General features: G+C 56.7%; 96 protein-coding genes, 2 tRNA genes and 1 pseudogene (1 of these 99 running past the window's edge). 52 read left to right on the top strand and 47 right to left on the bottom strand.

Going from position 1 to position 109,804, the window contains the following annotated elements; translation table 11 throughout:
- Positions 1–130 precede the first annotated feature (130 nt).
- The 3 genes from CPH65_RS05300 to CPH65_RS05285 all read right to left on the bottom strand — a co-directional run bounded on the left by CPH65_RS05300 (position 131) and on the right by CPH65_RS05285 (position 6,212).
- Positions 131–2,383: a methyl-accepting chemotaxis protein gene (locus CPH65_RS05300; protein WP_172891459.1), complete on the bottom strand. Its 2,253-nt coding sequence runs from the start codon at positions 2,381–2,383 to the stop codon at positions 131–133.
- Between the two features lie 290 nt (positions 2,384–2,673).
- Complete coding sequence (locus tag CPH65_RS05290; protein ID WP_096172458.1) at positions 2,674–4,200, bottom strand: hypothetical protein; 1,527 nt, start codon at positions 4,198–4,200, stop codon at positions 2,674–2,676.
- A gap of 293 nt (positions 4,201–4,493) precedes the next feature.
- The gene (locus CPH65_RS05285; protein WP_096172457.1) at positions 4,494–6,212 is read right to left on the bottom strand and encodes a globin-coupled sensor protein; all 1,719 of its coding nucleotides are present in this window, start codon (positions 6,210–6,212) and stop codon (positions 4,494–4,496) included.
- A 289-nt stretch (positions 6,213–6,501) separates the two neighbouring features.
- On the opposite strand from CPH65_RS05285, the gene istA reads away from it, so the two are divergent.
- Both istA and istB read left to right on the top strand, forming a co-directional pair.
- Entirely contained in the window at positions 6,502–8,031 is a 1,530-nt protein-coding gene (gene istA / locus CPH65_RS05280) for an IS21 family transposase (RefSeq protein WP_096171580.1), read from the top strand.
- Between the two features lie 11 nt (positions 8,032–8,042).
- Positions 8,043–8,717, top strand: a complete 675-nt coding sequence (istB, locus tag CPH65_RS05275) for an IS21-like element helper ATPase IstB (RefSeq protein ID WP_096172456.1) — start codon at positions 8,043–8,045, stop codon at positions 8,715–8,717.
- Here istB and CPH65_RS24945 read toward each other — a convergent pair.
- Together CPH65_RS24945 and CPH65_RS05265 are read right to left on the bottom strand one after the other, a co-directional pair.
- Positions 8,714–9,665 (bottom strand): annotated as a pseudogene (locus CPH65_RS24945) (IS630 family transposase). The gene istB and the pseudogene CPH65_RS24945 overlap by 4 nt on opposite strands.
- Before the next feature lie 454 nt (positions 9,666–10,119).
- Positions 10,120–10,196: transfer RNA gene (locus CPH65_RS05265), tRNA-Arg, on the bottom strand.
- A gap of 260 nt (positions 10,197–10,456) precedes the next feature.
- On the opposite strand from CPH65_RS05265, the gene CPH65_RS05260 reads away from it, so the two are divergent.
- On the top strand, positions 10,457–11,275 hold the full coding sequence (locus tag CPH65_RS05260) for a thermonuclease family protein (RefSeq protein WP_172891458.1): 819 nt from the start codon (positions 10,457–10,459) through the stop codon (positions 11,273–11,275).
- A gap of 218 nt (positions 11,276–11,493) precedes the next feature.
- On the top strand, positions 11,494–12,969 hold the full coding sequence (locus CPH65_RS05255) for a M48 family metalloprotease (RefSeq protein ID WP_096172454.1): 1,476 nt from the start codon (positions 11,494–11,496) through the stop codon (positions 12,967–12,969).
- Positions 12,970–13,183: 214 nt separating this feature from the next.
- Here CPH65_RS05255 and CPH65_RS05250 read toward each other — a convergent pair whose 3' ends face one another.
- From CPH65_RS05250 to CPH65_RS05230, 5 genes are all read right to left on the bottom strand, one after another.
- A complete protein-coding gene (locus tag CPH65_RS05250) occupies positions 13,184–13,741 on the bottom strand; it encodes a CarD family transcriptional regulator (protein WP_096172453.1) in 558 nt (185 codons plus the stop codon).
- A 524-nt stretch (positions 13,742–14,265) separates the two neighbouring features.
- Positions 14,266–14,601, bottom strand: coding sequence for a ferredoxin FdxA (gene fdxA / locus CPH65_RS05245; protein ID WP_096172451.1), 336 nt, complete (start codon positions 14,599–14,601; stop codon positions 14,266–14,268).
- Positions 14,602–15,125: 524 nt separating this feature from the next.
- Positions 15,126–15,512, bottom strand: a complete 387-nt coding sequence (locus CPH65_RS05240; protein ID WP_096172450.1) for an RNA-binding S4 domain-containing protein — start codon at positions 15,510–15,512, stop codon at positions 15,126–15,128.
- 31 nt (positions 15,513–15,543) lie between these two features.
- Positions 15,544–19,032, bottom strand: a complete 3,489-nt coding sequence (locus CPH65_RS05235; RefSeq protein ID WP_371359434.1) for a helicase-related protein — start codon at positions 19,030–19,032, stop codon at positions 15,544–15,546.
- A 939-nt stretch (positions 19,033–19,971) separates the two neighbouring features.
- Complete coding sequence (locus tag CPH65_RS05230) at positions 19,972–20,835, bottom strand: DUF3108 domain-containing protein (RefSeq protein WP_096172448.1); 864 nt, start codon at positions 20,833–20,835, stop codon at positions 19,972–19,974.
- Positions 20,836–21,334: 499 nt separating this feature from the next.
- Here CPH65_RS05230 and rpmB point away from each other — a divergent pair, with 499 nt between their 5' ends.
- Together rpmB and CPH65_RS05220 are read left to right on the top strand one after the other, a co-directional pair.
- Positions 21,335–21,622, top strand: coding sequence for a 50S ribosomal protein L28 (gene rpmB, locus CPH65_RS05225; protein WP_096172447.1), 288 nt, complete (start codon positions 21,335–21,337; stop codon positions 21,620–21,622).
- A 181-nt stretch (positions 21,623–21,803) separates the two neighbouring features.
- A complete protein-coding gene (locus CPH65_RS05220) occupies positions 21,804–22,442 on the top strand; it encodes a queuosine precursor transporter (RefSeq protein WP_096172446.1) in 639 nt (212 codons plus the stop codon).
- A gap of 85 nt (positions 22,443–22,527) precedes the next feature.
- Here CPH65_RS05220 and CPH65_RS05215 read toward each other — a convergent pair whose 3' ends face one another.
- The 4 genes from CPH65_RS05215 to CPH65_RS05200 all read right to left on the bottom strand — a co-directional run bounded on the left by CPH65_RS05215 (position 22,528) and on the right by CPH65_RS05200 (position 27,414).
- Positions 22,528–23,586, bottom strand: coding sequence for an esterase-like activity of phytase family protein (locus tag CPH65_RS05215; protein WP_157747514.1), 1,059 nt, complete (start codon positions 23,584–23,586; stop codon positions 22,528–22,530).
- Between the two features lies 1 nt (position 23,587).
- Positions 23,588–25,489, bottom strand: coding sequence for a cobaltochelatase subunit CobT (gene cobT, locus CPH65_RS05210; protein ID WP_096172443.1), 1,902 nt, complete (start codon positions 25,487–25,489; stop codon positions 23,588–23,590).
- Between the two features lie 49 nt (positions 25,490–25,538).
- The gene (cobS, locus tag CPH65_RS05205; RefSeq protein WP_096172442.1) at positions 25,539–26,525 is read right to left on the bottom strand and encodes a cobaltochelatase subunit CobS; all 987 of its coding nucleotides are present in this window, start codon (positions 26,523–26,525) and stop codon (positions 25,539–25,541) included.
- A 259-nt stretch (positions 26,526–26,784) separates the two neighbouring features.
- The gene (locus tag CPH65_RS05200) at positions 26,785–27,414 is read right to left on the bottom strand and encodes a J domain-containing protein (protein WP_096172441.1); all 630 of its coding nucleotides are present in this window, start codon (positions 27,412–27,414) and stop codon (positions 26,785–26,787) included.
- A gap of 293 nt (positions 27,415–27,707) precedes the next feature.
- On the opposite strand from CPH65_RS05200, the gene CPH65_RS05195 reads away from it, so the two are divergent.
- Positions 27,708–27,971 (top strand): BolA family transcriptional regulator, encoded by a 264-nt coding sequence (locus CPH65_RS05195; protein WP_096172440.1) that lies wholly within the window; start codon positions 27,708–27,710, stop codon positions 27,969–27,971.
- A gap of 53 nt (positions 27,972–28,024) precedes the next feature.
- On the opposite strand, the gene CPH65_RS05190 is transcribed toward CPH65_RS05195, so the two are convergent.
- From CPH65_RS05190 to CPH65_RS05180, 3 genes are read right to left on the bottom strand one after another with little or no spacing between them, the layout of a single operon-like run.
- Entirely contained in the window at positions 28,025–29,287 is a 1,263-nt protein-coding gene (locus CPH65_RS05190; RefSeq protein ID WP_096172439.1) for an HlyC/CorC family transporter, read from the bottom strand.
- Positions 29,287–30,444, bottom strand: coding sequence for a 3-dehydroquinate synthase (gene aroB, locus CPH65_RS05185; protein WP_096172438.1), 1,158 nt, complete (start codon positions 30,442–30,444; stop codon positions 29,287–29,289). The genes CPH65_RS05190 and aroB overlap by 1 nt, the downstream gene beginning before the upstream one ends.
- A gap of 51 nt (positions 30,445–30,495) precedes the next feature.
- Complete coding sequence (locus CPH65_RS05180) at positions 30,496–31,077, bottom strand: shikimate kinase (protein ID WP_096172437.1); 582 nt, start codon at positions 31,075–31,077, stop codon at positions 30,496–30,498.
- A 223-nt stretch (positions 31,078–31,300) separates the two neighbouring features.
- Here CPH65_RS05180 and CPH65_RS05175 point away from each other — a divergent pair, with 223 nt between their 5' ends.
- The 4 genes from CPH65_RS05175 (at position 31,301) to CPH65_RS05160 (ending at position 35,198) form a co-directional block, all read left to right on the top strand.
- Positions 31,301–31,441, top strand: coding sequence for a histidine kinase (locus CPH65_RS05175; RefSeq protein WP_096176252.1), 141 nt, complete (start codon positions 31,301–31,303; stop codon positions 31,439–31,441).
- A gap of 39 nt (positions 31,442–31,480) precedes the next feature.
- On the top strand, positions 31,481–32,464 hold the full coding sequence (locus CPH65_RS05170; RefSeq protein ID WP_256385210.1) for a site-specific tyrosine recombinase XerD: 984 nt from the start codon (positions 31,481–31,483) through the stop codon (positions 32,462–32,464).
- Positions 32,465–32,657: 193 nt separating this feature from the next.
- On the top strand, positions 32,658–33,611 hold the full coding sequence (locus CPH65_RS05165; protein ID WP_096172436.1) for an acetyl-CoA carboxylase carboxyltransferase subunit alpha: 954 nt from the start codon (positions 32,658–32,660) through the stop codon (positions 33,609–33,611).
- Between the two features lie 363 nt (positions 33,612–33,974).
- Positions 33,975–35,198, top strand: coding sequence for a murein L,D-transpeptidase family protein (locus tag CPH65_RS05160; protein ID WP_096172435.1), 1,224 nt, complete (start codon positions 33,975–33,977; stop codon positions 35,196–35,198).
- Positions 35,199–35,281: 83 nt separating this feature from the next.
- Here the strand turns inward: CPH65_RS05160 and CPH65_RS05155 are convergent, their stop codons facing one another.
- Positions 35,282–36,724 carry a methyl-accepting chemotaxis protein gene (locus tag CPH65_RS05155; RefSeq protein ID WP_172891457.1) on the bottom strand — a complete coding sequence of 481 codons (1,443 nt, stop codon included), beginning with the start codon at positions 36,722–36,724 and terminating at the stop codon, positions 35,282–35,284.
- Between the two features lie 322 nt (positions 36,725–37,046).
- On the opposite strand from CPH65_RS05155, the gene CPH65_RS05150 reads away from it, so the two are divergent.
- Positions 37,047–38,150, top strand: coding sequence for a zinc ABC transporter substrate-binding protein (locus CPH65_RS05150; RefSeq protein ID WP_096172433.1), 1,104 nt, complete (start codon positions 37,047–37,049; stop codon positions 38,148–38,150).
- A gap of 137 nt (positions 38,151–38,287) precedes the next feature.
- On the opposite strand, the gene ppk2 is transcribed toward CPH65_RS05150, so the two are convergent.
- Positions 38,288–39,130 carry a polyphosphate kinase 2 gene (ppk2, locus tag CPH65_RS05145; protein WP_096172432.1) on the bottom strand — a complete coding sequence of 281 codons (843 nt, stop codon included), beginning with the start codon at positions 39,128–39,130 and terminating at the stop codon, positions 38,288–38,290.
- A 215-nt stretch (positions 39,131–39,345) separates the two neighbouring features.
- Between ppk2 and CPH65_RS05140 the strand changes: the two genes are divergently transcribed.
- Positions 39,346–41,898 (top strand): DUF3772 domain-containing protein, encoded by a 2,553-nt coding sequence (locus CPH65_RS05140; protein ID WP_096172431.1) that lies wholly within the window; start codon positions 39,346–39,348, stop codon positions 41,896–41,898.
- Positions 41,891–42,472: a CAP domain-containing protein gene (locus tag CPH65_RS05135; protein ID WP_096176250.1), complete on the top strand. Its 582-nt coding sequence runs from the start codon at positions 41,891–41,893 to the stop codon at positions 42,470–42,472. The genes CPH65_RS05140 and CPH65_RS05135 overlap by 8 nt, the downstream gene beginning before the upstream one ends.
- Here CPH65_RS05135 and CPH65_RS05130 read toward each other — a convergent pair.
- Entirely contained in the window at positions 42,439–43,491 is a 1,053-nt protein-coding gene (locus CPH65_RS05130) for a GNAT family N-acetyltransferase (protein ID WP_157747512.1), read from the bottom strand. The two genes, CPH65_RS05135 and CPH65_RS05130, sit on opposite strands and share 34 nt — an antisense overlap.
- 431 nt (positions 43,492–43,922) lie before the next feature.
- Positions 43,923–44,462, bottom strand: coding sequence for a DUF924 family protein (locus CPH65_RS05125; protein ID WP_244574544.1), 540 nt, complete (start codon positions 44,460–44,462; stop codon positions 43,923–43,925).
- A 142-nt stretch (positions 44,463–44,604) separates the two neighbouring features.
- Here CPH65_RS05125 and CPH65_RS05120 point away from each other — a divergent pair, with 142 nt between their 5' ends.
- A complete protein-coding gene (locus CPH65_RS05120) occupies positions 44,605–44,823 on the top strand; it encodes a sulfurtransferase TusA family protein (RefSeq protein WP_096172429.1) in 219 nt (72 codons plus the stop codon).
- Positions 44,824–44,856: 33 nt separating this feature from the next.
- On the opposite strand, the gene CPH65_RS05115 is transcribed toward CPH65_RS05120, so the two are convergent.
- On the bottom strand, positions 44,857–46,026 hold the full coding sequence (locus tag CPH65_RS05115; RefSeq protein ID WP_157747511.1) for a D-alanyl-D-alanine carboxypeptidase family protein: 1,170 nt from the start codon (positions 46,024–46,026) through the stop codon (positions 44,857–44,859).
- Between the two features lie 303 nt (positions 46,027–46,329).
- On the opposite strand from CPH65_RS05115, the gene CPH65_RS05110 reads away from it, so the two are divergent.
- The 5 genes from CPH65_RS05110 (at position 46,330) to mdoH (ending at position 52,413) form a co-directional block, all read left to right on the top strand.
- Complete coding sequence (locus CPH65_RS05110; RefSeq protein WP_096172427.1) at positions 46,330–47,496, top strand: M20 aminoacylase family protein; 1,167 nt, start codon at positions 46,330–46,332, stop codon at positions 47,494–47,496.
- Between the two features lie 58 nt (positions 47,497–47,554).
- The gene (locus tag CPH65_RS05105) at positions 47,555–48,322 is read left to right on the top strand and encodes a sulfite exporter TauE/SafE family protein (protein WP_096172426.1); all 768 of its coding nucleotides are present in this window, start codon (positions 47,555–47,557) and stop codon (positions 48,320–48,322) included.
- A gap of 446 nt (positions 48,323–48,768) precedes the next feature.
- On the top strand, positions 48,769–50,325 hold the full coding sequence (locus CPH65_RS05100; RefSeq protein ID WP_244574543.1) for a glucan biosynthesis protein: 1,557 nt from the start codon (positions 48,769–48,771) through the stop codon (positions 50,323–50,325).
- A gap of 62 nt (positions 50,326–50,387) precedes the next feature.
- On the top strand, positions 50,388–50,570 hold the full coding sequence (locus CPH65_RS23745; RefSeq protein WP_157747510.1) for a hypothetical protein: 183 nt from the start codon (positions 50,388–50,390) through the stop codon (positions 50,568–50,570).
- Positions 50,571–50,628: 58 nt separating this feature from the next.
- Positions 50,629–52,413: a glucans biosynthesis glucosyltransferase MdoH gene (gene mdoH / locus CPH65_RS05090; protein WP_096172423.1), complete on the top strand. Its 1,785-nt coding sequence runs from the start codon at positions 50,629–50,631 to the stop codon at positions 52,411–52,413.
- Between the two features lie 21 nt (positions 52,414–52,434).
- Here the strand turns inward: mdoH and CPH65_RS05085 are convergent, their stop codons facing one another.
- The 7 genes from CPH65_RS05085 to CPH65_RS05055 form a co-directional block, all read right to left on the bottom strand.
- Positions 52,435–53,652, bottom strand: coding sequence for an MFS transporter (locus CPH65_RS05085; RefSeq protein WP_096172422.1), 1,218 nt, complete (start codon positions 53,650–53,652; stop codon positions 52,435–52,437).
- A gap of 431 nt (positions 53,653–54,083) precedes the next feature.
- Positions 54,084–54,803, bottom strand: coding sequence for an ABC transporter ATP-binding protein (locus CPH65_RS05080; protein WP_244574617.1), 720 nt, complete (start codon positions 54,801–54,803; stop codon positions 54,084–54,086).
- A 68-nt stretch (positions 54,804–54,871) separates the two neighbouring features.
- On the bottom strand, positions 54,872–55,627 hold the full coding sequence (locus tag CPH65_RS05075; RefSeq protein WP_096172420.1) for an ABC transporter ATP-binding protein: 756 nt from the start codon (positions 55,625–55,627) through the stop codon (positions 54,872–54,874).
- Between the two features lie 15 nt (positions 55,628–55,642).
- Positions 55,643–56,851 (bottom strand): branched-chain amino acid ABC transporter permease, encoded by a 1,209-nt coding sequence (locus CPH65_RS05070; protein WP_096172419.1) that lies wholly within the window; start codon positions 56,849–56,851, stop codon positions 55,643–55,645.
- A gap of 3 nt (positions 56,852–56,854) precedes the next feature.
- A complete protein-coding gene (locus CPH65_RS05065) occupies positions 56,855–57,886 on the bottom strand; it encodes a branched-chain amino acid ABC transporter permease (protein ID WP_096172418.1) in 1,032 nt (343 codons plus the stop codon).
- 111 nt (positions 57,887–57,997) lie between these two features.
- Positions 57,998–59,347, bottom strand: coding sequence for a substrate-binding protein (locus CPH65_RS05060; RefSeq protein ID WP_096172417.1), 1,350 nt, complete (start codon positions 59,345–59,347; stop codon positions 57,998–58,000).
- 478 nt (positions 59,348–59,825) lie between these two features.
- Positions 59,826–59,912 (bottom strand) — tRNA-Leu (locus tag CPH65_RS05055).
- Positions 59,913–60,159: 247 nt separating this feature from the next.
- On the opposite strand from CPH65_RS05055, the gene CPH65_RS05050 reads away from it, so the two are divergent.
- Positions 60,160–60,747 carry a YqaA family protein gene (locus CPH65_RS05050; protein ID WP_096172416.1) on the top strand — a complete coding sequence of 196 codons (588 nt, stop codon included), beginning with the start codon at positions 60,160–60,162 and terminating at the stop codon, positions 60,745–60,747.
- A gap of 66 nt (positions 60,748–60,813) precedes the next feature.
- Entirely contained in the window at positions 60,814–61,392 is a 579-nt protein-coding gene (locus CPH65_RS05045; protein ID WP_096172415.1) for a disulfide bond formation protein B, read from the top strand.
- A 6-nt stretch (positions 61,393–61,398) separates the two neighbouring features.
- On the opposite strand, the gene CPH65_RS05040 is transcribed toward CPH65_RS05045, so the two are convergent.
- Entirely contained in the window at positions 61,399–62,040 is a 642-nt protein-coding gene (locus CPH65_RS05040; protein WP_096172414.1) for a DNA-3-methyladenine glycosylase, read from the bottom strand.
- A gap of 118 nt (positions 62,041–62,158) precedes the next feature.
- On the opposite strand from CPH65_RS05040, the gene gluQRS reads away from it, so the two are divergent.
- A complete protein-coding gene (gene gluQRS / locus CPH65_RS05035; protein ID WP_096176248.1) occupies positions 62,159–63,055 on the top strand; it encodes a tRNA glutamyl-Q(34) synthetase GluQRS in 897 nt (298 codons plus the stop codon).
- Here the strand turns inward: gluQRS and CPH65_RS05030 are convergent.
- Positions 63,039–63,998: an AEC family transporter gene (locus CPH65_RS05030; protein WP_172891456.1), complete on the bottom strand. Its 960-nt coding sequence runs from the start codon at positions 63,996–63,998 to the stop codon at positions 63,039–63,041. The two genes, gluQRS and CPH65_RS05030, sit on opposite strands and share 17 nt — an antisense overlap.
- Positions 63,999–64,248: 250 nt before the next feature.
- On the opposite strand from CPH65_RS05030, the gene CPH65_RS05025 reads away from it, so the two are divergent.
- Complete coding sequence (locus CPH65_RS05025; protein WP_096172412.1) at positions 64,249–65,343, top strand: hybrid sensor histidine kinase/response regulator; 1,095 nt, start codon at positions 64,249–64,251, stop codon at positions 65,341–65,343.
- A 12-nt stretch (positions 65,344–65,355) separates the two neighbouring features.
- Here CPH65_RS05025 and CPH65_RS05020 read toward each other — a convergent pair whose 3' ends face one another.
- Positions 65,356–67,338, bottom strand: coding sequence for a methylmalonyl-CoA mutase family protein (locus CPH65_RS05020; RefSeq protein ID WP_371359449.1), 1,983 nt, complete (start codon positions 67,336–67,338; stop codon positions 65,356–65,358).
- A 375-nt stretch (positions 67,339–67,713) separates the two neighbouring features.
- On the opposite strand from CPH65_RS05020, the gene ccrA reads away from it, so the two are divergent.
- A complete protein-coding gene (gene ccrA / locus CPH65_RS05015; protein WP_096172411.1) occupies positions 67,714–69,006 on the top strand; it encodes a crotonyl-CoA carboxylase/reductase in 1,293 nt (430 codons plus the stop codon).
- A gap of 66 nt (positions 69,007–69,072) precedes the next feature.
- On the opposite strand, the gene CPH65_RS05010 is transcribed toward ccrA, so the two are convergent.
- A complete protein-coding gene (locus CPH65_RS05010; RefSeq protein WP_096172410.1) occupies positions 69,073–69,960 on the bottom strand; it encodes a YihY/virulence factor BrkB family protein in 888 nt (295 codons plus the stop codon).
- A gap of 291 nt (positions 69,961–70,251) precedes the next feature.
- Here CPH65_RS05010 and CPH65_RS05005 point away from each other — a divergent pair, with 291 nt between their 5' ends.
- The 10 genes from CPH65_RS05005 (at position 70,252) to CPH65_RS23740 (ending at position 79,584) form a co-directional block, all read left to right on the top strand.
- Positions 70,252–71,133: a DMT family transporter gene (locus CPH65_RS05005; RefSeq protein ID WP_096172409.1), complete on the top strand. Its 882-nt coding sequence runs from the start codon at positions 70,252–70,254 to the stop codon at positions 71,131–71,133.
- 320 nt (positions 71,134–71,453) lie between these two features.
- Positions 71,454–73,139: an acyl-CoA dehydrogenase family protein gene (locus CPH65_RS05000; RefSeq protein ID WP_096172408.1), complete on the top strand. Its 1,686-nt coding sequence runs from the start codon at positions 71,454–71,456 to the stop codon at positions 73,137–73,139.
- Positions 73,140–73,466: 327 nt separating this feature from the next.
- On the top strand, positions 73,467–74,297 hold the full coding sequence (locus CPH65_RS04995) for an SDR family oxidoreductase (RefSeq protein ID WP_096172407.1): 831 nt from the start codon (positions 73,467–73,469) through the stop codon (positions 74,295–74,297).
- A gap of 123 nt (positions 74,298–74,420) precedes the next feature.
- Positions 74,421–74,609, top strand: coding sequence for a twin transmembrane helix small protein (locus CPH65_RS04990; protein WP_096172406.1), 189 nt, complete (start codon positions 74,421–74,423; stop codon positions 74,607–74,609).
- Between the two features lie 118 nt (positions 74,610–74,727).
- Positions 74,728–75,306 (top strand): cob(I)yrinic acid a,c-diamide adenosyltransferase, encoded by a 579-nt coding sequence (locus CPH65_RS04985; protein WP_096172405.1) that lies wholly within the window; start codon positions 74,728–74,730, stop codon positions 75,304–75,306.
- Positions 75,307–75,391: 85 nt separating this feature from the next.
- Complete coding sequence (locus CPH65_RS04980) at positions 75,392–76,081, top strand: rhomboid family intramembrane serine protease (protein WP_096172404.1); 690 nt, start codon at positions 75,392–75,394, stop codon at positions 76,079–76,081.
- Between the two features lie 249 nt (positions 76,082–76,330).
- Positions 76,331–77,080, top strand: a complete 750-nt coding sequence (locus CPH65_RS04975) for an electron transfer flavoprotein subunit beta/FixA family protein (protein ID WP_096172403.1) — start codon at positions 76,331–76,333, stop codon at positions 77,078–77,080.
- A gap of 23 nt (positions 77,081–77,103) precedes the next feature.
- A complete protein-coding gene (locus tag CPH65_RS04970; protein WP_096172402.1) occupies positions 77,104–78,033 on the top strand; it encodes an electron transfer flavoprotein subunit alpha/FixB family protein in 930 nt (309 codons plus the stop codon).
- 264 nt (positions 78,034–78,297) lie between these two features.
- Complete coding sequence (locus tag CPH65_RS04965) at positions 78,298–79,179, top strand: 3-hydroxybutyryl-CoA dehydrogenase (RefSeq protein WP_096172401.1); 882 nt, start codon at positions 78,298–78,300, stop codon at positions 79,177–79,179.
- A gap of 198 nt (positions 79,180–79,377) precedes the next feature.
- Positions 79,378–79,584 (top strand): hypothetical protein, encoded by a 207-nt coding sequence (locus CPH65_RS23740; protein ID WP_157747508.1) that lies wholly within the window; start codon positions 79,378–79,380, stop codon positions 79,582–79,584.
- Between the two features lie 108 nt (positions 79,585–79,692).
- Here CPH65_RS23740 and CPH65_RS04960 read toward each other — a convergent pair whose 3' ends face one another.
- The gene (locus CPH65_RS04960) at positions 79,693–80,316 is read right to left on the bottom strand and encodes a TlpA disulfide reductase family protein (RefSeq protein ID WP_157747507.1); all 624 of its coding nucleotides are present in this window, start codon (positions 80,314–80,316) and stop codon (positions 79,693–79,695) included.
- Positions 80,317–80,474: 158 nt separating this feature from the next.
- Between CPH65_RS04960 and argH the strand changes: the two genes are divergently transcribed.
- From argH to lysA, 3 genes are all read left to right on the top strand, one after another.
- A complete protein-coding gene (gene argH / locus CPH65_RS04955; protein WP_096172399.1) occupies positions 80,475–81,875 on the top strand; it encodes an argininosuccinate lyase in 1,401 nt (466 codons plus the stop codon).
- A gap of 118 nt (positions 81,876–81,993) precedes the next feature.
- Positions 81,994–82,257, top strand: coding sequence for a lipoprotein (locus tag CPH65_RS04950; RefSeq protein WP_157747506.1), 264 nt, complete (start codon positions 81,994–81,996; stop codon positions 82,255–82,257).
- 77 nt (positions 82,258–82,334) lie between these two features.
- The gene (gene lysA, locus CPH65_RS04945) at positions 82,335–83,606 is read left to right on the top strand and encodes a diaminopimelate decarboxylase (RefSeq protein ID WP_096172397.1); all 1,272 of its coding nucleotides are present in this window, start codon (positions 82,335–82,337) and stop codon (positions 83,604–83,606) included.
- Positions 83,607–83,691: 85 nt separating this feature from the next.
- Here the strand turns inward: lysA and CPH65_RS04940 are convergent, their stop codons facing one another.
- The 3 genes from CPH65_RS04940 to CPH65_RS04930 form a co-directional block, all read right to left on the bottom strand.
- Positions 83,692–84,102 (bottom strand): response regulator, encoded by a 411-nt coding sequence (locus tag CPH65_RS04940; RefSeq protein ID WP_096172396.1) that lies wholly within the window; start codon positions 84,100–84,102, stop codon positions 83,692–83,694.
- 164 nt (positions 84,103–84,266) lie between these two features.
- On the bottom strand, positions 84,267–84,797 hold the full coding sequence (gene hpt, locus CPH65_RS04935; RefSeq protein WP_096172395.1) for a hypoxanthine phosphoribosyltransferase: 531 nt from the start codon (positions 84,795–84,797) through the stop codon (positions 84,267–84,269).
- A gap of 57 nt (positions 84,798–84,854) precedes the next feature.
- The gene (locus CPH65_RS04930; RefSeq protein ID WP_096172394.1) at positions 84,855–86,012 is read right to left on the bottom strand and encodes a zinc-ribbon domain-containing protein; all 1,158 of its coding nucleotides are present in this window, start codon (positions 86,010–86,012) and stop codon (positions 84,855–84,857) included.
- A gap of 193 nt (positions 86,013–86,205) precedes the next feature.
- Between CPH65_RS04930 and ftsE the strand changes: the two genes are divergently transcribed.
- The 5 genes from ftsE to CPH65_RS04905 all read left to right on the top strand — a co-directional run bounded on the left by ftsE (position 86,206) and on the right by CPH65_RS04905 (position 90,366).
- On the top strand, positions 86,206–86,865 hold the full coding sequence (ftsE, locus tag CPH65_RS04925; RefSeq protein WP_096172393.1) for a cell division ATP-binding protein FtsE: 660 nt from the start codon (positions 86,206–86,208) through the stop codon (positions 86,863–86,865).
- A 13-nt stretch (positions 86,866–86,878) separates the two neighbouring features.
- Entirely contained in the window at positions 86,879–88,204 is a 1,326-nt protein-coding gene (locus CPH65_RS04920) for an ABC transporter permease (RefSeq protein ID WP_172891455.1), read from the top strand.
- Positions 88,205–88,235: 31 nt separating this feature from the next.
- Complete coding sequence (locus CPH65_RS04915; protein WP_096172391.1) at positions 88,236–88,934, top strand: YdcF family protein; 699 nt, start codon at positions 88,236–88,238, stop codon at positions 88,932–88,934.
- A 184-nt stretch (positions 88,935–89,118) separates the two neighbouring features.
- Positions 89,119–89,874 (top strand): 1-acyl-sn-glycerol-3-phosphate acyltransferase, encoded by a 756-nt coding sequence (locus CPH65_RS04910; RefSeq protein WP_096172390.1) that lies wholly within the window; start codon positions 89,119–89,121, stop codon positions 89,872–89,874.
- Between the two features lie 126 nt (positions 89,875–90,000).
- Complete coding sequence (locus CPH65_RS04905; RefSeq protein ID WP_096172389.1) at positions 90,001–90,366, top strand: hypothetical protein; 366 nt, start codon at positions 90,001–90,003, stop codon at positions 90,364–90,366.
- A 24-nt stretch (positions 90,367–90,390) separates the two neighbouring features.
- Here CPH65_RS04905 and CPH65_RS04900 read toward each other — a convergent pair whose 3' ends face one another.
- Complete coding sequence (locus tag CPH65_RS04900) at positions 90,391–90,930, bottom strand: gamma-glutamylcyclotransferase (protein WP_096172388.1); 540 nt, start codon at positions 90,928–90,930, stop codon at positions 90,391–90,393.
- Positions 90,931–91,120: 190 nt separating this feature from the next.
- Between CPH65_RS04900 and CPH65_RS04895 the strand changes: the two genes are divergently transcribed.
- Positions 91,121–92,143: a DUF2125 domain-containing protein gene (locus CPH65_RS04895; protein ID WP_157747504.1), complete on the top strand. Its 1,023-nt coding sequence runs from the start codon at positions 91,121–91,123 to the stop codon at positions 92,141–92,143.
- Positions 92,144–92,216: 73 nt separating this feature from the next.
- Here the strand turns inward: CPH65_RS04895 and CPH65_RS04890 are convergent, their stop codons facing one another.
- From CPH65_RS04890 to CPH65_RS04880, 3 genes are all read right to left on the bottom strand, one after another.
- Positions 92,217–93,191: a prephenate/arogenate dehydrogenase family protein gene (locus tag CPH65_RS04890; RefSeq protein ID WP_096176246.1), complete on the bottom strand. Its 975-nt coding sequence runs from the start codon at positions 93,189–93,191 to the stop codon at positions 92,217–92,219.
- Entirely contained in the window at positions 93,191–94,306 is a 1,116-nt protein-coding gene (gene hisC, locus CPH65_RS04885; RefSeq protein ID WP_096172386.1) for a histidinol-phosphate transaminase, read from the bottom strand. Before hisC ends, CPH65_RS04890 begins: the two co-directional genes overlap by 1 nt.
- A gap of 146 nt (positions 94,307–94,452) precedes the next feature.
- Positions 94,453–95,313: a chorismate mutase gene (locus CPH65_RS04880; protein WP_096172385.1), complete on the bottom strand. Its 861-nt coding sequence runs from the start codon at positions 95,311–95,313 to the stop codon at positions 94,453–94,455.
- A gap of 299 nt (positions 95,314–95,612) precedes the next feature.
- On the opposite strand from CPH65_RS04880, the gene CPH65_RS04875 reads away from it, so the two are divergent.
- Together CPH65_RS04875 and metW are read left to right on the top strand one after the other, a co-directional pair.
- Entirely contained in the window at positions 95,613–96,863 is a 1,251-nt protein-coding gene (locus CPH65_RS04875) for a homoserine O-acetyltransferase (RefSeq protein WP_096172384.1), read from the top strand.
- Between the two features lie 17 nt (positions 96,864–96,880).
- Positions 96,881–97,522, top strand: coding sequence for a methionine biosynthesis protein MetW (gene metW, locus CPH65_RS04870; RefSeq protein ID WP_172891454.1), 642 nt, complete (start codon positions 96,881–96,883; stop codon positions 97,520–97,522).
- Here metW and CPH65_RS04865 read toward each other — a convergent pair.
- Positions 97,513–98,328, bottom strand: coding sequence for a class I SAM-dependent methyltransferase (locus tag CPH65_RS04865; RefSeq protein WP_096172382.1), 816 nt, complete (start codon positions 98,326–98,328; stop codon positions 97,513–97,515). The two genes, metW and CPH65_RS04865, sit on opposite strands and share 10 nt — an antisense overlap.
- 272 nt (positions 98,329–98,600) lie before the next feature.
- Between CPH65_RS04865 and gloB the strand changes: the two genes are divergently transcribed.
- A complete protein-coding gene (gene gloB, locus CPH65_RS04860) occupies positions 98,601–99,377 on the top strand; it encodes a hydroxyacylglutathione hydrolase (RefSeq protein WP_096172381.1) in 777 nt (258 codons plus the stop codon).
- A gap of 39 nt (positions 99,378–99,416) precedes the next feature.
- Here gloB and CPH65_RS04855 read toward each other — a convergent pair whose 3' ends face one another.
- On the bottom strand, positions 99,417–99,908 hold the full coding sequence (locus tag CPH65_RS04855) for an Lrp/AsnC family transcriptional regulator (RefSeq protein ID WP_096172380.1): 492 nt from the start codon (positions 99,906–99,908) through the stop codon (positions 99,417–99,419).
- 316 nt (positions 99,909–100,224) lie between these two features.
- On the opposite strand from CPH65_RS04855, the gene CPH65_RS04845 reads away from it, so the two are divergent.
- The 3 genes from CPH65_RS04845 to CPH65_RS04835 all read left to right on the top strand — a co-directional run bounded on the left by CPH65_RS04845 (position 100,225) and on the right by CPH65_RS04835 (position 103,548).
- Positions 100,225–101,748 (top strand): aldehyde dehydrogenase family protein, encoded by a 1,524-nt coding sequence (locus tag CPH65_RS04845; protein ID WP_096172378.1) that lies wholly within the window; start codon positions 100,225–100,227, stop codon positions 101,746–101,748.
- A 185-nt stretch (positions 101,749–101,933) separates the two neighbouring features.
- On the top strand, positions 101,934–102,749 hold the full coding sequence (locus tag CPH65_RS04840) for a metal ABC transporter ATP-binding protein (protein WP_096172377.1): 816 nt from the start codon (positions 101,934–101,936) through the stop codon (positions 102,747–102,749).
- Positions 102,703–103,548, top strand: a complete 846-nt coding sequence (locus CPH65_RS04835) for a metal ABC transporter permease (RefSeq protein ID WP_371359448.1) — start codon at positions 102,703–102,705, stop codon at positions 103,546–103,548. Before CPH65_RS04840 ends, CPH65_RS04835 begins: the two co-directional genes overlap by 47 nt.
- 5 nt (positions 103,549–103,553) lie before the next feature.
- On the opposite strand, the gene CPH65_RS04830 is transcribed toward CPH65_RS04835, so the two are convergent.
- From CPH65_RS04830 to CPH65_RS04820, 3 genes are all read right to left on the bottom strand, one after another.
- The gene (locus CPH65_RS04830) at positions 103,554–104,435 is read right to left on the bottom strand and encodes a DMT family transporter (protein WP_096172375.1); all 882 of its coding nucleotides are present in this window, start codon (positions 104,433–104,435) and stop codon (positions 103,554–103,556) included.
- A gap of 120 nt (positions 104,436–104,555) precedes the next feature.
- Positions 104,556–105,284 carry an acetoacetyl-CoA reductase gene (gene phbB, locus CPH65_RS04825; protein WP_096176245.1) on the bottom strand — a complete coding sequence of 243 codons (729 nt, stop codon included), beginning with the start codon at positions 105,282–105,284 and terminating at the stop codon, positions 104,556–104,558.
- Between the two features lie 270 nt (positions 105,285–105,554).
- Positions 105,555–106,736, bottom strand: a complete 1,182-nt coding sequence (locus CPH65_RS04820; RefSeq protein WP_096172374.1) for an acetyl-CoA C-acetyltransferase — start codon at positions 106,734–106,736, stop codon at positions 105,555–105,557.
- Between the two features lie 328 nt (positions 106,737–107,064).
- Here CPH65_RS04820 and phaR point away from each other — a divergent pair, with 328 nt between their 5' ends.
- Entirely contained in the window at positions 107,065–107,655 is a 591-nt protein-coding gene (gene phaR, locus CPH65_RS04815; protein WP_096172373.1) for a polyhydroxyalkanoate synthesis repressor PhaR, read from the top strand.
- 110 nt (positions 107,656–107,765) lie between these two features.
- Here the strand turns inward: phaR and CPH65_RS04810 are convergent, their stop codons facing one another.
- Positions 107,766–109,502 (bottom strand): bifunctional diguanylate cyclase/phosphodiesterase, encoded by a 1,737-nt coding sequence (locus tag CPH65_RS04810; protein ID WP_172891453.1) that lies wholly within the window; start codon positions 109,500–109,502, stop codon positions 107,766–107,768.
- A gap of 287 nt (positions 109,503–109,789) precedes the next feature.
- Here CPH65_RS04810 and CPH65_RS04805 point away from each other — a divergent pair, with 287 nt between their 5' ends.
- Positions 109,790–109,804 carry the beginning of a hypothetical protein gene (locus CPH65_RS04805; RefSeq protein ID WP_096172371.1) on the top strand. The gene runs 312 nt beyond the window's last position, so the window shows 15 of its 327 coding nt (coding positions 1–15); the start codon lies at positions 109,790–109,792; the stop codon falls past the right edge of the window.

The following is a 109,804-nucleotide window of genomic DNA, read 5'->3' as shown; positions in this document are numbered from 1 at the left end:
AAAATGCATTTCGCAAGACCTTTTCATCGCCTTCCGAACGAGCCAGACAAAGGAATCTCAATTGCGTTAAATGAAGGGAGCAAGCCTCCTTGCACCCTTCATTGGGACAGATCATCGGTCAAGCCCGTTTTCAGGCGGCATTATACCAGGAAAGACTGTCCATTCGCTGTTCAAACTTGAACCCGGCCGCATCACCGTCCTGCCAGACAACGGTGGCTTTGGCCACCTTGCCATCAGCCAACTGCAGAACAACCTCATCCCCGGGTTTGACCTGACCGGCATTTTCGATCTTGCATCCCGTTTCGCTTGCATTGGCCAGCTTCGCGTTTACCCGACGACCATCGGATTGCACGACCACGATCTGGTTCATTTTAACACGCAGGCTCGCCCGGCGCTCTTTGACATCCTGCGCAACGTTGTGAAGGAAGCCCTCGACCTCGCGGGCCAATTTGTCTGCAACCAGTGTCAACTCGTCAGAGGCAAGTTTAACGGTCCGCGCTTCATTGGCGGTCTCACCGATCACGGATGTCACCCCTTGCACGTTCCTCATGGCGTCCTGAGTGTCAGAGTTAGCCAAATGAATAGAACTTGCGATTTCGTCCATCGAGGATTGCTGATGCTCGATGGAGTCGGAAATCGCGCCGGTCACAGAACTGATGTCGCTAACCGTATGCGTGATACGACCGATGGCAGAAACAGCATTCTCCGTTAGGGACTGAACCCCGGCAATCTGGCTACTAATCTCCTCGGTCGCCTTTGTGGTCTGACTTGCAAGCTCCTTGACCTCAGACGCAACGACCGCAAAGCCCTTGCCCATCTCACCAGCGCGCGCCGCTTCGATTGTTGCATTCAAAGCCAGCAGGTTGGTCTGATCGGCGATTTCCCCGATCATACTGACGACCGTCCCGATCCGCTCGGCGGCTTCTGCAAGCGACGCCACGTCCTTGTTGGTCGCCTCAGCTATTCCGGTCGCCGAGCTGACCATATCCCTTGCCTGTCCAGCCTGATCGGAGATCTCGCGCACGGCTGCCACCATTATCTCGGTCGCATCGGCCACGGTTTTGACATTGCCAGAGGCACCGGCAGAGGCACGCTCAGCTGATCCGGCCTCGTTGGTGGCAGACTCCGCCACTTCGGAAAGTGTGCTGGCGGTCTTGTTCATGGCGTCAGTCTGACCGCGCACCGAAACTAGAGTGCTGTCGATGATCGTACGGAATTCCGTCACCAGATTGCCAAGATTCAACTGTCTGTGCTGTTCGCGATCCCGTTCACCCTGCGCAGCCCTCTCAAGGCGCAGACGCTCAACCGCATTTTCCCGAAAGACGTTCACAGCTCTCGCCATGGCTCCGATTTCGTCGGCACGATCAAGTCCCCGCATCTCCAGATCCGTTTGGTTCCGTGCCAGCAATTCCATGTTTCTGGACAGCTCGAGCATTGGTGCAGTCACCGAACGAGTGACCAGAAAGGCCATCAATCCACCAAGCACGACCATCATGGCCAAACCGGCAAGTAGAATCCAGAATGACCGATCGGCCCGGCTGGCCACCCGATTGACCTCTTTGACGATACTGTCCGCGATGCCGTCTTCGATCTGTTTCATCCGGTCGATCCGCTCTGTGCTCGCCTTGAACCATTGCGGACCGGTCACACCGGACACATCGCCTCCGAAAGGTGCCTTGTTTGCAATGCCGCGCAGTGCATCGACAGTCTGCTGCTCAGAGCTCGCCAGGAGTTTTTGCCAGGCTTCGATATCAGAAGAGTTCGCAAAGTGTTCGAAGACCGAAGCAAAGGCATCCTGCTGGGCCCCAAGGCCGACAAATTTGCGATAGATCCCTTCGGCGAATTGTCCGGCACCAAACCCCGAAGCCCCCATGGCGCGCTCGATACCTGCGCGTTCCTTGGCTTGAAGAAACGCCATATAAGCTGTCAGGCTCTTAACGACCGAACCATCTTTGGAGATCAGGCCGACGCCCTCGACAGATGACAGCAAGCTCGCAATGAGCGGCGTATAATAGGCTGCCATTTGCGGCACGGAGCGCGAGAAGCGATCAACATCGGACCGCACAGCAGCGAGCTTTTGCAGCTCGGCTCGCGCTTTCAAATAGGGTGTTTTGAATTCATCAAAATCAAGACGCCCGGAAGCATCGGGGATCTCTGATAAAAATGCCTTCAAGGCTCGGTCCGTATCTGCCCGGCGTGGGCCGATCGTGTCGGCGAACCTGGCACCCTTGGAGCCGATAAACCCTGCCGACGTGCCACGCTCTTTTTGGAGCTCATGAACCAACCCCGAAATCACGGGTGCCAAGGCGACCACATCGGCAACGGCCTCCGCTTCCGTTGCAGTCGATCGTTTTTCGATAAGATCAATTGCCCCAAGTCCCATTAGCAAAAGCAATGGCACAAAAGACAAAATGGAAATTCGCACAGAAATAGTCATTTTTTCAAGAAAGCTTTGCATCATACACCCCATACATTGATGTATCGAATATTAAGACAGCAAATACTTAATTTAAAAATTACTCTACTATAACCAAAAGTGAAAGATGATGATCTACTTGATTCAGAGCGAAAACTTCCTTTACAAAATCAGAAAAGATTGAGATTTCGACGATCAACAGATCCACCATCGCTCTGCCTTCATCGAGTTTCAGCAGCATCACAACTAGACGACCGTTAAGCCTCGGCGTGGGAGGCTCCAACACGCTTTTGATCGCGAAAGGCGCGACCAAGGATATGGCCGTTCAAACCGATAACCAGTCCTAGAGCGAGAGGCGAAAAGATCGCTTCTTCCTGAAAGATCCCGTTCACCACCACAACAAACAGCGAAAAACACGCCATTGAATGCAAGGTAACGCGACTGACAAAAGAGACCCGGTAGGTCTGGAAACCAATCCAGAAATAGACGCCAAGCAGCCCGAGCGCGGCAAACCCCATCTGGTGCAGCATCACCCCAACCGCACTCTCCATTGCGATCGGCGTACGGCCAGCGGCCTGATAGGCCTGCCAGTCAAGCTTGTTGAAGTCGGACACGAGGTTACCGGCATCCCCCAACCCATTGCCAAACGGATCGACAAGAAAATTGTAAACCCCGCCCATGAAGCCCAGAACATGGAAGTCCCCGATCTGCAGACCGGTGACAATCCCCAGTCCGATATAGACCATCAGAACAACGACCAGAGATGCCAAACCAAATGCAGCGCCAAACAGCCAGCGCGCAACGAGCGCACAAAAGGCAAGGAACAGCATGATCAAAGACCCTTTGGCACTGGCAAACAGCAACAGTGGCACCATCAACACCGCGAGATACCATCGGCCATTCATAATCATGAGAAGCGCAAGAAAGGCCAGCAAGTAGGAATAGCTGATGGCATGATTGTTCGGCCCCATCAGACGCAGAATGACGAAACTGTTGTCGCCAAGTAGCGGCGTGTTCAGGAAGGCGACCTTGAAGGTATCAAGAATGCTGGTGACAAACTGACCGGTCTCTGCTGCGACCTTGTCAGCAGCCAGATAGAGTATGGCCTCCCGGTTGCCCACTTCCCATAGTTTCCATCCATTGACGAGATCCAGCCACAGCTCGCGATCAATCATTTCGATGAACCCGAGCACCAGGATGATAACCGACAGGCCCGTGAAGAAGGGCAGCATCGGCTGATCATAACGAAGAGCACTGAGAAGAAAGATCTGGAAAATGATCAGGGGGCTGATCACGTTGCGCAAATAGATGATCGCCCCGGCCGGGTTTTTGGCCATGCCAACCAGAAGATAAAGCCCGATGAGAGCAAACCCGAAAAGACAAACCAGCATGATCCGGTTGACCGGCCTGCCATATTGGCGCCAGTTAAGAGCGTAAGTCCCGAATATCCAGATCCACAGGATCATCATCGTCAGGAAATTGTATCCCCGAACAAAATTATAGTCTTCGAGCCCGGCGATATAGCCAGAGAAGATCGACACGAACATATTCTGGAAGACCAGCGAGAAGACCACGATCATCGGCGCCATGGCCGGGAAGAACAGAGCCACCCCCGTGGCGAGCAGAAACTGACAGAATATCGCGAGGATAGGGGAGACGAAGTGCGCCGATATGGGAATGACGGTTATGGCAAGGCAGAGAAGCAGCGTAAAGAAGACATGACTGACCGTTGCAGCATGCTTTTGCAGCAAGCCGGTTTCAGCAGGGTCTGATCTGGAAAACATGGGTTGCGACATCGATCCCGATGCCGTCGTCGGGCCGTTGTAAATGCTGCTCTCCTACTGGCAATTCCGCTTCAAAGAATAAAGCCGCAACCTTGCAAAAGCCTTAAATGGAAAAGTCAGGGAATTGTCAGTCCAGAACGGACTGAAACGGACGCAAGGAACCAAGCAAACAGGCATCCGGACCGACATTCGCTCTCTATTGCCCAGAACCTCCAGCCAGACACGAGCCTTTAGCTCGCGTTGCCAAGAAAGGCTCGTCAAAGAGCCGCCCATTTCAACCAATCGGCAACCGATCAGGCAGCGTCCTCTTTGCGCTTTTCCTCAGCAAGAATCTCGAGCGCCAGCACATCCAGAAGCTCGACAACCGCCTTGCTGCTTTCATCCAGCCTATGCAATTCTTTAAGCATCAGCTCGTCATTCCCCGCAGCACGCGCTTCAAGCGCGCGTCTTGCCGACGAATGTGTTTCCTCGTGCGGCCCAAGAAGCTCGATGAAGGTTTTCGAGTGGCGAATGGTGTCGTTGGTCATCTTGTTGTACCATTTCCCCAGGCGGCAATGGTGGTGATCCGGCAGCTCCCTAGATGCCTTCACCCCTTCGGCAAAGCAGGCCTCAACGACATCGCGTTTGAAAATGATGTGATCAACCTTCGCGGCATAGCAGAGCGAAGCCGCCGACTCTTCGTCGAACATTTCCTTCGTGCGCTGAACGTAAAACTGCGTTGTGTCATGCAGGCTTTGAGCCACCGTGCCAACCATCACGGAATTGTCCGACGAAATGTGCGCGATTTTTCCGATGCTCGATGCAACCTCGGCGCTGGCTTCCTTCTGCCCGATCAGGATCGATGAGATTTCGGCCATGCTGCCGGAAACAGACCCGACCTGTCCGGCAATCTTGTCCATCAATTCGGACGTTTCGTTGATTGCCTGTTCACCATCAGAAACAGCGGAGGTCGACATTTTCATGGTTTGTTGGATATTGGCCATGCCCTCACGAAGCATGGAGACGCGTTGCACGATGTCTTCCGTCGACTTTGATGTCTGTGTCGCGAGCTCCTTCACTTCCGAGGCGACCACCGCAAAGCCCCTGCCCGCAACGCCGGCCCTTGCCGCTTCGATCGTCGCATTCAGAGCGAGAAGATTGGTTTGGGCGGCGATGCCCTCGATCACTGAAATGATCTGATCAATTTGTTCAGAGGCCGCCGTCAGTTCGTCAACATTCTGTGACGTGGATTCGACCGATGTTGCAATATGCTGCATCGTCCCGGACATCCGCACCGTCGTATCGTGACTATCAACCACATTCGAGTTGGTTTCTTCAGCCTCTTTCGCAACCGCGCTGCTGTTTCGTGACAGCTCTTCGACGGAAGAAACCATTTCGGTCGATGCCGCGGAGATGGTCTGACTGCTTCTTGCAGCATCTTCTGAATTTCTTTGCAACAGGGCAACTTGCAGCATGATGTCGTTGAGCTCGACGACAGAGCGCGTCATGCGTTCAAGACCCTTGATATTGGCATCGCGAAGATCGTGTGCAGCATGACCCTCCAACGATTGTTCATACCCGCAAATGGTTCCAGTAATATCGGCAAACGCCTTGTAGACAAGGGTGAGAAGCAGAGAATCAAGATTGCCTTTGCGCAAGGCAGCACCTTTTGTCAGCTTCGGGATCATCTGCATCACGGCTCGGCCATACGATGAAACATACCAGGCGATAGGCACGCCTTCATTCTCAAGGGTGCGACCGTTCGCTATCGCATTGAGCAGTGTTTCGTCATCAAAATCCTTGTGAAACAGAGAAGACCAATCTGCCTGCTGCTTGCCTAGCAAGGCATTCAGCGTGTCATCTTCCGGCAGTTTGCCAGAAACGCTGCTCGCCTTTAGCGCGGTGTGAAACTCCTGAACGACGGCGTCCAATTCCCCGCCGATACCTAGCGCGATATCTTTGGTGAGACTTTTTTCCGAATGTCCCTGTTGGAGAAATTCGACTGCTTCCTTGCAAGGAGAATAAGGTTCCATCGTCAAGTCTTTCAAAACAGGTATTTATAAAACTTGTTTTACGAGCTAGACTCAAAAACCATAAAAAACTGTAAATATGCAAAACATCACACATTTACTGCACCAAAAAGCGTGCGCATTCCGGTCTTATCCGGCCACTGATTCCGACAGCATCCGGCCACCCATTCCGATTTGATCCGGCCATTGATTCCGGAGCATTCGGCCCCCCCTTGTGAAGGGGATTTGTCGACCGTTTTGAGGTAATCACTCACCGGCTATCTTGTGTTCTTTTGGAACGTGAGAAAGCCCCATGAAGAGATTACCAATGCGCAAGATCCGGGAAGCCCTTCGGCTTCGGGCAGAAGGCTTGTCAGGACGCCGAGTGGCGCAAAGCCTTTCGATAGGACGAGCAACGATATCGGACTATTTCCGTCGCGCGGATTTGGCTGGTTTGGCATGGCCTCTGCCGGTTGATTTGTCTGACAGTGATCTGGAACTTCTTCTTTACCCATCCCAACCTGGGGCGTCCTCTCGCGCGGTACCGCAGCCAGACTGGGCTCATATGCATGCCGAGCTGCGCCGCAAAGGTGTGACGCTGGCTCTGTTGTGGCAGGAATATCGCGAGGTTCATCCTGACGGCTATGGTTACAGCCAATATTGTGCCCGCTATTCAGCGTGGGAAGGCAAGCTTTCGCCGGTAATGCGCCAGCGTCACCCCGCTGGTGAACGGTTGTTTGTCGATTATGCGGGCCAGACCGTGGATGTGATCTGTCCTCAGACCGGTGAAGTGCGCACAGCTCAGATCTTTGTGGCCACGCTTGGGGCGTCGAACTACACCTATGTGGAGGCCAGTTGGACCCAGAGCCTGCCGGATTGGATATCGAGCCATGTGCGGGCCTTCGATTTCTTCGGCGGTGTGCCTGCGATGATTGTCTCAGATAATCTGAAGTCAGCGGTAATCAAGGCCTGTTTCCATGACCCGGCGATCAACCGCACCTATGGGGATATGGCTGCACATTACGATACCGCCGTTGTGCCCGCTCGTCCGCATAAACCCAAGGACAAAGCCAAGGTCGAGACGGCGGTTCAATTGGCCGAGCGCTGGGTATTGGCTCGACTTCGCAACCAGACCTTCTTTGGCCTGGACGAGCTGAACGCAGCAATTCGCCCTCTACAAGATCAGCTCAATGCCAAGGTCACCCGGCATCTGGGTACCAGCCGCCGGGCCTTGTTTGAGAGCCTGGACAAACCAGCCATGAAGCCAGTGCCCCGGGAGCCATACGTCTATGCCGAATGGAAGCAGTGTCGTGCTGGGATTGACTATCACATCGATGTGGACCGGCACTATTACTCGGTACCCTACCAGCTGATCAAACAAAGGCTATGGGTGCGGGTCGCCGCGCGGACCATCGAAGTCTTCCATAAAGGTCAGAGGGTTGCGTCTCACGTCCGCATCTCTGGTAACCGCCAACATTCCACCCAGAAAGAACATATGCCGTCCAATCATCGCCATCGTGCCGACTGGACGCCGGAAAGCATCCGAAGGCAAGCCGTCCGCATCGGCCCCAATGTCGATACCTATGTTGAGGTCGTCATGCGCCGACGCAAACACCCAGAACAAGCCTATCGCAGTTGCATGGGCGTGCTCAAGCTTGCCCGATCTTTTGGCAATGCTCGCCTCGATGCTGCCTGTGAACGCGCGCTCGAGATCAACAGCTACACCTACCAATCCCTGCATTCCATTCTCAAGAATGGTCTGGATCGACAACGCCGAGAAACGCCCACGGACGGCCCCGCGATCACCCACCCCAATATCCGTGGTGCAGATTACTTCCATTGAAAGGACAGGATATGCTGACACATCCAACCCTGGAGCAGCTCAATAGCCTCAAGCTCGACGGCATGGCAGAGGCCTTCACCGAGCTGGCCAGCCAAGACGGAACGGCTGATCTGACCCACGCCGAATGGCTGGGGCTACTCATCGACAGAGAAGCTGCCAGCCGCGAGACCAAGCGGTTCGAGAGCCGAATGCGAACCGCACGTCTGCGCCATGTCGGAGCCGCCCCAGAAGATGTCGACTACAAAACCAGACGTGGGCTGGACAAGGCGCTGTTCCAGCAACTGCTGACAGGTAAATGGATACGGGACAAACGGAACTTGATGATCACCGGCTCATGTGGCGTCGGTAAAACCTGGTTAGCCTGTGCGCTCGCCCAGGCCGCTTGTCGAAGTGGTGTCACCGTGCTTTACAAACGTGTGCCGCGTCTGTTTAGCGAATTGGAGATGGCCCATGCAGACGGGCGCTTCCCGCGCCTCTTTCGAAGCCTTACCAAAACCCAACTCCTGATCCTCGATGACTGGGGACCCGACCGTCTGAATGCAAACCAGAGACGGGACCTCATGGAAATCGTCGAAGAACGATATGGTGCAGGGTCAATCCTGATCACCAGCCAATTGCCGCTGAAAACCTGGCACGAGGTTATCGGCGAACCTACCTTCGCCGACGCTAAAGCATATCGCAATTAATTAACCTCATACCCGGCAGCTTTGAAGTCGTTCAGACACTCCTTGGCAGAATAGAGGTCACAAATGTCACCGATCGCGTCTGAGATTGTATCGAAGCTTCTGGCTGCTCGCTTGCGCAGCAGTGTCTTGAGTTTGGAATATGCCATTTCGATGGGATTGAGGTCCGGTGAATATGGCGGAAGAAACAGCAGCCATGCTCCCTTTGATTTGACGAGCTTGTGAGCTTTCTCACTTTTGTGGAAGGCGACATTATCGAGGATGACGATGTCGCCAGCAGACAGGGTCGGCAGTAGTTGAGTTTCAATCCAAGTTTCAAAGATACGTCGGTTCATCGGAGCATTGACGATCCAGGGCGCAACCATCCCACGGGATCTCAAACCAGCGATGAAGGTCTGGGATTTCCAATGACCAAAAGAAGCGTGGGCGCGATAGCGCTGTCCTTTTGGTGACCATCCAGACCGTTTGGTCAGCTTCGTGTTGGTTGATGTCTCATCGATAAAGATCAATCGGGACAATGCTTTGTTGAAGAAAGGCCGGCGCTGATTGATCCATACATACCGATCATGAGCAATCGCGGCCCGTAGCTGTTCAGTGGCTACCAGACTTTTTTTTATGGCTCAGGCCGAGCCTGTGAAGCACGCGCCCAACGCTAGAGCGATGCACATGGACCCCGCGTTCAGCCAATTCCAGACAAAGCTCATCAAGCGTCAGATCGCCATTCTCAGACATGCGCCTTGTGATCCATTCATGATGCACACCCAACTTGCCTTTGTCTGGTCGGCCTTGCTTGCGAGGCTGCACAGAACCCGTCTCTTTCTTGAGAAGCATCAGGTTATTGACAAACCGTGGTGACACGCGGAAATGGCTGGCGGCCGCCCGATGCGAATGACCGGCATCAACAAATGAAGCAACACGTTCGCGCAATGCAATAGGAAGTGATTTGCCCATGATGATCCCCTTTTCTCAAAGGGAATCACAATTGGCAAAAAATGGGAATCCTGAATCTCATTAACTGCGACACGCTTTATCCTCGATCGGCTCGTGCACAACGCATATCGCCTCGAACTCGAAGGCCAGTCCTTCCGAAAAACCCATGTCAAAACGGGTGACGAAAACAACAAAAGCTGATACCTAAATCTTCAGGCCTCAAGACGGCACGCCAAAGGTGGCCGGATACTCCGGATTAGGTGGCCGGATGTTATCGGAATGGCCGGCCGAATGCTCCGGAATGCGCAAAAGCGCTCATAAACCAGAAAGATATAGAAATTTACACCAAAACATCGGCACGTCGGGCTCTTCTCACCTCAAGCCACGGCTTTGACTTGGTTGCCCTGCATCAAGGCTCCGTACTGCATGAGAGGCCCGACGATTGAACGTTGAATGCACTGAACACGAAGGGAAATGGTGACCCCGGCGCGAGTCGAACGCGCGACCTACCGCTTAGGAGGCGGTTGCTCTATCCTGCTGAGCTACGGGGCCATATGGTCAAACGGAGCTTTGTCGGACCTGCCAGCAAACAGGTAAAAGGCACCACAGCGAGCGGTCCACAAGGATCCAAAAGTCAGACTGACCAAAAGTGTTGAAGCTCTGTATCATCTCAATCCGGGCAGATCAACCAACCATCCCCTCGATCCACTCTGTAGCAGCCACAGGCTCCCTCTGGCAGCACCCTTTCGAGAAACATCGACACCGCGATCAAATAGGACAGCGCCATGAAGCCTCCCCTGTCGATATCCCAAGTGAGCATCGCTTTATGGCTCGCCCTTTCCCTATCGGCTCACGCTGAGGACGCAACAAACGGGCGGGCGCTCAACCCCTGCCTTCAGGATACGCAAGACACCCAGGCCATCGGCCTTGCCCTTGATCAAACATCACTCCACAAACTGACCAGCGAAAACGGCCAGACCTTTATCTTGTCCGGTCTTTTGGTCGAAACGCTGATCCCGCCTGCGCTCGAGGAAAAACGCATGGCACGCATCTTGGCGCTTCTTGAGCAGAGCGATGCGACCCTCAAACTGCTTGCCGACCCGAGCGCAAAAGCGGATCGCTATGGGCGCCTACCTGTTTTTGTACTCCGGGGTGAGCCGTCAGGCGAGCAGAGCGCAGCAGCAGATACGGTTCAGGAGCACCTCATCCGCGCCGGACTGGCACGCGTTGATCCGGCCCTTCTTTCATCGGCCTGCGCGCGCCACCTGCTGACCTTGGAGCAGCGAGCACGGGATAAGCACACAGGATTGTGGAAAGAAGAAACCTATCGCGCGAAAGACGCCAATCATCTTCACCTTTCCGCCATTGTCTCCACCTATCAATTGATCAAAGGCACGGTGCGTTCGGTTTCTCGCCGTCCGGAGACAACCAGCTATCTGAATTTTGGTCACTACTGGAAAAAAGACTTTACGGTCACATTGAGCAAAAAAAGCCTTGCTGCATGGGAACGGGAGAACAAATCACTGGATGAACTGGACAAAGCCCATATATATGTTCGGGGGTGGATCGAGGATCGAGGGGGCCCCTTGATTCGCATAAATCACCCTTGGCAGCTCCAGCAAAGGCCGTGATCAGGACAAGACAGGCCGCGCTCTGCAGCATTCCAAGACGGTTCTCCTCGGACTGCAATCGCGGACAGAGAGAAAAACGTCGAGCGACAGTGAAACAAGAAATCGAACCTTGTCCCAGTGGTTGGAACAATCACGTGCGGCAGGGGTTCATTGAATGGCACAGACGGCGCAGCACCTTGCGCAAGACCCTTCTGGCCGCATGATTTGGGGATAGTGTAGTGAGCTTCAAGCGCCTGAGCGATATGAGATTGGCCCTGCTGCTTTGCCTGTCGCTGTTGCTTTTGACCGGCTGCAAAAGCTTCCTGACCAACAACGAAGCGCCATCAATCTCGGGCATCGCACCAGTCAACAGCTCGGCAATCGATTCAGTCGAGCGGGAAATCGGACGCAAGGAACACCCCAAGATTGTCAAGGCCTATGGCGGCGTCTACAACAATGAAAAAGTCGAGATGATGGTGGCCAAGCTCGTCGGACGGCTGGTGCAGAACTCGGTCGAGCCGAACCGGCCCTATCGCGTCACCATACTGAATTCGCCCACGGTCAATGCCTTTGCCCTGCCCGGCGGCTATCTCTATGTCACCCGTGGCCTGTTGGCGCTGGCCAATGACAAGGCCGAACTGGCGGCCGTGCTGGCCCACGAAATGGCCCACGTGACCTCTCGACACGCGATCGCCCGTGCTCAGGCCCTCCAGAAGAACAAACTGCTCTCCCGCGTCATGGACAACATGGTTGGCCAAACGCCCAAGACGGCCTCCATCAAGGCACGCAATCTGGTCACGCTGGCCACCTTCTCCCAGGTTCAGGAACTCGAAGCGGATCGGCTGGGCATCGAAACCACATTCAAGTCTGGGCTGGACCCCTTCGCTGCCAGCCGGTTCCTGTCAACCATGGGACGCTATGCGCAATTCCTGACCGGACAGGCAGACAACGATCCGAAAGCGAATTTCCTGTCCTCTCATCCGACCACGCCCGAGCGCATCAAGACCGCCATTTACACGGCGCGCCGATATGGCGGCCCGAGCGTCGGAGCCCGTGAGCGGGAAGATTATCTCGATGCAATCGACGGGATCCTTTATGGCGATGCACCAGATGAAGGCTTCGTGCGCGGATACTCCTATATCCATCCGCTCTTGCGAATCCGCTTTACCCTGCCGCAGGGCTATCGTCTTGAAAACACAACCAAGGCGGTGCTTGCCGTAGCGCCCGACGGCACCGCGATGCGCTTTGATGGCGTCAACGTCAGCCCGGACGTTCCCTTGACGAAATATCTCATGTCCGGCTGGGTCACCGGCTTGTTGACCGGCTCCATCCGCGAACAGACGATCAACGGTCTGCCCGCTGTGCTGGCCTCGGCCAAGGCCAAGGGCTGGACATTCCGAATCGCCATCATCCGGGTTCAGTCGGCAACCTACCGCTTCGTCTTTGCAACAACCGACCCGAACCCATCATTCGAAAGCGCAGTGGCCGCAACCGTCAACAGCTTCCAGACCTTGTCATTTCAGCAGGCGCATGCTTTCAAACCCCTGACAATCTCTGTGACCAGCGTTGGGCGCAGCGACAGTGTCGAGAAGCTTGCATCTGAGATGGAAGGTGTCACGAGCAAGGAAGCGCTGTTCCGCATCATCAATGACCTCAAGCCAAGCGACGGCTTGCGACGCGGACAAAGGGTGAAACTGGTCAAATCACAGGACTGACGCGCCACCTGCTGCGGCCATCGTGCAATCCAGCCATGGAGTGGATTGTTCCAGCTAAGTTTTGATGAGCCCGATCGGGACGGCCTCTGACATCAGATCAATGCCAGAAATAGAACCCGACCCAGCACCTGAATCAAAAAACCTCGACCGATCAGCGATCGGTCGAGGTTTTTGATGTTCTAATCGGCTGACAGATCGACAGCCGCAAACATAATCAGGCAGCGGCTTCTTCTGCTTCAGTCTTCTCTGCACCACGGCGAGGATTCTTGGCCAGGCTCTTTTCGATGAGCTGAACAGCCTCAGTCGTGGACAGTTTGCGAATCGCAGCCACTTCACGTGCCATGCGATCAAGAGCGGCTTCATATAGCTGACGTTCGGAATAGGACTGCTCGGGCTGGGTGTCAGAGCGATAGAGATCGCGAACGACTTCTGCGATGGAATGCAGATCGCCGGAATTGATCTTTGCTTCATATTCCTGAGCACGACGGCTCCACATGGTCCGTTTGATACGGGCACGACCGGACACCGTAACCAGAGCCTTTTCAACGCTTTCATCGTCTGACAGCTTGCGCATGCCAACCGAAGTAACTTTACCCACAGGAACGCGCAGGGTCATTTTGTCCTGCTCGAAATTGATCACGAACAGCTCTAGGCTGAGACCGGCTACTTCCTGTTCTTCTATGTTGACGATTTGCCCGACGCCGTGCGCCGGATAGACGATGAATTCATTGATCTTAAAGCCCTGACGTTGGGTGGCTTTTTTGATGGCCATACGCTTGAAACTCCCGCGTCACATACATTACGAGCGGACATGACTTGTGTCCGTTCCATTATACCGTGGGAGGATAGGGTCTCCCGCACGGCTCGATTTTCGACAACAGATCATGAGACACCAAACCTAATGGAATGGATCTGAAACTGTATTGCCGTAATGCACCATGGCTGATTTTGGCATGCAGGTGTGGATTGCGCACTTTGACATTGCATGATATCCCAAATGCGCATAAAAAAACTCCCAGAGCAGGAGTATGCATACCTTCCTTGTCAGCTGATTTAGGAAGCATACCACATTTTTGTGATATTTCCAATGTTTGATTCCGATCAAACTGTTACACGATTTTCATACGTGAAGCCGCCATCTCTCAAAATCGAAAAATCCGCAGATTTCCGAGCTTTTCGCTGATTGACTGCGGGATTCCGGTCGTTTGAGCTTGCGGCTAACTACGTATAAAAAAGCCCAAGTGCGACATTTTCACACTCGGGCTCACCATTGAGAATGCTGCATGGCAGCATTGTTTAATCGCCTTCACCGGGATTTTTCGAAAGATACTGCAGCTTGTCCGAAACGCCATCCCACTTCTTGGCTTCTTCCATCGGCTCTTTCTTGACGGTGATGTTCGGCCAGACCTCAGAATACTCGGCATTGATCTTCAGCCAGCCTTCCAGTCCGGGCTCCGTATCGGGCTTGATGGCTTCTGCCGGGCATTCCGGTTCACACACGCCACAATCGATGCATTCATCAGGATGGATCACGAGAAAATTCTCACCCTCATAGAAGCAGTCTACAGGGCAGACTTCCACGCAGTCTGTGTATTTGCATTTGATGCAATTATCCATCACCACATAGGTCATTGACTTCTCCGCGCTGGCGGCTCCACTTAACACATCGCTGCCCCTTCAGGCACCCGTGTCAGTGGGCATTTTGGTCTAGCGATCGGCTCCAGTCGCCAACGGGCAGCGTGAGAGCCTTGGGGTTCAGAGCTTATCCGAGAAAAGTTACCGGGTATTGACCGGGTCTCATCCACATTGGATATGCGAAAGGTTGAAGACAGAAGCAGGTCCGGACCTTTGGCCGTATGACCGCTCTGGTGCGTTCAAAACGCTGAATTTCAGATACCGTTAGCTATCGCTTTTGCGATCTTGTTGCAAGGCGCAATGATTGCAAAATTGTGCTGGCTACCAGAACAGATTTCCAAAGACCGGGCCAAAACCCTTCTCTCATCCCAGGGACATCCCCAGACAGCCGGCGACATGGACAGAGCAATGCGAACACCTGCCCTGATCAACCACAAAACGCCGCGACAAAACAGGTAAAAAACATACCTATTTGACAAAAGGACTAGTTTCTTCTGGATATCGAAGCCGAACAGCGACCATCATTCATCAAGATAGCCGCGTTTCACGCGCAAGATTTCACGCCGGTCCCGTTTGGAAGGCCTGTGGCCGGGGTCCGACTGTTGCGCCTTTTCCTCAGCGGTTTGTTTGCTCGGTGCCGGAGACAGATCCTCATACAGCACCTGAGCCTCGGAAGCCGGACCACGCCGACTTCCCAGCTGCACCACCCGATAGATGATCACGGCATTGGCTCTGGTGACCGTCAGGACATCGTCAATCTTGACGGTCTGGCTCGCAGCAGTGACCTTCTCCTTGTTCAGGCGAACATGCCCGGACGTGACAAGTTTGGCGGCCATGCTCCGTGTCTTGGCCACACGCGCGTACCAAAGCCATTTGTCGATGCGCAGCTTGGCGGAGGTTTCACTCATCACTCACCTGAACAGCCATCGGCGACAAGAGCTATTTGCTCTTGTCGAGATCGGCCTTGAGAGCGGCAAGAGCCGCAAACGGCGAATCCGGATCAGCGACCTTTTCAGGTTTTCTGGGTGCCTGATCGCGCGGTTTGCCGCGTCCCTTGTCAGGACGTCCACGGTTCTGACCATTCCGGTCGCCACCTTTCGGACCACCTTCACCACGAGGACCACCGCGCTTGCCGCCTTTGCCGCCACGGCCTTCCTTGTTGCCAGAAGGTTTCTGACGACCACCATGCGGATTGGGGCGACGTTCGCCACGTCCGCCCGGACGCCAGATCTCGATCCACTTTTCTTCCTCGGCGGCATCTTCAGCCCCGGCCTCAGACTGAGCGCCTGTCGCGGCGTCAGAAACCGCTTCTGTTGGTGCCTCTGCGCCTTCAGCAGAAGCGTCAGCAGACGCCGTTTCGACCGCTTCATCCGCACCTGCATCTTTCTGTGGAGAAGTCTCCTCAGATGCAACCTCTGCATTCTCAGAAGCCGCTTTGGGCTCGTCACCAGAGGCTTCATTCTCGGCAGCGGCGGCCTTCTCCTCAGGTGTCATCTCGACCTTACGGCGCTCAAGACGGTAGCCAAGAGACCTGAGAATGGTGGAGAAATCTTCTCCTGCGCATCCAAGAAGCGAGGTCATCGCAACGGTCACCGTGAAGCCGCGATCCATCACGCCTTCGGGTGGCTCGGAGGCATCTTCAGTGGGCCGCCAGCTCAGCAGCGGACGGATCAGATCTGCCAGACGTTCCAGAATATCGATCCGAACGGCACGCTTGCCATAAACGCCGAACCCGACCGTCTTGTAGAGCTCGGGGGCGATGGATTCGTTGACCGGAATGGATGTGCGACCAGAAGCAGAAAGCTGTGGCACCTCGACAATGCCATCCTGCTCGAGGCCGCCATGGTGAAGCGCCCACATCATCACCAGCATGGTGCTGGGCGCAGGCTTCAGCAGAACCGGAATATAGATGTGATAGGCCCCGAACCGAACGCCGAATTTACGCAAGGAAGCGCGGGCATCCTGATCCAGAGACCGCACCTCTTCTGACACCTTACGGCGATCAAGAATACCAAGGTTTTCAACGAGTTGGAACGCCAAACCCTTGGCGATTCCATCCAGTTCCTCAGCACTGGACAGATCGACCAGCGGCTGTAGGAGCAGATTGATATGATTGTTGAGCCACAGGTTTATGCGCGACTGGACATTCTCCAGCGCTGCACCCGTGAGGCCTTCGTCCGCGAGCACCATCAACCGCGGCTTGAGGATAGAATCCCCGGCCACAAGCTTGGCGATCGGCGCACCTTGCCAGCGCAACAAACCATCTCCGGACAGCAGGAACTGATCGTTCGCCGCTCCTGCGATTTTTTCCGATCTGCTCTCGAATTCGACAGACAGAACTTTCTGCGCTGCGGCATGAATGGCTTTGGCATCATTGCCTTCAGCACTCACATCGGGCGCAAAGCGAAACCCTTGCAATTGACCAACATGCTGACCTTCGACCAGCACATCACCGGTAGGGGTAATTTCCGCTTCGAGCATTGCTTTTTCTCTCAGACGTTTCATCAAAACACTTGTGCGCCTATCAATAAAGCGCTTGGTGAGCCGCTCGTGCAAGGCATCCGAAAGGCGGTCCTCAACAGCTCGGGTCTTCTCTTGCCACAAAAGGGGATCATCTAGCCACCCCTTTTTGTTGGCGACAAATGTCCACGTGCGAATATGTGCGATTCTGTGTGCAAGTGTGTCAATGCCGCCATCAATTCTATCCGCATAGGCGATTTGTGCAGCAAGCCAATCACGCGACAAAACGCCTCGGTCGTCCAATTGCTGAAAAAGGATCCCGATCAGCTCGGCATGATTCGTTGGTGCGATCTTGCGATAGTCCGGCACCTGGCAGACATCCCAAAGCAGCTTGAGCCGCTCCGGATCGCAGGCGCGACGCTGAATATCGCGATTCTTGTAAAGAAGCTCGAGCGCCTGAAGATCGCTCGCTGGTAGGGATTTGGTCAACCCCACCTTGCCCGGTGCCATTTCCAACGAGGCAATGAGATCGCTGTAGCTTTCGAAATCGAGCAGGCGGTTGCGCCATTGCATCATCTTGATCGGCTGGAAGACATGGGTTTCGAGCTGCTCGACCAGTTCATCCTCGAACGGTGCCACCCTTCCGGTGACCCCAAACGTGCCATCGCGCGTGTGGCGCCCTGCCCGGCCGGCAATCTGAGCCAGCTCAGCCGCAGTCAGACGGCGATGCTGGAAGCCGTCGAATTTCTTCTCCGCCGCAAAGGCCACGTGATCAAGATCGAGATTGAGCCCCATGCCGATCGCGTCCGTCGCAATCAGATGCTCGACATCGCCATTCTGAAACAGCTCGACCTGCGCATTGCGCGTTCGCGGCGAAAGGCTGCCCATCACGACGGCAGCGCCCCCCTTCTGGCGACGCACCAGTTCTGCGATGGCATACACGTCATTGACCGAAAAGGTCACCACGGCAGAGCGGCGCGGCAAGCGAGAGAGCTTCTTGCTGCCCATATAGGTGAGTTGGGACATTCTGGGGCGCGAGGTGATCATCGCATCAGGCAAAAGATGCTGGATCAGCGGCTTCATGGTCGCAGCCCCGAGCAGCAACGTCTCTTCGCGCCCGCGCAAATGCAGAATACGGTCGGTGAAGACATGACCGCGCTCGAAATCGGCCGCCAACTGGACCTCGTCAATGGCGACAAAGGCCACATCGACATAGGCAGGCATCGCCTCGACGGTGCAGACATGATAGCGCGCACTCTTGGGGACGATCCGCTCCTCACCAGTATGCAACGCCACGAGCTCAGGCCCGACCCGTTGCACCACCTTTCCATAGACCTCTCGCGCAAGCAGCCGCAAAGGCAGTCCGATGATGCCGGACGAGTGAGACACCATCCGCTCAATTGCCATATAGGTCTTGCCGGTGTTGGTTGGTCCCAAAATGGCATGAACCCGCCCGGTGGTTTTGGGATGAGCCGCGAGGGACCCAAAATCATCCACCCAACCCGGCGCCTTCAGAGCTTCCTGATCCCGCAAGGTCTCGGAGCGACTTTTGCGCGGCTGAGCAGCCTCGCTTCTTGCCTTGAGGGGCGTTTTGGATTTCGATTGGGGTGCCGATTGGGACGGGATGTCGGATCGGGGGGGTGATCGGTTCTCTGGCCCAGAGGCCTGCCCATGCGTTCCGTTGCCATCCGCTGCCTTGAGCTCTTCGGCATGACGCAACAATTCAGCTTCAATGCCCGCAAAGCCATCATCCCGCCCCTGGTCATCGAACAGGGGAGACCGCCGGGCGCCATCCTTCGATCCATCCGCATCTTTTCTGGCAAGGGCTTCGCGTTCCGCGGCTTTGAGCGCCTCTTCCCGCGCCTTGCGCCGAGCGCGTTCCTCGGCCTCTTGCGCTTCTGATTTCAGCGCATCAGCAAGACCGGCCAGCGATGCAAAGGGAGACGAGGTGTCTTTTTGTTTTGTCATGAGGTGCCATGGGCCTCTCGTCGGAGCCGGCGCGCAACAGGGTGCCGGCTCTGATAACAGTTTGTCGCGCGCCCGTAGCGCGTCAGTTGATTCTTTATCCCAGAGACAAAGCCGGTATGGCAACCCCGTGCCGCAATGTTGAGCGCTTTATTCCGGTTTCAGGACATCCTTGCAACACAGCAAGGCGACAATCAGACCCTCTGTTCCGAAAAGAGCAAAAGGATGTCGTTAATAAATAGAACGAGTCTCGAACGAATCAGGGCCGAATCGGTGACTCTTAACAGTTCTTGCTATGTTCTCACAACAGATAGATATCTTGTCAACCATAGCCACCAGATTTGGCGCACCAAGAAAGGACGCCTGATGCTCAGTTCCAATCACAGTGGCACCAAAGACCCGGCCCGTTAATCATTCCGGTCCAATCTGAGACGGAAGCGTCTTTTCAGAGTGTTAACGTCACTTGAACCACAAACGAGCGGAGAATTAACCTGTTGAACAGGGAAGGAACAAACGCTGCACGAATCGAACATGGAGCTATGTTCCCATTTTGTTTCCTCTATATCTAGATACTGACAACTGATCGGTTGCAGCATCTGGACGGCGGCTTCAATAGCCACCACAGCGCACTTCTGCCCCAAAGGCATCTTGTTAATCTTCTGAGCCATTTTGGCACAAGTGAGAAGGCTATGAGAGAGCTGCCCCTCAGCACGAACCCGTCGCACTGACGATCAACGCCATGCGTGAATAGGCAGCGCGACGCTAGAGACTATATGCCTGTGCCAGCCTGACAATGCCAGACCTCCGGGCAACAAAAAAGAGGGCTCAAGGCCCCCTTTTCATAAATAGGTAAATGACAATCGCTCGGCTCAAGGCCGACATGGTTCGCTCGAACAACAGCGATCAGACCCGCTCCGGAAAACGGCGAGCATTGGAATCAACCTAGTTGATCTCCAGCTCCTTGGCCTCAAGCACCATGCGTCCAACCATGGTGCCAACCTGCAAGCGATAGACCGCGACAACCGGATCATCACCGACCGGAACAAACCAGGCTTCGATATCCTTGTTGTTCTCCATAAATTTGGTGCTCTTCTTGTTCGGCCTGTGGCCTGCAACAAAGCGCATCCGTGCACCACAGCGGGTCACGGGACCGACATAGCCCTTCCCGTCCGACTGGCGAATTTCCTCGGTGCCTTTATAGAAAAGCTCGAAATTGTAGCGCCAGCGCCCATCGAACATCCGCACCGTACGATCACAAACTGATTTGCCAACCCGGTGCTTCTTGGATTTCACCGACATCAACAGGCCGCTCATGGGATCAATGATACCGCGCGTATGAACGCGCTTCAGCGGAATACGATCAGAATGCCTGGACACGGGCGGCGACGCAGAAAACTTGCTGACATTGCCCGAATGCATCGCGATCTGCACCACATTGTGGATCTTGTCCTCGCGGGAATTGAGTGCATACATCGACGGCAACGACTTGGCACCCCTGAATCTGCCCTTGGAAATCGCACGGCCCTTGCTGTTGATGAACAGTCTGGAAATGCCGCTCGTCTTGGCATAGCCATCGATGGAATAATTGCGGCCATTCACGCTCGCCTTCACAGTGCCGCTGCCCACAGGAATTCCGGCGATCGAAATGCCGAACCGGGCATCGATCTGCGTTGCGTGGGCACTCTGCCCCCAGCCGACAACGCCAGCAATCAGACCAAGTCCCACCATGGCAGGACGAACCGTTCCCCATCCAAAGGAAGGCAGCAATGGCTTACCACGAGAGGGAACATGCTTCCAGATCGGCATTTTTTGTCCTCAAATCCCTAAAGACAGACACAAGACCACACGCGTTAAAGCCCATGAGAAACCGATCTTCGCCACACAAACGAAGCGGTCACACCTTCATGAACTCATCGACGACGCTTACTTTCACACCACCACTTTCGCCACATATGGTTAATAAATTGCAAGCAGGGCCCTTCTACAGAAAATTTTGATCAGCGGTGGATCAAGCGCTATATTTGCTCGCCTTGTGCCTGTCCTGGCTGGTATATCGGCTCTGTTCAACACAGATCCGCGCGATCTTGTGCACTGTCTTTTCCCGTATCTTCTTTGGATATGCGGAAATTCGGGCAGATTCATGAAAAGATGCGCAGCAATGGCGGCAGAAACGCTTGACGCGCGCGGCTATCATCACTATACCGAGGCGACTTTCCGCCAATCTGCTGCCTGTAGACTGGTTGGACACAGAATATGAAATGGGCGGGCGCCAGTTGGCGTCCTAATAATTTGTGAGGGATATTCCATGGCACGTCGCTGTGAACTGACCGGCAAAGGCGTTCAGTCCGGTAACAACGTCAGCCACGCAAAAAACAGAACCCGTCGTCGCTTTCTGCCAAATCTGGTGAATGTGACTCTGCTGAGCGAAACCCTCGGCACCGGCGTTAAGATGCGCGTTAGCGCTCACGCTTTGCGGTCTGTTGAGCATCGTGGCGGCCTTGATGCCTTTCTGGCCAAAGCCAAGAACACTGATCTGTCTGACAACGCTCTGCAGATCAAACGCAAAATCGAACGGGCTCAGGCAGTTTCCTGATCCCTGCTTCGCTTTGTGATCGGCACTTTCGTGCCAACAGATAAAAACAGCGCCCGCAGGCGCTGTTTTTGTATTTGCTGACATTCATGTCCGGCAAGCAATGGGGTCCACAGCGGCCCATCTCGCTTCAACGCTGCCTTGGGCTATCTTCCCATCCGCAGCCAACATAGGAGGGTGACATATGGTTGCTTCTCGTTCTTCCCTTGGTCTGGCCATTCTGGCCATGGTCGGCGTCGTTGCGGCGTCCAACTATCTCGTACAATTCCCTTTTGAGCCGTTCGGCCTTCAGGATCTTCTCACCTGGGGGGCTTTCACCTATCCGGTCGCCTTTCTGGTCACAGACCTGACCAACCGGAAATTCGGCCCCAGTTCGGCCCGCCTTGTGGTGCTTGCCGGTTTTGCCATCGCGGTCATTCTGTCGATCTGGCTCGCCACCCCGCGCATCGCCATCGCGTCTGGCTCAGCTTTCCTTGTTGCCCAGATGCTCGACATCTTTATCTTCAACCGCCTGCGCCGCGATGCATGGTGGAAGGCTCCGCTGACCTCGTCTTTTCTGGGATCCATCATCGATACGGTGATCTTCTTCGGCATCAGCTTTGCTATGGCCTTCACCATTCTCGATATCGGATTTGGCTTCACTCCCGACAGCTTCCCGTCTGACCCAGCCCCGTTCCTCGGGCTTGCAAGCCTTGAAGCACCGCGCTGGCTTAGTTGGGCCGTGGGCGACTATCTGGTCAAGATGACGGTCTCGCTCTTTGTCCTTGCCCCCTACCGTATGCTGCGTTCGCGCAATGACGCACTCAACGCGGCGACGGCCTAAAACGAGCCCCAAGATCGGCCTGAATAATCAACAGGAAAGCAACAAGCGGCCCGGCATCAGCCTCGGGCCGTTTTCACAACCGGACTCACTGTCCGGCAGGTAGCAGGAACTGCAGCAGCAGTGTGCGCTGGAAGGCGTTCAGATTGTCATCCGAGATCAGGGTGATGACATTGGCCCCATCGGGCAGGGTCTGAACCGCCAGCCCCTCCATATTGTCCACCTCATAGGTGAGCGTGGCCCTCAAAAGACGGTCCATCCGCTCGACCCGGCCTTGAGCGAGATCTGCCGCCCGCACGCGCCGAACCTGGATCACCAGACCACCCAGAAGCGAGAAACTGCGTTCGAGAACGAGCAAATCCCCGTCAGCCGTAAAAGCCGCATCCGTCGCCAAAAGATCACCGCTCTGAGGCAGAGAAAAACTCTTGATACCGTCTGGCGAGAGGATCCAGCCCAAGAGACGGCCATCGCGGCTCGCTTCACTGATCAAGAAAACCGAACCGCCAAACGGGCTGCCAGACGGCGCAACGGCAACCGTTTCCAAGCCCTTGTTGGCATGGTTCACGGAGCGGATATCATCACTCAGGGTCAATCTGCCCAGAACCCGTCTTGGTTCGCCATTGATGAGACCATAGCGCATGACGCGGGCGTCGCCCTCAAAGCTCACGAGCGCCTCGTCGCCGCGCAAATCAAACCCTTCCGAATCACGCTTCCATTGGGGCGATTGGCTGTCCAGACCGGGCAAAAAGCCAAACCGCACCTGATCGATCCCCGAAGGCCGACCATCCGCATGGACAAGCCGCGCCTTCAACACGGTGCCCTTATCCCCAATCGCCAGAAAGGTCTGCTGATCAAGAAAGGCCAAACTCGAAAAGCCGCCAAACAGTGGCTCGGGGCTTTCGAGTTCAAGCCCGCCAAGCCAGACAAGCTTGCCGAAGGTCTCTCCCGCCTCGAACGAGCCGTCAAAGGAGGACAGCTCTGTGGCCCGAACCGCAATGGTCTGTGGCTTGGGGGCAGGCTTTGGCAATTGGTCAAGCGCATGCGCATCACGCGACAGGCTAAAGACCGACGCGCCAATCAGCAGGCCGCCCAACAAGTGACGGGCAAAACAAATACGGGATAAGGGGAAGAAAGCCCCGGAACGCACCCTAGCGTCTCCGCACTCGGCGTCGCGCCTGCATGTCCTGAGCAGGCTGGACATTCTCGTCGAACAATTCCGCCAGCTTCTCGGTCATCGCTCCGCCCAGCTCCTCGGCATCAATGATCGTCAGAGCCCGACGATAATAGCGCGTGACATCATGCCCGATGCCGATGGCAAGCAGATTGACCGGCGAACGGGTCTCGATTTCCTCGATCACCTCGCGCAGATGCTTCTCAAGATAGTTGCCCGGATTGACTGACAGGGTGCTGTCATCCACCGGAGCGCCGTCCGAGATCATCATCAGGATCTTGCGCTGCTCGGGACGACCCAGCAGGCGCTTGTGCGCCCAATCGAGCGCCTCACCGTCGATATTCTCCTTGAGCAATCCCTCGCGCATCATCAGGCCAAGATTGCGCCGCGACCGCCGCCACGGGCTATCGGCAGACTTGTAGATAATGTGTCTGAGGTCATTGAGGCGGCCCGGATTGGCCGGTTTGTCCGCCTGTAGCCACGCCTCGCGAGACTGCCCACCCTTCCACGCTTTGGTGGTGAAGCCAAGGATCTCGACCTTCACATTGCAGCGTTCCAGCGTCCGCGCCAGAATATCGGCGCAGGTCGCGGCAATGGAAATAGGCCGACCACGCATGGAGCCGGAATTGTCAATCAGCAACGTCACGACCGTGTCGCGGAACTCGGTATCCTGCTCCCACTTGAACGACAGCGGCCGCATTGGGTCTGTGACGACACGGGTCAACCGCGCCGTGTCGAGCAGGCCTTCTTCAAGGTCGAAATCCCAGCCGCGGTTCTGCTGTGCCAGCAAGCGGCGCTGCAGGCGGTTGGCAAGCCGTGCAACAACCTGATGCAAATTTTGCAGCTGTTTGTCGAGATGCCCGCGCAGGCGATCCAGCTCAGCTGATTCGCACAGTTCCTCTGCATGGATGATTTCGTCATGGGCGCGTGAGAAAACGCGATAGGAGGTGTCAGGTTCGTTGCGGCCATAGTCCTGAGGCGCCATGGATTCGCCGGACTCGTCACCATCTATCTCATCGAGATCCTGCATCTCCTGACTGAGTTGCTCTTCAGCTTCCGAATCGCCCGACTCAAGATCATCGGCGCTGGCTTCCAGATTTTCTTCCTGGTCCTGCTCGCCGCCTGTGGCTTCTTCGTTCTCGCTGCTGTTCTCGGAATTTTCATTCTCGCCGTCGTCATTCTGATCGTCGGCATTTTCCTCGCTGTCCTCGGCTTCGCCGCCCATATCATCGGCAACATCGAGATCCGCCAGCACGCGCCGCAGACTGCGGGCGAACTTCGCCTGGTCATCAATATTCTGCTCGAGCGTATCAAGGCTGCCCGCAGCGGTCTGTTCCACCCAGTCGCGCCATTGATCCACCAATGCACGGGCAGAGTCAGGAATTTCAGCTCCGGTCAGTTTTTCCCGCACCAGAAGCGACAGCACATGATCCAGCGGGGCTTCTTCAACCCGGCTAGAATCATTGGTCACCAACCGGCTGTAACGATCCTCAAGCATGGCCGAGAGATTGCCTGCAAGCCCGGTCATCTGACGCGATCCGACGGCCTCGACCCGCGCCTGCTCAACCGCATCGAACACACCACGCGCCCGAGCGCCATCCGGCGCATGTTTTGAATGAACACGCGGATCATGACAGGCAACCCGCAAGGCGAGACTGTCCGCCTGCCCTCTTAAGATCGCCGCGCGCGCCGGCGTCAGCGCCCGTGGTGGCTCGGGCAGACGCGCTTGGCCCGAGACAAGCATCGGCCGATCCGATGAGAAGTGCACATCAAGATCAACCGGCCCGGCAATCGCCTTGAGCGTGCCCTTGAGCGAATGCTTGAACCGCTCGTTGGGGTCGGCATGGGGTCGGAACTTGGATGGGCTTTTAGTCGTCATGAATGGTTCATTCCGCCAATGAGGTCAGGTTGGCAAAGGGCGGCAGAGATCAGCTGACCGCGATATTGAGAGACGATTCGGGCAATTCCTCGCCGAAGCAACGCTGATAGAATTCGGCCACCAGCGGCTGTTCCAGCTCGTCGCACTTGTTCAGGAACGTCACGCGGAACGCAAAGCCCAGATCGCCGAAGATGTCGGCATTCTCGGCCCATGTGATCACCGTCCGCGGGCTCATGACGGTGGACAGATCGCCGTTCATGAAGGCACTCCTTGTCAGATCGGCCACACGCACCATCTTGTCCGCCCGGTCCTTGCCATCATCGCCCACAAGGCTCTTCACCTTTGCCATCACGATATTGACTTCATTGTCATGCGGTAAATAGTTGAGCGTGGAGACGATCGACCAACGGTCCATCTGGCCCTGGTTGATCTGCTGCGTGCCGTGATAAAGACCCGACGTATCGCCAAGGCCAACCGTGTTGGCGGTGGCAAACAGGCGGAAGGACGGGTGCGGACGAATAACGCGATTCTGGTCGAGAAGTGTCAGGCGACCGGCGACTTCGAGAACGCGCTGAATAACGAACATAACATCAGGACGACCGGCATCATATTCGTCGAACACCAGAGCGACGTTGTTCTGAAGCGCCCATGGCAGAATACCATCACGGAATTCCGTCACCTGCATGCCATCCTTCAGCACGATCGCATCCTTACCGATCAGATCGATACGGGAAATGTGGCTGTCGAGGTTGACGCGCACGCAAGGCCAGTTGAGCCGCGCTGCAACCTGCTCGATGTGAGAGGATTTACCGGTGCCATGATAGCCCGAGATCATCACGCGACGATTGTGAGAAAAGCCGGCGAGAATGGCCAATGTCGTCTGCTTGTCGAACAGATAATCGGGATCCAGATCCGGCACATGATCAGACGTCTGGCTGTAGGCAGGAACCTTCAGATCCGCATCGATACCAAACAGGTCGCGCACGGAAACTTCGGTATCCGGCAAATTGGAAATCTCGTCGTTCATTTTATTCATAGCACTGCTCTGGATGAGGCCCGCTCGCCCGATGCTGCACTGGAGCAAAGGGGTGCTGAAGACATAGCGTCCAAGGCCCGTTTGAATGGCTCGGTCATACGAAATCGCAACTTAAAGCAATCCCGACCGAAATGAAAAGGAAGAATTTGCGTTTTTTCTGGCGGTGGAAGGAACAGCGCAGATCAGCTCGCTAATCACCAAAGAGAAAAGGCGGCAAGAGCCGCCTTCATGTCACATGAGCTAAGCGGGTCTACTCCGATCAGCAGTAGCCACCCGCCTTCAGGGTATTGTAGGCCGCGATCACATCCTGAAGACGTTCCTCGCAAGCCCGATCCCCTTTGTTGAGGTCGGGATGGTTTTCCTTTAGCAGACGCTTGTAAGCCTTCTTCACATCGTCAGATGTCGCTGGCAGGCTCAGCCCGAGTGTTTCAAACGCCTTGGCTTCAAGCGGGCGCAGCTTGCGGGTCTGGTTCTGATGGCGGGAGCGACGTTTGGCACGCTCTGCGGCGCGCTGGCTGCTTCCATCGGAAAATCCGTTGGCTTCCCAGCTCTTGCCGCGCGCAGCTCCGGCTCGATGGGTTTCGTTGCCCCAGGCGTTGACACCCATTTCCCAGGTCGGACGACCACCCGTTGCCGTGCTGGCTTTTGCTGTATCAGCCTCGTCGTCATCCATACCGGTGAAATAGTTATAGTTGCGATTGAATTCGCGGGCATGCACTTCGCAGAAATTGTGATATTCCCGCTTGGCAGTTCCCCGCTTGGGAGCCTTGCAGCCGCCTTTTTTTTCACAACCAGGCCATTCGCACACTTCTGCTGCCTGTTGCTTTTTCTTGCGATCTACATCAGGCTTGATGCGGATGGAGTCGAAAAGTTTCGAGTCGAGTTTCATGAATCTATGCTTGTCTCCGGACGCTTGTTTGTCACGCTCTTGAGGACTTTGTGTTCATACAAACGATAAACGCTCAGTGAATGTCGGGTTCAATACACCACACGATGGGGCAGACATTTGACATATCTGCCTTATGTGGTCGGTTCGAACAGGTAATTTTCAACGCAAGGCCAAAATGCTATCAGGATCCTTGCTTTTGGAAACAGAATCTCCATCTGCAAAATACCGTAACTCATGGACGCGAGTTCAAATCACCTCAAATTTGGAAGTGCAACACTTCACCATTCCTAGCCATGACCGTCAAGAACAAGATCGAGAAAAAGCTAAACAATCGACTTCAACCCACAGCGCTTGAAGTGATTGATGAATCCCACCTGCACGCAGGCCATGCCCATGCTCCGGCAGGAGGCCAGAGCCACTTCCGCGTCAGAATCTCAAGCCCCGCCTTTGCAGGCTTGAGCCGGATCGACGCCCATAGAATGGTCCACGATGCTATCAAAGAAGAGCTCGAAGGTCCAATCCACGCCCTTGCGCTTGAGATCATTCGCCCGCAATAACGATCATATAAGCGGCCGGCTTCGTGCAATCAAGCCTGAACAGCAACGCCGCATTAGCGCACTGGGGTAATCCTGAGTGACGTGATCCGGTTGCGTTCCTTGCGAAGAACCCGGAAGCGGAAATTGTAGAAGGTGAACCCCTGCCCCGGCTCGGGAATCTGCCGGGCTTCATGGATGACCAACCCGGCGATAGTGGTCGCCTCCTCGTCGGGCAACTCCCAATCGAGCGCCCGGTTGAGGTCTCGGATCGGCACATTGCCGTCCACCAGAACGGAGCCATCCGGCTCTTTGCTCACGCCCTTGACGTCGATATCGTGCTCATCGGAAATATCGCCAACGATTTCCTCGAGAATATCTTCCAGCGTCACCAGCCCCATCACTTCGCCATATTCATCAACCACCAGCGCAAAATGGCTTTTCTTTTTCAGAAAGGCGTTGAGCTGGGCCTTAAGGCTCGTGGTATCGGGAACGAACCACGGCTCACGTGCAACCGTGCGAAAATCGATCTTGGTAACATCGCCCTTGGTATCCGCGAGTGCGCGCAAAAGATCCTTAGAATGGATCACGCCAACGAAATTGTCCTGCTCACCCTGCCATAGCGGAATGCGCGTGTAGGGGCTCTTGAGCACCTGTTCGACAATGAACTCAACCCCATCATCGAGGTTGATCGACACCACATTCGTGCGATGGACCATGACGTCGGACACATCGAGTTCTTCAAGATCAAGCAATCCCCCGAACCGGTCCCGATCATCCTTGACCACCGATCCTTCCATATGCAGCAGATCCACTGCTCCGCGCAATTCGTCCTGACCGGACTGAAGCTGTCCCCCTTTGGTGTCCACACCCAGCAGGCGTAACAGACCGACAACGACCCATTCAACCGTCGCAACGATCGGCCCGAGTAGATAGGTCAGCACCCGAACGGACGGACCGACACGCTGGGCAAAGGAATCAGGATTGGAAATCGCCCATGTCTTGGGCAGCACCTCGGCAAACACCAGCACCACCACCGTCATCACAAGAGTCGCATAGACAACCCCCGTATCACCGAACAGGGTGATGAAAAGGCTGGTCGCCAGCGCCGAAGCAAGAATATTGACAAGGTTGTTGCCAAGCAGCAGCGAGCCGATCAGGCGCTCGCGAATTTGCAGCAGTTCATTCACCGCCTGCGCACCCGGTTCACCCGCTTTTTCCTTCTGATGCATCCGCGCCCGCGACGCCGCGGTCAGGGCGGTTTCCGAACCGGAAAAGAACCCCGACACGACAATCAGGCACAGGATAGCAAGAGCAGTGAACCAAAGACTGGTGAGCATTAGCGCAGTTTCTCCTCAAGGAAGGCACGCAAGGTCGCCGGATCCACGCCCTTTTCAACAAAGGACTGACCAAGACCGCGGGTCAGAATGAAGGTCAAGCTCCCTCGGGATACCTTCTTGTCCTGAGCGATAAAGTCCATCAAAAGGTCGACATTGGGCAATTGTCCGGGTATGGCCCCTATATGGGTAGGCAACCCTACGGTTTGCAAGTGGGCGACGACGCGATCAGTCACCAACGGATCGCATAGCCCGAGCCGGGCCGAGAATTCATACGCCAGCACCATGCCTATGGCCACACCTTCTCCATGCACGATGCGCTCGGCATCATACTCGGCCATGCCCTCAAGCGCATGTCCGAACGTATGACCAAGATTGAGCAGCGCCCGCTGGTTGGCTTCGCGCTCATCGGCAGCCACGACATCGGCCTTGGCCTGACAGGACCGGGCAATCGCTTCCTCTCGCTCGGGTCCCCCATCAAAAATGCCCTGCCAGTTGGCTTCCAGCCATTCAAAGAAATCAGGCTGATTGATGAGCCCATATTTGGCAACTTCAGCATAGCCGGCGCGGAAATCACGCGGTGATAACGTATCCAGCACCGCTGTATCCGCCAGCACCAGATGCGGCTGATTGAACAGACCGATCAGGTTCTTGCCATGGCCTGTGTTGATGCCGGTCTTGCCACCGACCGAGCTGTCGACCTGCGCCAAAAGCGTGGTCGGCACCTGAATGAATCGCATGCCGCGACGGATGATACCGGCAACGAATCCTGCCAGATCACCGATGACACCGCCCCCGAGCGCAATGACCAGATCGCCCCGCTCAAGCCGCGTATCGAGCACCCCGTCGCAGGCGGCCATCAGCCCGGCATAGCTCTTAGTCTTCTCGCCCGGCTCCATCACGATGACGTGGGGCATGACCCCCGCGGCCCTGAGGGACGTCTCGGCGGCTTCCAGATGAAACTTGGCAACGGTTCTGTCGGTGATGATGACCGCTCTTGACGCAGGAAACATCGAGGAAAAGCGCTCACCCAATTCGCCCAGCACCGAACGGCCGATGACGATCTGGTAGCTTCGATCCCCAAGCGAAACATCAACCAATTGATGCGCCACAGCGTCGTCTATCGTTGCGTTGCTCACCTCGCCCCTGCCTTTCGTCATCCTGTCACCTGCTTGTCTGGTCTTTGTTCGGTCGCCATCTGCCCGGTGCACTCAGTCAGAAAGCCCCAAGGTCTTTTCGAGTTCTTCGATCACCGAATTGACAATCACTTCATGCGGCTCAGCGACGGACATCACCGTTGCATCGGCGAGGGCATAGACAGGATAGCGCGCATCGATCAGCCGGTGCATGACACCTTCGGGATCTGGATCCTGAAGCAACGGACGGTGCGACCGGCGGCGAACGCGGGCCATCAGGACATCGAACTCGGCCTTCAGCCACACCGAAACGCCGCGCTCGCCCACCAGTTGCCGCGTCTCTTCATTCATCCACGCGCCGCCACCGGTGGCAAGCACCTGATCCCCATCGTCCATCAATCGGGCGATCACCTTCTTCTCACCGTCGCGAAAATGCGCCTCGCCATGTTGTTCGAAGATTTCGGCAATTGACATGTTGGCGGCAGCTTCGATTTCGTGATCCGCATCGCGAAAGGGAATCGACAGACGGGCCGCCAACCGCCGCCCGATCGTCGTCTTGCCTGCTCCCATCAAACCGATCAAAACGATCGGTCGCCCGCCAAGGGCTGAGAGCAAGGTCTGCTCACGCGTACCAGGATTGTGTTTGCTATTCGCCATTCCATTCCGTCTCACAGCTCGTCCGCCATCGTTTGAGCTTGAAACAGCCAGACTGTCAAGCAACTGTTGCATCATCGGCGAAAAAGGAGACATCCCTTCCCCAATTCCGCCCAAAGAGCAGAATAGAACTGGAAAATCATGGGCAAAAAAATGACAATCTGTTTTCATTGATGCTAGGCTCATGACGAATTTAGACGAAATCAAGCCACATCAGGAAGCGTTCATGCCCAGTCTGATCAAAGCAATCGTACTCTTACTTGTTCTGTCCGGTCTGGTCGCTGGCGGCATCTTCGCACTTGCCAATTTCGTCGAGCCGTCGCCACGAGAAATGGTGATCCGCATTCCAGCCAAAAATCTCAAATAGCCTTGCCATCAGCCGCGAGGCGCATCGAGTGAGCAACCTGTGCCGATAAGCAACCGTCAGGCCATCAATCTGTTTCTGGACGCCATGAGCGCCGAAAAGGGCGCGTCACCCAATACGCTCGACGCCTACCAGAAGGATCTGGACGATCTGGACGGCACCCTGTCGGGCAAGAAGATGCGCTTCGAGACCTGCGACACGGATGCCCTGCGCGGCTATCTTGCCGATCTGGCCGAGCGGGATCTGGCGGCATCGACGGTCGCGCGCAAACTGTCCGCCATCCGCCAGCTGTTTGGCTTTCTCTATCGCGACGGCTTTCGATCTGATGATCCCTCAACCCCGCTCAAGGCCCCCAAACGCAACCGACCGCTGCCAAAGATTCTCACGGTTCAGGAAGTGGACCGGCTGATCGAAGCGGCCCGGTTCAATGCGTCGCTCGAAGGCCCGACACCCAAACGGCAGATCCGGGCCATGCGTCTTTATGTGTTGCTCGAGTTGCTCTATGCCACCGGCCTGCGGGTGTCCGAACTGGTCTCCCTTCCCGCGTCTGCTGCGCATCAGGATGGTCAGTTTCTGGCCGTCGTTGGCAAGGGCAGCAAAGAACGTCTGGTTCCGCTGTCAGACCGGGCAAAAGAGGCCATGCGCGATTATCGAAGATTGCTTACTGATACCGGCGGCGCAGGCACGCCAACCGCAAGGCAATGGCTTTTCCCGTCCTCTGGCGATACGGGACACTACACGCGTCAGGCCTTCGCACGTGAATTGAAGTCCCTTGCGGATGATGTGGGGCTCAAGGCCGCCTCGGTTTCCCCCCACGTCTTGCGCCATGCCTTTGCCAGTCACCTGCTGCAAAATGGAGCCAACCTGCGCGCTGTTCAGAAACTTCTTGGCCACAGCGATATTTCAACCACCCAGATCTATACCCATATAATGGATGAAAAGCTGATGGAGTTGGTGGAGCAGCATCACCCTTTGTCGGACAAGTCCGCAGCGAACCACCCCAAGCTCATGGGCAAAAAGGAATGAGTGCTAAAGGGTTCAAAAATGGATGGGAAATGGCCCGGTTGCGGCATCGAGCGCGGGTTTAACTTTGATTTGGAATAACCGGAAATCAGGGATCGCCTCGTGAGCTGTCGCTTGACACCGGGACCGCAAGGGTTCAACGTGCCGCCGATTAATGGGCATATCTTTTAGGTAACGAAACTGGATCAGACGTCGAATGCATAGCTATCTCGAATTCGAAAAACCTGTAGCAGACCTCGAGGGCAAAGTTCAGGAATTGCTCGCGATGCAGGACAATGGCGAAGCCGTCGATGTGGGCGAAGAAATCACGCGCCTGCAGACCAAGGCAGACACCGCCATGAAGGAGATCTATTCCGATCTGACCCCATGGCACAAAACCCAGATTGCCCGCCATCCGGATCGCCCCCACTTCATCGACTATATCAAGGGCCTGATCGACGAATTCACGCCCCTTGCCGGAGATCGCAAATTTGCCGAAGACGAGGCCATTCAGGCTGGTTTCGGACGCTTTCGCGGACGCCCTGTCGCCGTTATCGGACAGGAAAAGGGCAATGATACGGACAGCCGCCTCAAGCACAATTTCGGCATGGCCCGTCCTGAAGGCTATCGTAAGGCCGTGCGCATCATGGAACTGGCAGAACGGTTCAACATGCCGCTGATCACCTTTGTCGACACGGCAGGGGCCTACCCCGGCATCGGAGCCGAAGAGCGCGGACAGGCCGAAGCCATTGCACGGTCAACCGATGCATGTCTTGCCATGGGCACACCGAACGTCTCGATCATAATCGGCGAAGGGGGCTCGGGCGGCGCCATCGCCATTGCCACGGCAAACCGGGTCATTATGCTCGAGCATTCCATCTACAGCGTGATCTCTCCGGAAGGCGCCGCCTCAATCCTGTGGCGCGATTCCACCAAGGCGCAGGAAGCTGCCACCAACATGAAGATCACGGCACAGGATCTGATGGATCTGGGCATCATTGATCGCATCATCTCCGAACCGGTTGGCGGCGCCCATCGCGCACCGGCCAAAATTATCGAGCGCACCGGCAATATGATCGCCGATTGCCTTGAGGAATTTGACGGCAAGACAGCCGCAGAAATCCGCCAGCTACGCCGCGAAAAATTCCTCGCCATCGGCTCCAAGCTCTAGCGCGGAGCCCCTGCGCCAAAGACAGCTTAAGATCCATGACCAACGGCCACGCCTCAAACTGAAGGCGAGGCCGTTTTCATTTGTAGCGACGATGATCCCCGGTTTTCCAGACACATCTCGGTGAGAAACGACATAGGCCCTATTCTCGCCGCATGAATTTCCACTAGTATGCAGAAGGACGGATCCCGTTTCGGTAACCGGCTATCAACCACTCCCGGTTACTGTTTATACACTTCGTCGAACCGACGATGACGCACACCCTGAGGCCGCCCGATGCAAGGGTATCGCGAGCACGGCCCGGAACCGAATAAGCAGATGGACACGGCCAGTCATACCGTCCCAGCCTGACAAGGAAGCGCTCACGTGCAGAAAGACCCGATCAAGCATATGAACAGACTACGCATTCTGGCCATTGCTGCTCTCGCCTCAATCGCGCTTGCGGGGTGCAACCCCGAACTGATGGAAGACGGCAAGCATCTTCAGCCTCTGTCGCCCAAGATCAAGTCTCAGATCAGAAAGATTGATTCCAGCGCTGCGGCTCCGCTCTATGTTCGCATTTTCAAGGAAGAATCGGTTCTGGAAGCCTGGAAGCAGACCGATGACGGCACCTATGCACTGCTGAAGACATATCCCATATGCGCCTATTCGGGAAAAATCGGCCCAAAGAAGGAAGAAGGCGACCGTCAGGCTCCCGAAGGTTTCTACACCATCAGGCCCGGCCAGATGAACCCGAAATCCAGCTACTATCTGTCGTTCAACCTGGGCTACCCCAACAAGTTCGACCGATCTTATGGCCGCACCGGCGCGCACCTCATGGTACACGGTTCCTGTTCGTCACGGGGCTGCTACGCCATGGAAGACGCGCCAATCGCAGAGATCTATGCCCTTGGCCGCGAAGCCTTCGACGGTGGGCAACGCGCCTTTCAGGTCGATGCCTTCCCGTTCCGCATGACACCTGAGAATATGGCGCGCGTGCGCAACAGCGAGCATTTCGGCTTCTGGCAGAATATCAAGAACGGGTACGATCATTTCCAGATCACCAAGAAGCCCCCAAAGGTCGAGGTCTGCAACAGAACCTATGTCTTCGACCCACAAGGTGCGACACACTTCAATGCGACCGGGCCTTGCCCGGACTATACGCTGGAGCCGAGCCTGCTAGCCTCCTTGAAAAAGCTGCGCGCCAAAGAGAATGAGCGCTTTCGTGTCGCCGTGGCCAAGCTTGAAGAAAAGCGGCAGGAAAAACAGACAGAAACGGCAACCGAGATGGTCGACGCCCAGATGGACCTGCTCGAACGCAAGCAGCGCATCGCCGAGGGCAAGAATCCGGATGGCTTCATCGCTGGCCTGATCAAGGGTGCCCCAGCCCCAACTGAGCCAGACCCAATCCAGCCAGGCCCAATCCAGCCAGACAATACACCCAAGGCCACTCCGGCCAGCCAGAAGGGCAATTTCTTCACGAAGCTGACGAAGACCCTGACAAACCCGTTTGATGAACAAGCAGCCAGCACCGAGGCCACAGGTGATGGCAATGGCGATGGCAATGGTGATGGCCAAGCACTTCCAGTGCTTCCCGAAACCAAACCGTGAAGGCGTTTTGAACGCCAAACGCGCCCCGAACCTTTGTCGGGACGCGACCGTTGCTTGGAGAAATGCCGAGGCTAACAATCGCTTCAGGCAGGACGGAAGCCCATGCGCAAACCACCCCAGTGGCGGCCATTGACGTAGATGGGCGCAGAAATGTCCTTCATCAACACATAGGCTCCGCCGCCCATGTCCCGCCGGTAGGTCTGAAGAAGAAACGGCTCCGTGCTGCGGCCAGCCGCCAGCCCCACCCGATCATCAAAGATGCGCCGGTTGCGACAGTTGGCAGCATTCCAGACGGGATCATCGCTCTGAGGCTTGGAAAAGACCTTGTTGTGGGTTGGCAGATAGCCATTCTTGTCCACCGCTGCAACGAAAACAACCGAGTCATGTTCGGCAACGATGGGTTCCTGAAACCCCGGCATGACACGATCAGTCATTGCGGTAAACGGCGCCGTGACCTGTTCCGGATTGGTGTTCGGGATCGGCGTATAGCTACTGTCGAACAGGTCCTTTTCGCTAATCCGGCCAGCCCGCACTTCCTCTTCAAAGGCCTTGCCAATGTCCTTGGACAGGCTCTGGATCGCTTCGATGCAGAAGGTGTTTTCAGTCTGCACCCCGCTCATCGAGGAAACCGCCACCATCCGATCTGCCACGGCAACAGCCTCGACCATCCGCTTACTGGCATCATTCAATCCGCTGTGCGTGCTGTCAAAAGCCCTGTGCACCAGTTCGACATCCTCAACCAGAGTTCCGATAGACTGCGTGGTGTCGCTGACTTGTGTCTTGATGGATTCGGACGCGTTCCTGATCGACTGGAACGCAGCATCCAGCCCCTGAATCATGCCATGAACCTGCGCTGTGCTGGATTCCACATCCGTCATGGAGCTGGTCGCCTCGCCACTCAAAGAAATGAGTGCTTCGGCTTCCTGATCCAGCTCGGACAGGGTTGCTCCAATCGTCTCAGTGGCCTTGCTGGTTTGAGCCGCCAGATCCTTCACTTCGGCGGCCACAACGGCAAAGCCCTTGCCTGCTTCGCCGGCACGGGCCGCTTCGATGGTGGCATTGAGCGCCAACAGGTTGGTCTGGCGAGCGATCGCATCGATCGCTCCCGCCACATCACGCACCGAGGAAAAGGCGGTCTGCAGCCCGTGCAACTGGCTGCTGATGCCAGACACGGCCTGCATCAGATCAGACACCTTGCTCAGGGTATCGTCAATCAACTGACGCCCCTCGACGACATCGTTCGATGTTTGATCGGCAATTTCCAACGACTGCGTGGCCGCGTCAAGAATACGCTCATTCGAGGACTGTACATCACCGGATATGCTGACCAACTGGGATAAAGACTGGAAACAGTCCGCAGTTTCATTGTTGATCTGCTCGATCTGCCCCGCAACATCCGCCATGGTTTGACCAAGACCGTTCAGGTCGAAGATCGTTTGCACAATGCTTTTTTCGTCGATCTTTGGTTTGGCCACCTCAACACCGTCTAAATCTTGCTCCACATGTTCAACGAGATCTGTTTCCATAACATCCGTCTGCGTGTTTGAGTTTTTTGCAGTCTTGGAAAATGCGAACATAATCCCTCCAGTCGTTCATGCTGCCTATTTTTGTGCTTGTTCTGAATAAATCTGCAACCCTCAAGTTAATAAAGATCAAAAAACTTGAGGTTTAGTAAAATTTGCCGATTATTCTGGTTCGGGTTTGCTATAGGTCGCGTCATTAGACTGGTGCCGCGACGTCAACGAAAAGTCAGGACATCTCGAATGACACGGTTGACCCGCACAGAAAAGGACGTTAAACGTTACGTTATAACATAACAATTCACTTGAAGGACTGACAATCAGTATCATGAAAAACATCCGTCACAGCCTCAAGACATTCATCGGCACCTGTGCCGTCAGTACAGTGTGCCTTGCTCTCCCGGCCGTAGCTGCTCCCAAGGTAGTGGCATCGATTGCCCCTGTTCATTCCATCACCGCTGCTATTCTGCAGGGTGTCGCCAAGCCGGAACTGCTGGTTGAACCTTCCGGCTCCCCCCACAACACCCAGCTGCGCCCCTCTCAGGTCACGAGCCTGCAGCAAGCGGATGTGATCGTTTGGGTCGGCCCCAATCTTGAAGCCTTTCTTGACAAGCCGATCGATACGCTCCCGAAAGGTGCCAACGTCCTGACCTTGTCCGAAGCAGACGGAATCTCGTTCTTGCCGGTACGCGAAGGTGGCAACTGGGAAAAGCACGATCATGACCATGACCATGGAGACCATGATCACGAAGCAGCGCACGAGCATGAACACGAAGATCATGACCATGACGCCGCGCATGAACATGAACACGAAGACCATGATCACGATGCCGCGCACGAACATGAAGACGAAGATCATGACCACGAAACAGCGCATGAACATGAGCACGAAGGTCATGACCATGAGGGCCACCATGACGACCCCCACATCTGGCTTGACCCGGCAAACGCCATCAAGATGGCCCATGCCATTGCTGGCGAGCTCTCAGAGATCGATCCGGAGCACAAGGACAGATACCTTGCCAATGAGACCGCGTTTGTCAAAAAAATGAATGCCATCGTCGAAAAGGACAGCGCAAAACTGAAGGGTCTGTCGGACAAACCCTATTTCGTCTTCCATGACGCCTATCAGTATTTTGAAAATCGCTTTGACATGCATGCAACCGGATCCATCACACTGCATCCGGGCGTCAATCCGGGAGCGGCCCGCATTCGCGAAATCCGCGAGAAGCTGAAAACGGCTAAAGCGATCTGCCTGTTTGCCGAACCACAATTCTCGCCGAAAATCCTGAATGTCCTCACCGAAGGCACGGGCGCAAAAGTGAGCACACTTGATCCCATCGGGGCAAATTTGCAGCCCGGACCGGATCTGTACCCCAAGCTCATCGAATACAACGTCAACCAGCTGAGTGGATGCCTCAAAGAGCAATGAGCGATCAGGGGCAGCTGCTATCCGCAGCTCCAGCACGTCGAAACAATCCCGGTCAAGACGTGATCGACACAAGCTTATGATGGCATTTGCAAGGATGAAGCGGGCAGGTCACTGCCCGCTTCTTTTTATAGTAGGCCCTATTCGCTCTCGTGCAGAAAGTCAGGCCCAAGGCTCAGGATGTTCTGGTCCGGGTCATTGATAGCCGAGGCATCCTTGCCGGCATAATCGAGACTGGTGAGGAAATGGCGCAGCACGTTGAGCCGCGCCCGACGCTTGTCATTCGACCGCACGATGACCCACGGTGCCACATCCGTATGAGACTGCTTGAGCATCCGGTCCCGCGCCCGGGTATAATCGTCCCATTTGTCGAGCGCTTCGAGATCCATGGGAGAAAGCTTCCAGTGCTTGAGAGGACTGTGCCGCCGATCATGGAACCGCTTGAGCTGCATCTCTTGCCCGACATTCAGCCAGAATTTAAACAATTTGGTGCCGCTATCGATGATCGTCTGTTCAAAGCCCGGCACGTCCTGCAAGAACTTGGCAGTCTGCTCATGGGTGCAAAAGCCCATCACCGGCTCGACACCGGCACGGTTATACCAGGATCGATCGAACAGAACGATTTCACCACTGGTGGGGAATTGCTCGATGTAGCGCTGGAAGTACCACTGGCCCTCCTCGACATCGCTGGGCTTGGACAGGGCCACGACCCGAACAAACCGCGAGTTGGTATATTGGGTGAAGCGCTTGATCGTGCCACCCTTGCCGGCTGCATCACGGCCTTCAAATACGCAGATAATTCTCTGCCCGGTGTCCTGAACCCATTGCTGGACCTTCACCAGTTCGATCTGCAGAGTTTCTAGTTCTTTCTCGTATTTCTTGCGCTTGAGCTTCTTCTCATACGGATAGCCACCGCTTTCCATGACGAAGTCTTTCAGCTCTTTGGGAAAGACTGGATCATTAATGTCAAATCGCTTGGACATGAACTGTGTCTCTTTCTCTCGACCGAGGTGTTGGATCCTCCAAACCCTAACGTCAACAAACACTGGAAACCAGCCCGCACAGACCAATCTGTCACACAATCATCACATTATCCCACCACCCAAGAGCGCCTATAGGCGCAATTGTGTTGCCGACCGAATTCCAGTAGACCTTTTACTCTCGCAACCAAAGACACCACGATCAGAGGAATGCTTTCGTGATTCAGGTTCCCTTTCTGCGCGCCTTGGCCACCGCCTTGTTGCTCTTGCTCATGCTTGCGCTTTCGCCCCTCGCACAGGCGCAGCAGGCCGACACATCACTGGCCGAAAGCCTGACGACCCGCCTTGACCGCATCGAAGCAGCCCTCAACCGGGACAGTCTGGTCGAAAACGACTTTACAGGCCTGCGCGAAGAACTTCAGCAAGTGGTAGAGGAAGCAAGCAACAAGAAGGACGAGTTGCAGCCGACCCTGACGGAAGATCGGGCTCGCCTCGAGGCACTCAAACCAGAAGAGACCGAAGAGGGCGATACCGCCAACCCCGAATCCGCGACCCTGAAAGAAAGACGAAGTGACCTCGAGGATCAGGTTGCCGCCCTTGATGCCGAAGTTAAACTTTTGACGGCCAATTCGGTGCGGGCAACCCAGATGCTCAACAAGATCACGCTGGCCAGACAGCAGCGGTTCACCGAGCAATTGTTCAACCGCAGCAGTTCCCTTCTCAATCCGAACCTCTGGCTCGACGGGCTGACGGGCCTTCAGGTGACCGGCAATGCAATGAGCTTCCTGGTCTCGGATTGGGCCTCGTTCCTGTCCTCCAAGGCGGCCGGACAGATCTGGCAGATTGTCGGCATGATCCTGCTCATCGCCTTTCTCATTGCGGGGCCGTTGCGCAACCTTTTGTTCAACGGTGTTAGCCGTCTGGCGCGTCTGGAAACCCCGAACGCACTGCAGCGCAGCCTGCATGCGGCATGGTCGATCTTTGTCTACACCTTTGTTCCCTTTCTCATCCTGTTTGCGGTCTTGCTGATCCTGAAGAACGCCGAACTGGTTCCACCGCGCGTCAATGAATTCATCAACAAACTCGGCTACGTCATTCTCAGCATTTCACTTGGGTATGGTCTCGTGCGCGTGCTCACCGCGCCCACCAAACCCCAATATCGTCTGTTGAACCTGACCACCAGCAGCGCGCACAAGCTTTTCGGTGTGGCCATTGTGTTGCTGATCATAACAGGTATTGACCTAACCTTCCGGGAAACACAGCAGCTTCTCTTCACGCCCATCGAAACGACGATCCTTATCTCGGGCGTTTCGGCAGTGCTCGTTGCTGTCCTTATCTGGCTTGCAATGCGCATTACCCTTGGCGATCTCGAGCAGGATGACGACGATCAGGAAGACGGCATGACCTCGACACCGAGTGTCAGTGCCGATGTATCCGCCTCGAATTTCCTGCCCGGCTTCATCTCGGTGTTCAAACCGCTTGTCTGGTTGGCCAGTGTTAGCATCATCCTGTCCATCATTCTGGGCTATGTTTCCCTTGGCACGTTCCTGGCCGAGCAGATGCTGCGCATCTTTGTCATTCTGGCGCTATTGGGCGTCTTCACCGCCTTGCTGGACAACTTCTTTGCCGAAGGGCTCGACGTCAGCAACCCGCGGGTCCGCAAGGGCGCCCATTCCATCGGCATTCCCCTGCGGGCCGTCAATCAGATCGGCGTACTTCTCAATGGCTTGCTGCGGATCCTTCTTTACATCGCTGCCGCCCTCTTGATCTTTGCCCCGTGGGGGGTTCAGTCGACAGACTTCCTGTCGTCCATGCGACGGGCGATTTTCAGCGTCGAGATCGGGGATCTGACCATTTCACCGATCGCGATTCTGGGCGCTCTGGCGGTCTTTTTCATCGCACTTGTGCTGGTCCGCAGCGTCCAGCGCTGGATGGAGCGCAGCCTGCTGCCCGCGACCAATCTCGATACGGGCCTCAAGAACTCGATACAGACAAGCGTCGGCTATATCGGCTTCATTGTCGCTGCCATGCTGGCCTTTTCCTATATGGGACTGGATCTCTCCAATATCGCCCTTGTCGCTGGTGCGCTCTCGGTTGGTATCGGTTTTGGCTTGCAGAGCATCGTCAACAACTTCGTCTCCGGCCTCATCCTTCTGGTTGAGCGACCGATCAAAACCGGCGACTGGGTAGTTGTTGGCGAGCATCAGGGCTTTGTTCAGAAGATCTCGGTGCGCGCAACCAAGATCGAGACCTTCGACCGGGCCACGGTCATCCTGCCCAACTCCGAACTGATCTCGAACCGGGTGATGAACTGGATGCACAACGGGGCCATGGGGCGCATCGTCGTGCCGGTCGGGGTATCCTATGACGCGGACCCGGAACAGGTGCGGGAAATCCTCAAGCGCGTGGCGAACGAGTCTCCTCTTGTGGCCAGCTACCCCGAACCGGATGTATACTTCCTCAACTTCGGCGACTCCTCACTCGATTTCGATGTCCGCTGCTATGTCCACGATGTGCTGACATCCCTCGTCACATCAAGCGAATTGCGCTTTGAGATTTTCAAGGCTCTCAAGGAAGCAGGGATCGAGATTCCCTACCCGCAGAGAGATGTGCATATCCGTTCGGTCTCCTCACCGAACCTCGACAAACAACTTGCCTTGTCTCCCGATGAAGCGCAGGAAACCCGCGAACCAGCCGCCCCGCGACAGGACGAAGTCGACCTGCCCGGCGCATCACAAGGCGTGGATGAAGGACCCGGTCAAAATGCTTAAGTCACTGACAAAAACTCTCGTGCTTGCTGGCCTTGTCGGTGCGCTGCTCACCGCCTGCACCAGCGGGCCGGATTTGCAGACACCGGCCATGTACGAGCGCCTCAACAAGGACAACGCCAAGGTTGATCCGCAGGCCGCGCTCGAACTCGTCAACGCCTATCGCAAGCGCAATGGTCTTGGCACACTGACCCTGAGCCCAAGGCTGGCCGCGGCCGCACAGGAACAGTCGGACGCCATGGCCAGCAGCGGGCGCGTCGATCATGCATTGAGCAAGAACCAGACTTTGATAAAACGTCTTGGTCGCGCAGGCTATGATCCCGTTCTGGCCACCGAGAATATCGGCGCTGGCTACTGGAGCCTTGCGGAAGCCTTTTCCGGCTGGCGGGATTCCCGGCGGCATAATCTCAACATGCTCAAGAAGGGCGTGACCGAGATGGGTATCGCGACAAGTTATCGGGAAAATGTGAAATACAAGGTGTTCTGGACACTTATCCTGGCCAAGCCCGACGAGCCGCCCATATCTCAGGCGGTCTCAACCGATCAGCCTCGGCCCAACACCTTTTTCGCCCAGTAACGCGCTTTATCCTTCAGCAGGATAGAGGCACGCAGGCTTTGAGCCGCCGCGATGCCGTGGCTGTTCAGTGGCACGTAAAGCCGGCCAAAACTGCGCCGACCCGACCAGATATGCTCGGCCACCGGATGGCCGGCATCGGCTAGGCTGTCGACATAATCGATGGTGTCATCCCGCAGCGCTTCCTGACTGACATGCATCAACACATGCACCCCCGGAGAGAACCGCTTGTAGACCTCGTCCATGCCGGTTTTCCAGGTAAAAAGACCCCGACCAGCACGAAGCGATATCAGCCCGGCGATGCACTTGTCATCAAGCATCATCAGATCGATCTGACCAAGGCCGTCACGGATCATGGCGGGCATGAAGCTCTCCACAAAGGTCCGCGATCCATGATCAACCGCCAGAGCGGTTCCGCTCTTGGCTTTCCAGCCAGAGGCTTCGGTCCGCAGAAACACATCCATGGCTTCGGTCAGATCAAGATCGCCGCGAGTCGAGCGGAAGTGCACCTGTCCAAGCTCGGAAAGCCGGCGCAACTGTCGTCCTGTCGTCTTACGCTTGTTGCGGCTGAGCGACAGTCCCGCATATTCACCGTCAGGCTCGTCCGGATTGATCTGGGCATCCAGAAAAGCCCGCTGATGCTCGTGAGACGATAGCAACAGACGTGAAATATCCCGGTCCAGCCGGTCACTGAGCCAACTGGAAAGCCAGCCACGCTCTTGCGCCTCCAGCGGGAAATAGGGCCAGACGATGACATCAGCGCCGGAGGCATCAGCCATGCGATCAAGAGCATTGCAAAACGCCGCTTCCGTTCGCGTCCAGTCGCCAGCGGCTAGGGTGTGGGATGAGAAACCAGCCCCCAGAGGTGCTGTTCCGTGCGCCAGAAAGGTCGCAATCTTGGCCCCGAGAGAGGGAAGCAAGCGTTTCACGTCCCAGGCAAAGTCGTAGCCCTGCTCACTGATGGCATGGAGCGGCCCCGGACGGAGCCGACCTTCACTCGCACGCACGAATGCTTCATGCATGAATGGATTATCGAACTGATCCACTATGCTTGTGCTTTGCAGGTCACTGCCTGTCAGAGATATGTCCGACCGTAAGAGCATTGCATCCACGCGTTTGAAGCATCACAACTGCGACATCATGGCCACCAAGAGGTTGAAAGACCGTGATGACCTTGAGGACCAATATACGCGTTTTTATGGATCAACGAGCAACTAGCTATGGTGTTGGTTAACATCAGCCCGCCAACAGGGCAGCATGAGCCACCCCGTCAAGCCGCACAAGACTTGCCTCCAGCGGCCATTGACGCCGAAAAGTAATTAAAATTGGCTCTTTTCTGTCAATCCTAGACAAAACACCGGTCGCGTGAACAACCGTCTACAGGTTGGTAACCATGATTGCAAAAATCCCCACAGCGACCAATCTGCACACAGGCTTTTCGCCTCAAGGGCCTTCAGCCCGCGAACCCGCCCTCATCGAGAAAAGCCTGTTCCTCGGGTGTGGTCCGGCGCCCCAGCACATGATTGCGATGGGGAAAGCGTCCGAAGCGCTCAATGATATCAAGATGGATCTGGGCGTAGCGCACGCTTTCCTCCAGCTCGAGCCGCTTCATCCATTTCAGACAATTCTCCTGCTCGCCGAGATCCTCGGCATGCATCATGGGCATGACAGCGAACTGCTTCTGATGAACCGACAACGCATCCCAGTCCGGATGCTTCACAAGCTTGTGCGAGAGCCTCAAGGCCTCGTCGTCCGATGTGAAGGCAAGAGCCGAATTGCGAAATACATTGCGAGAGAACTGATCAAGCACGATGATCAGAGCGAGCAGCCCTTGCGCGCTGGCCTCCCAATGGGCCAACTGACCGGCTCTGGCCGCATCCATCACAGAACCGAACCGGTCACTGATCTGCTCGTCAAAAGCCGGATCTTTGGTAAACCACATTTCCGGGTCCGCGGAAAACCAGAAATCAAGAACATCATTCGCTTCAGTCACACAAAACTCCTTGTTCAAATGGGCTGGATCATCGCACGCTTTGGTGCATCCTCACATATCCCGTTGAAGAAGAAAAGTGGAGCCGCTAAACAGGGCTATCAGACACCACGATCTGTCATGTTTACCAAGCGGACGCCCCATCATGCAGGAACTCGATCTCTCCGGCCTCAAATGCCCCTTGCCCGTCTTGCGGACCCAAAAGGCACTGACCGGGCTTGAAACAGGAGACCAGATCACCGTCGTCACCACGGACCCCTTGGCGACGCTCGACCTGCCTCACTTTTGCGCTGAAAAGGGCCACCGCCTGCTATCGCAGGAGACCACGGGCGAAAAGGTGCATTTCATCATCGAAAAAGGCTAGCTCAAACGGCCGGCCCAATCGCACAGCAATCGCTCACGGCTTGGGACGCGGCAAGCGGGAAAGCGAGATGACCTTGCCCTTTTTCGACTTGGCAATGAACCCGCTTTTCTCGACCGGAGCAGAGATCGGCAGCGAAACCAATTGCACCGGCAATTTGATCTTTCGTTTCGGAATGCCCGCACGCACCTGCACAGGATCCATCAACTTGAATCGCGGCGACAGATAGCTTTTGGTGAAATTGATCTTGCCCACCCATTTCGGCTGACCGTTGGGGCAGATCTCGCTGCGCAGATCGTCCGCTCGGCTGATCGGGCCAAAGGCCGCCGTGTTGGTCACAGGCACGCCCCGCCCGGATGCCATGTCAGTACGGGTGAACCCTTGTGTGAGCAGGAAGGCGGCTGTCTCCGCCCGCCACTGCGAGTTCGGAGCACCGAGCACCACGGCAACCAGCTGCCGCCCGCCCCGTTCGGCGGCCGCAACGATATTGTAGCCTGATGCGCAAACAAATCCGGTCTTCATGCCATTGGCCCCACGATAGGTCTCGAGCAGGCTGTTGTAGGATTTGAGCACGCGCTTGCCATGCCGAATGGCCGGAATGCGAAACAGAGACCGATGTTGCGGATATTCCAACAGAATATGGCGTGTCAGCACCGCCATGTCCCGCGCTGAAGTCGTCTGACCGGACATATAAAGCCCGTTGGCATTGATAAAGTGGGATGCCCGCATGCCCAGCCGCGCCGCTTCCCTGTTCATTCTGCGCGCAAACTCTGGCTCCGAACCGGCAACCCGCTCACCGAGCGCTGCTGCGATATCGTTGGCCGATTTCACCAGCACCATTTTCAAGGCATTGCCGACCGTCAATTGCGTCCCCACCTTGAACCCCATTTTCGACGGCGGATAGGCGAGCGCATGGGCAGAGACCGTCACGATGCTGTCTTCGGAAATCTCACCGGCCTCGATGGCGCGAAAGGTGACATAGGCAGTCATCAGCTTGGTCAGGGACGCGGGATACCATTTCTGATTTCCCTTCTGGTGAAACAGCACCTTGCCCGTGTTCACATCCATCAAAAGGAGCGGGCGAGGCAACAGGGTCAAATCCTGTGTCGGCTTTGCAGCCTTCTGGGCAGCCAGCGCCTCACCGGATGCCATCACCGCGAGAAAAACCGCTAGCATTCCAAGTCGGACCGCGCTCGTCTTGAGCATGAAACGGCACTCTTTCAGGAAAGACATGGCAAACATGGAGGACCCGCCTCTGGACAATAACTGGTTAAAGGAACCCAACCTCTCTACCTGATGCGCCGGACATGGACAAGCCTGAAGGCCATGCGGTGAGCAATCAAATTATTGCAACCGCCATCTGGACAGGGACGACACCGCACAACAATTGGTCTTGCCGACGTGCGAACGGCAAATTAAGCTGCAGCCAAACTCCAAGGGCAGGTCGATTGTCACCAGATCCAACGACCGCCCCCTACCCCGTTCCTCTAGCAGCAACAGGCCGACTTCATGCCGATTGTCAATCGCATCGCCGACTTTCACGACGAGATGACCAAGGTTCGACGGGACCTTCATCAACAGCCAGAGCTCATGTTCGATGTGCCCCTGACCGTCCAGCGCATCGTGAAGGAACTCAAGAGCTACGGTATCGACGACATCACCACCGGGGTGGGAAAAAGCGGCATCGTGGCGGTGATCGAGGGCAAAACCAACAAATCGGGCAAGACGGTGGGCCTGCGCGCCGATATGGACGCCCTGCCATTACAGGAAACATCGGGCAAACCCTATGCCTCCACGGTCGCGGGTGTCATGCACGCCTGTGGTCATGATGGCCATACCACCATGCTGCTCGCCGCCGCAAAATATTTGCAGGAAAGCCGCAACTTCGACGGCAAGGTCGTGTTGATCTTCCAACCCGCGGAGGAAGGCGGCGGCGGAGCGCGCGAAATGATCAATGACGGCCTCATCAGCCGCTGGGGCATTGATGAGGTCTATGGCATGCACAACTGGCCCGAACTCGACCTTGGCACCTTTGCCATCTGCAAGGGCGCGCTCATGGCATCCGCCGATCGCATCTTGATCGACGTCGAGGGCAAGGGTGGCCATGCAGCCAAACCCCATCAGGGTGTCGACACGGTGGTCGTCATGGCGGCCATCATTCAGGCCGTGCAGACCCTTGTCAGCCGCAACACCGATCCGCAACAGGCGCTCGTCGTCTCCCTGTGTCACGTCAAGGCCGGCTTCACCGACAATGTGCTTCCCCAGACCGGCATGATCGAGGGAACCGTGCGCACCCTTGATCCCGATGTCCGCGATATGGCCGAACGTCGCCTCAAGGAAGTCGTGGAAGGCACCGCAGCGGTCTATGGCGCACACGCCACCCTGCACTACAAGCGCGACTATCCGGTCACCGTCAATCACGATGAACCGACAGAACGCGCAGCCGCAATCGCCCGCTCCATCGTGGGAGATGACAGGGTCGATGACACCTTTGTCCCTTCCATGGGTGCGGAGGACTTCTCCTTCATGCTTGAAGCCTGCCCCGGTGCCTTCATCTTTGTCGGCAACGGCCACAGCGCTCCCCTCCACCACCCCGATTATGACTTCAATGACGAGGTCATCCCCATCGGGGCTTCCTACTGGATTAAAACCGTCGAGGCCGCCCTGCCAGCCTGACCGACTTCATCTGTCTGATCAGCTTTAAGGATGGCCCCGGCAAGACCGAGGTGTTCCGTTGCTCGAAACTCTTCCTCTCTTTTCCGGAACGGGCCTTTCTGACACCGTCATCATCGGGTTGATTGTCGCCAGCTACTGCACTTCGGCCTTCACCGCAGCGTTCGGCATTGGCGGCGGCGTTGCCCTGCTGGCCCTGATGTCATCTTTCGTTCCGGTGGCCACGCTCATTCCGGTTCACGGAGTGATCCAGTTGGGGTCCAACGTCGGGCGCGCCCATCATCTGCGGGCGCATATCCTCTGGTCCTTTCTGGTCACCTTCGTGATTGGCACGATCATTGGCATTGCGATCGGCTCCCAGGTCGTCATCTCCCTGCCCGATGTCTTCCTCAAGATCTGCCTTGCGCTGTTCCTGCTCTACATCATCTGGGGACCCAAGCCGAAGCGCCTGAAGGGCGGCCCCATCATGGTGGCTCTCATGGGAGGCGTTACAGCCTTCGGTGCGATGTTCCTTGGTGCAACAGGCCCGCTGATTGCCGCCGTCGTCAGTGGTCAGTCGTCCGACCGACAAACCGTCGTGGCCACTCACGCGACCGCGATGTCGATCCAGCATGGCTTCAAGATTCTGGCGTTCGGTCTGGTCGGCTTCGCCTATCATTCATGGATTGCCCTGATGATCTGCATGATCATGTCAGGCTATGTCGGAACCCTGACCGGCGCGAGAGCCTTGCGTCACATGGATGAAAGCCTGTTCCGCAAGATTTTCAGGATCGTCCTCACCGCGCTTGCGCTTATCATGCTGTTAAAGGCTGCAAGAGACCTGCTCTAGCCAGCTGACGACCACATTTCCGCCACGGTTCTGCCACCGAAACCGCGCCCCTTCTGATCCGGAGCACGGTTGCCATCAATTGAGGGCGATTGTTTACACAGTCCTGATCGTCTCAAGAAGCTTGAGACTCCAACACTTATCGGACTTTTTTTCGACCCGTTGTTCCCCTCCGGTTCGCTTGATACACGCTCTTTCTCCCCTTGCCATTTTTCGTCTCAAATTTTACCCCACACTGCTGGCGAAAAGTATAAGTCACTAAATTCGTTCGAAAAACGCAAGCCTCCGGGCAACTGGACCGATATGCGCAATTCTACATAACCCTGACACGCAGGCCTCTGTAGTAACCGTACCGTTGGAACTTTCTGCCCCCGGATGCATTTGTTGTAAATCGATCTGTATTGGAATTGGGAACCACTTTCGAAATGCACATATCACGTCGGTTTTTTATGGCAGCAAGTGCCGCCACTGCGATCACGCCGCTATTTGCCTCCAGCGCCCTCCACGCCGAGGAAAAAGCCGCCGCCATGTCAGGTCAGCCCTTCAGTTTTGACAAACTGACCGAAGACATGCGCCTCAAGGCCGGCCAGGACTACAGCCCCCTAGAAAAGGTTGGCGGCTATCTCGGAGACCTGACCTATGACGCCTACAAGCTGATCAGGTACAACTCCGAAAAGGCGCTCTTCTCACATATCAAGAACAACAGCTTTCGCCTGCATGCCTTCCACATGGGCTGGCTTTTCCGATCTCCGGTGACGCTCTACGAAGTCTCGGATGGCGAAGCGACGCCGGTCATGTTCAACACCGATGATTTCATTTATGAGCGTGAGGCCCGAGAGTTGGTACCTGCCCATGAGCAGTTGCCCGGCATAGCCGGGTTCCGCCTGCACTATCCGCTCAACCGCCCGGACATCTTCGACGAACTTCTGGCCTTTCAGGGAGCCTCCTACTTCCGCGCCCTTGGTCGTGGCTCCATCTATGGTCTGTCCGCCCGCGGTCTTGCGATCAACACCGGCGGCTCCGAGCCGGAAGAATTCCCGGTCTTTACTCGTTTCTACGTTGAAAAGCCAACAGCGGGAGCCGAGACGGTCACCGTCTATGCGGCACTTGAAAGCGAATCCCTGACGGGAGCCTATCGCTTCGTCGTCAAGCCGGGTGAAAATACCGTGATGGAAACCACAGCGCGGCTCTTCCTGCGCGCCGACATCCCCCAACTGGGTATTGCGCCCCTGACTTCCATGTTCCTGTTTGCCGAGCGCAATCGCGACAAGTTCGATGACTTCCGCCCACAGGTTCATGACAGTGAAGGCCTTGTCATCAAAACCCGCGAGGGTGAACACATCTGGCGTCCTCTGTCGAACCCGCCCCATCTCGCCTCGAGCTACTTTGAGGTCAACTCACTTGAAGATTTTGGCCTCTATCAGCGCGACCGCGACTTTGAGAATTATCAGGACACTATGGCTCATTATGAACGGCGGCCGTCCCTCAAGGTCGAACCAGTCGGCGATTGGGGCAAGGGGAAGGTTCGCCTTGTGGAAATCCCCACCGACTTGGAGGTGAATGACAATATCGTCGCCTTCTGGCTGCCCGAGAATGGCGGCAAGGCCGGACAGACGTTCGAATTCACCTACCGCCTGCACTGGGGCGATCTACCGCCCGAAGCCGATGGTGATCTGGCTTATGTTCATGAAACAAGAGCAGGCAGCGGCGGCGTCTCGGGCGTTTCCAACGAAGACGGCTCGCGCAAATTCGTTATCGACTTCAAGGACGGCATAGCCGCAGGCCTGCCAACCTCGGCGCTCGAGGACGGTCTCAAGGCCAAAGCCCATGTTGAGAATGGCAAGATCATCTCCCAGACGCTTATCCCGATCCCCGACGAGGGTGTCTGGCGCCTCGTCCTTGATGTTAGTGCCGAACCGGAGGCCATTGTCGAGATGAATGCTCATCTCGCCGGCTTTGGCCGCCGGTTGTCTGAAACCTGGATCTACCAGTGGATCAACAAGTAATGTTGGTGTTTCCAGATCCCCCCAGTTCCCCAAAGTCAAGCACCCGAGAAGAGGAGAGACTGATGACCTTCCAAGACCTCACATCCGGCCCCTGCGCCCTGCCCAAAGCACCGATCTCCATGCCCACCCAGACGTTGGAACGGCTCCCCGGACAAACCAGAGAACAATCCCGTGCACCCAAACGGCTTCTGCTCCTCCGCTGGCTCCGTCTTGGCAGCCGCCGGTTGAGCCGAGATCCAGCCTGATCTCGCGCCTTCCACCCTCATCGAACGCATGATCTCAACTCGCAAGAGGGCCTGACCCATGGCAACTCCCCCCCTATCCCTGCGGGCCTTGCGCACAGCAACAATTGCAGCCACGCTCGTGATCGGCCTTGGTGCCTTTATGGTGTTCATCCAGATCGGCAGCGTCGATGGCCTCGACATGCTTGATCTGGTGCGCGCATGTCTCATTCTGATCTCGACCACATGGCTGGCATGGGGCGGCATTCAAGGGCTGCTCGGCCTGACCACGAGCCCCGCCACGCGCGAGCTGGATCGCAGCAAACCGATCACGGCAAAAACAATCGTCATCATGCCGGTCTATAACGAAGATCCGCGTGTATCCTTCTCGCGTCTCGCAGCCATGGATCGGTCTCTCAAGCAAACCTCCATCGAAGCGGACGTGCATTTTGTCATCCTCTCCGATACCCGCGATGAAACCATAGCCGCTCAGGAAGAACAGCTCTTTGTGCATCTGGTTGAAGAGACGGACGGCATGGGCCGCTTCTTCTATCGCCGCCGCGAAGAGAACACAGGCAAGAAGGCAGGCAATCTCGAGGATTTCATCGTCCGGTCCGGGCGCGCCTACGACTATGCAGTCATTCTTGATGCCGACAGTCTGATGGAAGGCAAAACCATCATCGAGATGATCCGGCGCATGGACGCGGATCCGAGCTTGGGATTGCTCCAGACCCTGCCAAAGATCGTCCGGGCCCGCTCGCGCTTTGGTCGTGCCATGCAGTTTTCTGCCTCCTTCTTCTCCCCCATCTTCTGCCGTGGACAAGCCATGCTGCAGGGGCGGACCGGTCCCTTCTGGGGACACAATGCCATCGTCCGTGTCTCGGCCTTTGCCCAGTCCTGCGGACTGCCCGTTTTGCGCGGCGCGCCCCCCTTTGGTGGCCATATCCTCAGTCACGACTATGTGGAGGCCGCACTTCTGGCGCGCGCAGGCTGGACTGTCCGGGTCGATGACGATCTGGGCGGCTCCTTCGAGGAAGGCCCGGAGAATATCGTCGAGCACGCCAAACGGGATCGGCGCTGGTGTCAGGGCAACCTTCAACATGGACGCATCCTCAACGCACCCGACCTCAAGGCATGGTCGCGCTTCACCTTTGCTCAAGGCATCATGGCCTATGTCGCCCCGGTCTTCTGGCTGGCGTTCCTGATTGCCTCTGTTCTGGATCCCTATTTTGATAGCCAACCGGACTATTTTCCCGAGCCGAACTGGCCAATCCCCTACATACCGCCGTCCATGGCGACCGAAGCCATCGGGCTGTTTGTCGGCATCTTCGGGCTGTTGTTTCTGCCCAAGCTGCTGATGGTGATCAAGGCAGGCATCAACGGGCAGGCCCGGCTCTTTGGCGGCTTTGTCCGTGTTCTTGGCTCGACCCTGTGGGAGTTGCTCTTCTCGTCGATGATCGCGCCGATCATGATGTTGTTTGCCACCCGCTCGGTCTATCAGGTTCTGATGGGCAAGGACGGCGGCTGGCCAAGCTCAGACCGGGGGGACGGTCGTCTTGGTCTTCTGGAAAGCCTCGCCGCCTCATGGTGGATCGCCTTGAGCGGCATCGGCGGACTGGTCATGGTAGAGGTCTTTGCACCCGACCTGTTGTTCTGGCTCATGCCGGTGGCGCTGCCGCTTGCCCTCGCACCACTCATTCTGTGGTGGAGTTCGAGATCGGACGACGGCACCTTGCTCACCGTACCCGGCGAGACAAAAACCCCGGCAATCGTGTTGCTCCACGATGCCATCCTCGAAAGCTGGCAACCTCGATCCCTCGACAGCCCTCTCACACCAGAGGCGTCAAAGGGATCAAAGGCATCATGACCACGCGCATCATGACCACTGTCATGCGGCGTCAGCCTCGCGCTTCATACGCCGCATGATGACAAGACCGACCATGGAAAACAGGATGCACCAGAGGCTCATGGCAAAGCTCTGAACCGGGAAGGGAATGCCGCCGTCGATGAGCAGACCCGTAAGTCCCGGCCCGATGGCTGTCGAGAACACCATCACCGTGGTCGCCAGAGAGCGGATGGCACCAAGATAGCGTGTACCATAGGCAACGGGCAGGAAGACCCCCCAGAAGGCACCCGAGGCCCCTTGTGTCAGGCCGCACAGCGCCAGTGATGCATACCAGCTCCAGACCGGGGCCCCGAGCCCGATAAAAAGAACACCAAGCCCCATGGGAATGAGGATATAGGGCAGAAGCCGATCCGCCCCAAACCGGTCGGACATCCACCCCACAAGGAATGTCGCCCCGACTGTGGCCGTGGCAAAGAAGCTGTAGCCCGGCGCCATTTCCATCAGCGACCATCCCTTGACATCGGCGATATGGGCCTGATGGAAAAAGACGACCGTCGAAATGAAACCCGGTGTCAGCAGCATGGGAATAAGGGCAGGCAACAGCCAGTGCTTGACCGCTTCGCTGCGCGTCCAGTGCTTTCCGCCCGAGCCGTGAGGCAATTCGTCCAACCGGCTCCCCTGAGGTGAACGGTCATGACTGAGCATCCACCACAAACCGGGTCCAACCAGGATAAGCAGCATCGCAGCAACAATCATCCATGTCGCGTTCCAGCCGATGGTTGCGATTGCGAACACCGCGATCAACGGAATAACGACCTCTCCGAAAGGATGGCCCAGATTGGCAATTGAAACCGCACGTCCGCGGGTCGCGTGAAACCAGCGCCCCATCGCCGTCATGGCAATATGGCTGAACATCCCCTGCCCGCAAAAGCGCAACAAAAACAGAAAGAACCCAAGGAAAAGAATCGAGGAAGAGAAGCTGAACCCCAATGCAGCAATGGCAAACAGAACTGTCATGACGGGAGCAAACCGCACCAAGGGGATACGATCGACCAGCGACCCCAGCAGGAACATCAGCAGCGCTGAAGACAGCGTTGCAGCCGTATAGAGCGAGCCCCACGTCCCATCCGTCAATCCGAACTCGAGCTTGATCTCGGTTGCGAACAGAGAAATGAACCAGGTTTGCCCAAAGGAGGAAGCAAGGGTAAGAAGAAAGCCCGCTCCGAGCCAACGGCCGTTTTCCCTGATGAAGGTCAGCATTGTTTGCGATATCCAAAGTCTTGAATTCGGCTCGCCAGCCCAAAAAGAAGCCTTCGCTTTCCTTAAGCCTGTTGAAGCCTGAAGAGGCAGCCGAGCCAAGCATCGGCCAGATGGTGGAATTTCAGGTAAGGGTCCTATTGCGAACAGGCGTGAAGGTTTTGAACCTTGAAACATGAGCAACAAGCCAAATACGTGAGGACCCAAAGCGATGAAATCGTAGAACGATGTTATTTTCATCACTCTGGATCAGCTTGACAGTCTGCATCGTAGGCTTTCCCTGTCAAGTCAACGATTGCAACGCTGCAAAACAGCCGGGAAAACCCTCACGGTGCGGGGAAAACATCGGGAGCCATCAGCCACATCAGCAAAAAGCCCCCGAAGGACAAACACTCCGGGGGCTTTCAAAACAGCGGCAAGGCGTGACCAAGATCTTAAATGGCCAGATAACTCTCGCGCAACTCCTTGTTGTCGAGCACTTCCTTGGCCGTTCCGTCAAACACCACCCCGCCGGTGTCGAGAATGACCGACCGATCTGCCAGCTCAAGTGCACGGATCGCATTCTGTTCAACCAGAATGGTCGTGATGCCCTGTTTCTTGATGATCTCGAGCGTCTTTTCAATCTCGTCAACGATGACCGGAGCAAGCCCCTCATAGGGTTCATCAAGCAGCAACACCTTGATATCCCGCGCCAGGGCCCGGGCAATCGCCAGCATCTGCTGTTCACCGCCAGAAAGGGTCACACCCTCCTGCAGGCGCCGCTCACCAAGGCGTGGAAAGAGACCATAAAGCCGCTCGATGCTCCAGCCGACAGGCTCGACAATCTGTGCCAGCTCGAGATTTTCCTCCACCGTCAGGCCGGGAATGATGCGCCGATCTTCGGGCACCAGCACCATGCCGGCTCGTGCCGCTTCATGGCTCGACATCGTGTGCAGATGCTGGTGATCGAGCCAGATTTCTCCGTAGGTCAAAGCCGGATTGTCAAGCCGAGCGATGGCCCGCAAGGTAGACGTCTTGCCCGCACCATTGCGTCCCAGAAGGGCCAGAATCTCGCCTTCATGGACGTTGAACGACACACCCTGAACAATGTAGCTCTCACCATAATAAGCATGGATGTCATGCACCGACAGAAAGGCAGGAGCGGTTACCGCCATGTTGCCATGTTTGGAGAAATCCGTGCGCTTCTCCTCGGGGCGCGGGGTTCCTTCAATGACAAGTTCGCTCATGCTGCTTCTCCCAGATAGGCTTCCTTGACTTTCGGATGGCCCTTGATGTTTTCCGGTGTGTCTTCCACCAACGGCGTGCCCTGCGCCAGTACCGTGATGCGCTGGGCAAGAGAAAACACCACATGCATGTCATGCTCGATGATGGCGATGGTAATGTCGTGTCTTTCGTGGATCTGCTTCAAAAGCTCGATCGTGTTGTTGGTATCGGCCCGCGCCATGCCGGCGGTGGGTTCATCCAGGAGCAACAGCTTGGGCTCCTGCACCAGACACATCGCCATCTCCAGACGCCGCTTGTCCCCGCGAGACATCGAACCGCCTAGCATTTTTTGCTTGTCGGCCATGTTGACCTCTTCAAGCATATGCTCGGCGCGTTCCACGATTTCCTTCTCGTTGGCGACAGATTCGAATGCATGCATCCGGAACGACCCGTCGCGCTTGGCAAAACAGGGGATAAGCATATTTTCGATCACCGTCAGATCGGTGAAGATTTCCGGCGTCTGGAAAACGCGACTGATCCCCATCTGATTGATTTGAAAGGGCGTGCGGCCCAAAACCGACTCGCCGTTGAAGGTGACGGACCCGGTATCCGGTACGAGCTTGCCAACCAGACAGTTGAGCAGGGTCGACTTGCCTGCCCCGTTGGGACCGATGATCGCGTGCACCGAGTTTTCGGCCACCGACAGATTGACATCGCCGAGCGCCTGCAGGCCACCAAAGCGCTTGTTAACGTCCTTGACTTCAAGAATGCCCATTGTTTGCAGTCTCCATCAGGCCACATGAGGGCTCGGTTTGGGGTGATGATCAGGATCCTTGGGCGGTGTCTCTGACTTCTTCTCGCGTTTGAACCAATGCCGTACGCGTTGCCCGCCTTCAATGAGGCCGCCAGGCAGGAAGATGACCACGAGCATGAACAGAAGGCCCAAAGTCAGGTGCCAGCCCTTGCCGATGAAGGGATGCATCAGGAAGACAAGCGCGTCCTCAAGCCCATCGGGCAATGCCGCAAACCAGCCGTGCAGGATATTGTCGTTGATCTTCGAGAAGATATTCTCGAAATACTTGATGAAGCCTGCGCCCAGCACCGGTCCCATCAAGGTTCCGGCACCGCCCAGAATGGTCATCAGAACCACTTCACCCGACGCGGTCCATTGCATGCGTTCCGCCCCGGCCAGAGGATCCATCGCAGCCAGAAGGCCACCGGCGAGACCGGCATACATACCCGAAATCACGAAAGCCGCCAGCGTATAGGGACGAGGATTGAGGCCGGTATAGTTCATACGGGTCTGGTTGGTCTTGATCGCACGCAGCATCATGCCAAAGGGCGAACGGAAGATCCTGAGGGAAATGTAAAACACCAGAATCGCGATGATGGCACAGAAATAGTAGCCATTGCTGAAGGTGAACTGCCAGCCCGCGATATCCACCTTCACCGATTCGTGCATCACAATGCCGAAGAAGTGGGGCGAGGTCAGACTGTCTTGACCCATCAAGACTTGCGGATCGCCCGTGTAAACCTGAAGCCCGGTTTCCCCGTTTGTCAGGGGCGTCAGCACCGAATAGGCTAGGTTGAACGACATCTGCGCCATGGCGAGCGTCAGGATCGAGAAATAAATGCCCGATCTACGCAGGGAAATGTAACCGATCAACAAGGCAAACAGCGCAGACATCAGAACCGCAAGCAACAGCCCCGGCAGCACGTTGTAGCTCAACAGCTTGTACATCCAGACGACGGAATAGGATCCGACGCCCAGAAAGGCAGCATGACCGAACGAGAGATAGCCGGTCAGGCCGAACAGAATATTGAACCCGATCGCGAAGATGCCGTAGATGGCAAACCGCTGCATCAGATCGGGATAGCCAGCATTGAACTGCGCCAGTGCCGAATTCTCGGGGAACGGCTGCAGCAATATCGGTGTCGCCAATGTCAGAAACATAACGATCAGGAGAAAGGTCGTGTCTTTCTTACTCAAACCCAGCATGGATTAATCCTCCATCACGCCTCTGCGACCCAAGAGACCGCGTGGGCGGGTCAAAAGGATGATGATTGCAACAAGATAGATGATGATTTGGTCGATGCCCGGAATGATCGACTTGACCTCGTTCATCGAGGCAAAGCTCTCCAGAACCCCAAGCAGGAACCCGGCCAGCACGGCACCGGGCAGAGACCCCATGCCGCCGACCACAACAACAACGAAGGACAACACCAGGAAGTCCATGCCCATGTGATAGTTGGGCGAATTGATCGGCGCATACATCACGCCCGCAAGCCCGGCCACCGCGGCAGCAACGCCAAACATGATGGTAAAGCGCTTGTCGATGTTGATGCCCAGAAGACCAACCGTTTCACGATCAGCCATACCGGCCCTTACGACCATGCCGAATGTGGTAAACCGCAGGAATGCAAACACCGCGCTGATGATCAAAGCGGAAAACAGGAAATAGACCAGACGCCAATAGGGATAGATGATTGTATTCTCGGCGAAGCCGATCATGACCCCGAAATCGAGCGACCCCTTGAACACGTCGGGGGCAGGCGTCGGGATCGGGTTAGCCCCATAGAAATATTTGACGATTTCCTGAATGACGATGGCGAGGCCAAAGGTCACCAGAATCTGGTCCGCGTGGGGACGCTTGTAGAAATGCTTGATCAGCCCGCGTTCCATCGCATAGCCGATAAACAGCATGATCGGGATCGCAAACAGGATCGCCAGAGGCACCGACCAGTTGATAATGGCATTGCCAGTCACATCGCCGAACCAGTCGACCACATAGGGCGTATCTACCTTTAGCGGGTTTCCCAGAAAGTCCTTTCGCGACGGATCTTCCACTGTGAAGGACAGGGATAAGATTCTCTGAAGCGTCACGGCACAAAAGGAGCCGAGCATGAACAGGGCACCATGAGCGAAGTTGACCACGCCGAGAGTGCCGAAGATGAGTGTCAGTCCCAATGCGATCAGAGCATAGGCACTGCCTTTGTCTAGACCGTTGAGGATCTGAAGAATGATTGCGTCCATTGGAGAGCCCGCATCGATAAACCGTGCGCATCAAGAGCGACGGTTCTAGTCCCAAAATATACGGAAGGCCGCGCCGCGATTAGAGCGGCACGGCCAAAAAGGCGATACAGATTATGCGCCGGCGTTACACTTGCCGAGCGACGCCTCTGCGCCACCGAACATGGCGTGGTCCGGAGCGTAGGTGACCTGATCAACCGGAGTGACTTCAACGATTTCCAGCGTGTCATAGGCCGTGGTCGGGTTCTGCGCACCGCGCACAACCAGCACATCCTTGAAGCACTGATGATCATCTGCACGATACATGGTCTTGCCATTGCCAAGACCGTCGAACTCGAAGCCTTCAAGCGCTTCGCCAACACCGCAAGGATTGAACGTACCGGCACGCTCACAAGCATCTGCATACAGCAGAACCTGGGCGTAGCAGGTCTGGGCAGAGTTGGACGGCGGACGACCGTATTTCTCACCGAAGGACTTCACGAAAGCCTTGGAACCTTCATTCTCAAGCTGCCAGTTATAGTTCATCGACCCCAGCACGCCCTTGATGTTGTCGCCAGCACCGGCAGCCATCAACTCGGAATAAAGCGGCACGATGATCTTGAAGTCTTTGCCATTGACCATTTTATCGAGCAGGCCGAACTGAACCGCGTTGGTCAGCGAGTTGACCATGTTGCCGCCGTAATGGTTGAGGACCAGAACGTCTGCGCCTGCGTTGATCACCGGCGCGATGTAGGACGAGAAGTCCGTCGTTGCCAGCGGCGTCAGAACGTTGTTCACGGTGTTCCAGCCCATGGCCTCGGTTGCCGCCTGCATGGATTCCTGCTGGGTCCAGCCCCAGGTGTAATCGGCAGTCAGGTGGTAGGCATTGCGATCCGTGCCCAGTTCCTTGGCCAGAATCGGTGCAAGCGCAGCAGCAGACATATAGGCATTGAAGAAGTGACGGAAGCCGTTGGCTTTCCGGTCCTTGCCGGTGGTGTCGTTGGAGTGCGTCAGACCGGCCATGAAGATCACGCCAGCTTCCTGACACAGGCCCTGAACTGCCACAGCCACGCCCGAGGACGATCCACCGTTGATCATGACGGCACCGTCTTTTTCGATCATCGATCTGGCCGATGCGCGGGCTGCGTCCGATTTGGTCTGGGTATCACCGGTTACGAATTCAACCTTCTTGCCCAGGATGCCGTTGCCCTTGAGCGCCTTGGAGGTAAAGGTATTCAGGCAGCCGCCGTCTCCCTCACCATTGAGGTGCTCAACAGCGAGCTTCTGTGCCAGAAGTTCGTCAGCACCCTCGTCGGCGTAGGGGCCGGTCTGTGGCACGTTAAAACCAAGCGTCACAGTTGAGCCTGTGGGTTCATTTGTATATGCGCTTGCGCGACTTGTGAAAATTGTCGGCATCGCCAAGCCTGCGCCCACTAAAGCGCTGGACTTGATCAAACCGCGACGCGAGATCAATAGTTTGCTCATAAAGTTCCTCCCAAAGATTAACGTGATCCTCTCTCCTCAAAGCGACCACGATGTCTGGATCAGACTACGCAAACCTACAGACGCTCGTCATTCAAATGCCATAGGACTTTTGTTCAGCATCCAAAGGTAGTACTTACAATTTCTAATTTTTTTCTGGGAAATCAGCTTTTTGAGACACAATTGGACTTAAGAAGTTACACTTTTGGCGTCCGAAATAGTTTAGTTATTCTTTAATATTGAAAATACCTGCCCCTTTTTTACTCACTTTTGCCAGTTCCCAAAAATTTTCATCACACGAATCCAGATCAAATGGATTTTTACCCATGCAAAAGGAATTTTATTTGGATCGAAGCTAAAGTCGAAAAGGGGAGATGAAGCAGCGCCCAGCGGCGAGACTGCCCACCGAATGCAGCAATCAGACCGCGGCAACAAATGATGTTCCGCGCGTCTTGGTCTGCTCATCGCTTTGAGAAAAAAGTGGTGCCCCTGGCCCGACTCGAACGGGCACTCCGGTTAAAGAAACGGATTTTGAATCCGTCGCGTCTACCAGTTCCGCCACAGGGGCATGTGGAGACGGACTATACGGCCATAATCATCCCCGTCAACCGATAACCGTCACAAATCCTTCGTAGTCAACACGATTTGCCATTGCCTTAACCCAATGCACAGACCATGGCGCTTATGATGCCGAAGATTGACCAACAAATACAGGACCAGGACTTGCCACCGGATCGCGCGTAGCCGATAAGGCACACCAAGAGCCAACCGCGCCTGAACAGCTTTTGCTCCTGAATAAAGGGTGATACCCGTCAATGCTTCGAAAACTGTATGACTGGACCATGAGCCTTGCGTCCGGCCCCCGAGCGCCATGGGCGCTCAGCGCCGTGTCTTTCATCGAAAGCTCGGTCTTTCCGATCCCACCCGATGCGCTTCTTGTACCGATGGTCATTGCGCGACGGGACCGCGCCTGGTTCTACGCAACACTCTGCACCATTGGCTCGATCATCGGCGGCCTTTTGGGCTATGCCATCGGTGCATTTCTGTTTGATCAGCTCGCCCAGCCGATCCTGTCCTTCTATGGCTATGCAGACGAGTTTGCCTCCTTTACCGAACGCTACAACGATTGGGGTGTATGGATCGTTCTCATCGCCGGTCTGACGCCCTTCCCCTACAAGGTTATCACCATAGCCTCCGGCGCAACGGGCCTGTCGCTGCCGATCTTTATCGTCGCATCCATCGTCGCGCGCGGCTGCCGGTTCTTCATCGTCGCGGCCCTTCTTTATTGGCTCGGCCCACCGATCAAGGAATTCATCGAAAAGCGTCTCGGCCTTGTCTTTACAATCGGCCTGGTGCTGCTGATCGGCGGCTTTGTTGCGGCAAAGTACCTCATTCCGCACTGACAAAATTTCGTCATGGTTGGGGACTAATACGCTGCTCACCCGCCTCGCTTTTTCTAAGGAAATCAGATGAACCTCACCGCGCCGATTGGCAGAACCCAGTCCCTTGCTGTCCTGCTCCTTCTACTCGGTGCCCTGTTCAATGCGCTCAGTTCTCTGGGGTTCCAGCACATCGGCGGGTTCCAGCCTTGCCAGCTGTGCTACATCCAGCGCTATGTCCATTATTCCATGATCCCCGCTTCGCTCGTCTTGCTTGGGCTGATCTGGCAAGGCGCGCCTGCTTGGCTCACCCGCGTGGCTTTTCTGGCCCTGTTTGCCCTCTTGGGGTATGGCTGGGCTGTTGGCATCTATCAGGCGGGAGCGGAGTGGGAGTTCTGGCTTGGCCCCAATGACTGCGCCAACACGGTCACCATCAGCAATAACGCGAGTTCACTGTTTGAAAGCCTTGGCCAGACCAAGCTGATCCGCTGCGATGTGGCTCAATTGCGCATTCTGGGCCTGTCTTTTGGCGGCTGGAATGTGGTGATTTCCACCGTGCTCATGGCCATTGCCCTTGGCGGCGCCTTGCTTGGCAAGGATGCCATTGACCCGATCATCAAGCGCATTCCTTTGATTGGTCTTCTAACCTCGGCCATCAGCAAAGACTGAGCGGAATCACAGCACCCCGTCCCGGCCAGCCTTGAGATCACGATAGATCGCCCAGAACAGATGCGCGGCAGCTCCGCGCTCTGGCGACCAAAGTTCGCTGGCAAGATTAGCAAGCTGCTTCTCGCTTGGCCTTTGGTCAAGTCCAAGCACATGGGCAACGGCCACCTGCAGCGCCAGATCCCCCGCAGGGAAAACATCTGCCGATCCAAGACAAAAGAGCAGATAAATCTCGGCGGTCCATGGCCCGATACCATGAAGGCCGACGAGCTTTTTGTGCGCCTCATCCTCAGGCAGATCGGCCAGTCCATCAAGATCAAACCCAGCGCGGATTGCACCAGCCAGTTTCATAACCGTTTTGATCTTTGGCCGCGACAGGGAACAGGCTCTCAATGCCTCTTCATCAGCGCTAGCCAACGCATCGACCTCGCATCCCGGGAAAGCCGCCTCGAACCGCGACCAGATCGCCTGCGCGGAAGCGACCGAGACCTGCTGCGCAAGCACGATCTGAATCAGACCGGCAAGACCGGCGGGCCGTTGTCGCAAGGCAATCGGTTGGCAGGCCGCGACATGGGGCACAAGTCTGGGATCGAGCACCTGAAGCCGCTCAAGCGAGGCATCAAGATCGGCCTGACAGGTCAATCGCTTCATGCTGTTCCCCCTGTTCCGAGACGTGCGCTGTAAGGGCCGCCCGCAAACGTCCTCTATGGACGAATGGTCACAGGCAGGCTATCTCTTTGCCAGCACCCAAACAACGTCAAGCCTTGCCATGCAACCCGTTTTCCGCTTTGCCCCCAGTCCCAACGGCGCCCTTCATCTGGGGCATGCCCTTTCGGCCCTTCTCAATTTCGAGGCGGCCCGGCGTATGGGCGGACGGTTCCTGCTGCGTCTTGAGGATATCGACACGGTCCGCTGCACGAGCGACAAGATCGACCAGATGCTGGACGATCTGCGCTGGCTCGGGCTGGAGTGGGAAGACCCGGTCATGCGCCAGTCATCGCGCTTCGCGCTCTATGCGGCGGCGCTTGAAAAGCTCAAGGGCAAAAACCTTGTCTATCCCTCCCTTGCCAGCCGCAAGGCTATTCAAACCGCGGTGGACGGATGGCAAGAGCAGACCGGGCAGGAATGGCCCAAAGACCCTGACGGTGCTCCGCATTTCCCGCGCGCCCTGCTCGCAGACCTCGAAAAGCAGGGCACCGACGCCGGATGGCGTCTTGATATGAAAAAGGCGCTCGCATGTCTGCCCGATCAGAGCCATTGGTCGGAGACCGGACCGCTCGGCTCCCATTACCCCGCTGCGAGTAACATCGCCGCCAGACCAGAGGAATGGGGCGACGTCATGCTCGCCCGCAAGGACTGTGGCACCAGTTATCACCTGTCGGTTGTCATCGATGACGCCGCGCAAGGCATCACCCATGTCGTCCGCGGACAGGACCTCTATGCCGCCACCCCGGTCCATCGCCTGCTGCAGGATCTTCTGGGCCTGCCCGATCCGATCTATCATCACCACCGGCTCTTGACGGATCTGGGCGGTGACAAACTGTCAAAATCAAGGGGCGACCTCAGTTTGAAAGCGTTGCGTCAGGATGGTGTCACGCCGGATGATATCCGCCGCCTCATCGGTTGGAGTGATGACGACCTCATGGCCTTCATGCCCCTTCCATGATGGAGCGCGCGACAGAGATCCAAAACGGTAGCGTTGCAAGGCTCATCAATACGGACAGCGTGATCGTGTTCGCCGACAGGCGGTGCCCAACCCCGAAATGGTTAGCCAGCAGATAGGCATTGACCCCGGTCGGGCTGGCCGCGCCAAGCACAATGACGGCGGTCCATTCAGCAGGCAGCGGAACGAGAAACGTGGTGACCAGGAGGAACAGCGCCGGAAAGACCATGATCTTGATCAGCCCGAGCACGATACCGGGCAAGATGTCGCCCTTGAGGCCATAATCCCGCATACCCATCCCCATGGAGATCAGCGCCAGCGGCACTGCGACAGGGATCACGCGATCGATCACCAGAGACGCATAAAGAGGAATATCCAGCCCCGACACCCGCCACAGCGAACCACCGACCACCGCGATGATCAGCGGATTGCGCGCAAGGCCCTTGACCACTTTCAAGAGAGCCGCGCCCAGTTTGAGTGTCTCCCCTTCCTCGCGGCCATACCATTCAACGAGTATGGAACTGACGGTCATCGTCACCGGCAAATGCACGGAAATGAGCATCAGAAGCGGGAACAGCTCATCTTCACCGAATACACCGCTGACAACCGGGATCGCCAGAAGAACAAGATTTGAAAAGCCGGCAGACACGCCTGCCACCGCCAGCACGCTCCCTTTGCGCCCGAACAGATAGCGGATCGCCAGCATCGCCAGCACCCAGACCACAAAGAAACAGAGGAAATAGGCGAGCCATAGGGACCATGGCTCCCGCCCGCCGATGTCGCTCGTCGCCATGGAACGGAACATCAGAAGCGGCAGGGGAACGGTGAAGACGAATTTGGAAATCGACTTGCCCGCGTCCATCTCGATCAGCCTAGACATGATCAGACCATATCCAAGGGCGATCAGCATAAAAATGGGCAGGACGATTTGAAACAATTCGGACATGGCAGCACTCCGGGCACAGGCGGCTAAAAGCATGTCAGGCAATTTGGACAGTTGCGGCGAAAAGAGGCTCACCTTTTGAAAAAAGCGGCTCGGGCCGACAAGATCATCATCCAAATTGGATCTGGCGGGATGACGCCAACGCGGCAGACGCGATTTCCACAGGCACCGGGGAATGCGCGGCTTTGTCGACAAGTCACGATTCTGGCTATAGCATGGATCAGGGATCCTAACATCAGAGAAAAATGACAATATGGTTGAAAAAACCGACACGTTTCAGCATGACCTCAGAACACATCTGAGCGCGATTATTTCTCTGACAGATCTGGTCAAGACCACGACGGACCCTGAAATGAGCGCCAGTCTGCTCGACGCCATCCTCATCGCCGCTGGCAACGCCATGACCATGCTGGACGGCAGCGCTCCGGTTCTGGGAGCCCCGGCACATCGGCCCGGCATGACGAGCCGAACCTTGCAGGATTTTGGCAAGCTGGCGACCAGTCTGTGCAAGACCAAAGGCATTGTCTTCCATCTGGACATTGAAGAGGCCGTCACGGCCATTCCTTGCCCGATTGCAGAGCCGGCCCACCTTCACCGCGCACTCATCCTGCTACTCGACAATGCCCTGAAATACGCCAAGGGCTCGGACATCACGCTCAAAGCGGCGCGCACGGATGACAAGACCCTCACCCTGACCTTTAGCGACGAAGGCGAAGGCTTCGGTACGACCGATCCGGAATTGCTGTTCGAGCCTTATCATCGCGGCGTAAACCCGGCCAACGTATCAGGGTCGGGCCTCGGGCTATGGAGTGTCCGCAATCTCATACGCGCGACCGGCGGCGATATTCGCGCCGAAAAGAACGCGCCGCGCGGCGCTTGTTTCCGCATCTGGTTGCCGATCATTGATTTTGATGAGGACAATCCGATCACCACGCCCGGAACTGACTTTTCTTCTCAGGAGCGCCCCGAAGGCTGGGAGATGCGCATACTGGTCGTTGATGACAACCAGACCAACCATCTCATTCTCGATCAGTTGCTCAAGGCTCTCGGTACAGCGCCGATCCATGCAACATCAGGAGAGGAAGCCCTTGGCGTGCTGGGGGCCGAACCGCTGGACCTTGCCTTCATCGATATTCGGATGGCGAACATGGATGGGTGGGAGCTTGCAAGACATATTCGTGCCGATCAATCCCTCAGCGGCCTGCCACTGATCGCAATCTCCGCCGATGCAGCGCCCGAGCAGATCGTCCCGTTCGACCATTGGCTGCAGCGCCCCATCGAACCGGCGCGGCTCTATGATCTGCTGACAAGAATGGCCGGAACAGCGGCCCGACCACAAATTGCCTAACAATGCAAAACCCTATGCGACGAGACTGGCGATATGCCGCATGATCTCGTTGAGCTGGAAATCCTTGGGCGTATAGACCGCAGCAACGCCAGCCTGTTTGAGGATCGCAGCATCGTCAGGCGGGATGATGCCACCGACGACGACCGGCACATCATCGAGCCCGGCCGCTTTCATCTGGGTCATCACATCCCCGACAAGCGCAAGATGCGACCCTGACAGGATGGAAAGACCGATCACATGCACGCCTTCTTCAAGGGCCGTGTTGACGATCTGTGCCGGTGTCAGGCGAATCCCCTGATAGACCACTTCCATGCCACTGTCCCGCGCCCGGACCGCGATCTGCTCGGCGCCGTTTGAATGACCATCAAGGCCGGGCTTGCCAACAAGGATCTTCAGCCGCCGCCCGAGCGTCTCAGACGCGGCATTGACCGCCGCTCTGACGTCATCCAGCTCTTCGCCATCACTTCGGGCCGCCTTGCCCACTCCGGTCGGAGCGCGATATTCACCGAACACATCGCGCAAAACCTGCCCCCATTCACCGGTGGTCACACCGGCCTTGGCACAGACAATGGACGGCTCCATGACATTGGCACCGGTCTTCGCCGCTGTGCGCAGATCATCAAGCGCGGCCTTGACGGCAGCATCATCGCGTGCCTCCCGCCAAGCCTTGATCCGGACGACGGCCTGCTCTTCAACCTGAGGATCAACGGTCAGAATGCCATTGTCTTCCCCGGTTGCCAGCGGCGAGGGTTCGCTCTCGACATATTTGTTGACCCCGACAAGGATCTGCTCGCCCCCTTCGATGCCTTCAAAGCGCTTGGCATTGGCTTCGACGAGTTTCTGCTTCATGTAGCTTGATTCAATCGCCGGAATGGCCCCGCCCATCTCCTCGATGCGCTCCATTTCGGCCCGCGCTTCTTTTTTGAGCGCCTCGACCTTGGCATCGATCTCTTTCGATCCATCGAAAATGTCGCCGAATTCAAGCAGGTCGGTCTCGAACGCCATGATCTGCTGCATGCGCAAGGACCATTGCTGATCCCATGAGCGCGGCAACCCCAACGCCTCATTCCAGGCCGGAAGCTGCACGGCCCTTGCCCGCGCCTTCTTGGAAAGAACAACCGCCAGCATTTCGATCAGAATACGGTAGACATTATTCTCCGGCTGCTGTTCGGTCAGACCCAGCGAGTTTACCTGCACACCATAGCGGAAACGGCGGTACCGCTCCTCCTCCACTCCATAGCGTTCAAGACAAATCTCGTCCCACAGATCGCAAAAGGCGCGCATTTTGCAGATCTCGGTCACGAACCGCATCCCCGCATTGACGAAAAAGGAAATCCGCCCCACGGCCTTGGGGAAATCCTCATCGCTCAGAACACCGCTGTCCTTAACTGCATCGAGGACCGCAATGGCCGTCGACAGCGCAAAGGCCAGTTCCTGCACCGGCGTCGCCCCGGCTTCCTGCAAGTGATAGGAGCAGACATTCATCGGATTGAATTTCGGCATCTCACGATAAGTGAAACCAATGATGTCAGTGGTCAGGCGCAACGACGGTTTGGGCGGAAAGACGTAAGTCCCGCGTGAGAGATACTCCTTGATGAGATCATTCTGCGTCGTGCCCGACAGCTTGGCCCGGTCTGCCCCCTGCTCATCAGCCACCGCAATATAAAGCGCCAGCAACCACGCCGCTGTCGCATTGATGGTCATCGACGTGTTCATCTGCTCAAGCGGAATGTCGGCAAACAACGCACGCATATCGCCGATATGGGCGATCGGAACACCAACTTTCCCGACCTCACCCCGAGCCAGCACATGATCGGGATCATAGCCCGTCTGGGTCGGAAGATCGAAGGCCACCGACAGCCCGGTCTGGCCCTTGGACAGGTTCATCCGGTAGAGCGCGTTCGAATCCTTGGCTGTGGAATGTCCGGCATACGTCCTGAAAATCCACGGTCTATCCTTCTCCGGTTTTCTCTCATCCGCTTTTGCATCTTCCATCATCAAACTTAAGTTCATGGCACTTTTGTCGCTCATGACGTTCCTCCCCGTGATCGCAAGGTGTGAGTCTCGATGGCTCATCGGATTTCGGTCTTGTGATTGTTGGCTCGAAACCCCTGAAGACCCTGCGGCATGTCGCAAAACTCATCCAGCAACGAGCACCCCGGGCCGTTCGGCCCAAGACGCACGCCCCTTATCGTGCAACAAGTTTTCCTTCGCAGATGCGAAATGAAAATTGGCAATAAGACGTATATCTTCCAGTGGAATAATTGCTGATAATTTCGCAACAGCGTTATAAATCACCTTTTCGAGAAGAATTTACGCTGCAACGCAATATAAAAATGGTAGCAAGACATGATGTCTGGAGGAGCATAAATGGCTGAGGAAATCCTTTCTCAGGGCACCAACGGCGAGAAGAAGGATCTATATGAACTCGGTGAGATCCCGCCACTGGGACATGTGCCCAAAGAGATGTATGCCTGGGCGATCCGTCAGGAGCGCCACGGCCCACCCGAGCAATCATTCAAAATCGAAGTCGTGCCCACATGGGAGCTCGACAGTCATGAGGTGCTGGTCCTCAATATGGCCGCGGGGGTCAATTACAATGGCGTCTGGGCGGGTCTGGGCGAGCCCATTTCGGTTCTCGATGTGCACAAGCAGCCCTACCATATTGCCGGCTCCGATGCGTCCGGCATCGTTTGGGCCGTCGGCTCCAAGGTGCGCAACTGGAAAGTCGGCGATGAAGTCGTCATTCACTGCAATCAGGACGACGGCGACGACGAGGAATGCAATGGGGGCGATCCGATGTTCTCGCCCACCCAGCGCATCTGGGGCTATGAGACACCAGACGGGTCCTTTGCCCAATTTTCCCGCGTTCAGGCCCAGCAGCTTCTGCCGCGCCCCAAGCATCTCACATGGGAGGAGAGCGCCTGTTACGTCCTCACCCTCGCCACCGCCTATCGCATGCTGTTCGGTCACAATCCGCATGAACTCAAGCCCGGACAGAATGTGCTGATCTGGGGTGCATCCGGCGGCCTTGGCGTGTTTGGCATCCAGATCGCGGCTGCCGCCGGGGCCAATGCCATCGGCGTGATATCAGACGAAAGCAAGCGCGAATTCGTGATGAACCTTGGCGCGCGCGGTGTCCTCAACCGCTCGGATTTCGATTGCTGGGGTCAACTACCAAAGGTCAATTCGCCCGAATATAACGACTGGTTCAAGGGCGTTCGCAACTTCGGCAAGGCCATCTGGGACATCACCGGCAAGGGCAACAATGTCGACATGGTGTTTGAGCATCCCGGCGAGGCGACCATGCCGGTCTCCAGTTTCGTCGTCAAACGCGGTGGCATGGTGGTCATTTGCGCCGGCACCTCCGGCTTCAACCTGACCATGGACGCCCGCTATCTCTGGATGCATCAAAAGCGCATTCAGGGCTCACACTTTGCCCATCTCAAACAGGCCATGGCCGCCAACAAGATGGTGATCAACCGCCACGTGGATCCTTGCATGTCCGAGGTCTTTTCCTGGGAGCAGATCCCTGCGGCCCATGAACTGATGCTCAACAACAAGCATCAGCCAGGCAACATGTCCTGCCTTGTCAGCACCCCGAAAACGGGCCTGAGAACGCTGGAAGATGCCATCCTGTCAAGCCGTGGTGAAGAGATCTAGGCCAGCGCGCGACACCCTTCAGCCGGATCAGATCCGGCTGGATCATTTCCCTCAAGATCTCGGCAATCAGCCGCGAGACGCGGCTTCCTGTTCCAGCTCCAGCCGCGATATGCGTGTCTTTTGGATACGCCGCCAGCGAATGCGCCACGCATTGACCTCTGCGCCATAAAGAAAAATCATGGAAATGATATGCAGAAAGATCAGCGTGGCGACAACACCGGCAAGACCGGCATAGACCTTGGCATATTGCGCAAAGTGCGAGAGATAGTAGGAATAGCCCTCGGCGGTTACCCACCACAGGACGAGTGTGGTCAGCACGCCCGGCCAAAGATCGCGCCATTCGATCACCCGCATCGGCAACCAGCGATGACTGGCCACAAGAAAAGCCGTCAGAATGGGGATCGTCAAGCCAAGTCGAATGACCTCGAACGTGATGGTGAAGTCTTCAAGCCACGGCAGGTGATTGCGCGCGATGCTCCACGCGATGGGCGCAAGGAACAGCCCGGCCGCAACGGCAACCATCACCACGATCGCCCCGAGCACCGCCACCAGTCCCATCAGGCGACGCGACAGAATATTGCGCCGCTCATAATAGCCGTAAGCACGATTGAGGCCCTCGCGCAGGGATTCGACCAGCGATGTCAGGGTGACAAGAAAGATTAGCAGCGAAAGGGACAGAAGGCTTCGCGTGCGCTCGGCAATCACCGCATCCACGTCAGGCTGCAGAATATGGGCAATCGCATCGGGCATCAACACGCTGAGCAGATCTTGCAGGACATTACCCAGCGCATCACCCCCGGCCCATGCAGTCACCCCTGTCACCAGAAGCAAAAAGGGAAAAATCGACAACAGCATCGAGAAGGCAATGTTACTCGCCAGAGCAAAGCCGTGATTGTCTCCGAACCGCCAGAAGATGCGGACCGGCACCATCAGCCGTTCCCAAAGTCGAGTCATATCCAGCAACCTGCTGTTTTTCACAATAAGTTCCGAAAGCGCAACTGCGCCTTATAATTTCACCACCCTATACCGTTTGGCGATCAAACAAAGCAAATTCTCCCAAGAGCCGCAGCAGGGCTGTGAATTGGCTTTGTCAGGGATTTCGGGGGCCTTTGCAAGCTTTATGGACAAAGATCGCATCTCTAGCTACACATAACATTCCTACCCAACCCGCCTCAAGTCCAGTCACACCCTAAGCCCAATCCTTCTCTGTTCCTCACGGGCGACAGCTTCGCAAGGAAAACCGCTATGTCAAAGCGAGATCAGACCGTCCTGTTGCGGATCACTCCCCTGTTGTTTGTGCTGCTCTGGTCCTCGGGTTTCATCGGGGCTAGAATGGGCGCGCCCTATTCCGAGCCCATGACGTTCCTTGCCTTGCGCTTTGGCATCGTCACAGTCTTGTTGCTGGTGCTTGCGTTCCTGCTGCGCGCCCGCTGGCCTTCCCCGCGCAAAGCCGCGCATGCTTTCATTTCCGGCTTGCTCATTCATGGCCTCTATCTGGGCGCAGCCTTTTGGGCCATCGATGACGGTCTGTCGGCGGCGCTGGTCGCCCTCGTCATGGGCATCCAGCCGGTGCTCACGACCTTCTTTGCCCGCTTTGTGCTCAAGGAAAGGATCACCCGGCACCACATCATCGGCTTTGTCCTTGGGTTGTTCGGCATTCTTATGGTTATGATCCCGCGGCTTGATGCGGGCAATCTGTCCATCACGCCATGGCAGATCGCCGCAGCCTTTGGCGCAATGCTGAGCATTTCCTTCGGCACCATCTATCAAAAGCGCTTCGCCTCCAAGCTGGATGTACGCAGCGCGACGGTCTTTCAGTATGGAGCGGCGACGCTCCTGTGCGGCAGCCTCAGCTTTTTAACCGAGACCCAGACCATCATCTGGTCAGGCGAATTCATCTTTGCTCTTGTCTGGCTGATTTTCGTACTCTCCATCGGCGCCATATTCCTCCTGCTCTGGATGATTGAGCACGGCGCGGTGTCCAAGGTTGCAGCCCTTTTCTATCTGGTGCCTGCGGTCACAGCCATTCTCGCCTTCCTACTGTTTGATGAACCGATCACCCCTTTGCAGATCCTTGGCATCATCATCACCGCGACAGGCGTTCTACTGGCCAACCGGGGCAAATAGCCCCGCGCAACAAACGTCAAAATCAATCCTTTGGCTTATTGCATTTGTTGCCACAGCACGCCACTGTGCAGTGCAACATAACGCTCTTTTGCAACGCAAGAAAAAGGCGAGAAACACGCCCGCCGGACCCAACCGGACCACACCATCAGAGTGCTGGCCGTGCGGGCGTTTCGATGCCAAGACCTGTTTCCCCGAACGGGGCGCGCTGGCACCGCGTCCGATCTCAAAGGCTCATGACATCCGCTGGATGACATCGAAAAATCAAGACAAAAGCTGCAATCCGGGAGCAGGCCATGGCATCATAAGGAGGAGGAAAATCCATGTCATTGACGATCAAGACAGAGCCCATCACATCCCCACCGACCCTGTTTGGCGACATGGAGGCCGCAGTCGAGAGCATTGAGACTCTCTTGAATACGATCATTGCTGCAGTGCGCGAAAAGGTGGTTGTCGAAGGAAAGGTCAGCAGCAAACTGGTCGAAGCCGAGCAACGCGCCACCCATGGTCTGGCCTGGTTCGCAACCTATGTCGAAGCGCTCAAGGAAATGCGCGGCTACGCCGTGACAATGACCGAAGAAGGTCGCTTTGGCGAAATGGAAAGCCTAATCACGCGCATCGCCTTCTCCGAATATCTTGCGCAGATCTTCGGCGGCATCCCGATGACGCAGGGCGAGATCGTTCGCCTGTCGGATTTCGGCCTCGCTCCCGACACCATCGCCGCTGCCCAGATCCCCCAGATCATCCGCCTTGTCACCGAAGGCAACAGCCCGACCATCCGCAACCGGGTCATTGCCTTGATGGAAGCCGCCGAAGGCAGCGCCTCCTACGGCAACGCAGGCCTTGATGAGACCATGGAAGCGTTCCGCGACGAGATGCGCCGATTCGCCGAAAGCGAGGTGACACCGCATGCCCATGGCTGGCACATGGCCAACGCCTATATCCCCATGGACGTGATCGAGAAGATGGCCGAAATGGGCGTCTTCGGCCTCACCATCCCGGAAGAGTACGGCGGCCTCGGGCTCGGCAAGGAAAGCATGTGCGTGGTCTCCGAAGAGCTGTCCCGAGCCTATATTGGCGTTGGCTCTCTTGGTACGCGCTCCGAAATCGCCGCCGAGTTGATTCTGTGCGGCGGCACAGAGGAGCAGAAACAGGCGTGGTTGCCCCGCATTGCTTCGGGCGAGACCCTGCCAACGGCGGTCTTCACCGAGCCCAACACCGGCTCGGATCTTGCCAGCCTGAAAACCCGCGCCAGCCTTGATGGCGATCACTACAAGGTCACGGGCAACAAGACCTGGATTACCCACGCCGCCCGCACCGATCTGATGACCCTTCTGGTCCGCACGAACCCCGAAGAGGCGGGCTACAAGGGGCTATCGATGCTGCTCGCCGAAAAGCCGCGCGGCGATGATGATAATCCCTTCCCCGCCGCCGGCATGGATGGTGGCGAGATCGAGGTTCTGGGCTACCGCGGCATGAAGGAATATGACATTGCCTTCGACACTTTCGAAGTGACAAGCGACAACCTGCTCGGCGGTGAGGAGGGACAGGGCTTTAAACAGCTGATGCAGACCTTTGAATCCGCCCGCATCCAGACAGCCGCCCGCGCTGTTGGCGTTGCCCAGTCCGCGCTCGATCTGGGCCTCAGATATGCTCAGGACCGGGTGCAGTTCGGCAAATCTCTGATCAATTTCCCGCGCGTGTCCGACAAGCTCGTCATGATGGCAACCGAAATCATGGTTGCCCGTCAGTTGACCTATTTCTCGGCCCGCCGCAAGGATGACGATAAGCGCTGCGATTTGGAGGCCGGTATGGCCAAGTTGCTCGGAGCCCGCGTCGCGTGGGCCGCCGCCGACAATGCCCTGCAGATCCATGGCGGCAATGGCTTTGCGCTCGAATATGCCATTTCGCGGGTGCTCTGCGACGCCCGGATCCTCAACATCTTCGAGGGCGCAGGGGAAATTCAGGCGCAAGTGATTGCCCGGCGACTGCTCGACAGCAAGCTTTGATCAGCGCCAGACCAAGACCAATCGTCCAATGCAAAATGAAAGGGAGTTCACTCCCTTTCTTTGCCTTCGCCATACCATTTCCAAGATCGGACCTTGCGGTGCGCAACCAGCCGCCCTTGCTGTCAAATTTGAAAAAAGGCGATGAAGGACGAACAGACAAAGCGCCGCCTGCCGCCACGCGAATGACAGTCACGTCGCGACCCAAACGCCATATACGAGCATTCCCTTAGCTTTTCCACTTTTCGGTTAGCTCTGAAGGCATTAGCCCCTTTCATTTTGCGTTGTGTCTGATAAACCAGTATCATCATAAAGTATGAGAACATTAGCATGACGCAACAATCCATCCTTATCACCGGTTGCTCAACCGGCATCGGACGCCACTGTGCGTTGCGCCTGCACGAGATGGGCTGGCAGGTCTTTGCCACGGCTCGACGGCTTGAAGATCTGGAAGACTTGCGCAGGAAGGGCCTGACGGCGATCTATCTTGATTACACCGAGCCTCAGTCCATTTCCGCCTGCGTCGAAGTCGTTCTCAATCACACCCGCGGCAAGCTCGATGCCCTGTTCAACAATGGGGCCTATGCCCAGCCTGGCGCGGTTGAAGATCTGACCACCGACATGCTGCGGGAGCAGTTCGAGGCCAATTTCTTCGGCTGGCACGAACTGACGCGCCAAATCGTCCCGATCATGCGGGCGCAGGGACACGGTCGCATCGTCCATTGTTCCTCTGTGCTTGGCTTCGTGCCTCTGGCCTTTCGCGGGTCTTATGTCTCATCCAAATTCGCCCTTGAAGGGTTGGCCGACACCATGCGCCTTGAGCTTCATGGCAGCAACATTTCCCTCGTGCTTATCGAGCCGGGTGCCATCACGAGCAATTTCCGGGAAAACGCCCGCAAGCGCTTCGTTGACAACATCAACATCGATCGCTCCGTCTTCAAGCATCGCTACAAGAACCGCCTGTCGAAGCTGGAATCCGATCAGCCGGACCGCTTCGAACTGACACCCGAAGCCGTTCTGCAAAAACTGCTCAAGGCCCTGACCGCGACAAACCCCAAGCCGCGATACAGGGTAACTATCCCCACGCACATCGTCGCCTATCTCAAGCGATTTCTGCCAGAGCGCAGCCTTGACGCCATCCTGCGCAGGAATGGCGACTAGCCCCTCGGCTCCGATTCCCTCACGCTTGATCACGACAAAAGTCGACCCTCACTCGCCTTCCCCTGCCGCTTGCAAAGCTGCTAATGTGCTCTGACCCCACTCAATCGAGACAAGGATTTGCTCATGGAGGCGATTCTCCCCAACCTCGTTCCCATTGCTCTGGTTGCCGTCGCCATCGTGCTGGTCCTTGGCCTTGTGAACATGATGCGCGGTGGAAACCCCAATAAATCCCAACGACTGATGCGCTGGCGCATCGTGCTGCAGTTTCTGGCGATTGTGCTGATCATGACCGCCCTCTATTTCGGCGGCTGAGCCCTGAAACTAGCGCCAAATTTTGGGGATCCGGACAAAGAGCCCTCTTTCACCCCGACCGAGGGTGCGTTAGCGTCTGAGCTCAAACAGCACACGCAGCAAAAACGGAAAGACATCAATGGTCCGCCTCAACAAGATCTACACCCGCACCGGCGACAAAGGCATGACCATGCTGGGCAGCGGCGAACGTCGCGTCAAGCATGACCTGCGCGTCGAAGCCTATGGCACCGTCGACGAAACCAACGCCACGGTCGGGCTGGCGCGCCTTGAACCCCATGACGCGCCCGAACTCGATGCGATGCTTGCAGAGATCCAGAACGATCTGTTCGATCTCGGCGCGGACCTGTGCACGCCCGACACTGGCGAGGCGCTTTCCTACGAGCCCTTGCGCGTAACGGCAGCCCAAGTCGAGCGGCTCGAAAAGCAGATCGACCTGCTCAACACCGATCTCGAACCGCTCAAAAGCTTCGTTCTGCCCGGTGGCAGCCGCGCCTCTGCAGCCCTTCACCTTTGCCGCACCATTTCCCGCCGTGCCGAACGCCTGATCACGGCCTTGGCCGCCATAGAGGAAGAGCCGGTTTCCCCTGAGTGCATCCAGTATGTGAACCGCCTGTCGGACTTCTTTTTCGTCGCGGCACGCTGGACAAACGACAAGGGCCAAAAGGATGTGCTATGGGTTCCCGGTCAGAACCGTTAGGCCATAACCGTTGATAACCGGGCCAGATACGGGCTTTTCTCAGAGCACGAAACGGCGACCATGACCGTCCGGAGGGCAATGCGCCATGTTCATCCCGCTGCACGACAAGAATGAACTCGTTCATGTCCGCCTGCAATATGTCACCTTCGGCCTGATCGCCCTCAATGTCCTCGTCCATCTGATCACCCAATCCGGTGCAGGAGGCTTCCTCCTGCAGGACTACGCGGTGGCCTATGGCCTCGTTCCGGATATCTTTGCTACCTTCAGTCTCGATGAGATCGCGCAAGGCAACCCGGTCCTTTTGACCTCGCCCCTCTCCTATGCCTTTCTTCATGTCGACTGGATGCATCTCATCGGCAACATGGCCTTCCTGTGGGTCTTTGGCGACAATGTCGAGGATGCCTTGGGCCACGTCCGCTTTCTCTTGTTCTATTGCCTCTGTGCGATGGGCGCGGCCCTTGTTCACATGTTGGCCAACTGGGGGTCTCCGATTCCTCTGATCGGCGCGTCAGGCGCGACCGCCGGCATCATCATGGCCTACCTTCTGCTACACCCCAACGTGCGCGTCTGGATCCTGATCCTTGGCCGCATCCCACTCCCCATTCCCGCCCTCTGGTGCCTTGGGGCATGGCTCGCTTTGCAGGTCTACAATTCCGTCACCTCGACCGATGACGTGGTGGCCTGGTGGGCCCATATCGGAGGCGCGCTTACCGGTGCCATCCTTCTGCCGGTGATGAAGCGAAAATCGGTTTCGCTTTTCCAACGCAGTGGATAAATTACGTATACGTAACGTCAGCATGATGAAAAGTCATTGTTCTCCTACGCACGGATTGTTGACAGCCCCAGAATGGGCCATTACCGTCCTTTTCCAGCCATAAGGGATCAATGATCGCAATATCGGTTTGACTGAAGCGTCACGAGTGAGAAATCAGGAAGCATCCTGCCACCTTGACCCGTTCGGAATGCCGACATCACCGACCAAACAGATGGAACCCCAAACAGGTCCATTCCGGAGATACAGACAATGAAAATTCTCGTACCCGTGAAACGGGTTGTCGATTACAACGTCAAAATTCGCGTCAAGTCCGATGGATCGGGCGTAGAACTGGCCAATGTAAAGATGTCCATGAACCCGTTCGACGAGATTTCCGTTGAAGAAGCCATCCGCATGAAGGAAGCAGGCGTTGCCAGCGAGATCATTCTGGTCTCCGTCGGCCCGCAGCAGGCTCAGGAAACCTTGCGCACCGGGCTTGCGATGGGCGCTGATCGCGCCATTGTGCTCAAAACAGACGAAACGGTTGAGCCACTCGCTGTTGCCAAACTGCTCAAATCCGTGGTGGAAGAAGAAGAGCCCGGCCTTGTCATCGTCGGCAAGCAGGCCATTGATGACGACGCCAACCAGACCGGACAGATGCTTGCCGCACTTCTGGGCTGGCCTCAGGGCACCTTTGCCTCCAATCTTGAAGTCGATGGTGATGCGCTCGCCGTGACCCGCGAGATTGACGGTGGCATGCAGAAGCTCAAGCTTACGCTGCCAGCGGTTGTCACCTCCGACCTGCGCCTCAATGAACCGCGTTACGCCTCCCTTCCCAACATCATGAAGGCCAAGAAAAAGCCGCTCGATATCAAGGAAGTGGCCGATCTGGGCGTTGACGTCACACCGCGCCTCGAAGTGCTCTCGACCGCCGAACCCGAAGCTCGCAAGGCTGGCATCAAGGTCGAAAGTGTTGCCGAACTCGTCGACAAACTGAAAAACGAAGCCGGTGTCCTGTAAGGCAACCTGAGGAGATTACGACAATGACAACCCTTCTGATTGCCGAACACAACAACACGGCACTGAACGAAGCCACTGCAAAGGCGCTCACCGCAGCTTTGGAACTTGGGAGCGAAGTGCATATCCTCGTTGCCGGTAAGGATTGCGCGGTAGCCGCCGATGAGGCCGCCAAACTGGCTGGCGCAGCCAAGGTGCTGGTCGCTGAAAGCGACGCTCTGGCTCCGCAGCTCGCCGAAGCGGTCTCCGCGCAAGTGCTCGCGCTGGCTGACAGCTATGACGCATTCGTCGCACCCGCCACGGCCAACGGCAAAAACACCATGCCGCGCATCGCAGCCCTTCTTGATGTGATGCAGCTGTCCGAAATCACCAAGGTGATTGCAGCAGACACCTTTGAACGTCCGACCTATGCGGGCAACGCCATGCAGACGGTCAAGAGCAAGGATGCCAAGAAGGTCATCACGGTCCGGACCGCCAACTTTGCGGCAGCGGGCACCGACGGCTCGGCTGCGATTGAAACCATCACAGCAGCCGATGCGCCTTCAAACGTCAGCTATGTCGGTCAGGAACTCTCCGATTCAGATCGTCCCGAGCTGGCAAGCGCCCGCGTCATCATCTCTGGTGGTCGTGGGCTCGCATCAGAAGAGCAGTTCAATGCAATCCTGACGCCGATTGCCGACAAGCTCGGTGCCGCCATCGGCGCGTCGCGTGCCGCAGTCGATGCTGGCTATGCAGCCAACGATCTTCAGGTCGGCCAGACCGGCAAGGTCGTCGCTCCCGAGCTTTACATTGCAGCTGGCATTTCCGGTGCCATCCAGCATCTTGCAGGCATGAAGGATTCCAAGGTGATCGTCGCCATCAACAAGGACGAAGAAGCCCCGATCTTCCAGGTCGCGGACTATGGCATCGTCGGCGACCTCTTCGATGTTCTGCCCGAGCTCGAAAAGGCGCTCTGACGCGCCCTTGCGGCTCGCTGCATCGCAACACCAAAGTGCAAAGATCTTGCTGCAAAGCAGGTTTTCACCATACGAAACGCAGAAAGGGTACCTCTCGGTGCCCTTTCGTCTTTCGCATTTGCGAAATGAGCAAAAGTCTGCCAAACTTTCGACCTGCATTCTGGGGGGAGTGCGGCCATCGGACCGCCTCTGTAGAATTCAGCAAGGATAACCTGAAAAGCAAACCTGAGGAGCGGCCGCCCACAGCGGTAATCGGTGAGCATAATGATCTCGGAAATCAAGAAAGTTGGTATCATTGGCGCGGGCCAGATGGGCAACGGCATCGCCCACGTCTGCGCCCTGTCTGGCTATGACGTCGTATTGAACGATCTGGACAAGAACAATCTGGACAAGGGCATGGCCACCATTCAAGGCAATTTGGCCCGCCAGGTCTCCAAGGGAGCGATCTCTGATAGCGAAAAAAACAAGGCCCTCGACCTGATCAAGCCGTCCCTTGCCCTCGATGACATGGGCGGTGTCGATCTCGTGATCGAGGCTGCGACCGAGCATGAGGAAACCAAACGCAAGATTTTTCAGGCGGTGATCCCTGTTCTGCATCCCGATGCGATGATCGCCTCCAACACATCCTCCATTTCGATCACCCGTCTTGCGGCTGCGACCGACCGGGCAGAGCAATTCATCGGCATCCATTTCATGAACCCGGTGCCAGTCATGAAGCTGATCGAACTGGTGCGCGGCATCGCCACCGACGAGAACACCTTCGTCACCTCCAAGAAATTCGCCGACAGTCTGGGCAAGACCGTTGCGGTATCTGAAGATTTCCCCGCCTTCATGGTCAACCGCATTCTTCTGCCAATGATCAACGAAGCGATCTACACCCTGTATGAGGGCGTGGGCAATGTGGAATCCATCGACACGGCCATGCGTCTCGGGGCCAACCATCCCATGGGCCCGCTGCAGCTTGCCGACTTTATCGGCCTCGATACCTGCCTGTCGATCATGCAGGTGCTCTATGAGGGTTTGGCAGACTCCAAATATCGCCCCTGCCCGCTGCTCGTCAAATATGTCGAAGCTGGCTGGCTTGGCCGCAAAGCCAAACGCGGTTTTTACGACTATCGCGGCGAAGAGCCTGTTCCGACCCGCTAGGCCATATCAGACACACCAGACACATAAAGAAACAAATATTGAAGCCGGAAGCATCCCTTCCGGCTTTTCTTATATGCAATCCCCTTCAGAGAAGCGCGGAGCTGCCTTTATTTCTGTAAATGTCTCTTTACTGCGTATTAACCCGGCACCACCACAATGAGGTGAGAAAGTAGCGAAACAGCAAAAGGAGAAGCCCTGATGTCTTCAGTCGGAACTCTCGGTGCCGGTGTCGCCTACAGTAACGCTTTGCAAGGAAGAATGGACCTTGGCGCGACGCTGACCACCATCGCCCACAACGCTGACAACGCCATGGCTGGCATGCTCGACAAACTTGTCCAGCAAGGCATTGATAATTCAGGTTCTGCGCCCCCAGGCATGGGCAAGGTGGTCGACACCAAAGCCTGATCGCCCATCACGCATCGGATCAAAAAGGCCCGGCCTACGCTGGGCCTTTTTCATTCTCAACCGACAGCAATGAAGATACCCATCTTCAAACAACAACAGGCGCAAAAGTCACTCGGCTTCGATCGTCGTCTTGACCAACAGCTTGGCCTGATCAGCCGCCCACTGAGCGGGGCCCGACAGATGCGCCAGCGAGCAACCATCCTTGTCGATGACCAGTGTCGTTGGCATTCCGAAGGCGAGGCCCTTGGAGCGGAGAAGCGGGAACAGCTTCATCTTCGCATCATAATAGAGCGCCAGATGGTCCACACCCACGTCATCAAAGAACTCCCGCGCCTTGCCCGGTGCCGAGCGGTCAAGGCTGACGGTCACCACCTCGAAGTCATCGCCACCAAGCGCGGCCTGCAACGCATCAAGATCGGGCATTTCCTCGCGGCAGGGCGCGCACCAGGTCGCCCAGAGGTTGACCAGCACTGTCTTGCCCTTGAAATCAGCCAGCGAAACATCGCTGCCGTCTTCTTTCTTGAAGGCAAGGGTCGACATGTCATAGGGGTGACCACCGGTCTGCAACGCAGCGATCGGGCCCTTGATCAGCGGGTCAATCGCCTCGACACGGGCCTTTGATGCCGGACAGGAAGCCTCCGCCATAACGGAAACCGGAGCCAGCAGGGCAAGGCCCAAAACCAGTCCACCCAAATACCCATGCATCCGACCGATCGAATCTCTTGGCAGCATTCTACCCATCCTTTGCTTCCTGACGGTCCCCAGATTCTGGAGATCCTGATTTCGCTTTTCACCGGCCCTGAGCGATTTAACGGCAAAAACGCTGACAGCCCAGTTTTGTTGTGGCATAAAGCTGCACGACGTCAAGACTTGATCAACGGAACAGCATTATGAGCAACAAAATGTGGGGCGGCAGATTCTCTGAAGGCCCAGACGCCATCATGGAAGAAATCAACGCCTCCATCGATTTCGACAAGAAACTCTACGCCCAGGACATTGCCGGATCGAAAGCTCACGTGACCATGCTGGCCCAACAGGGCATCGTTGACGCCGATGATGCCAAAGTCATTAAACAGGGTCTAGACACAATCGCGGGAGAAATTGAGGCAGGCACGTTCACTTTTTCGCGTGCGCTGGAAGACATTCACATGAATGTGGAAAGCCGCCTCTCCGAATTGGTTGGCCCCACCGCCGGACGCCTGCACACGGCCCGTTCGCGCAACGATCAGGTCGCGACCGACTTCCGCCTCTGGGTGCGCGATACCCTCGACACGCTCGATGGCCAGTTGGCTGATCTGCAACAGGCCTTTGCCGATAAGGCGATGGACTGCGCCAATGTCGTCATGCCCGGCTTCACTCATCTTCAGAGCGCACAGCCGGTGACCTTTGGCCACCACATGCTGGCCTATGTGGAAATGCTCGCCCGCGACCGCGGCAGGGTTCAGGATGCCCGCAAGCGCATGAATGAAAGCCCGCTCGGCTGTGCCGCGCTGGCTGGCACGTCCTTTCCCATCGACCGCCACATGACCGCCAAGAGCCTTGGCTTTGATCGCCCGGTTGCCAACTCCCTTGATGGGGTGTCTGATCGTGACTTCGCACTCGAGGCCCTATCGGCAGCATCGATCTGTGCGGTGCATCTGTCCCGATTTGCCGAAGAGCTGGTTATCTGGTCCTCGGCCCAGTTCCGCTTCGTCAAGCTATCGGACAAATTCTCCACCGGCTCGTCCATCATGCCGCAAAAGCGCAATCCGGACGCAGCCGAGCTGGTGCGCGCCAAATCCGGCCGGATCATGGGTGCACTCAACGCCCTGCTCATTGTCATGAAGGGACTGCCGCTCGCCTACTCCAAGGACATGCAGGAAGACAAGGAACAGACCTTCGACGCGCTTCAGAACCTGTCTTTGTGCGTCGCTGCGATGACAGGCATGGTCACCGACCTTGAGCCCAACGTCAAAGAGCTGAAAAAAGCTGCTGGCTCGGGCTACTCGACCGCAACCGATCTGGCCGACTGGCTGGTGCGCACACTTGGCATGCCTTTCCGCAACGCCCACCACGTCACGGGCAGCCTCGTGGCCATGGCCGCCGAGCGCAATATCGAACTCCATCGCCTCAGCCTTGAAGACATGCAGACTGTCGAACCAACCATCACCGAGGATGTCTTCTCGGTTCTGTCGGTCGACAAGTCGGTCCGCAGCCGCACCTCCTACGGCGGCACAGCACCGGCAAATGTCAAAAAACAGGCAAAAAGCTGGCTGAAAAGACTTGAAAAAGAAAGAGCAGCCAAGCAATAGTCGAAGCAACTGAACAAGATGGGTGCTGGCGCACTGAACAGCGCCCCGCCCGGGCCGTTCCCAAGGCGGCAAGACACCCCGTTTGCAGACCATGTCGTCTGACGCAAGGATTCAAGCAATGCCCATTCTGAGCGCACGCCCGACGATTGCCCGCACAGGCACCCTAAATGGAACAAAGGCTCTGGCCATCCTGCTCCTTGCCGCTGGTCTTGCAGCCTGTGGCCAGCGTGGTCCGCTCGAGCCGCCAACCGCCAACACCAATGTTCAGACCGACATAGCCGATCCCGAGAACAATGATCTTCTGATCATTGGCGCCGACAAGGACACGAGCACCCCGACCAAGGCGCCCGACGACGGTTTCATTCTCGATCCGCTGCTCTGATTTTCATCAACACGGCCCCCGTGCCTTTCCCAACCGTTGCTGGTTGAGGGCACTCAGCCGCGCGTGACGAGGCTTTCATGCATCATTTTGAATACATCGATGGCGTCATGCACGCCGAACAGGTCGCGATCCCTGAAATCGCCAGCGCCGTCGGCACGCCCTTCTATGTCTACTCCACAGCGACCCTTGAACGCCACTTCAACGTCTTTGCAGAAACCTTCAACGATGTTCCCTCGCTGATCTGCTACGCCATGAAGGCAAACTCGAACATCGCCGTACTCAAGACCCTCGCTCGCCTCGGGGCCGGAGCAGATGTGGTCTCTGAAGGCGAACTCCGCCGGGCCCTTGCCGCTGGCATTCCCGCCTCCAAGATTCTCTTTTCCGGTGTTGGCAAGACGCGCCGCGAGCTAACCTTTGCGCTCAAGCAGGATATCTTGTGCTTCAACATCGAATCCGAACCCGAGCTGGAGCATCTCAGCCTCATTGCGTCCGAACTGGGTCTTGATGCGCGTATTTCCCTGCGCATCAATCCCGATGTTGACGCCAAGACCCACGCCAAGATCGCCACCGGTAAATCGGAAAACAAGTTCGGCATTCCCTGGAAGCGGGCGCGTGAGGTCTACCGCCGTGCCAACACGCTGCCCGGCATCAAGGTGACCGGCATCGACATGCATATCGGCAGCCAGATCACACAGCTCGAACCATTTGATGCCGCGTTCGAACGCCTTGGCGAATTGGTGCGGGATCTGCGCACGGACGGTCACGAGATCGATCATGTTGATCTGGGCGGCGGCCTCGGCATTCCCTACCAGACGGACCAGTCTCCGCCGCCGCTGCCGCGCGACTATGGCGAAACGGTCAAGAAACACGTCAAGGATCTCGGCTGCAAGGTCTATTTCGAACCCGGCCGCCTCATCGCTGGCAACGCTGGGATTCTGGTGACCGAGGTCATCTATCGCAAGGAAGGTGAAGGCAAGACCTTCGTCATCGTCGATGGCGCCATGAACGATCTCATCCGCCCCACCCTCTATGAGGCGTGGCACGATGTGCGTCCCATCACGGAGCCGGATTTCGACACGCCGGTATCCAATGTCGATATCGTCGGCCCGGTTTGCGAGACAGGGGATTTTCTGGCCCAGAACCGTCCCTTGCCGCAGATGCAGTCGGGCGATCTCATCGCCATCATGTCCGCCGGCGCCTATGGCGCGGTTCAGGCAAACACCTACAACAGCCGTCTATTGGTGCCCGAAGTGCTGGTCAATGGCTCTCAGTGGCAGGTGATCCGCCCCCGAACCAGCTATGAAGAGCTGCTTGGCCTCGACCAGATCCCCGATTGGCTTGAGGACTGAATTTTAGGCGACAAAAGGCACAAAAGACAAAAGGGATGGCTCGACCATCCCTTTTTGCATTTTGTCCAAGACTGAGGCTGTGCGTTCAGCCATACATGGCGTGCGCCATCGAAGTAGGCTCGCCACTTTCCTCACCACGAAGCGCATCGCGCACGGCACCGCGGATTTCGGTGAGGGAAAAGGGTTTTGAAACCACGTCATGCACGATCGCATTGAGGTTGTCACACCTCTCGCGCTGATCCGCATAACCGGTCATCATCAAGATGGTCATTTCAGGCCAGTCTTTTGCTGCGCTCAAAGCCAGTTCGATGCCATCCATCTCCGGCATCTTGATATCGGTCAGCAGCAGGTCGAAGGCGTCATCGCATCTCTCGAGCATTTCCAGAGCATCTGTGCCGTCTTCTGCGGTGGTCACATCATGCCCATCAATCATCAAAGCCCGTTGCACGAACATGCGCACCCCGTCATCGTCTTCAGTCAGAAGAATTCGGGCCATAGTCCCACTCCCACATACTCTTTTTACTCACGCCAAGGTCTTTTAACGACCTTGCCTGTCTATTTTGGCATGCAAAAGGTTTACTAAAAGCGAAGGCGCGTTCGAATTGTGAAATCAGGGAAATCTTTGCACACCGGTGACCATTTTGGCCAGCCCGATAGCATTCAAATTTCTGTAAGATGGCCCACGAACGGCACTTCGCGATACATATGCGCCTTGTCCATTCCGTATCCGACGACGAATTTATCGGGACAATCAAAACCGACATATTCAGCTTCAATCTCGGCCACGCGCTTGCCCTTCTTGTCGAGCAGCACGGCAACATCGACGCGAGAGGCGCCGCGCTCGCTGAGCATGGTCTTGGCAAAGGCGAGCGTCCGACCGGACTCAAGGATGTCATCAATCAAGAGAATATCCCGGTCGCGCACATCCGCATCCACATCACGCACCACCTCGACGTTGCCCGAGCTCTTGGTGCCAGCCCCATAACTCGACAGAGACATGAACTCGACCTCGAGCGGTACGCCCGCGCGATACAGGGCACGCAACAGATCGGCAGCAAAGACAAAACTGCCCTTAAGAACCGCGATGACCAGCAGTTTCTGATAGCCCGCTTCGGCGATCAAGGCAGCAAGTTCCGCATTGCGCTGGTCGAGCGCGTCCTCGTCATAGAGGACATTGATGATGTCAGTCATGGATGTGGCGGGCGTCCTTTTAACGCGAAGTCAGAGATGAGCGTCATGCAGCATGCGCTATGGATGGAAAACCCGCAGAGATATGGATTTGGCATTTGAGGGAGCGGCAATGGACGATTCTATGCGTTTATGCTCACCAGGACCCAGGCCAGCTTTCTCGGGCTCGATTGCCCATGAATAAAGCTCCTCGTCGTCCTTGCCAAGAACAGAAAGCTGAACAGCGGGCAGAAGCACCGGATCTGTCTCTGGATTCACAAGTTCTGCCTCCACAGAGATCACGGGAGACCCCGCGCGCTGCACGAGCCGCACGTCAACCGTATCAATATCGACGCCCGCAACATTAACGGGCATTCCCAGCATGGAATAGAAGGACGCAAGATCAGGGAATGTCCTGACCCAGAATTTCGGTGCGACAAAAAGGCCGATCACAATCGCCAACGCCGCAACGAGGGCGAGAGAGCCAATGGCCCACTCTTTGTTTGAATTGGGCAGCGCATCGCCGGTTTTTGCCTTGCCCTTGCGCCGACGGCGTTTGCGTCGACTAGCCTTGGAGTCGGCATCCTTGCCCTTGGCGATGACCTTCTGCGCTTCGAACGATGCCGCATTCATCATATCGACGACTTGCGCTCCGGACATCTGGTTCGCATCGTCTGCGCTGACCACGATCGGCTCAATCGGGCTGTCGTCCCTGTCCTGCGCAGGCGCGTCTATTGCGTCGCCGCTGGCGAACATCGCATCGACATCATCCTGACTTTGCTCTTCACCGGCATCGGACGGGCTGTCGAACAAGGCATCAATGTCGTCCTGATTTTGCTCCTCACCACTCGAGGGGCTGTCAAACAGAGCATCAATATCATCCTGGCTCTGTTCTTCTCCGGCATCGGACGGGCTGTCAAACAGCGCGTCGATATCGTCCTGGCTCTGTTCTTCGCCGGCATCGGACGGGCTGTCAAACAACGCGTCGATATCGTCCTGGCTCTGTTCTTCTCCGGCATCAGACGGGCTGTCGAACAGTGCGTCGATATCGTCCTGGCTTTGCTCTTCGGCTTCGGGCAGGACAACTTCAGGCTTGGCAGTATCGCCAGCATCACCCGGTTCGACCTCTGCATGCCACGTCTCGCCGCAGGTCGCACAACGCACATTGCGCCCGGCCGCACCGATCGACCCGTCCGGCACCTGATAGCTTGTGGTACAATTGGGACAAGTAATTTTCATGGGTCTGTCGTGGCCCTGACAAGAACGGCGAAAAACGCTTTGCCGCCTGCTATGGATTGATTGAAAACAGGCGAATCATCCACAACATAGAATAACAGCCGTTAACGCTTTGCCAAGGCTAGTAACAAGCCCTACAAAGCGGAGTGACAATTCTTGCAGCCTCTGCATCGTACAGAGAGAAGGAACGCATCGTTTGATTCGGTTTGAAAATGTTGGATTAAGATATGGCATGGGGCAGGAAGTGCTGCGCGATGTGTCTTTCCACATTCCACCCAATTCCTTCCAGTTTCTGTCCGGCCCCTCGGGAGCAGGCAAGACGTCCCTTTTGCAATTGATGTTCCTGTCCCTCAAACCCAATCGGGGCCTGATCAAGGTGTTCAACAAGGACACCGCACGGCTGAGCCACGACGAACTGTCGGGTCTGCGTCGCCAGATCGGTTTCGTCTTTCAGGAGTTTCGCCTGCTTAACCATCTCACCACCTTCGAGAATGTGGCCTTGCCCTTGCGCGTTCAGGGACTGTCCGAGCAGGACTATCGCACGGATGTGGCCGAGCTTCTTCAATGGGTCGGTCTTGGCCATCGCATGCATGTCTACCCGCCCGTCATGTCCGGCGGAGAAAAGCAGCGCGCCGCCATCGCCCGGGCCCTGATCTCACGCCCCAAGCTGCTGCTTGCCGACGAGCCGACAGGGAACGTGGACCCCATTCTGGCCCGGCGGTTGCTGCGCCTGTTCGTCGAGCTGCATCGATCGGGAACCTCGATCGTCATCGCCACCCATGACACAGGCCTGATGGATCAGGTCGACGCTCGCCGCATTGTGTTGAACGACGGCGCGCTCTACATCTATGAATGAGCGGAGAGCATCTATGGCAGGCAATCGAAAAGACCCGGACAGCCCATCACGTCCCCCCGACCGAGCCCCCGAACGCGGAAATGAACGCGCGAATGACCGTATGAGAGGCGATCAAGGACGCACGGATCAGGGCAACGCAGAACCAAACCGCTCCGCAATGGGGCGGGATGAACTGGGGCGTCCACACGCGCCGTTACCCCATGCCGCACCCGTCTATACACCTGTTCCTAGCGGACAGCAGCGCATGGGCCCCAATATCGGACGAGTTGGCCAAGAGGCTTTTGCGCCCTCCCCCGACATACCGCGCGAGGGTGTAATCGACACATCATCCAGAGCGCCAGCACGCCCGCTGCCCAAAAAAGAAAAAAAGAAAAAAGCGAAATCCCAACGCAAATCCGGGCAGCAGAAAGTGCTTGCCACGGCCGCCAATTTTGCCATCGGCAACCAGACCGGCCCGATTGTCCCCAAAGGCACGATAGCCGGACATGCGCTGGTACTGGTCATCGCGATCATGAGTTTTCTGGCCGCCCTTACGGTTGCAGCGGTTGCCATCATTTCGGATGCCACACACGATTGGCAGTCCGACATTTCCCGTGGCGCAACGATCCAGATCCGAAAGATCGAAGGCATCGATATCGAGGCCGAGCTTGCCAAGGCCGTCAGAATCGCCCGCGAAACGCCAGGCATCGGATCAGCCACCCTGCTCAGTCAAAGCGAGTCTGGCGCTCTGCTGGAACCATGGCTGGGTCTGGATCTGGCCTTTGACGACCTGCCTGTTCCGCGGCTGATCGAGCTGACCATCGCAGACCCCGACACCGTGGACTTTCCTGCGCTGAGCGAATCGCTACAGCAACAGGTCACCGGTGCGATTCTGGACAACCACCGATTCTGGGTCGACCGGCTCAAGTCCATGGCGGATACAGCTATCATGATCGGCTTCACGATCCTCTTTCTGGTGATCGCTGCGACCATCCTGACCGTGATTTTTGCCACCCGTTCGGCCATGTCCGGCAATCGAGAGACGATAGAGGTGCTGCATTTCGTTGGTGCCAGCAACAAATTCATCGCCGGAGAGTTCCAGCGCAAATTCTTCACTCTCGGTTTCAAGGGATCTCTGGCGGGGGGCGCCATCGCTATCGTTATCTTTCTTTTCCTGCAACTGCTTGTTCGGCAAGATGAGGGATCGGCAGCAAGTGATCAGATGCAGGCTCTGCTTGGTGTTATCCAGTTGGGCTACGCAGCCTATCTGGGGACCTTTGCGCTCATTCTGCTCATCGCTATCTTCACCGCAATAACGACAAGATTGACGGTCATGAATACTCTGAGCAAACTGGCATAATCCTTCCGAATCACAATCATCAAAGACCAGCATGTCCAATCAGCCACCCAGCAGCAGCCTTGACGAGACGAACGGGCATGCCAAAAAGCGTCAAAGCCGATCCTTCTGGGTCCGGGTTCTGCGGATTGTCGTGGTCCTTGCGTCGCTGGTTCTGCTGTGTCTGGGTGCAGGTTTGGCCGTTTTTACAGGCTACGTTCTGCTCGCCAGTGAAAAGACGCCACAAGCTGCGGATGCCATTGTCGTCGTGACCGGCGGGGCGGGCCGGCTGGAGCGGGCGGTGGAACTGCTCAACGAGGGACTGGGCAAAAAGCTTCTGATATCCGGCGTCCATCCGGGATACTCCAACAAGACCCTGCAGCATCGCTACAAGCTCACCTCCGAGCAGATCAAGTGTTGCGTCGAACTTGACAGTCAAGCCCTCAACACCGTCGCCAACGCCACCCAGACGTCGCTCTGGGCGCATAACAACGACTACAAGAGCCTGATCATCGTCACCAGCGCCTATCACATGCCGCGCACCATGCTCGAAATGTACCGCGCCGCGCCGGATCTGCACTATCAGGGGCATATCGTCACGAAGTCCGACGGACGATCGCTTCTGGCCCGCCTGTTCGATCTCAACAATTTCCAGCTTCTGTCAAAGGAATATGGCAAGCTTCTCGCCTCGCTCATCTATGTGACGACGGAACGGCTCGAAAAGACCAAGGCTGCTTCCGCCATCAGCAAATAGACCCCATCACAACGCCGGCCTCCTGTCTCCGGTCCATCAGAGCCCGAAACACGACAGGATCGCCACTGGACACTGGACACATCCCAAAACGCAGGGTTTGATGGGTGGACACCGGGCCGATTTTGGTCAATAACAGGCGCGTTTCCGGCCGGCTGTGTCCCGGCAATGGCAAGGACATTCGCCGATGCTGCTCATCCGCTCGCTGCTCTTTCACATCTCCTTTTATTGCACCACCTTCTTCTTGTTGCTGGTCTGCCTGTTTGTGCTGCCGTTCCATCGGCGCTATATCATTGCGGTCGCCAATCTTTGGGCGCGGGTTCTGATATGGCTCTTCAATGTCATTGTCGGCTGCACCTTCGAGGTCCGCAATCGCGAGAGCTTGCCACAAGGCGAAGCCCTGATCCTGGCCAGCAAGCATATGAGTGTCTACGAGACCTTTGCATTGCTCGCCATCGTCAAGGATCCACTGTTCATCCTCAAACGCGAACTGATGTGGATTCCCCTGTTTGGCTGGGCGGTGGCAGGCGGCGAGATGATCCCGATTGATCGGGGCGCCCGCTCCAAGGTGCTCAAGTCCATGATGCAACGCACCAAGGAACGCATGAAGGACCGGCGACAGCTGATCATATTTCCCGAAGGCACCCGCCGACCAACTGATGCAGACCCTGCCTATAAGTACGGCATAAGCTATATCTACAGAGAGCTGAATGTCCCCTGTTACCCTGTGGCTCTGAACACGGGTCTATTCTGGCCGCGCCAGTCAGTGCTTCTTTATCCGGGCAAGATCATTGTCGAGATTCTGCCCCCGATTGAGCCCGGTTTGAAGCAGGGTGTTTTCTTTGAACAGATCAGCACCAGCATCGAAGAAAATAGCAACCGCCTGATCGCAGAAGCCCGCGCTGCCGGCGGTGGAAAACCAGCGGAAAAGGGCACCGGCTAGCGGATCCAGATATTGTGTTGAATTTTTTTAACCACAACACGATATAGAGAGGGAACAAAATCTGGCCTTGTGCGTTTTGGTCAGAATTGCAGAGCATCTCTGGTCAACGCTTGTTGGGGGACATCAATGCCAAACAGACCCGTTGGTGACTTTACGCTGGATAGTCTGACCAGCCGTTTTTGCTACTGGCAAAGCGCGACAGGCAATCGATACATTTTTTCCCAGATTTCACAAAACGACATCGCAAGTTTCGAAAACTGCGTTCTCTTGCTCGCAAGGGAAGGAGCCGACCATCCGAGGGTGGAGTGGATTGGCGACATAGCAGACCTGTCATCCGATGCGCTCGCGAACTGGGCGGACACCGATCACCAGCCGCTCGGCATCTATGTGCATCTTCTTTCGGGCAGTCAGGAAGAACAGCAAAAGGTCATCGCGGATCTTTCTGATCGGGTTGATCGCGCCGGAAAATCACACTTCCACCTCAGCGCCTGATACCACCACACGCAGCCGACAGACCTACCCCCCGTTTGCACGCAAGCCCTCAGCCAGTGCAAACAGCTCGGGATCATCAATGTCGATGTCCTTGAGATGATCCACAGTGTTGAGAACATAGTCGATATTCGGCCCCGCCTTGCCCTCTCCGGCCAGCACGATGCGTTTCTGCTCTTCAATTGACAGTTTGCCCGCATATTGTTCGTGCGCGGGATCTGCCACATAGGTCAGCGCCAGAACGTCATCGCCCATGCGATCACCCGTCAGGAAACGCACGGTTCCGGTTTCCTCCAGATAGACCGATGTCACCTGCTCCCGTTCGCGCAAGTAGGCAATCACCGCGTCCCGGTTTTCGCCCGCCGCGCGAAAGGCCATGCCAATGCTCTCGCCCCCGCGCGCAAGTCCAAGCACCAGCCCGGGCTTTTCAGGCGTTCCGCGGTAGACGTAGGAATAGACGCACAAGGAGCGATGATAGCCCTCGAGCACCGCCACATGCGCCTCTTCAAATGCAAACCCCGGCCGCCACATCAGGGAGCCATATCCAAACACCCACAAATCATCCATTCCGTGTCACTCCGCTGTTCGTCAGGGTTCGAAAAAGCTGGTCACCGTCGCAACTGTGCCTTGATTGACCAGCATAGAAGGGCGACAAGGGCTCTGGATATCAATCCGCCCCGGCATTTGCAACCGGGGGAGAGACGCAACACACTTGGCCGTGCCAGCAACAGGATCAGTTTTCGCAATGCAGACCGACGTGACCGAAAAAAAATCCCAACGCAAATATCTTTATCTCATCGGTGCCCTTGTCCTCGTCTTCGCCGCCTGGTCAGCCTTCTGGTACACCAGCTACACAAAAACGCAGGACCTCGTCTCCAAGCTGATGGACAAAGAGGTCAATGGCGTGCGCCTCTTGTCCTGTGCGGATCAAACCCTTGGCGGTTATCCGTTTCGGCTTGTCCTGACCTGCTCTTCCTATGAGATCAATGACCCCAGAAGCGGCTGGCAGGCGCGCGGCGGACCCTTGCGTACGCTGTGGCAGGTCTACGCGCCCAATCTGGCCGTGATCGAAGCGGAAAACCGACTGGATCTGGAGCACAGCCTCTCCGGCGAGAGCTTTAGCATGGTCGCCGAACTGATGCGCGGCTCGGTCCGCTTTAGCCCCAGCGATTTTATCACCCGTGCCTCCTTCGAGGCCGAGAAGCCCGTGCTGTCGTCCAACAACCCGCAGCTCGCGCAATGGCTTGACGATGTCTCGGCAGAAGAACTGGCGCTGCACCTGAGGCCAAATCCGGACAACAGCGACGACCTTGATCTGGCCCTGTCCGCCACCGACCTGTCGGCAAACCGGTTACCGGTCGTCTCGGGCGAGATCGCCTTCACGGCTGTCGATGGTCTTTCGCCCGCCATTCGCACTCAGGGCAATCCGGCGCGCGCATGGCTCACCCAATCAGGTCAGATCGCAGGCATCGACAGCCGGCTGGAGATCGGCCAGAAGACGCTGAAGCTGGGCGGCGATATCTCGTTCGACGCCATCGGCCTTGCCAATGGTGTCCTCAAGCTGCGCATTCTCAATCTGCCGGCAACCGAAGCGACCAGCAACTTCACACTGACGGCCAAAAAGGACGGCCTCAACGGACCACTCACCGCCATGCAACTGATGGGTAAACCGGTCAAGGACGGCGACCTGATCGGCTCGGAGGTCAAGGTCACGCTGGACAAGGGCAAAATCAAGACCGGCTTCCTGACCCTTGGCAGCATCCCGCCCCTTCAGATGTAAAAAACACCGCATGAAAAAGGGCGCCCGCAACCAAGTGGACGCCCTTTACGATCTCAGATCTCAGCCAAGCCTCTCAGCTGCCAGTATATTCGTGATTGTCCCGATTGAGCACCGGTGCGTGACTTTCACCATCTTTCAGGTGGCGACCGAAGTCCGAGGCATCCACTTCCTGCCCGGCATCGATGATGCTCCTACGGATCGAACGGGTGCGCGAGAAAAGCTCGTACAGCGTGTCGCCGTCGCCCCAGCGGATGGCCCGCTGAAGCGCCGTCAGATCCTCGCTGAAGCGACCCAGCATTTCCAATGCGGCTTCCTTGTTATGCAGGAAGACATCGCGCCACATGGTCGGATCGGATGAAGCAATTCGGGTAAAATCCCTGAACCCACCAGCGGAATATTTGATCACCTCGGAATCGGTCACCTGCTCAAGATCGGATGCCGTGCCGACGATGTTGTAGGCGATGAGATGCGGCAGATGGGACGTGATGGCCAAAACATTGTCATGATGATGGGCCTCCATCAAATCGACATTGGAGCCAAGAAGGGTCCAGAAGTCCCGAACCTTCTTGATGGCCGCCTCGTCAGTTCCCTCAGGCGGGGTGAGAATGCACCAGCGATTGACAAAAAGCTCGGCAAACCCGGCATCTGGCCCCGAATACTCCGTACCGGCGATGGGATGGCTGGGCACGAAATGCACGTAATCAGGCAAATGCGGCTGCATCTGTCTGATGATGGAAGCCTTCACGGAGCCGACATCGGTAACAATCGCCCCCTCGGCGAGGCTTGGCGCAATGGTCTTGGCCACCGCCTCACAGGCCCCGACAGGGGTGCAGACAATCACAAGGTCGGCATCCTTCACCGCCTCAACCTGATCCATATGGTAGCTGTCACCCAACCCCAGCTCTTCCGCCCGATCAAGGGTGGCCTTGGACCGTGTGGTGATCGCAATATGCTGCACCAGTCCTTTTTGCCGGGCAGCAAGGGCAATCGAAGACCCCAAAAGACCAATTCCGATCAGGGTCATGCGCTTGAACATGAACTCGGCCATCATTGCTCCCCGGTCATGAAATCGGTCAGATGCTTGATCACATCTTCGCAGGCTTCGGCGCTGCCGATCGTCATGCGCAGGGCATTGGGCAGATTGTAATTGCTCACCTGACGCAGAATGCAGCCATGATCAAGCAGATATTTGTCTGCATCTGCAGCCGTTCTACCTTGTGAAACCGGAAAGTGGACAAGCACAAAGTTGGCAACACTTGGCGTGACCTTCAGGCCGATGTCTTCCAGCGCCTTGGAGACCTTGGGCAACCATTCGCTGTTGTGCGCCACTGCAGCGCGCACGAAGTCCTGATCCCGAACGGCGGCAACCCCGGCAGACTGGGACGGCCCGGACACGTTGAAGGGTCCGCGAATGCGGTTCATCGCACCGATGATCGCCTCGGGACCGTAGCACCAGCCAAGCCGAAGGCTGGCAAGCCCGTAAATCTTGGAATAGGTGCGCGTCATGACAACATTGTCGGAACTTCCCGCCAGCTCGATCCCGGCTTCATAGTCCGTTTCGGTGACATATTCAGCGTAGGCCGCATCCAGCACCAGAACCACATTGCCCGGAAGGCCCCTATGCAAACGGCGGATTTCGGAAAACGGCAGATAAGTCCCCGTCGGATTGTTCGGGTTGGCAACGAAGACCATTTTGGTCTTTTCAGTCACAGCCGCAAGGATCGCATCCACATCGGTCGTGAAATCCCTCTCCTTGACCACGATGGGCATCGCCCCGGCAGCTTGAATGGCAATGGGATAGACCAGAAAACCATATTCGCAATAAATCGCCTCGTCGCCGCTTTCGAGGAAGGAATAGGCCAACAGGTTGAGAATTTCATCAGACCCGGCACCACAGATGATCCGGTCAGGGTGGATGCCGTGAACCTCGCCGATCGCCTCGCGCAACGCGCTGCTGCCACCGTCGGGATAGAGCTCAAGCTGACCGGCCATCTGACGATAGGCATCGACGGCCTTGGGGCTGCTCCCCAGCGGACTTTCGTTCGATGACAGCTTGTGAACGCGACCGCTCACATTGGCTTTGCTCTTGCCCGGAACATAAAGGGGAATCCCGGCAACACTATCGCGTGGTTTCGGACACAGTGGCTCTTGGTTCAGAGACATGGCTCCACTCCTGCACTTTCTTTTAGTCTTTGGCTTTCTATCTTTGGCTTGGCCAGTCTTACAGCCAAGCTCGCGACCCGTTCAAGGAAAAAGCCGCAGATCCTCGAATTTCATGTCAGCCATGCTCGAAAGCGGCGGCCAAGGCGTCACGTCAGGGAGATCGGGCTCCAATAGCCGCCCACATTGCCCCGCACAACGATGGAATTCGCACCCAAGGGATCATCCGACGTCTCCGCCCTGTCCGTCAGCCCCTCGATCTGGAAATCCGTCACCGAGAAGGGCATTGTAGCCAGGATTTCGATCCCGTCTTCTTCGTCGCATACAGAGAGGATCGTCCCGCCAACAGCCCGAATGGCGTCATCAGCACGTGCGCGGTCTGCAGCCTTGATGGCCACGAGATTCATGTCCGGAACGGATGTATCCATCAACGGCATGGAGAGCACCACAGCATCGGTATCGACAGGTCGCCCTTCCTGACGGATCACCGGAAGACGCGCGATCACCTGCACCTCCCGCTTCGACAGGGACAACCACCAAGGCGTTTTTGCGATCTCCGCCAGACCGACCACACCCAGTACAGAGCCTTCTCCGGCACGCACCTGTTTGATCACCTCTTCGGCACTCGGGGCTTCCTTGAAGCCCACCGTGAAGCCGAAATAGAACCGGGCCACATCCCTCAGGGCCGCCCCTGGTGCAACCACCACATCAAACGGTGCCTGCATATGAGTGAAGGTGGCGATGATCTCCCGCCAGAGATGCTCGACCGTGGTGATCGGCAAAATACCCCTGTGACGCCCCACCAGACGGCGCATCATGTCCACTTCGCGTCCGGGCCGGAACGCAGCGCCGGGCTTGTCCGTGCGCTTGACCGAAATCAGCGCCTTGACGATTTCGCTGCGTTCGATAAGAGAATGATGGATCACTTCATCGATCCGGTCGATCCGCTGGCGCAATTCATCCAGCGTTGGCGCGTCCGATGTGTCGCGCTCCTTGGAACTTTCAGTCATGTCCGGTCCTGAGCAGAGTGTCTTGCCTTGCCAATTGGCCTTGTCAATTGACAACCATTCTTAGAAAAGGCGGGCCCGAAAAGCAAAGAAAACATTTGACACCGCCCCGATCCGTGCCTAGCTACGTGAAAATGATCTTGTCCTCGCAGCATTGCGGACAAGAAGGCAGGGAAGGAGCAAGCACACCTGATGTTGCAGATTTTTACCCCCAATTCGGCTTGATCTGACAGACTGTCAGGCAGCTCCCGAAACCGGAAACCACCCTAGACCTGCAACAAGACAAGGACGCGAGGCCAACCATGACCGCTCCAGCCGACATCGAAGCTCAGACCAGCGCCGCGGCCACTTCGGAGGATCTGGCCTTGCAGGAAGCAAGAACCCCTTCCAGCCAGAGCGCCACATTCGGCCCGGACGAGCCGCTGGAACTGGATGCCGGCTCAACGCTCAGCCCCTTCACCATCGCCTATGAAACCTATGGCACTCTCAATGAGGACCGCAGCAACGCCATCCTTGTCTGCCATGCGCTGACCGGCGACCAATATGCGGCCTCCCCCTCCCCCGTCACCGGCAAGCCGGGCTGGTGGACAACCGTGATCGGGCCGGGCAAACCGATCGACACGGACCGCTATTTCGTCATCTGCTCGAATGTGCTCGGCGGCTGCTCCGGCTCGACGGGCCCGGCTTCCATCAATCCCGAAACCGGCAACGCCTATGGTCTTGAACTGCCGGTGATTACCATCCGCGACATGGTGCGCGCCCAGACCATGCTCATTGATCGGCTGGGCATCGACAAGCTGTTCAGCGTCATCGGCGGCTCCATGGGCGGCATGCAGGCCATTCAATGGACATCGGAATATCCCGAGCGCTGCGCATCGGCTGTCTTCATCGCCACCGCCCCCCATCATACCTCGCAGAATATCGCCTTCTACGAGGTCGGTCGTCAGGCGGTGATGGCCGATCCGGAATGGCATGGCGGGCGTTATCTCGATTTTGGCACCACGCCGCGCAAGGGCCTGTCCGTTGCACGCATGGCCGCCCATGTCACCTACATGTCCGAGCAGTCCTTGCAGAGCAAATTCGGTCGCAACCTGCAAAATCGGGAAGCCAAGACCTTCTCGTTTGATGCGGACTTCCAGATCGAGAGCTATCTGCGCCATCAGGGCATGACTTTCGTGGATCGCTTCGATCCCAATTCCTACCTCTATGTTACTCGTGCAATGGACTATTTCGACATCGCGGCGGATCATGGCGGGCAATTGGCCAAGGCGTTCACCGAAACCACCCCGCGCATTTGTCTGGTCTCCTTCACCTCGGACTGGCACTATCCGACCTCCGGCAGCCGGTTGCTGGTGCATGCCCTTAATGCGGCGGGGGCTTCGGTCAGCTTTGTCGAGATCGAGAGCGACAAGGGACACGACGCCTTTTTGCTGGAAGAACCCGAGTTCTTTGACGCCATCAATGGCTTCCTCAATTCAGCCGCTCGCGAGCACAAGCTGGATCCGGCCAAACCGGCCACCGCGCCAAATGACAGCGACGAGGCACCCGAATGAACAAAGATTTCCACAAAATGCCTCTCATCGTAGGCGGGCGGGCCGACAACACCCGCATCGACTTCGAACTCGTGTCAGACATGGTGGAGGCGGGATCGCGTGTGCTTGATGTGGGCAGCGACGATGGCGGCTTGCTTGAGGTGTTGCGCGACAAACGCAATGTCGAGGGACGGGGCATCGAGCTGTCACAGCGCGGCGTCAACAAATGTGTGGCGCGGGGCCTTTCTGTCATTCAGGGAGACGCCGACAAGGATCTGATCTACTATCCGGACAACAGTTTCGACTATGTCATCCTCAGCCAGACCATTCAGGCGACCCGCAACCCGCGCAATGTGCTTGAGCATCTGTTGCGCATTGGTTCGAAGGCCATTGTCTCCTTCCCCAATTTCGGCCATTGGCGCGTGCGTTCCGACCTGATGCTCCACGGCCGCATGCCGGTGAACGACTATCTGCCCTACAGCTGGTACGACACGCCCAACATCCATTTCTGCACGGTGCGAGACTTCGTCAATCTGTGCAAGGAAACCGATGCCGTCATCGAAAAGGCCCACGGCCTTCAAGGCAACGGCGAGCGCATATCCTTCAGCGCGCCATGGTGGTTCTGGAATCTGTTCGCCGAGCAGGCCATTTTCCTGCTGAGTCGCTCTCCTCAGGACTGAGGATCGCTATCCCGCCAGTCGACATCACCCTGCCAGTCGAAAAAGGGATTGCGAAGATGGGAGGCGGAATAGCTCGTGGGCAGGTTGGGCACCGGCAGGAACACGGGCCGGAAACTTGCTTGCAACATGTTCGCTTCCTGTGCTGGCAGAGCCTGACGCATCAGCTTGGTCGCTTCGACGATATGGACGCCCGCAAAAGCAGGCCAACAGCGCCTGCCGATTCTCTCCCAAAGCCGCGCTGAACCGAAATAGCCCTTGCCCTTGAACGGGCCAAAATGCAGCGCTTCGCTCCAGCGCAAAGGGGTGAACATGGTGTCGCGCATCAGGTGCGTCAGTTGTCCTTTTGAGAAGGGACGGCCATAGGCAAAGGGGGAATGCTCCACGCGGGCCCACACACCACGCCGGTTCGGGACCACCACAAGCAAGCGTCCGCCGGGCGTTAACACCCGCCAGATCTCGCGCAGGTGCGTCGCCGGATTGTCAACCAGTTCGAGCATGTGAATGAGCAGGATCCTGTCGATACAGGAATCCGGTAGCGGAAGGGCATCGGCATCCATCAACGTCGTCAGAGAAGCCCCGCTGGAAGGCCAATAGACCGCCCCCTGCCTCGACGGCATGAAGGCCAGCGAGCGTCCAGCCTCACCCCGCATGGACCTGAGATAGGGTGGCGCATAGCCAACACCGAGCACGCTGAGACCATTGAGATTGGGCCAATGGTGGCGAACTCCCTCATTGATGTGCTGCGCGGCCGCGACGCCAAGAGGCTGGGCGTAGAAATTCCGAAGATCGAGAACATCAAGAAACATGCATTCTCACTTTTGTTGACCCTGTCCGACCCGCGCCAATGCGGGAGCCATGCAGGCTACAGTGCACTCTTACAATGTGGCATCGCCAGACGCGGAATCCAACCCCTGTCGGCCCTGTCACTTTTGCCCATTGCACACACCCGCCGCAGAACGATACAGAACGGTAATTATGCAATAGAGCACTCAGCTCGTCTTATTTTTGCTATAGAAACCTTTCAATCTATGTAACACTCGCAGCGACAACAAACGGCTCATCCGGGGAGAAAAATCGCGTGACCAAACATGCACTTGTAACCAAACTCATTCCGTGTCTTTCGGACAATTATGCGGTCCTGGCCCACGACCCGGAAGAAAAGGTGACAATTCTGGTCGATGCACCGCAGGACGCGCCAATCCTTGAAGCACTTGAGGAAACCGGATGTCCACTGACGCATATCCTGATCACCCATCATCATCATGACCATGTCGGCGGGCTCGCCGCGATCAAGGCCAAGACCGGTGCCCAGGTCTGGGGTCCGGAAATGAGCCGCGAGAAAATCGGCCTCATCGATCACGGGGTCGATGACGGCAACAAGTTCAAGGTCGGGGCGGTCGATGTCTTCTGTCTGGGCACTCCGGGCCACACGCTTGACCATATCAGCTACTGGATTCCCGATGCCCAACTGGCCTTCACGGGCGACACCCTCTTCGCTCTGGGCTGCGGGCGTGTCTTTGAAGGCACGTTGAAGGATATGTGGTTCTCGGTCGACAAGTTGGCCAAATTGCCACCAGAGACCACGATCTTCTGCGGCCACGAATATACACAAACCAACGCCGAATTCTGCCTGACAATCGAGCCGGACAACGAGCTTTTGCAAGCGCGCGCAGCAGACATTCGGGATAAAAGGGCCAAAGGGGAGCCAACAATTCCCTCCAGCATGCTTGACGAGCTGACCACCAACAGCTTCGTCCGCGCCAACCATCCCGACGTCAAGGAAGCTCTTGGCATGGAAAAGGCATCGGATGCGGAGGTTTTTGCCGAAATCCGCCGCCGCAAGGACAGATTCTGAGGCGGTCTGACCCGTCGTCGAAAGGCGCGCAAGGGCGGACTAGAACGGCTCCTGACCAAACAGTTTCTTGGCGGTTTCGTTGATCAGCGTGTGGCGGCGGTCGAACTTCTTGGCCAGAATGATGTTGGTCATGGTCCGCGTCACGCCCTCGATTTCGCCGATCTCGTCAAGCAGGGCATCAAGATCTTCAAGTTGCGGCATTTCGACGATCAAGGCCAGATCGAACGCTCCGTTGACCGTGAAGCAGGAGGAGACTTCAGGGAAGTCTTCCAGTTTGCGCACGATCAGCGCCTGCATCTTGGGGTCGATCTCGACGAAGACAATGGCCCGATTGAGCGCATCCATCGGGTCGCTGTTCAAAAGCACCGTGAAGCCGTCAATAACCCCTTCACGTTTCAAACGCTCTATGCGCTCATGCACCGTCGAGCGGGCAACGGAGAGCTTGCGTCCGATTTCGGAGGTCGACAGCCGCGCATCCGCCTGCAACAACCGGATCAGTTGGCGATCAAGATCATCAAGCGAACGCCGCATGGCGCATCTCCCCAATTTGGATTCGTGTCTAAACCACTCTAGCGCCCGCGGGCTCCGAATGCCCATGCGCTTGGCTCACTTATTCATGATTTTCCATCAGGCGCAAACTGCAAAATACCGCATAATCACAATTATCCAGCAAATTGCCAAGCCTTACCGGCAATCTATAGGTCATGCCAAACTGGCCCCTGTCACCGCGACACACACCGCTTTATACTCTTGTCCAACCTAAAGAAAACAATAAATTTCAATAGCATAAAAGGCTGGCTGCACCCTCCCGAGCGGACCGGCCGAACACCTTCTTCCGGAGAATCCCATGAATGTTTCAATGCAACAGACGCTGCAAAGCGATACCAGCGCCCTTCTTGAAAAGCTCGGTGTAAAAGCCGAACGACTGACCGGCTCGCTGGCTGTCAAAAGCCCCATCGACGGCGGGGTCATCGCCTATATAGCCGAACAGGATGCCGATGCGATGAATGCCGCGGTCGATACAGCGCATGAGGCCTACCTCAAATGGCGCACCGTCCCGGCCCCGGTCCGGGGCGAGCTCGTTCGCCTGCTCGGTGAAGAATTGCGCACCCACAAGGACGCCCTTGGTCGCCTCGTCAGCATCGAAGCGGGCAAGATCGTCTCCGAAGGCCTTGGCGAAGTGCAGGAAATGATCGACATCTGCGACTTCGCGGTCGGCCAGTCGCGCCAGCTCTACGGCAAAACCATTGCCTCTGAACGCCCCGGTCACCGGATGATGGAAACATGGCATCCGATGGGTGTCTGCGGCGTCATTTCCGCCTTCAACTTCCCCGTCGCCGTCTGGTCCTGGAACACCTGCCTCGCTCTGATCTGTGGCGATGCCGTGGTCTGGAAGCCGTCTGAGAAGACGCCGCTCACGGCCCTTGCCTGCGATGCCATCCTTGGCCGTGTCATCGAAAAATTCGAGGCCGCCCCCGAAGGCTTGCACCAGCTTGTCATCGGTGGACCTGCTGCCGGTGAAGCGCTGGTTGACAACCCCAAGGCCCCGATCATCTCGGCAACCGGCTCCACCCGCATGGGCCGCGCGGTCGGCCCACGCGTTGCCAACCGCTTCGGACGTTCGATCCTCGAGCTTGGCGGCAACAATGCCATGGTCGTCGCCCCGAGCGCCGATCTCGACATGGCTGTCCGCGCCATCTGCTTCTCGGCTGTGGGCACTGCAGGCCAGCGCTGCACGTCCCTCAGACGCCTCATCGTTCATGACAGCATCGCTGATCAACTCGTTGAGCAGCTCAAGAAAGCCTATGGCACCCTGCCAGTTGGCTCGCCGCTCGATGCAGGAACACTCGTCGGACCGCTCATCGATGAAGACGCCTTCAACGGAATGCAGGCGTCTCTCACCGCAGCAAGGGAACAGGGCGGCACCGTGACGGGCGGCACCCGTGTCGAGAAGGAAGGCCTTGGCGGCTGCTACGTCACCCCGGCCCTTGTTGAAATGCCAAGCCAGAGCGATGTGGTGAAAACCGAAACCTTCGCCCCAATCCTCTATGTCATGCGCTATAGCGAATTCGCCGATGCACTCGCCATGCACAATGACGTGCCGCAGGGTCTGTCATCCTGCATCTTCACCCTCAATATGCGTGAAGCAGAAGACTTCATGAGTGCAGCGGGTTCGGATTGCGGCATCTGCAACGTCAACATCGGCCCGTCGGGCGCTGAAATCGGCGGCGCATTCGGGGGTGAGAAGGAAACCGGCGGCGGTCGCGAATCCGGCTCTGATGCCTGGAAGAGCTATATGCGCCGGGCCACCAACACCATCAACTATTCCGCCGAACTTCCGCTCGCTCAGGGCGTCTCCTTCGACGTCTAGAGCAGGATCACGGTCAGCAAAAACAAAAGGGCCGGCAACGGCCCTTTTTCATGTCTGAATGCGTGCCAGATCGTTCGATGTGACACCGAATTGTCGACTGTCTTCAATGTACCTCTTGAACCAAAATTAAAATGTTATAATGTAACATCCCCTAGCCACAGCCGACCAATAGGCACAGCACATTCGTGACCACATCAGATCCATTGATTTCAGGGAAAAACATAACCGTCAGAAGTGACGGGAAATTTCTCCTTGAGTCCGTCTCCATTTCCGTCGCCAAAGGCGAGATTGTCACCATCATCGGCCCCAACGGCGGTGGCAAGACAACCCTTGTCAAAGCCTTGCTGGGCCTGCGCCCGATCAATGCGGGCATCGTGACACGCAAATCCGGCCTCAAGGTTGGCTATGTGCCGCAAAAGCTGGTCATCGACCGCACATTGCCGCTCACAGTCAAGCGCCTGATGACCCTGACCGAGCCCAACGATGGCGCAAGCATTCTTGCGGCGCTGGAGGAAACCGGCGTTGCCCACAAGCTCAATGACAACATCCACACACTGTCAGGTGGCGAGATGCAGCGCGTTCTTCTCGCCCGGGCGCTTGTGCGCAAACCCGACCTGATGGTGCTCGACGAACCGGTTCAGGGCGTTGATTATGTGGGCGAATTATCGCTCTACAATCTCATCGAGGCGATCCGCAACCGCCACCAGTGTGGCATCCTACTGGTCTCCCACGATCTGCATATGGTGATGCGCGCTTCGACTCACGTCATTTGTCTCAACACCCATGTCTGCTGTCATGGCCAGCCTGCCGATGTGGAGCAGAGCCCGGACTATCAACGCCTGTTCGGGGCCAAGGGCCTGCAGACCATGGCTCCCTACAGTCATCACCATTCGCACAGCCACGACCCGCTCGACGCCGACATGCTCGAGACTGGCTCCTGCTCCTGTGGTGATGATCATGATCACGCACATACTCAAAAAAGCGGAGGCGGTGATGCTTGACGATTTCTTCACCCGCGCCCTGATCGGCGGCCTCGGCATCGCCCTTGTAACCGGCCCCTTGGGCTGTTTCATCGTCTGGCGCCGCATGGCCTATTTTGGCGAGACCATGGCCCACGCGGCACTGCTCGGCATCGCTCTTAGCCTGATGATGGATCTGTTCCCCGTCACGGGTGTCTTTGCTGTCTCGATCACGATTGCCATCGCGCTTTACGGTCTCGAACGCCTCGACCGATTGTCGAGCGACACGCTGCTGGGGATCCTGTCTCATGCCTCGCTGTCGTTGGGACTTCTGGCTCTGGGCTTCATGACATGGCTGCGGGTGGATATCCTGACCCTGCTGTTCGGCGACATCCTTTCGATCAACCGCACTGACCTTGGCATCATTTGGGGTGGCGGAGCGCTGGTTCTTCTTCTGCTCATCAGCCATTGGCGCAGCCTCTTGGCCACCACCATCAGCCCTGATATCGCAGCCGCTGAAGGTCTGCCGACCAAACGCGCAAATCTCGTCTTCATCCTGCTGATTGCTTTGGTGATTGCAGTGGCGATGAAGCTGATCGGTGTGCTGCTGATCACCTCATTGCTGATCATCCCGGCCGCCACGGCGCGTCAGTTTGCACGCGGCCCAGAGGGCATGGCGATCATGGCTGCGCTCTTGTCGTGTCTCAGCGTTGCCATGGGCCTCAATGGTTCGCTGAACTGGGACTCGGCACCGGGCCCGTCCATCGTCTTTAGTGCCTTTTTGCTGTTCCTCGCTGCCCTGATTGTTGCACCGGCCATCCGCCAGTTGCGCCAACGCTGAGCGGATCAACCGGGACGCCGCCGGAAGATCAGTTCCTTGGAGGCCAGCACCGCCCCGAAGGTAATCAGGAAAGCGGCAAGCGCGATGATCCAGGAAAAGTCGGCAAACCCGGCGAGCACCAGCACCGCTGTGGAGAGGAGCGGCGCTGCATAGGAAGCAGCACCCAGAACCTGAATGTCTCCATGCTTGACGCCAAAGTCCCAGACATAAAAGGCAGCCCCCACGGGCATGAGACCAAGACCCAGCACCGCCAGCCATTCCATCAGGGAAGCAGGCCAGACTGTGACCTCAAAGGCCAAATGCGCAAAGGCGCTCAAGACCGCTGTCACAAGGCAGAAACCGACGACGACATCGGTTGGCACGGTAGAAAAACGCCGCGACAGAACCGAATAGCTCGACCATGTGAAGGCGCAGATGATTGCCGCGAGATAGCCGCTGGAATAGCGCGCATCAATCGTAATCCCCTGCCCCTTGGAGACGATGAGAACGGTCCCGACCAACCCCAGAAGCGCACCGGCTCCATGGAACCAGCGCAGCCGCTCGCCGGGCAGCAAGGCCGACAGCACGACAATGAGCAGCGGCCACAGGTAGGCAATGAGTCCCGCCTCCACCGGGGGCGCCAGCCGCAAAGCGGTATAGTAGGAAAAATGATAACCAAACAGGCCGACCACCCCGAGCGCCCAGACCGGCCATGGTTGCCGGAGCGACCGGATGGCACCGGGCCGAAACATCCAGCTGACAAGCCCGATGGAGCCACCAACAAGAAAGGTCATCGCGGTGAGCTGAAACGGCGGCACCTTTCCACTCGCGGCAGTGAACAGCGCGAGCAGCGCCCACATCAAAATGGCAGTAAACCCTATGAGAGTGGCAAACAGGCGTCTTGGCATACCGGCTCCGTTCCGTCTTTTATCGGCCCGGCAATCAAATAGACAAAGGCCGCGAGTGGAAAGACCCGCGGCCCGTTATCAAAGGATATTTCTCACGCTTCACTTCTAGAAAGCGCGTAATCAGCCGTTGGCCATATATTGCCCACCATTCACGGTCATCACGGCGCCGGTGATAAAGGCCGCCTTCTCTGATGCCAGAAAGGCCACCATCGCACCGATTTCCTCAGCTTGCCCCAAACGCCCGACAGGAATGCCTGCAACAATGCTTTCGAGCACCTTTTCGGGAACCGCAGCAACCATGTCCGTGTCGATATAGCCCGGACAAATGCAATTGACGGTAACGCCCTTGCGCGCGGTTTCCTGCGCCAGTGCCTTGGTAAAGCCGATCACCCCGGCCTTGGCGGCCGAATAGTTGGTCTGGCCCATCTGGCCCTTTTGGCCATTGATCGAGGAGATATTGATGATCCGTCCGTGACCACGGGCGCGCATTTCATCAATGACGGGCTTGGTCATGTAATACATCGAATTGAGATTGGTGTTGATCACCTCGTGCCACTGGTCAAGCTCAAGTTTGTGAATCATCCCATCGCGCGTAATGCCCGCATTGTTGACCACGATATCGACGATGCCGAGTTCATCCTCGACCCGACGAAGACCTGCCTTGCAGGCTTCGAAATCCCCGACATCCCATTTGAAGGCCTTGATCCCTGTGCGTTCCGCAAAGGCTTTTGCCCGCTCGTCATTGCCTGCATAGTTGGCAGCAACAACAAACCCGACATCCTTGAGCGCCATGGAAATGGCTTCCCCGATCCCCCGGGTTCCGCCCGTGACGACAGCTACTTTCGACATACTTTTCCTCCCCTCGTCAGCCTCTCTCGCGATCATCCCTTCATGATCGAGCGAAGCGCCGACTTTGCCACTTTCTTGCCCCTTGGCGTCCGGCCCGGTTCTGTCTGTACCGGGTTCGTCCTCTTCGTGACTGGACCCGCGTGCCCCTGCATCCTCTTGCAGAGTATCGTCTCCAGAGCCGGAGCCCAAAAGGCCTAACCTCCTCAACAGGGCGGCAAGGCCGCCCTGCACCCTCGTTTTGGGACTGCGAAAGGCAGTCAGGCACATGGCCTAGCGCTCAACGCAAAGGGCAACGCCCATGCCACCACCGATGCAAAGGGTGGCCAGACCCTTTTTGGCATCGCGGCGCTTCATCTCGTGCAGCAGGGTGACAAGCACCCGGCAGCCCGATGCCCCGATGGGATGGCCAATGGCAATCGCCCCACCATTGACGTTGACCTTCTCGACATCCCAACCCATGTCCTTGTTCACGGCGCAGGCCTGCGCGGCAAAGGCTTCGTTGGCTTCGATGAGGTCAAGATCCGCAGCGCTCCAGCCAGCCTTCTCAAGCGCCTTGGTCGACGCCGGGATCGGACCGGAGCCCATGATCGCCGGATCGGTCCCCACAGAGGCCCAGGACTTGATGGTGGCAAGAGGCGTCAAGCCCCGCTTGGCGGCCTCGTCCGCGCTCATCAAAATAACAACGGCTGCGCCATCATTAATCCCCGACGCGTTACCGGCTGTCACCGATCCATCCTTGGCGAAGGCCGGACGCAGTTTCTGCATGCCTTCAAGATTGGCACCGTGGCGAATATATTCGTCATCCTCGACAATGCGTTCCTTGCGGCGCTCGGTGACGCTCACCGGCACGATTTCATCTTTGAATTTGCCGTTCTTCTGGGCAGCTTCCGCCTTGTTCTGAGAGGCAACCGCGAATTCATCCTGAACCTCGCGCGAGATATCCCATTGATCGGCGACATTTTCTGCAGTCTGCCCCATGTGATAGTCATTGAAAGCACACCACAGACCGTCCTTGATCATCGTATCGATGAACTTCACGTCCCCCATCTTGGTGCCGGATCGCATCTGGGCTGCGTGCATGGACAGGGACATGTTCTCCTGACCACCAGCAACCACGATGTTGGCATCGCCCATCGCAATCTGCTGCATCCCGAGCGCAACGGTTCGAAGTCCCGAGCCGCAGACCTGATTGATGATCCACGCCGGTGCCCGTTCGCCTACACCGGCCTTCAAGGCCGCCTGTCGCGCCGGGTTCTGCCCCTGACCACCGGTAAGGACCTGCCCGAGAATGACCTCGTCGACATCGGACGGATCGACACCGACCTGATCCAGCGCGCCCTTGATCGCAATGGCCCCCAACTCGCACGCTGGCGTGTTAGCAAATGAACCCAGAAATGAACCCACTGGTGTTCGAGCCGCAGCGACGATCACAATATCTTTGCCCTGTGTCATAACGTTTCCCTGTTGTTCGTCAAAATCTATTTCGCAGTCGCAACATATTCTATCGGTAGCTGCGCCATGCGAGGATACGGCTTTTTACCTTTTGTCCCACGAAAATCGGTTATAAAGCAGTTAAATGTCAATTAAGCCATGGATCTACTCACAAAGACGGAGGCCGATCCAGACATTTATGCTGCAGTGCAAGAGTATGCATCTTACGCACCTGCGAAGAGTTGCAGCTTCCTCTTGGCAATGCAGCATAGACAATTTAAGCTATGGCTCTTATGGAGGCGTGACGCGGAGATACGCCACTCTGTCACAATCGTGAGGCAATCGCATAATGTCGAAAAAGTCGGACCAGACGGTCATCAAAAAATACGCCAACCGGAGGCTCTACAACACGGGCACAAGCAGTTATGTCACGCTTGAAGACCTGTCCGAGATGGTCAAGGCAGAGGACGACTTTGTAGTTTATGATGCGAAAAGCGGCGAGGACATTACCCGATCCGTCCTCACGCAGATCATTTTCGAGCATGAGAACAAGGGGCAGAATCTGCTCCCGATCGCGTTTCTGAGACAGCTCATTCGCTTCTACGGCGATTCCATGCAGACGCTCGTGCCAAGTTATCTGGAATTCTCCATGCAGAACCTGACCAATGATCAGGATAACCTGCGCAAGAAGCTCACGGAATCCTTCGGCAATTCAGCCTTTGAAGCCATGGAAGAACAGGTTCGGCGCAATTCGGAGATGTTCGAGAATGCCATGAAGATGTTCATGCCCTTCTCCCAGACCGGCACCAGCGCCCAGCCCGCCAAGGAACCCGAAGCCCCGGCACCAGCGGCAAACGAGCTCGATAGTCTCAAGGACCAGATCGCAGAAATGCAAAAGAAGATCACTGAACTTGCCGACAAGAGCGCTGGAAGCAAATAGCGCTCAGTCAGTCCGGGCGACGGAATGATTGATGACGAAGGGAAACAAGACGGGCATGTACCCGTCTTATTTTTATGCTGCAACAAACAAGGACCGGGGTGGGCCTGATCTCAGCCAACCACCTGTTCGTCCGCGGCATCCCAAGGTTTTTCCTTGCTCGCCCGCCCGAAATGGAAGCCCTGCAGATATTCGATGTTCATGTCTGCGAGCAGGCTGACAATTTTCTCATTCTCCACCCACTCAGCCACCACATCGATCCCCAGCTCCTTGGCAAGATCGGCAAACATCCGCACGAAGGCACGGTTCTGGCTGTTGGTGTCGATGTCGACGACAAAACTGCCATCGATTTTCACCAGATCAAACTCCAGTGCCTGCAGATTGCGGAAGGACGTATAGCCCGCACCAAAGTCATCGATCGCGATCTTCGCACCAAGACTGCGCAGATCCCTGACGAATTTCTCGGCCACATCCATGTTGCGGATCGCGGCTTTTTCCGTGATCTCCACAATCAGGCGCTGGGCAACCTCGGGATAGTTGCCAACCCGGGCTTCAAGATAACTGTACCACTCCTTGTCCATGCCGACATCGGGTGACACATTGATGCTCAGGCGCGCATCCGGGTAGCTGAAAAGGACATCCAGCGTAATTTCAAGAATGCGATGATCCAGCATTGTCGCCAGCCCGAGTTGTTCGGCAAAATCAACAAAGGTTGCCGCATCAATCGGATTGCCGTCGCTGTCATCCACGCGCATGAGCACTTCATGAAAGGCAACCTCGTGGCTGCCACTGCGCACGATCGGCTGAAAGGCAAGCTCGATCCGCCGTTCGTTGAGCGCAGAAATGACCTCGTCAGACATGCGGATCATCTTTTTCCGCTCACTGAGCGCAAAGGGCACGCTATTGAAAGAGCGGAAGGACCCCCGACTATGCTGTTTCGCCCGATCCAGCGCATCCAGCGCACAGACTTCCGCAGTGCGCAGGTCCTTGATCTCTGGCCCCAGATACACCCCGCCCATGGTCAGGGTGACATGCACCGGCCCGGCATCGGTCTGGATCAGCTCTTCGCGCGCAGCTTCCAGAAAGCGCTCGGCCGTCGCCTCCATTTGCTTTTCGTCGCAATTGTTGATCAAGAGACCGAACTTGGTGCCCGACATCCGCCCCACCAGATCGCCATCACGCAGTCGGCGCGACACCCGCCGCGCGACTTCCTTGATCACCTGATCGGCAATGTCAAATCCGTAAGCCTCATTGACCACGCGGAAATTGTCGATATGGGCCACAAGATAACAGGCCTGGGTTCCCGACGCCTCGCGCCGCTCCAGAGCCTGACTTAACTGATCGCAGAAAACTGAACGGTTATAGAGGCCGGTCAATTCGTCAAACTGAGACAGGAAACGCAATCGTTGCTCACGATGCTGACGTTCATTGACCACACGCATGATGCCATGCACGTGATCAGCGCGGCCATCGCGACCAGCAAACCAGCGGCCGCTCTCCTCAACCCACAAACGGGTCTCAGATTCAAATCCCTGTGGGGCAAGGCAATAGATGCATTCGAACGGAACTCCCTTGCCATCGTCGCTGCGGCCAGATCCGAAAATGGACCGATAGCGCGCGCCGATCGTATCGGGCGTAACGTGATTGGCAAAGGCTTGCCCGGTCCCCAGATTGCCGATGACATCACACTGCAACACCTCATAGGCATTGCTGCTCCAGCGCAAGCGATCGCCGCCGGAATGCCATTCGTAGATGACTTCTCCAATCGATGTCAGGATGTCTCGTGCTTTTTCAGCCATCTTCCTGCCTGGAACCGGATCTGCAAGATCCTTGTTATCCTTTTTCGCCATCAGCCATTCTGTCCGGTCACATCCCCCCGCGGCAGGTAACCTACAAAACGCCAACGGCAGTCTTGGCGTGCAGACGCACTGCATAAAAGAGCGCCGGTTTGATTCCCCCATTAGACGCAATCAAGGTTAATTTTTCCCCAATATCAGGGGGAGAGTGCCAACAAGCCTGTTAACCAATGTCTTAACAAAGTCTTAACGACTGGCCCGCTTCTTGCTGCCATTCCAGTGAAACACCAAGATTTCACCAACAACTGTTTCGAAATGAAACAGGTCAGGAAGGCACTGGAATGTCCGCTTTGAAA

It is taken from the genome of Cohaesibacter sp. ES.047 (genome assembly GCF_900215505.1).
In the GTDB taxonomy this organism is placed as follows: Bacteria; Pseudomonadota; Alphaproteobacteria; order Rhizobiales; family Cohaesibacteraceae; genus Cohaesibacter.
Note: the sequence above shows the minus strand (reverse complement) of the source record. Positions and strands in the feature narration are given on the sequence as shown.

Coding starts and splice junctions, on each gene's coding strand:
- CPH65_RS05300 (WP_172891459.1), bottom strand. CDS start 2,383: ATGGGACTTGGGGCAATTGATCTTATCGAAAAACGATCGACTGCAACG.
- CPH65_RS05290 (WP_096172458.1), bottom strand. CDS start 4,200: ATGTTTTCCAGATCAGACCCTGCTGAAACCGGCTTGCTGCAAAAGCAT.
- CPH65_RS05285 (WP_096172457.1), bottom strand. CDS start 6,212: ATGGAACCTTATTCTCCTTGCAAGGAAGCAGTCGAATTTCTCCAACAG.
- istA (WP_096171580.1), top strand. CDS start 6,502: ATGAAGAGATTACCAATGCGCAAGATCCGGGAAGCCCTTCGGCTTCGG.
- istB (WP_096172456.1), top strand. CDS start 8,043: ATGCTGACACATCCAACCCTGGAGCAGCTCAATAGCCTCAAGCTCGAC.
- CPH65_RS05250 (WP_096172453.1), bottom strand. CDS start 13,741: ATGGCCATCAAAAAAGCCACCCAACGTCAGGGCTTTAAGATCAATGAA.
- fdxA (WP_096172451.1), bottom strand. CDS start 14,601: ATGACCTATGTGGTGATGGATAATTGCATCAAATGCAAATACACAGAC.
- CPH65_RS05240 (WP_096172450.1), bottom strand. CDS start 15,512: ATGAGTGAAACCTCCGCCAAGCTGCGCATCGACAAATGGCTTTGGTAC.
- CPH65_RS05235 (WP_371359434.1), bottom strand. CDS start 19,032: ATGACAAAACAAAAAGACACCTCGTCTCCCTTTGCATCGCTGGCCGGT.
- CPH65_RS05230 (WP_096172448.1), bottom strand. CDS start 20,835: ATGCCGATCTGGAAGCATGTTCCCTCTCGTGGTAAGCCATTGCTGCCT.
- rpmB (WP_096172447.1), top strand. CDS start 21,335: ATGGCACGTCGCTGTGAACTGACCGGCAAAGGCGTTCAGTCCGGTAAC.
- CPH65_RS05220 (WP_096172446.1), top strand. CDS start 21,804: ATGGTTGCTTCTCGTTCTTCCCTTGGTCTGGCCATTCTGGCCATGGTC.
- cobT (WP_096172443.1), bottom strand. CDS start 25,489: ATGACGACTAAAAGCCCATCCAAGTTCCGACCCCATGCCGACCCCAAC.
- cobS (WP_096172442.1), bottom strand. CDS start 26,525: ATGAATAAAATGAACGACGAGATTTCCAATTTGCCGGATACCGAAGTT.
- CPH65_RS05200 (WP_096172441.1), bottom strand. CDS start 27,414: ATGAAACTCGACTCGAAACTTTTCGACTCCATCCGCATCAAGCCTGAT.
- CPH65_RS05195 (WP_096172440.1), top strand. CDS start 27,708: ATGACCGTCAAGAACAAGATCGAGAAAAAGCTAAACAATCGACTTCAA.
- CPH65_RS05190 (WP_096172439.1), bottom strand. CDS start 29,287: ATGCTCACCAGTCTTTGGTTCACTGCTCTTGCTATCCTGTGCCTGATT.
- aroB (WP_096172438.1), bottom strand. CDS start 30,444: ATGACGAAAGGCAGGGGCGAGGTGAGCAACGCAACGATAGACGACGCT.
- CPH65_RS05180 (WP_096172437.1), bottom strand. CDS start 31,077: ATGGCGAATAGCAAACACAATCCTGGTACGCGTGAGCAGACCTTGCTC.
- CPH65_RS05175 (WP_096176252.1), top strand. CDS start 31,301: ATGCCCAGTCTGATCAAAGCAATCGTACTCTTACTTGTTCTGTCCGGT.
- CPH65_RS05165 (WP_096172436.1), top strand. CDS start 32,658: ATGCATAGCTATCTCGAATTCGAAAAACCTGTAGCAGACCTCGAGGGC.
- CPH65_RS05155 (WP_172891457.1), bottom strand. CDS start 36,724: ATGGAAACAGATCTCGTTGAACATGTGGAGCAAGATTTAGACGGTGTT.
- CPH65_RS05150 (WP_096172433.1), top strand. CDS start 37,047: ATGAAAAACATCCGTCACAGCCTCAAGACATTCATCGGCACCTGTGCC.
- ppk2 (WP_096172432.1), bottom strand. CDS start 39,130: ATGTCCAAGCGATTTGACATTAATGATCCAGTCTTTCCCAAAGAGCTG.
- CPH65_RS05135 (WP_096176250.1), top strand. CDS start 41,891: ATGCTTAAGTCACTGACAAAAACTCTCGTGCTTGCTGGCCTTGTCGGT.
- CPH65_RS05130 (WP_157747512.1), bottom strand. CDS start 43,491: ATGCATGAAGCATTCGTGCGTGCGAGTGAAGGTCGGCTCCGTCCGGGG.
- CPH65_RS05120 (WP_096172429.1), top strand. CDS start 44,605: ATGCAGGAACTCGATCTCTCCGGCCTCAAATGCCCCTTGCCCGTCTTG.
- CPH65_RS05115 (WP_157747511.1), bottom strand. CDS start 46,026: ATGCTCAAGACGAGCGCGGTCCGACTTGGAATGCTAGCGGTTTTTCTC.
- CPH65_RS05110 (WP_096172427.1), top strand. CDS start 46,330: ATGCCGATTGTCAATCGCATCGCCGACTTTCACGACGAGATGACCAAG.
- CPH65_RS05100 (WP_244574543.1), top strand. CDS start 48,769: ATGGCAGCAAGTGCCGCCACTGCGATCACGCCGCTATTTGCCTCCAGC.
- CPH65_RS23745 (WP_157747510.1), top strand. CDS start 50,388: ATGACCTTCCAAGACCTCACATCCGGCCCCTGCGCCCTGCCCAAAGCA.
- mdoH (WP_096172423.1), top strand. CDS start 50,629: ATGGCAACTCCCCCCCTATCCCTGCGGGCCTTGCGCACAGCAACAATT.
- CPH65_RS05085 (WP_096172422.1), bottom strand. CDS start 53,652: ATGCTGACCTTCATCAGGGAAAACGGCCGTTGGCTCGGAGCGGGCTTT.
- CPH65_RS05080 (WP_244574617.1), bottom strand. CDS start 54,803: ATGGCGGTAACCGCTCCTGCCTTTCTGTCGGTGCATGACATCCATGCT.
- CPH65_RS05075 (WP_096172420.1), bottom strand. CDS start 55,627: ATGGGCATTCTTGAAGTCAAGGACGTTAACAAGCGCTTTGGTGGCCTG.
- CPH65_RS05070 (WP_096172419.1), bottom strand. CDS start 56,851: ATGCTGGGTTTGAGTAAGAAAGACACGACCTTTCTCCTGATCGTTATG.
- CPH65_RS05065 (WP_096172418.1), bottom strand. CDS start 57,886: ATGGACGCAATCATTCTTCAGATCCTCAACGGTCTAGACAAAGGCAGT.
- CPH65_RS05060 (WP_096172417.1), bottom strand. CDS start 59,347: ATGAGCAAACTATTGATCTCGCGTCGCGGTTTGATCAAGTCCAGCGCT.
- CPH65_RS05050 (WP_096172416.1), top strand. CDS start 60,160: ATGCTTCGAAAACTGTATGACTGGACCATGAGCCTTGCGTCCGGCCCC.
- CPH65_RS05045 (WP_096172415.1), top strand. CDS start 60,814: ATGAACCTCACCGCGCCGATTGGCAGAACCCAGTCCCTTGCTGTCCTG.
- CPH65_RS05040 (WP_096172414.1), bottom strand. CDS start 62,040: ATGAAGCGATTGACCTGTCAGGCCGATCTTGATGCCTCGCTTGAGCGG.
- gluQRS (WP_096176248.1), top strand. CDS start 62,159: ATGCAACCCGTTTTCCGCTTTGCCCCCAGTCCCAACGGCGCCCTTCAT.
- CPH65_RS05030 (WP_172891456.1), bottom strand. CDS start 63,998: ATGTCCGAATTGTTTCAAATCGTCCTGCCCATTTTTATGCTGATCGCC.
- CPH65_RS05025 (WP_096172412.1), top strand. CDS start 64,249: ATGGTTGAAAAAACCGACACGTTTCAGCATGACCTCAGAACACATCTG.
- CPH65_RS05020 (WP_371359449.1), bottom strand. CDS start 67,338: ATGGAAGATGCAAAAGCGGATGAGAGAAAACCGGAGAAGGATAGACCG.
- ccrA (WP_096172411.1), top strand. CDS start 67,714: ATGGCTGAGGAAATCCTTTCTCAGGGCACCAACGGCGAGAAGAAGGAT.
- CPH65_RS05010 (WP_096172410.1), bottom strand. CDS start 69,960: ATGACTCGACTTTGGGAACGGCTGATGGTGCCGGTCCGCATCTTCTGG.
- CPH65_RS05005 (WP_096172409.1), top strand. CDS start 70,252: ATGTCAAAGCGAGATCAGACCGTCCTGTTGCGGATCACTCCCCTGTTG.
- CPH65_RS05000 (WP_096172408.1), top strand. CDS start 71,454: ATGTCATTGACGATCAAGACAGAGCCCATCACATCCCCACCGACCCTG.
- CPH65_RS04995 (WP_096172407.1), top strand. CDS start 73,467: ATGACGCAACAATCCATCCTTATCACCGGTTGCTCAACCGGCATCGGA.
- CPH65_RS04990 (WP_096172406.1), top strand. CDS start 74,421: ATGGAGGCGATTCTCCCCAACCTCGTTCCCATTGCTCTGGTTGCCGTC.
- CPH65_RS04985 (WP_096172405.1), top strand. CDS start 74,728: ATGGTCCGCCTCAACAAGATCTACACCCGCACCGGCGACAAAGGCATG.
- CPH65_RS04980 (WP_096172404.1), top strand. CDS start 75,392: ATGTTCATCCCGCTGCACGACAAGAATGAACTCGTTCATGTCCGCCTG.
- CPH65_RS04975 (WP_096172403.1), top strand. CDS start 76,331: ATGAAAATTCTCGTACCCGTGAAACGGGTTGTCGATTACAACGTCAAA.
- CPH65_RS04970 (WP_096172402.1), top strand. CDS start 77,104: ATGACAACCCTTCTGATTGCCGAACACAACAACACGGCACTGAACGAA.
- CPH65_RS04965 (WP_096172401.1), top strand. CDS start 78,298: ATGATCTCGGAAATCAAGAAAGTTGGTATCATTGGCGCGGGCCAGATG.
- CPH65_RS23740 (WP_157747508.1), top strand. CDS start 79,378: ATGTCTTCAGTCGGAACTCTCGGTGCCGGTGTCGCCTACAGTAACGCT.
- CPH65_RS04960 (WP_157747507.1), bottom strand. CDS start 80,316: ATGCTGCCAAGAGATTCGATCGGTCGGATGCATGGGTATTTGGGTGGA.
- argH (WP_096172399.1), top strand. CDS start 80,475: ATGAGCAACAAAATGTGGGGCGGCAGATTCTCTGAAGGCCCAGACGCC.
- CPH65_RS04950 (WP_157747506.1), top strand. CDS start 81,994: ATGCCCATTCTGAGCGCACGCCCGACGATTGCCCGCACAGGCACCCTA.
- lysA (WP_096172397.1), top strand. CDS start 82,335: ATGCATCATTTTGAATACATCGATGGCGTCATGCACGCCGAACAGGTC.
- CPH65_RS04940 (WP_096172396.1), bottom strand. CDS start 84,102: ATGGCCCGAATTCTTCTGACTGAAGACGATGACGGGGTGCGCATGTTC.
- hpt (WP_096172395.1), bottom strand. CDS start 84,797: ATGACTGACATCATCAATGTCCTCTATGACGAGGACGCGCTCGACCAG.
- CPH65_RS04930 (WP_096172394.1), bottom strand. CDS start 86,012: ATGAAAATTACTTGTCCCAATTGTACCACAAGCTATCAGGTGCCGGAC.
- CPH65_RS04920 (WP_172891455.1), top strand. CDS start 86,879: ATGGCAGGCAATCGAAAAGACCCGGACAGCCCATCACGTCCCCCCGAC.
- CPH65_RS04915 (WP_096172391.1), top strand. CDS start 88,236: ATGTCCAATCAGCCACCCAGCAGCAGCCTTGACGAGACGAACGGGCAT.
- CPH65_RS04910 (WP_096172390.1), top strand. CDS start 89,119: ATGCTGCTCATCCGCTCGCTGCTCTTTCACATCTCCTTTTATTGCACC.
- CPH65_RS04905 (WP_096172389.1), top strand. CDS start 90,001: ATGCCAAACAGACCCGTTGGTGACTTTACGCTGGATAGTCTGACCAGC.
- CPH65_RS04900 (WP_096172388.1), bottom strand. CDS start 90,930: ATGGATGATTTGTGGGTGTTTGGATATGGCTCCCTGATGTGGCGGCCG.
- CPH65_RS04890 (WP_096176246.1), bottom strand. CDS start 93,191: ATGGCCGAGTTCATGTTCAAGCGCATGACCCTGATCGGAATTGGTCTT.
- hisC (WP_096172386.1), bottom strand. CDS start 94,306: ATGTCTCTGAACCAAGAGCCACTGTGTCCGAAACCACGCGATAGTGTT.
- CPH65_RS04880 (WP_096172385.1), bottom strand. CDS start 95,313: ATGACTGAAAGTTCCAAGGAGCGCGACACATCGGACGCGCCAACGCTG.
- CPH65_RS04875 (WP_096172384.1), top strand. CDS start 95,613: ATGACCGCTCCAGCCGACATCGAAGCTCAGACCAGCGCCGCGGCCACT.
- metW (WP_172891454.1), top strand. CDS start 96,881: ATGCCTCTCATCGTAGGCGGGCGGGCCGACAACACCCGCATCGACTTC.
- CPH65_RS04865 (WP_096172382.1), bottom strand. CDS start 98,328: ATGTTTCTTGATGTTCTCGATCTTCGGAATTTCTACGCCCAGCCTCTT.
- CPH65_RS04855 (WP_096172380.1), bottom strand. CDS start 99,908: ATGCGGCGTTCGCTTGATGATCTTGATCGCCAACTGATCCGGTTGTTG.
- CPH65_RS04845 (WP_096172378.1), top strand. CDS start 100,225: ATGAATGTTTCAATGCAACAGACGCTGCAAAGCGATACCAGCGCCCTT.
- CPH65_RS04830 (WP_096172375.1), bottom strand. CDS start 104,435: ATGCCAAGACGCCTGTTTGCCACTCTCATAGGGTTTACTGCCATTTTG.
- phbB (WP_096176245.1), bottom strand. CDS start 105,284: ATGTCGAAAGTAGCTGTCGTCACGGGCGGAACCCGGGGGATCGGGGAA.
- CPH65_RS04820 (WP_096172374.1), bottom strand. CDS start 106,736: ATGACACAGGGCAAAGATATTGTGATCGTCGCTGCGGCTCGAACACCA.
- phaR (WP_096172373.1), top strand. CDS start 107,065: ATGTCGAAAAAGTCGGACCAGACGGTCATCAAAAAATACGCCAACCGG.
- CPH65_RS04810 (WP_172891453.1), bottom strand. CDS start 109,502: ATGGCGAAAAAGGATAACAAGGATCTTGCAGATCCGGTTCCAGGCAGG.